This is a genomic window from Streptomyces sp. NPDC034084, from assembly GCF_055575535.1.
Window position 1 is genome coordinate 1003447 of the sequence record NZ_JBVISK010000002.1, and the last position, 107494, is coordinate 1110940.

Annotated in this window: 113 protein-coding genes (2 of these 113 running past the window's edge); 25 read left to right on the forward strand and 88 right to left on the reverse strand. The window is 72.3% G+C overall.

The window, feature by feature from the left end; genetic code table 11:
• From ACZ51I_RS10000 to ACZ51I_RS10025, 6 genes are all read right to left on the reverse strand, one after another.
• Nucleotides 1-776: the 5' portion of a GNAT family N-acetyltransferase gene (locus tag ACZ51I_RS10000; RefSeq protein WP_468873362.1), read on the reverse strand. The gene continues 223 nt to the left of window position 1, outside the view; the window shows 776 of its 999 coding nt (coding positions 1-776); it begins with the start codon at nucleotides 774-776; its stop codon lies beyond the left edge, outside the window.
• Between the two features lie 120 nt (nucleotides 777-896).
• Nucleotides 897-2162, reverse strand: a complete 1266-nt coding sequence (locus ACZ51I_RS10005; RefSeq protein ID WP_468873364.1) for an ABC transporter substrate-binding protein — start codon at nucleotides 2160-2162, stop codon at nucleotides 897-899.
• On the reverse strand, nucleotides 2159-3262 hold the full coding sequence (locus tag ACZ51I_RS10010; protein WP_468873366.1) for a branched-chain amino acid ABC transporter permease: 1104 nt from the start codon (nucleotides 3260-3262) through the stop codon (nucleotides 2159-2161). Before ACZ51I_RS10010 ends, ACZ51I_RS10005 begins: the two co-directional genes overlap by 4 nt.
• Nucleotides 3255-4145, reverse strand: coding sequence for a branched-chain amino acid ABC transporter permease (locus ACZ51I_RS10015; protein ID WP_468873368.1), 891 nt, complete (start codon nucleotides 4143-4145; stop codon nucleotides 3255-3257). Before ACZ51I_RS10015 ends, ACZ51I_RS10010 begins: the two co-directional genes overlap by 8 nt.
• Nucleotides 4142-5014 (reverse strand): ABC transporter ATP-binding protein, encoded by an 873-nt coding sequence (locus tag ACZ51I_RS10020; protein ID WP_468873371.1) that lies wholly within the window; start codon nucleotides 5012-5014, stop codon nucleotides 4142-4144. The genes ACZ51I_RS10015 and ACZ51I_RS10020 overlap by 4 nt, the downstream gene beginning before the upstream one ends.
• Nucleotides 5011-5829 carry an ABC transporter ATP-binding protein gene (locus ACZ51I_RS10025; protein ID WP_468873374.1) on the reverse strand — a complete coding sequence of 273 codons (819 nt, stop codon included), beginning with the start codon at nucleotides 5827-5829 and terminating at the stop codon, nucleotides 5011-5013. Before ACZ51I_RS10025 ends, ACZ51I_RS10020 begins: the two co-directional genes overlap by 4 nt.
• A gap of 205 nt (nucleotides 5830-6034) precedes the next feature.
• Here ACZ51I_RS10025 and ACZ51I_RS10030 point away from each other — a divergent pair, with 205 nt between their 5' ends.
• Complete coding sequence (locus ACZ51I_RS10030; RefSeq protein WP_468873376.1) at nucleotides 6035-7234, forward strand: PucR family transcriptional regulator; 1200 nt, start codon at nucleotides 6035-6037, stop codon at nucleotides 7232-7234.
• Between the two features lie 709 nt (nucleotides 7235-7943).
• On the opposite strand, the gene ACZ51I_RS10035 is transcribed toward ACZ51I_RS10030, so the two are convergent.
• A complete protein-coding gene (locus tag ACZ51I_RS10035; protein ID WP_468873378.1) occupies nucleotides 7944-9095 on the reverse strand; it encodes a glycerate kinase in 1152 nt (383 codons plus the stop codon).
• A gap of 193 nt (nucleotides 9096-9288) precedes the next feature.
• On the opposite strand from ACZ51I_RS10035, the gene ACZ51I_RS10040 reads away from it, so the two are divergent.
• Complete coding sequence (locus ACZ51I_RS10040) at nucleotides 9289-10356, forward strand: ADP-ribosylglycohydrolase family protein (RefSeq protein WP_468873380.1); 1068 nt, start codon at nucleotides 9289-9291, stop codon at nucleotides 10354-10356.
• 14 nt (nucleotides 10357-10370) lie between these two features.
• Here the strand turns inward: ACZ51I_RS10040 and ACZ51I_RS10045 are convergent, their stop codons facing one another.
• The 8 genes from ACZ51I_RS10045 to ACZ51I_RS10080 form a co-directional block, all read right to left on the reverse strand.
• Nucleotides 10371-10574: a DUF2191 domain-containing protein gene (locus ACZ51I_RS10045; RefSeq protein ID WP_468873382.1), complete on the reverse strand. Its 204-nt coding sequence runs from the start codon at nucleotides 10572-10574 to the stop codon at nucleotides 10371-10373.
• A gap of 21 nt (nucleotides 10575-10595) precedes the next feature.
• Entirely contained in the window at nucleotides 10596-11096 is a 501-nt protein-coding gene (locus ACZ51I_RS10050) for a methylated-DNA--[protein]-cysteine S-methyltransferase (RefSeq protein WP_468873385.1), read from the reverse strand.
• Nucleotides 11097-11119: 23 nt separating this feature from the next.
• Complete coding sequence (locus ACZ51I_RS10055) at nucleotides 11120-12598, reverse strand: AlkA N-terminal domain-containing protein (protein ID WP_468873387.1); 1479 nt, start codon at nucleotides 12596-12598, stop codon at nucleotides 11120-11122.
• Nucleotides 12599-12682: 84 nt separating this feature from the next.
• Entirely contained in the window at nucleotides 12683-13444 is a 762-nt protein-coding gene (locus tag ACZ51I_RS10060; protein ID WP_468873389.1) for a metallophosphoesterase, read from the reverse strand.
• A gap of 176 nt (nucleotides 13445-13620) precedes the next feature.
• Nucleotides 13621-14241: an L-threonylcarbamoyladenylate synthase gene (locus tag ACZ51I_RS10065; RefSeq protein WP_468873392.1), complete on the reverse strand. Its 621-nt coding sequence runs from the start codon at nucleotides 14239-14241 to the stop codon at nucleotides 13621-13623.
• A gap of 10 nt (nucleotides 14242-14251) precedes the next feature.
• The gene (locus tag ACZ51I_RS10070; RefSeq protein WP_468873837.1) at nucleotides 14252-15655 is read right to left on the reverse strand and encodes a phytoene desaturase family protein; all 1404 of its coding nucleotides are present in this window, start codon (nucleotides 15653-15655) and stop codon (nucleotides 14252-14254) included.
• 81 nt (nucleotides 15656-15736) lie between these two features.
• Nucleotides 15737-16573 carry an inositol monophosphatase family protein gene (locus tag ACZ51I_RS10075; protein ID WP_468873394.1) on the reverse strand — a complete coding sequence of 279 codons (837 nt, stop codon included), beginning with the start codon at nucleotides 16571-16573 and terminating at the stop codon, nucleotides 15737-15739.
• 462 nt (nucleotides 16574-17035) lie between these two features.
• A complete protein-coding gene (locus ACZ51I_RS10080) occupies nucleotides 17036-17161 on the reverse strand; it encodes a hypothetical protein (protein ID WP_468873397.1) in 126 nt (41 codons plus the stop codon).
• Nucleotides 17162-17383: 222 nt separating this feature from the next.
• Here ACZ51I_RS10080 and ACZ51I_RS10085 point away from each other — a divergent pair, with 222 nt between their 5' ends.
• Nucleotides 17384-18268 (forward strand): hypothetical protein, encoded by an 885-nt coding sequence (locus tag ACZ51I_RS10085; protein WP_468873399.1) that lies wholly within the window; start codon nucleotides 17384-17386, stop codon nucleotides 18266-18268.
• Between the two features lie 201 nt (nucleotides 18269-18469).
• Nucleotides 18470-19258, forward strand: coding sequence for a serine protease (locus ACZ51I_RS10090; RefSeq protein ID WP_468873401.1), 789 nt, complete (start codon nucleotides 18470-18472; stop codon nucleotides 19256-19258).
• On the opposite strand, the gene ACZ51I_RS10095 is transcribed toward ACZ51I_RS10090, so the two are convergent.
• From ACZ51I_RS10095 to rpmG, 5 genes are all read right to left on the reverse strand, one after another.
• Nucleotides 19215-20753, reverse strand: coding sequence for an NCS1 family nucleobase:cation symporter-1 (locus ACZ51I_RS10095; protein WP_468873404.1), 1539 nt, complete (start codon nucleotides 20751-20753; stop codon nucleotides 19215-19217). The genes ACZ51I_RS10090 and ACZ51I_RS10095 overlap by 44 nt on opposite strands.
• Nucleotides 20754-20938: 185 nt before the next feature.
• Nucleotides 20939-21175: a 30S ribosomal protein S18 gene (gene rpsR / locus ACZ51I_RS10100; protein WP_468873406.1), complete on the reverse strand. Its 237-nt coding sequence runs from the start codon at nucleotides 21173-21175 to the stop codon at nucleotides 20939-20941.
• A gap of 75 nt (nucleotides 21176-21250) precedes the next feature.
• The gene (locus ACZ51I_RS10105; RefSeq protein ID WP_468873409.1) at nucleotides 21251-22402 is read right to left on the reverse strand and encodes a CobW family GTP-binding protein; all 1152 of its coding nucleotides are present in this window, start codon (nucleotides 22400-22402) and stop codon (nucleotides 21251-21253) included.
• A complete protein-coding gene (locus ACZ51I_RS10110) occupies nucleotides 22402-22647 on the reverse strand; it encodes a type B 50S ribosomal protein L31 (RefSeq protein ID WP_468873412.1) in 246 nt (81 codons plus the stop codon). The genes ACZ51I_RS10105 and ACZ51I_RS10110 overlap by 1 nt, the downstream gene beginning before the upstream one ends.
• A 40-nt stretch (nucleotides 22648-22687) precedes the next feature.
• Nucleotides 22688-22852, reverse strand: coding sequence for a 50S ribosomal protein L33 (rpmG, locus tag ACZ51I_RS10115; protein ID WP_468873414.1), 165 nt, complete (start codon nucleotides 22850-22852; stop codon nucleotides 22688-22690).
• Between the two features lie 68 nt (nucleotides 22853-22920).
• On the opposite strand from rpmG, the gene rpmB reads away from it, so the two are divergent.
• Both rpmB and rpsN read left to right on the forward strand, forming a co-directional pair.
• On the forward strand, nucleotides 22921-23157 hold the full coding sequence (gene rpmB / locus ACZ51I_RS10120) for a 50S ribosomal protein L28 (RefSeq protein WP_468873416.1): 237 nt from the start codon (nucleotides 22921-22923) through the stop codon (nucleotides 23155-23157).
• On the forward strand, nucleotides 23157-23462 hold the full coding sequence (rpsN, locus tag ACZ51I_RS10125; RefSeq protein ID WP_468873418.1) for a 30S ribosomal protein S14: 306 nt from the start codon (nucleotides 23157-23159) through the stop codon (nucleotides 23460-23462). The genes rpmB and rpsN overlap by 1 nt, the downstream gene beginning before the upstream one ends.
• Before the next feature lie 502 nt (nucleotides 23463-23964).
• Here rpsN and ACZ51I_RS10130 read toward each other — a convergent pair.
• From ACZ51I_RS10130 to ACZ51I_RS10175, 10 genes are all read right to left on the reverse strand, one after another.
• Complete coding sequence (locus tag ACZ51I_RS10130) at nucleotides 23965-25131, reverse strand: aldose epimerase family protein (RefSeq protein ID WP_468873420.1); 1167 nt, start codon at nucleotides 25129-25131, stop codon at nucleotides 23965-23967.
• Between the two features lie 112 nt (nucleotides 25132-25243).
• Nucleotides 25244-26716, reverse strand: coding sequence for a non-reducing end alpha-L-arabinofuranosidase family hydrolase (locus tag ACZ51I_RS10135; RefSeq protein ID WP_468873422.1), 1473 nt, complete (start codon nucleotides 26714-26716; stop codon nucleotides 25244-25246).
• Entirely contained in the window at nucleotides 26716-27459 is a 744-nt protein-coding gene (locus ACZ51I_RS10140; RefSeq protein WP_468873839.1) for a cupin domain-containing protein, read from the reverse strand. Before ACZ51I_RS10140 ends, ACZ51I_RS10135 begins: the two co-directional genes overlap by 1 nt.
• A complete protein-coding gene (locus tag ACZ51I_RS10145; protein ID WP_468873425.1) occupies nucleotides 27456-28316 on the reverse strand; it encodes a DUF6807 domain-containing protein in 861 nt (286 codons plus the stop codon). Before ACZ51I_RS10145 ends, ACZ51I_RS10140 begins: the two co-directional genes overlap by 4 nt.
• Entirely contained in the window at nucleotides 28313-29359 is a 1047-nt protein-coding gene (locus tag ACZ51I_RS10150) for a Gfo/Idh/MocA family protein (RefSeq protein ID WP_468873427.1), read from the reverse strand. The genes ACZ51I_RS10145 and ACZ51I_RS10150 overlap by 4 nt, the downstream gene beginning before the upstream one ends.
• Nucleotides 29356-30390: an endo-1,4-beta-xylanase gene (locus ACZ51I_RS10155; protein ID WP_468873842.1), complete on the reverse strand. Its 1035-nt coding sequence runs from the start codon at nucleotides 30388-30390 to the stop codon at nucleotides 29356-29358. Before ACZ51I_RS10155 ends, ACZ51I_RS10150 begins: the two co-directional genes overlap by 4 nt.
• Before the next feature lie 32 nt (nucleotides 30391-30422).
• Nucleotides 30423-31799: a glycoside hydrolase family 30 protein gene (locus tag ACZ51I_RS10160; protein ID WP_468873429.1), complete on the reverse strand. Its 1377-nt coding sequence runs from the start codon at nucleotides 31797-31799 to the stop codon at nucleotides 30423-30425.
• Nucleotides 31800-31835: 36 nt separating this feature from the next.
• A complete protein-coding gene (locus ACZ51I_RS10165) occupies nucleotides 31836-32666 on the reverse strand; it encodes a carbohydrate ABC transporter permease (protein ID WP_468873430.1) in 831 nt (276 codons plus the stop codon).
• Nucleotides 32663-33640, reverse strand: a complete 978-nt coding sequence (locus ACZ51I_RS10170; RefSeq protein WP_468873432.1) for a carbohydrate ABC transporter permease — start codon at nucleotides 33638-33640, stop codon at nucleotides 32663-32665. The genes ACZ51I_RS10165 and ACZ51I_RS10170 overlap by 4 nt, the downstream gene beginning before the upstream one ends.
• Before the next feature lie 4 nt (nucleotides 33641-33644).
• On the reverse strand, nucleotides 33645-34937 hold the full coding sequence (locus ACZ51I_RS10175; protein ID WP_468873434.1) for an extracellular solute-binding protein: 1293 nt from the start codon (nucleotides 34935-34937) through the stop codon (nucleotides 33645-33647).
• A 232-nt stretch (nucleotides 34938-35169) separates the two neighbouring features.
• Between ACZ51I_RS10175 and ACZ51I_RS10180 the strand changes: the two genes are divergently transcribed.
• The 3 genes from ACZ51I_RS10180 to ACZ51I_RS10190 all read left to right on the forward strand — a co-directional run bounded on the left by ACZ51I_RS10180 (nucleotide 35170) and on the right by ACZ51I_RS10190 (nucleotide 39559).
• Nucleotides 35170-36183, forward strand: a complete 1014-nt coding sequence (locus tag ACZ51I_RS10180) for a LacI family DNA-binding transcriptional regulator (RefSeq protein ID WP_468873436.1) — start codon at nucleotides 35170-35172, stop codon at nucleotides 36181-36183.
• Nucleotides 36184-36275: 92 nt separating this feature from the next.
• Complete coding sequence (locus ACZ51I_RS10185; protein WP_468873438.1) at nucleotides 36276-37757, forward strand: glycoside hydrolase family 43 protein; 1482 nt, start codon at nucleotides 36276-36278, stop codon at nucleotides 37755-37757.
• Nucleotides 37758-38131: 374 nt separating this feature from the next.
• Nucleotides 38132-39559, forward strand: coding sequence for an endo-1,4-beta-xylanase (locus tag ACZ51I_RS10190; RefSeq protein WP_468873441.1), 1428 nt, complete (start codon nucleotides 38132-38134; stop codon nucleotides 39557-39559).
• An 83-nt stretch (nucleotides 39560-39642) separates the two neighbouring features.
• On the opposite strand, the gene ACZ51I_RS10195 is transcribed toward ACZ51I_RS10190, so the two are convergent.
• Together ACZ51I_RS10195 and ACZ51I_RS10200 are read right to left on the reverse strand one after the other, a co-directional pair.
• A complete protein-coding gene (locus ACZ51I_RS10195) occupies nucleotides 39643-40092 on the reverse strand; it encodes a universal stress protein (protein WP_468873443.1) in 450 nt (149 codons plus the stop codon).
• A 6-nt stretch (nucleotides 40093-40098) separates the two neighbouring features.
• On the reverse strand, nucleotides 40099-41400 hold the full coding sequence (locus ACZ51I_RS10200; RefSeq protein WP_468873445.1) for an SLC13 family permease: 1302 nt from the start codon (nucleotides 41398-41400) through the stop codon (nucleotides 40099-40101).
• A gap of 274 nt (nucleotides 41401-41674) precedes the next feature.
• Here ACZ51I_RS10200 and ACZ51I_RS10205 point away from each other — a divergent pair, with 274 nt between their 5' ends.
• On the forward strand, nucleotides 41675-43015 hold the full coding sequence (locus tag ACZ51I_RS10205) for a jacalin-like lectin (protein WP_468873448.1): 1341 nt from the start codon (nucleotides 41675-41677) through the stop codon (nucleotides 43013-43015).
• A 74-nt stretch (nucleotides 43016-43089) separates the two neighbouring features.
• On the opposite strand, the gene ACZ51I_RS10210 is transcribed toward ACZ51I_RS10205, so the two are convergent.
• From ACZ51I_RS10210 to ACZ51I_RS10240, 7 genes are all read right to left on the reverse strand, one after another.
• A complete protein-coding gene (locus tag ACZ51I_RS10210) occupies nucleotides 43090-44103 on the reverse strand; it encodes a TIGR03842 family LLM class F420-dependent oxidoreductase (protein WP_468873450.1) in 1014 nt (337 codons plus the stop codon).
• A gap of 10 nt (nucleotides 44104-44113) precedes the next feature.
• Nucleotides 44114-45505, reverse strand: coding sequence for a dihydropyrimidinase (hydA, locus tag ACZ51I_RS10215; RefSeq protein WP_468873452.1), 1392 nt, complete (start codon nucleotides 45503-45505; stop codon nucleotides 44114-44116).
• A gap of 67 nt (nucleotides 45506-45572) precedes the next feature.
• Nucleotides 45573-46853, reverse strand: coding sequence for an aspartate aminotransferase family protein (locus ACZ51I_RS10220; RefSeq protein WP_468873454.1), 1281 nt, complete (start codon nucleotides 46851-46853; stop codon nucleotides 45573-45575).
• On the reverse strand, nucleotides 46850-47692 hold the full coding sequence (locus ACZ51I_RS10225) for a nitrilase-related carbon-nitrogen hydrolase (protein WP_468873456.1): 843 nt from the start codon (nucleotides 47690-47692) through the stop codon (nucleotides 46850-46852). Before ACZ51I_RS10225 ends, ACZ51I_RS10220 begins: the two co-directional genes overlap by 4 nt.
• A 276-nt stretch (nucleotides 47693-47968) precedes the next feature.
• Entirely contained in the window at nucleotides 47969-49456 is a 1488-nt protein-coding gene (locus ACZ51I_RS10230) for a UL36 very large tegument protein (RefSeq protein ID WP_468873459.1), read from the reverse strand.
• A gap of 108 nt (nucleotides 49457-49564) precedes the next feature.
• Nucleotides 49565-49945, reverse strand: coding sequence for a PPOX class F420-dependent oxidoreductase (locus tag ACZ51I_RS10235; protein WP_468873461.1), 381 nt, complete (start codon nucleotides 49943-49945; stop codon nucleotides 49565-49567).
• A gap of 99 nt (nucleotides 49946-50044) precedes the next feature.
• On the reverse strand, nucleotides 50045-50440 hold the full coding sequence (locus tag ACZ51I_RS10240) for a winged helix-turn-helix transcriptional regulator (RefSeq protein WP_468873463.1): 396 nt from the start codon (nucleotides 50438-50440) through the stop codon (nucleotides 50045-50047).
• 61 nt (nucleotides 50441-50501) lie between these two features.
• Here ACZ51I_RS10240 and ACZ51I_RS10245 point away from each other — a divergent pair, with 61 nt between their 5' ends.
• Nucleotides 50502-51170 (forward strand): NAD(P)-dependent oxidoreductase, encoded by a 669-nt coding sequence (locus ACZ51I_RS10245; RefSeq protein ID WP_468873465.1) that lies wholly within the window; start codon nucleotides 50502-50504, stop codon nucleotides 51168-51170.
• Between the two features lie 9 nt (nucleotides 51171-51179).
• On the opposite strand, the gene ACZ51I_RS10250 is transcribed toward ACZ51I_RS10245, so the two are convergent.
• Nucleotides 51180-51431, reverse strand: coding sequence for a helix-turn-helix domain-containing protein (locus ACZ51I_RS10250; protein WP_468873467.1), 252 nt, complete (start codon nucleotides 51429-51431; stop codon nucleotides 51180-51182).
• A 33-nt stretch (nucleotides 51432-51464) separates the two neighbouring features.
• Between ACZ51I_RS10250 and map the strand changes: the two genes are divergently transcribed.
• Entirely contained in the window at nucleotides 51465-52232 is a 768-nt protein-coding gene (gene map / locus ACZ51I_RS10255) for a type I methionyl aminopeptidase (protein ID WP_468873469.1), read from the forward strand.
• A gap of 77 nt (nucleotides 52233-52309) precedes the next feature.
• Here map and ggt read toward each other — a convergent pair whose 3' ends face one another.
• The gene (gene ggt / locus ACZ51I_RS10260; RefSeq protein ID WP_468873471.1) at nucleotides 52310-54115 is read right to left on the reverse strand and encodes a gamma-glutamyltransferase; all 1806 of its coding nucleotides are present in this window, start codon (nucleotides 54113-54115) and stop codon (nucleotides 52310-52312) included.
• Between the two features lie 104 nt (nucleotides 54116-54219).
• On the opposite strand from ggt, the gene ACZ51I_RS10265 reads away from it, so the two are divergent.
• Nucleotides 54220-54954, forward strand: a complete 735-nt coding sequence (locus ACZ51I_RS10265; RefSeq protein WP_468873474.1) for a hypothetical protein — start codon at nucleotides 54220-54222, stop codon at nucleotides 54952-54954.
• Here ACZ51I_RS10265 and ACZ51I_RS10270 read toward each other — a convergent pair.
• The gene (locus ACZ51I_RS10270; protein ID WP_468873477.1) at nucleotides 54905-56149 is read right to left on the reverse strand and encodes a cytochrome P450; all 1245 of its coding nucleotides are present in this window, start codon (nucleotides 56147-56149) and stop codon (nucleotides 54905-54907) included. The genes ACZ51I_RS10265 and ACZ51I_RS10270 overlap by 50 nt on opposite strands.
• 145 nt (nucleotides 56150-56294) lie before the next feature.
• Between ACZ51I_RS10270 and ACZ51I_RS10275 the strand changes: the two genes are divergently transcribed.
• Nucleotides 56295-57845 carry an alpha/beta fold hydrolase gene (locus ACZ51I_RS10275; protein ID WP_468873479.1) on the forward strand — a complete coding sequence of 517 codons (1551 nt, stop codon included), beginning with the start codon at nucleotides 56295-56297 and terminating at the stop codon, nucleotides 57843-57845.
• Nucleotides 57846-57882: 37 nt separating this feature from the next.
• Here ACZ51I_RS10275 and ACZ51I_RS10280 read toward each other — a convergent pair whose 3' ends face one another.
• The 19 genes from ACZ51I_RS10280 to ACZ51I_RS10370 all read right to left on the reverse strand — a co-directional run bounded on the left by ACZ51I_RS10280 (nucleotide 57883) and on the right by ACZ51I_RS10370 (nucleotide 70294).
• Complete coding sequence (locus ACZ51I_RS10280; RefSeq protein WP_468873482.1) at nucleotides 57883-58740, reverse strand: amino acid ABC transporter permease; 858 nt, start codon at nucleotides 58738-58740, stop codon at nucleotides 57883-57885.
• Nucleotides 58737-59381, reverse strand: coding sequence for an amino acid ABC transporter permease (locus tag ACZ51I_RS10285; protein WP_468873483.1), 645 nt, complete (start codon nucleotides 59379-59381; stop codon nucleotides 58737-58739). The genes ACZ51I_RS10280 and ACZ51I_RS10285 overlap by 4 nt, the downstream gene beginning before the upstream one ends.
• Nucleotides 59382-59398: 17 nt before the next feature.
• The gene (locus tag ACZ51I_RS10290) at nucleotides 59399-60316 is read right to left on the reverse strand and encodes a glutamate ABC transporter substrate-binding protein (RefSeq protein ID WP_468873486.1); all 918 of its coding nucleotides are present in this window, start codon (nucleotides 60314-60316) and stop codon (nucleotides 59399-59401) included.
• A gap of 14 nt (nucleotides 60317-60330) precedes the next feature.
• Complete coding sequence (locus tag ACZ51I_RS10295; protein ID WP_468873488.1) at nucleotides 60331-61077, reverse strand: amino acid ABC transporter ATP-binding protein; 747 nt, start codon at nucleotides 61075-61077, stop codon at nucleotides 60331-60333.
• 150 nt (nucleotides 61078-61227) lie between these two features.
• Nucleotides 61228-61671 carry a DUF6278 family protein gene (locus ACZ51I_RS10300; RefSeq protein ID WP_468873490.1) on the reverse strand — a complete coding sequence of 148 codons (444 nt, stop codon included), beginning with the start codon at nucleotides 61669-61671 and terminating at the stop codon, nucleotides 61228-61230.
• Nucleotides 61672-61739: 68 nt separating this feature from the next.
• Nucleotides 61740-62519 (reverse strand): exodeoxyribonuclease III, encoded by a 780-nt coding sequence (locus ACZ51I_RS10305; RefSeq protein WP_468873493.1) that lies wholly within the window; start codon nucleotides 62517-62519, stop codon nucleotides 61740-61742.
• A 46-nt stretch (nucleotides 62520-62565) separates the two neighbouring features.
• Entirely contained in the window at nucleotides 62566-63198 is a 633-nt protein-coding gene (locus ACZ51I_RS10310) for an MBL fold metallo-hydrolase (protein WP_468873495.1), read from the reverse strand.
• A 9-nt stretch (nucleotides 63199-63207) separates the two neighbouring features.
• Nucleotides 63208-64467: a bifunctional 3-oxoadipate enol-lactonase/4-carboxymuconolactone decarboxylase PcaDC gene (gene pcaDC / locus ACZ51I_RS10315; protein ID WP_468873497.1), complete on the reverse strand. Its 1260-nt coding sequence runs from the start codon at nucleotides 64465-64467 to the stop codon at nucleotides 63208-63210.
• Nucleotides 64468-64661: 194 nt separating this feature from the next.
• Nucleotides 64662-65048: a hypothetical protein gene (locus tag ACZ51I_RS10320; protein ID WP_468873498.1), complete on the reverse strand. Its 387-nt coding sequence runs from the start codon at nucleotides 65046-65048 to the stop codon at nucleotides 64662-64664.
• 48 nt (nucleotides 65049-65096) lie between these two features.
• On the reverse strand, nucleotides 65097-65465 hold the full coding sequence (locus ACZ51I_RS10325; RefSeq protein WP_468873500.1) for a gas vesicle protein K: 369 nt from the start codon (nucleotides 65463-65465) through the stop codon (nucleotides 65097-65099).
• Nucleotides 65459-65677, reverse strand: a complete 219-nt coding sequence (locus ACZ51I_RS10330; protein WP_468873502.1) for a gas vesicle protein — start codon at nucleotides 65675-65677, stop codon at nucleotides 65459-65461. Before ACZ51I_RS10330 ends, ACZ51I_RS10325 begins: the two co-directional genes overlap by 7 nt.
• Nucleotides 65674-66504, reverse strand: coding sequence for a GvpL/GvpF family gas vesicle protein (locus ACZ51I_RS10335; RefSeq protein WP_468873504.1), 831 nt, complete (start codon nucleotides 66502-66504; stop codon nucleotides 65674-65676). Before ACZ51I_RS10335 ends, ACZ51I_RS10330 begins: the two co-directional genes overlap by 4 nt.
• Nucleotides 66501-66932 (reverse strand): gas vesicle protein, encoded by a 432-nt coding sequence (locus tag ACZ51I_RS10340; protein WP_468873506.1) that lies wholly within the window; start codon nucleotides 66930-66932, stop codon nucleotides 66501-66503. Before ACZ51I_RS10340 ends, ACZ51I_RS10335 begins: the two co-directional genes overlap by 4 nt.
• A 32-nt stretch (nucleotides 66933-66964) precedes the next feature.
• On the reverse strand, nucleotides 66965-68005 hold the full coding sequence (locus ACZ51I_RS10345) for an SRPBCC family protein (RefSeq protein ID WP_468873508.1): 1041 nt from the start codon (nucleotides 68003-68005) through the stop codon (nucleotides 66965-66967).
• Nucleotides 67998-68432 (reverse strand): hypothetical protein, encoded by a 435-nt coding sequence (locus ACZ51I_RS10350; protein WP_468873510.1) that lies wholly within the window; start codon nucleotides 68430-68432, stop codon nucleotides 67998-68000. The genes ACZ51I_RS10345 and ACZ51I_RS10350 overlap by 8 nt, the downstream gene beginning before the upstream one ends.
• Before the next feature lie 52 nt (nucleotides 68433-68484).
• Nucleotides 68485-68742: a gas vesicle protein GvpG gene (locus ACZ51I_RS10355; RefSeq protein ID WP_468873512.1), complete on the reverse strand. Its 258-nt coding sequence runs from the start codon at nucleotides 68740-68742 to the stop codon at nucleotides 68485-68487.
• A 21-nt stretch (nucleotides 68743-68763) separates the two neighbouring features.
• Nucleotides 68764-69477 carry a GvpL/GvpF family gas vesicle protein gene (locus ACZ51I_RS10360; RefSeq protein WP_468873515.1) on the reverse strand — a complete coding sequence of 238 codons (714 nt, stop codon included), beginning with the start codon at nucleotides 69475-69477 and terminating at the stop codon, nucleotides 68764-68766.
• Between the two features lie 3 nt (nucleotides 69478-69480).
• A complete protein-coding gene (locus tag ACZ51I_RS10365; RefSeq protein ID WP_468873517.1) occupies nucleotides 69481-69918 on the reverse strand; it encodes a gas vesicle structural protein GvpA in 438 nt (145 codons plus the stop codon).
• 70 nt (nucleotides 69919-69988) lie between these two features.
• Nucleotides 69989-70294 carry a gas vesicle protein GvpO gene (locus ACZ51I_RS10370; protein WP_468873519.1) on the reverse strand — a complete coding sequence of 102 codons (306 nt, stop codon included), beginning with the start codon at nucleotides 70292-70294 and terminating at the stop codon, nucleotides 69989-69991.
• A gap of 237 nt (nucleotides 70295-70531) precedes the next feature.
• Here ACZ51I_RS10370 and ACZ51I_RS10375 point away from each other — a divergent pair, with 237 nt between their 5' ends.
• Nucleotides 70532-70810 carry a GlsB/YeaQ/YmgE family stress response membrane protein gene (locus ACZ51I_RS10375; RefSeq protein ID WP_468873522.1) on the forward strand — a complete coding sequence of 93 codons (279 nt, stop codon included), beginning with the start codon at nucleotides 70532-70534 and terminating at the stop codon, nucleotides 70808-70810.
• A 35-nt stretch (nucleotides 70811-70845) separates the two neighbouring features.
• Here the strand turns inward: ACZ51I_RS10375 and ACZ51I_RS10380 are convergent, their stop codons facing one another.
• From ACZ51I_RS10380 to ACZ51I_RS10415, 8 genes are all read right to left on the reverse strand, one after another.
• The gene (locus ACZ51I_RS10380) at nucleotides 70846-71271 is read right to left on the reverse strand and encodes an FhaA domain-containing protein (protein ID WP_468873524.1); all 426 of its coding nucleotides are present in this window, start codon (nucleotides 71269-71271) and stop codon (nucleotides 70846-70848) included.
• Nucleotides 71268-71414: a hypothetical protein gene (locus ACZ51I_RS10385; protein ID WP_468873526.1), complete on the reverse strand. Its 147-nt coding sequence runs from the start codon at nucleotides 71412-71414 to the stop codon at nucleotides 71268-71270. Before ACZ51I_RS10385 ends, ACZ51I_RS10380 begins: the two co-directional genes overlap by 4 nt.
• Nucleotides 71415-71496: 82 nt before the next feature.
• Nucleotides 71497-72075 carry a hypothetical protein gene (locus tag ACZ51I_RS10390; protein ID WP_468873528.1) on the reverse strand — a complete coding sequence of 193 codons (579 nt, stop codon included), beginning with the start codon at nucleotides 72073-72075 and terminating at the stop codon, nucleotides 71497-71499.
• Entirely contained in the window at nucleotides 72072-73247 is a 1176-nt protein-coding gene (locus ACZ51I_RS10395; protein WP_468873531.1) for an ROK family glucokinase, read from the reverse strand. Before ACZ51I_RS10395 ends, ACZ51I_RS10390 begins: the two co-directional genes overlap by 4 nt.
• 37 nt (nucleotides 73248-73284) lie before the next feature.
• Nucleotides 73285-74079, reverse strand: coding sequence for an ATP-binding cassette domain-containing protein (locus ACZ51I_RS10400; protein WP_468873533.1), 795 nt, complete (start codon nucleotides 74077-74079; stop codon nucleotides 73285-73287).
• Nucleotides 74076-75131, reverse strand: a complete 1056-nt coding sequence (locus ACZ51I_RS10405) for an ABC transporter permease (RefSeq protein ID WP_468873535.1) — start codon at nucleotides 75129-75131, stop codon at nucleotides 74076-74078. The genes ACZ51I_RS10400 and ACZ51I_RS10405 overlap by 4 nt, the downstream gene beginning before the upstream one ends.
• Nucleotides 75128-76147: a sugar ABC transporter substrate-binding protein gene (locus ACZ51I_RS10410; protein ID WP_468873537.1), complete on the reverse strand. Its 1020-nt coding sequence runs from the start codon at nucleotides 76145-76147 to the stop codon at nucleotides 75128-75130. The genes ACZ51I_RS10405 and ACZ51I_RS10410 overlap by 4 nt, the downstream gene beginning before the upstream one ends.
• A gap of 88 nt (nucleotides 76148-76235) precedes the next feature.
• Nucleotides 76236-76955 (reverse strand): GntR family transcriptional regulator, encoded by a 720-nt coding sequence (locus ACZ51I_RS10415; RefSeq protein ID WP_468873844.1) that lies wholly within the window; start codon nucleotides 76953-76955, stop codon nucleotides 76236-76238.
• Nucleotides 76956-77109: 154 nt separating this feature from the next.
• Here ACZ51I_RS10415 and ACZ51I_RS10420 point away from each other — a divergent pair, with 154 nt between their 5' ends.
• Complete coding sequence (locus ACZ51I_RS10420; protein WP_468873539.1) at nucleotides 77110-78144, forward strand: Gfo/Idh/MocA family protein; 1035 nt, start codon at nucleotides 77110-77112, stop codon at nucleotides 78142-78144.
• Here ACZ51I_RS10420 and ACZ51I_RS10425 read toward each other — a convergent pair.
• From ACZ51I_RS10425 to ACZ51I_RS10435, 3 genes are all read right to left on the reverse strand, one after another.
• On the reverse strand, nucleotides 78107-79285 hold the full coding sequence (locus tag ACZ51I_RS10425; protein ID WP_468873541.1) for a cytochrome P450 family protein: 1179 nt from the start codon (nucleotides 79283-79285) through the stop codon (nucleotides 78107-78109). The genes ACZ51I_RS10420 and ACZ51I_RS10425 overlap by 38 nt on opposite strands.
• 85 nt (nucleotides 79286-79370) lie before the next feature.
• Nucleotides 79371-80039 carry a response regulator gene (locus ACZ51I_RS10430; protein ID WP_468873543.1) on the reverse strand — a complete coding sequence of 223 codons (669 nt, stop codon included), beginning with the start codon at nucleotides 80037-80039 and terminating at the stop codon, nucleotides 79371-79373.
• 43 nt (nucleotides 80040-80082) lie between these two features.
• Nucleotides 80083-81294, reverse strand: coding sequence for a sensor histidine kinase (locus ACZ51I_RS10435; RefSeq protein WP_468873545.1), 1212 nt, complete (start codon nucleotides 81292-81294; stop codon nucleotides 80083-80085).
• A gap of 146 nt (nucleotides 81295-81440) precedes the next feature.
• On the opposite strand from ACZ51I_RS10435, the gene ACZ51I_RS10440 reads away from it, so the two are divergent.
• Complete coding sequence (locus ACZ51I_RS10440) at nucleotides 81441-81662, forward strand: hypothetical protein (RefSeq protein ID WP_468873547.1); 222 nt, start codon at nucleotides 81441-81443, stop codon at nucleotides 81660-81662.
• A 30-nt stretch (nucleotides 81663-81692) separates the two neighbouring features.
• Here the strand turns inward: ACZ51I_RS10440 and ACZ51I_RS10445 are convergent, their stop codons facing one another.
• The 3 genes from ACZ51I_RS10445 to ACZ51I_RS10455 form a co-directional block, all read right to left on the reverse strand.
• Complete coding sequence (locus tag ACZ51I_RS10445; RefSeq protein WP_468873549.1) at nucleotides 81693-82052, reverse strand: hypothetical protein; 360 nt, start codon at nucleotides 82050-82052, stop codon at nucleotides 81693-81695.
• Nucleotides 82053-82063: 11 nt separating this feature from the next.
• Nucleotides 82064-82990 (reverse strand): DMT family transporter, encoded by a 927-nt coding sequence (locus ACZ51I_RS10450; protein WP_468873551.1) that lies wholly within the window; start codon nucleotides 82988-82990, stop codon nucleotides 82064-82066.
• Nucleotides 82991-83106: 116 nt separating this feature from the next.
• The gene (locus ACZ51I_RS10455) at nucleotides 83107-83715 is read right to left on the reverse strand and encodes a dihydrofolate reductase family protein (RefSeq protein ID WP_468873553.1); all 609 of its coding nucleotides are present in this window, start codon (nucleotides 83713-83715) and stop codon (nucleotides 83107-83109) included.
• 170 nt (nucleotides 83716-83885) lie between these two features.
• Here ACZ51I_RS10455 and ACZ51I_RS10460 point away from each other — a divergent pair, with 170 nt between their 5' ends.
• Nucleotides 83886-84626: an SDR family NAD(P)-dependent oxidoreductase gene (locus tag ACZ51I_RS10460; protein WP_468873556.1), complete on the forward strand. Its 741-nt coding sequence runs from the start codon at nucleotides 83886-83888 to the stop codon at nucleotides 84624-84626.
• A gap of 244 nt (nucleotides 84627-84870) precedes the next feature.
• On the opposite strand, the gene alc is transcribed toward ACZ51I_RS10460, so the two are convergent.
• Nucleotides 84871-85986: an allantoicase gene (gene alc / locus ACZ51I_RS10465; RefSeq protein ID WP_468873558.1), complete on the reverse strand. Its 1116-nt coding sequence runs from the start codon at nucleotides 85984-85986 to the stop codon at nucleotides 84871-84873.
• A gap of 1 nt (nucleotide 85987) precedes the next feature.
• Entirely contained in the window at nucleotides 85988-87322 is a 1335-nt protein-coding gene (gene allB, locus ACZ51I_RS10470) for an allantoinase AllB (RefSeq protein WP_468873561.1), read from the reverse strand.
• A gap of 328 nt (nucleotides 87323-87650) precedes the next feature.
• On the opposite strand from allB, the gene ACZ51I_RS10475 reads away from it, so the two are divergent.
• Nucleotides 87651-88457 carry an IclR family transcriptional regulator gene (locus ACZ51I_RS10475; protein WP_468873563.1) on the forward strand — a complete coding sequence of 269 codons (807 nt, stop codon included), beginning with the start codon at nucleotides 87651-87653 and terminating at the stop codon, nucleotides 88455-88457.
• A 20-nt stretch (nucleotides 88458-88477) separates the two neighbouring features.
• On the opposite strand, the gene ACZ51I_RS10480 is transcribed toward ACZ51I_RS10475, so the two are convergent.
• Nucleotides 88478-89158: an ABC transporter ATP-binding protein gene (locus ACZ51I_RS10480; RefSeq protein WP_468873565.1), complete on the reverse strand. Its 681-nt coding sequence runs from the start codon at nucleotides 89156-89158 to the stop codon at nucleotides 88478-88480.
• Nucleotides 89155-90231 carry an ABC transporter permease gene (locus ACZ51I_RS10485; RefSeq protein ID WP_468873568.1) on the reverse strand — a complete coding sequence of 359 codons (1077 nt, stop codon included), beginning with the start codon at nucleotides 90229-90231 and terminating at the stop codon, nucleotides 89155-89157. The genes ACZ51I_RS10480 and ACZ51I_RS10485 overlap by 4 nt, the downstream gene beginning before the upstream one ends.
• Before the next feature lie 112 nt (nucleotides 90232-90343).
• On the opposite strand from ACZ51I_RS10485, the gene ACZ51I_RS10490 reads away from it, so the two are divergent.
• Complete coding sequence (locus tag ACZ51I_RS10490) at nucleotides 90344-91558, forward strand: sensor histidine kinase (protein ID WP_468873571.1); 1215 nt, start codon at nucleotides 90344-90346, stop codon at nucleotides 91556-91558.
• The gene (locus tag ACZ51I_RS10495; protein WP_468873573.1) at nucleotides 91555-92181 is read left to right on the forward strand and encodes a response regulator; all 627 of its coding nucleotides are present in this window, start codon (nucleotides 91555-91557) and stop codon (nucleotides 92179-92181) included. Before ACZ51I_RS10490 ends, ACZ51I_RS10495 begins: the two co-directional genes overlap by 4 nt.
• 61 nt (nucleotides 92182-92242) lie before the next feature.
• On the opposite strand, the gene ACZ51I_RS10500 is transcribed toward ACZ51I_RS10495, so the two are convergent.
• Nucleotides 92243-92563: a DUF5955 family protein gene (locus tag ACZ51I_RS10500; RefSeq protein ID WP_468873576.1), complete on the reverse strand. Its 321-nt coding sequence runs from the start codon at nucleotides 92561-92563 to the stop codon at nucleotides 92243-92245.
• Nucleotides 92564-92687: 124 nt separating this feature from the next.
• On the opposite strand from ACZ51I_RS10500, the gene ACZ51I_RS10505 reads away from it, so the two are divergent.
• From ACZ51I_RS10505 to ACZ51I_RS10515, 3 genes are all read left to right on the forward strand, one after another.
• The gene (locus tag ACZ51I_RS10505; protein WP_468873578.1) at nucleotides 92688-93302 is read left to right on the forward strand and encodes a nucleotidyltransferase family protein; all 615 of its coding nucleotides are present in this window, start codon (nucleotides 92688-92690) and stop codon (nucleotides 93300-93302) included.
• A 226-nt stretch (nucleotides 93303-93528) separates the two neighbouring features.
• Complete coding sequence (gene aceB / locus ACZ51I_RS10510; protein WP_468873580.1) at nucleotides 93529-95160, forward strand: malate synthase A; 1632 nt, start codon at nucleotides 93529-93531, stop codon at nucleotides 95158-95160.
• A 237-nt stretch (nucleotides 95161-95397) separates the two neighbouring features.
• On the forward strand, nucleotides 95398-96543 hold the full coding sequence (locus ACZ51I_RS10515; RefSeq protein ID WP_468873582.1) for a GDSL-type esterase/lipase family protein: 1146 nt from the start codon (nucleotides 95398-95400) through the stop codon (nucleotides 96541-96543).
• A 9-nt stretch (nucleotides 96544-96552) separates the two neighbouring features.
• Here the strand turns inward: ACZ51I_RS10515 and ACZ51I_RS10520 are convergent, their stop codons facing one another.
• The 3 genes from ACZ51I_RS10520 to ACZ51I_RS10530 form a co-directional block, all read right to left on the reverse strand.
• Nucleotides 96553-98340 carry a hypothetical protein gene (locus ACZ51I_RS10520; protein ID WP_468873584.1) on the reverse strand — a complete coding sequence of 596 codons (1788 nt, stop codon included), beginning with the start codon at nucleotides 98338-98340 and terminating at the stop codon, nucleotides 96553-96555.
• Nucleotides 98341-98391: 51 nt separating this feature from the next.
• A complete protein-coding gene (locus ACZ51I_RS10525) occupies nucleotides 98392-99504 on the reverse strand; it encodes a beta family protein (RefSeq protein WP_468873586.1) in 1113 nt (370 codons plus the stop codon).
• A gap of 96 nt (nucleotides 99505-99600) precedes the next feature.
• Nucleotides 99601-100566, reverse strand: a complete 966-nt coding sequence (locus ACZ51I_RS10530; RefSeq protein WP_468873589.1) for a fibronectin type III domain-containing protein — start codon at nucleotides 100564-100566, stop codon at nucleotides 99601-99603.
• A gap of 131 nt (nucleotides 100567-100697) precedes the next feature.
• On the opposite strand from ACZ51I_RS10530, the gene ACZ51I_RS10535 reads away from it, so the two are divergent.
• Nucleotides 100698-101402 carry a hypothetical protein gene (locus tag ACZ51I_RS10535; protein ID WP_468873592.1) on the forward strand — a complete coding sequence of 235 codons (705 nt, stop codon included), beginning with the start codon at nucleotides 100698-100700 and terminating at the stop codon, nucleotides 101400-101402.
• A 46-nt stretch (nucleotides 101403-101448) separates the two neighbouring features.
• Here the strand turns inward: ACZ51I_RS10535 and ACZ51I_RS10540 are convergent, their stop codons facing one another.
• The 5 genes from ACZ51I_RS10540 to pucL all read right to left on the reverse strand — a co-directional run.
• Entirely contained in the window at nucleotides 101449-102105 is a 657-nt protein-coding gene (locus ACZ51I_RS10540; RefSeq protein ID WP_468873595.1) for an aspartate/glutamate racemase family protein, read from the reverse strand.
• A 59-nt stretch (nucleotides 102106-102164) separates the two neighbouring features.
• Nucleotides 102165-103613 (reverse strand): nucleobase:cation symporter-2 family protein, encoded by a 1449-nt coding sequence (locus tag ACZ51I_RS10545; protein WP_468873597.1) that lies wholly within the window; start codon nucleotides 103611-103613, stop codon nucleotides 102165-102167.
• Nucleotides 103614-103905: 292 nt separating this feature from the next.
• Nucleotides 103906-105294, reverse strand: a complete 1389-nt coding sequence (locus ACZ51I_RS10550; protein ID WP_468873599.1) for an 8-oxoguanine deaminase — start codon at nucleotides 105292-105294, stop codon at nucleotides 103906-103908.
• Nucleotides 105295-105342: 48 nt separating this feature from the next.
• Nucleotides 105343-106761: a nucleobase:cation symporter-2 family protein gene (locus ACZ51I_RS10555; protein ID WP_468873600.1), complete on the reverse strand. Its 1419-nt coding sequence runs from the start codon at nucleotides 106759-106761 to the stop codon at nucleotides 105343-105345.
• 69 nt (nucleotides 106762-106830) lie between these two features.
• Nucleotides 106831-107494: the 3' portion of a factor-independent urate hydroxylase gene (pucL, locus tag ACZ51I_RS10560; protein ID WP_468873602.1), read on the reverse strand. It continues 260 nt past the right edge of the window; 664 of the gene's 924 nt are visible here — the last part of the coding sequence; its start codon lies off the right edge, out of view; its stop codon occupies nucleotides 106831-106833.

Sequence of the window (107494 nt, forward strand, 5' to 3'; positions counted from 1 at the left end):
CTGTGGACGAGGAGCCGGGCGATCTCGCCGCGGTGCCGGCCGTTGGCCGCGCCCGTACGGACCAGGGTGACGACCCCCGTCAGGCGCCCGTCGGGGGCGTGGGCGGCCCAGACGTCCCGTACGCCCCGCGCGGCCTCCTCGGCGACGCCGGACCACCAGGCGGCGGCCCCGGCGGTGTCGAGGGGCGCCAGGAAGCCGACGGAGGCGCCACCCTCCACGGCGTCCACGAGAAGCGCGGCGAGCCCGGCCGGGGCGTGGGCCCGTACGGCGTCGGGTGACAGGCGCTCGATGACGTCGAGCCGCTTCTCCAGGCAGAGGAGGTCCGGCCGCTCGTCCCAGGAGGCGACCGTCCCGAAGCCGAGGCTCCGGTAGAGGGCGAGGGGCTCCTCCCGCCCGTCCCAGACGGTGAGGCGGACGGCGGGGACGCCAGCGGCCGCCGCCCGGCGCAGGGCCTCGGTCATGAGGGCCTTCCCGATCCCCTGCCTGCGGGCCTCCGGCGCGACCCAGAGCCGCTTGATCTCGGGCGCGCGACCCTCGCGGGGGGCCTTGAGGACCACGCAGCCGACCGGCCCGTCCGCTCCGGGCGGGGTGGCGAGCAGGACCGTGTCGGCGGCGAACGCGGCGGCCGGATCCTCGGCCTCGGCGCGGTATACGGCCGGGAGCTCGGCGGCACCGGCCACGGGCGTGCCCTTCCCGGCCTGGTTGACCAGGTGGTAGGCGGTCAGCAGGTCGGGAAGGCGCGGGTGGGAACGGTTCTCCTCGATCATCACGTGCATGGGCCGAGCTTCACACCGCGATGTTTCGCGCGTGTGACGGTCTTCCGGGCTCCCGCCCACGCGTGTGCCGGTCCCGACCGCCCGGCGTGGCGGACGGGCTTCGCGGATCGGGGCCGACCGCTACGGCGTGTAGGCCTTCGCCGCGTCCGAGACGAAGGGCTGCCGGACCGTGCGCATGCCGCCGGGGACGGACTTGTCCGGCTGGATGATGACGGACTCGCGGGACGAGGGGGCCGTCGGGTCGCCGAGGTCGTGGGTCATGCCGAAGCCGGCGTCGTGGGCGTTCATCGACAGGAGCGCCTTGTCGACGCCCTCGCGGGTGAGGTCCTTGTCGAGGCAGGCCTTCTTCAGGGCCTCGCCGAAGACGCTGGCCGCGGTCCAGCCGGCGACGATGCCGTTGTCGAGGCCGTCGCCCGGGTAGGCGGCCTGGTAGTCGGCGACGAGCTTCTTCGCGGTCGGGGTGTCGGCGCCGATGGGGAGGCTGGGCGAGGCGAACCAGTACATCTTCTCCAGGGCGGGCCCGGCCTGGGTGCCGAGGAGCTGCGGGGCGAAGGCCGAGTTGTTGCCGACGACCGGGACCTTGAGGCCGGTGGCGGCGGCGACGCCGACGAGGGAGGCGGCCTGACGGGGGCCCGCGCTGATGACGACCGCCTTCACCCCGGCCTGCTTGAGCGCCGCGACCTGCGCCGACATGTCGTTGTCGGTGGGCTTGATCTTCTGCTCGACGACGGTCAGGCCCGCCTTGCCCGCCGCGTACTTCGAGCCCTTCAGGGCGTTCTCGCCGTAGTCGCCCTCGAAGTAGACGTGGCCGAGCTTGTCGCCCGACTTGAGCCCCTTCTCCTTCAGGAGGAAGTCGACGGCGTTGATCGTCTCGACGTCGTACGTGGCGCCCAGGACGCGGATGTACGGGGAGCCGAGCAGCGAGGCCGACCAGGCCTGCGGCAGCACGAGGACCTTGTCCTGGCCGTCGACCCGGTGCTTGACGGCGGCGACGAACGGGGAGCCGATGAACTGGGGGTAGCCGACGACCTTCGGCTCCAGTTCCGTGTAGGCGGCGAGGGCCTTCTGCGGGTCGTAGCCGTGGTCGCGTACCGTGAGCTCCAGCTTCCGGCCGCAGATCCCGCCGGCGGCGTTGACCTGCTTCACGTACAGCTGCTGGGACTGGGTGACGCTCTTGCCGAGGGTGGCGTACACCCCGGTCATGTCGGTGAGCGCGCCGAGCGAGATGGTCTTGTCGGTGACGCCCTCGCCGGTCTTCACCCCGCCGGCGCCGGTCTGCTTGCCGTCGCCGCTCTTGGCCTTGGAGCTGCATCCGGCGGCGGTGAGGGCGACCAGTGCGGCGAGCGCGGCGGCCAGGCCACGCACGGCCTGTCGTCGGTGGTTCATCGTGCCTCCCCTGAGGGTTGGGTCGAAGTGGGGGTCGTGGGTGTCCGGGCGGCGAGTGCCGGCCTCGCGGACAGTGCGCGGACCAGGCCGCCGGGCAGGAACAGCACCACCGCGACGACGGCGGCGCCGTACAGGTAGCGGGCGGCCTCTCCGGGCGCGATCCCTCCCGTCCCGGGGGCGGAGACCAGGGGGAGCGAGTCGCTGTAGCGGGTGAGGAGCTGCGGCAGGAGGGAGACGAAGACGGCTCCGGCGACCGCTCCGGCGACCGAGCCGAGCCCGCCGATGACGATCATGGCCAGGTATTCGAGGGAGAGCGCCATCCCGAAGTACTCCGGCACGGTGCGCTGGAAGACCAGGGCGAGCAGGACGCCCGCGAGGCCCGCGTACATGGAGGACAGGACGAAGACGGCGGCGCGGTGGCGGGCCACGGGAATGCCCAGGACGCCGGCGGCGATCCGGTGGTCCCTGATGGCGTTCATCGCGCGGCCGGGGCGGCCCCGGAGCACTCCCCTGGCGAACAGCACCCCGCCGAGGAGCAGCGCGAGGCCGAGGTACCAGAGCTTCTCCACGGCCCCGAACGGAACCTGGGCGACGAGGAGTTCGCTGTCGTCGAAGGTGAGGCCGAAGAGGGTGAGGGGCGGGACGGCCCGCCCGTTGTAGCCGCCGGTGAGGTCGTGGGCGTTGAAGAGCACGTGCTGGCCGATGAAGATCAGCGCGAGGGTGGCGATGCCCAGGTACGCGCCGCGCAGCCGGCCCGCGATCGGGCTGAACACCCCGCCCGCCAGGCCCGAGAACGCGACCGCGAGGACGGCGGCGAGCCAGCCGGGCAGGCCGAGTCCGGCGAGACCGTCGGCGCCGTCGCCGGCGAAGGCGCAGTAGCCGTACGCGCCGACGGCGAGGAAGAAGGCGTGGCCCATGGAGAGCTGGCCGGTGGCGCCGGTCAGCAGGTTGATGCCGATGGCGCCGAGGGCCGCCGCCATCGCGAACAGGCCGGCCTGGAGCCAGAAGCGGTCCAGGTAGAAGGGGAGGGCGAGGAGGACGAGTCCGGCGCCTGCCCCGAGGTATGCCGTGGCGGGGACGGCCTTGAGCCGGTCAGACACGGGCGGGCTCCTTCGTGCCGAAGAGACCGGCGGGGCGGACGAGCAGCACCGCGACCATCACGAGGTACGGGGCGAGGTCGCCGATGCCCCGGCCGAGGAACGCCAGGTCGCCCTGGTAGCCGGTGGCGAGGGACTCGGTGACGCCGACGAGGAGGCCGCCGACGAGGGCGCCGGTGGTGGAGTCGAGGCCGCCGAGGATGGCGGCCGGGAAGGCCTTGAGCGCGGCGAGCGAGGTGGCCCGTTCCAGGCCGGGGGTCGGGAAGACGGTGAGGAACAGGGCGGCGACGGCGGCGAGCGCGCCCGCGACCGCCCAGGCGCCGAGCGAGACCCGGCCGAGCCGGATGCCCATGAGCGCGGCGGTCTCCTGGTTCTCGGCGGCGGCCCGCATGGCGACGCCCCAGGAGGTGTAGCGGAAGGCCAGCAGGAACGCGGTGATGAGGAGGGCCGCCGCGAGGAGGGCGGCGATCCGGGTCTCGGCGATCGTCACCGGCCCGACGGTGACGACGGCGTCCCCCCAGGGGTCGCCGAGGGCGAGGATGTCGGTGCCGATGCGGCGGGTCAGCTCCGTGGCGAGCAGGATGTCGACGCCGATCGTGACGATGGCGAGGACGCTGTGGTCGCCGCCCCGGTGGCGGCGCATCACGAGGAACTCGACGGCCGCGCCGACCAGGGCCGCGCCCGCGACGCCGGCGAGCAGGGCGGGCCAGAAGCCGATCGTGTCGTGGAGGACGGCGGTGACGTAGCCGCCGGCCAGGAGGAGGGAGGCGTGGGCGAAGTTGACGACCTCGGTCGCCCGGAAGATGACGACGAATCCGAGGGCGATGAGGGCGTAGATCGAGCCCAGGGAGACGCCGTTGATCAGGAACTCGGCGAAGGTGCTCACGCGGCGGACTCCTCTCCGAGGTAGGCGCGGACGACCGCGGGGTTGTTCTGGACGTCGGCGGGAGCGCCGTCGGCGATCCGGCGGCCGAATTCGAGGACGGTGACGGTGTCGGCGAGCCGCATGACGAGGCCCATGTCGTGCTCGACGAGGAGGACCGAGATGCCGAGGCTGTCGCGGACGCCCGCGATGACGGAGGCGGTACGGCGGCGCTCGTCGGCGGTCATGCCCGCGACGGGCTCGTCGAGCAGCAGGAGCTCCGGCTCCATGCAGAGCGCGCGGGCGAGTTCGGCGAGCTTCTGCTGCCCGTACGGGAGGGAGCCGGCGGGCCGCGCGAGCTGGTCCTCCAGACCGACGAAGGCGGCGATCTCCCGGACCCTGGCCCGGTGGCGGGTCTCCTCCCGGGCGGCGGAGGGGAGCCGGAGGCCGGCGGCGAGGAAGCCGGTGCGGGTGAGCCGGTGGCGGCCGAGCATCAGGCTGTCCTCGACGGTGGCACGGGGCGGCAGGGCTAGGTTCTGGAAGATCCGGCCGACGCCGAGGTCCGCGATCCGGTGCGGGGGCAGGGCGGTCAGTTCGTGCGGACCGAGGCGGACGGAGCCGGAGGTGGCCCGGTAGACACCGGAGAGCACGTTGAAGCAGGTGGACTTGCCGGCGCCGTTGGGGCCGATGAGGGCGTGGACGGTACCGGGCCGGACGGTGAAGCCGACCCCGTCGAGAGCGGTCAGGCCGGCGAACCGGACGGTCAGGTCACGGACGTCGAGAGCGGGCGGGGTGCGGGGCGCCGGGGTGCCGGTGGCCGGGCTTCCGGGTGTCGGGTCGCCGGTCGCCGGGGAGCCGGGCGTCGGGCTTTTGCCCCTCGGGTCGCCGGTCATCGCGTTTCCTCCCAGCGGGACAGGACGGGGTGGGCGGTGGCGGCGCGGGCCGCGTCGGCGGCGGCGTCCTCGTCGACCACGCCCAGGTAGCGGCGGCGCACCTCGTCGGAGGCGGCGAGTTCGGCGGCGGGCCCGGAGAGGGTGACCTCGCCGACCTCCAGGACGTACGCGAGGGAGGCGAGCCGCAGCGCGAGCGCCGCGTTCTGCTCGACCAGGAGCACCGCCGTGCCCTGGGCGTTGATCTCGCGGACGGCGTCAGCGATGCGGGCCGCCATGAGCGGGGCGAGACCGAGGGACGGCTCGTCGAGGAGGAGCAGTCCCGGCCCGGCCATGAGGGCGCGGCCGACGGCCAGCATCTGCTGTTCGCCGCCGGAGAGCAGCCCGGCCGGCTGGTGGGCGCGGTCGGCGAGGACCGGGAACAGCTCGTGCACCCGGCGCAGGGCCGCGGCCTTCGCCGTCCGGCCGCCACGGCTGCCGAGGGCGCCCGCGCGCAGGTTGTCCTCGACCGTCATCCGCGCGAAGACCTGCCGGCCCTCCGGCACCTGGGAGACCCCGGCGGCGACCACCCGGTCGGGCGGCAGCCCGTCGAGCGGCCGGCCGTCGCGGCTCACCGTGCCGGAGACCACGGCGCCGCCGTGGAACCGCAGGGTGCGCGAGACCGCCCGCAGCAAGGTGGACTTGCCGGCGCCGTTGGCGCCGAGGACGGTGACGACGGCGCCCGCGGGCACGGTCAGCGACACCCCTCGCAGCGCGTGCACCGGTCCGTATCCCGCCGTCAGGTCCGTCACCTGAAGGGCAGGTGCGGTACCTCCCATGGCTCCCCTTTCCCCGGCCGGCTCGCCCCTCTGGGTCTCCCGGCCGCTTCGGTGGCGCTCACCCCAGCACCGCGCCGGACAGCGCGTCCACGGCCCGCGGCCGAAACGCTGCCGGTGACCAGTGGGCGCGGCGGGAGGCTGTGCAATCGCACAACGCTGCGCGTCAGGGCTGTGCGGCGGGGCCGGAGCGGTGTTGGCTCCCGGCATGGGACGGCGCAGAAGACGGACCGGTGACGACTGGAAGGTGCTCGCTCAGGCGTGCACGGTGCTCCTGGAGCGGGTGCCGGAGCTGGTGGACGAGCACCTCAGGGAACTCCACGCCTACGAACCCGCCTATGGGCGGATCCTGCCGTACGACCAGCACTGGCAGGAGGCGCGGGAGGCGATGCGGATCGGGATCGAGATGATCTCGGCGCCCCGGAACTCGCCCCGCCGGGACCTTGAGCACGCGGACGAGATGGGCCGGCGGCGCGCCGCACAGGGCATGCCGCTCGAACTGGTCGTCCACGCCTACCGGCATGCCGGGCATCTCGTGTGGGACGCGCTGATCGAGGGCGCGGGGGCGGACGCGGCGCAGCTGGCGGCGCTCATGCAGTCGGCGACGATCGTGTGGTCGGCGGTGGACGCGCAGGCGGACACGGCGTCGGAGGCGTACCGGGCGGCGGAGCTGGAGCTGCGGCGGCGTACGGACGAGCAGCTCCAGGCGCTCCTGGACGCGCTGCTCCAGGGCCGGCGGTCGCCCGAGCTGGTGGCGCGCGCGGCGGCGGGCCTGGACCTGCCGGAGCAGGGGCGGTACGCGGTGGTGGTGCTGCGCTACGACCGGCGGGAGGAGCGGGAGCCGTTCCACCGGCAGGTGCAGGGCGAAGGCGTGCGGTTCCTTTGGCGGATGGGGGCCGACTGCGAGCTGGGGGTGGTGGCGCTGTCCGGGGACACCGGCCTCGACGCGCTGTCGGAGCTCCTCGACGGGCGGTGCCCGGGTCCCGGGGGGATCAGTCCGGTGGTGGTGGGTCTTGCCGAGCTGGGCCGGGCGCGGCGCCTCGCGGAACTGGCCCTGCGGACCTGTCCGCCCGGCAGCCGCGAGATCGTCCGCCTGGACCGGCGGCTCGCGGACGCGCTGGTGGTGGGCCAGCCGGAGATGGCGGGCCTGCTGGTCTCGGACGTCCTCGGCGGCCTGCTGGAGCTGGATCCGGCGGACCGGGCGGTGCTCCTGGAGACGCTGGACGCGTGGCTGGAGTGCGGGGGGTCGGCGGGGCGGGCGGCGGGGCGGCTGTACTGCCACCGGAACACGGTGTTCAACCGGCTGCGGCGGCTGGAGCAGCTGACGTCCCGGTCGCTGTCCCGGCCGCGGGACCTGACGGAGATGACCCTGGCCCTGTCGGCGTTCCGCCTCACCCCCCAGGGCTGACGCGGCCGCGGGCCGGTGCCCCGGGCAGTGCGTGCCCGCGCCCCGCCCGGGTGGGCCCGTCACCTAGCCCCGGCCCGTGTGGGGGCCGCGCCCCGGCCGTGTGGCCCGGCGCCCCGGCCCGATCGGCCCGCCGTCTCCCCGGCCCGTGTGGGCCCGCGCCCCGGCCCGTGCGGGGGCCGCGTCCCCCGCGCCCGTGCCGGGCGGTGCCCACTCGCCCGTGTGGGCAGGCGTCCCGCAGGGCGGGACGGGTGGGCACACGGGACGGCGCCCATACGGGCGCCTCCGCCTTCCGCGCGTGGACCCGCACCCGCAGCGGCGGCGCACAAAGGGGTGCGGGTCCAGGAGCGGGAGCCTAGGCCCGGCAAGGGGCGCCGTCCCGTTGTGCCCACCCGTTCCGCCCCAGCGGAACGACTGCCCACAACGGGGGTGGGAGCCGTCCGGCGGGTGGGCATCGCCCCAGCGCGACGGGCGCCTACAACGGCTGGGCGCAGGCCCACAACGGGGGTGGGCGCCGACCGGGCGGGTGGGCGCCGCCCCAGCGGCGCGGGCGCCCACGACCGGGTGGCGGGGGCGTCACCCCGGGCGAAGCAGCTGCCCGCGACGAGGGTGGGCGCCGTCCGGGCGGCTGGGGGCGCCCCAGCGGGCCTCCACGGTGCGGTGGGTACCGCTCGAGCGAGCCGACAACAGGCGACGGCGCCGCCCCGGCGGCCTACGGCAGGAAGTCGTTGGCGATGTTCGCCGCTACCGACTCGAGCAGCGGCCCCGCATTGGCGATGCACTTCTCCGTGTCCGGTTCCAGGTCCGTGAGCGGGTACGCGCGGCGGATCCCGGCCTGGCCCAGGGCCGCGGCCGGGAGGGCCAGGCGGCCGCAGACCGCGACGACCTCCTTGCCGGCGGCGCGGGCGGCGGCGGCGACGCCGGCCGGGGCCTTGCCGTGCAGGGTCTGCTCGTCGAGGGAGCCCTCGCCGGTGATGACGAGGGTGGCGCGCTCCAGGGCGGGCGCGAAGCCGAGGACCTCCAGCATCAGCTCGATCCCGGGCCGGAAGCTCGCGCCGAGGATGAGCGCGCCGTACCCGATGCCGCCCGCGCCGCCCGCGCCGGGCGCGACGGCGGCCTCGGCGGCCCTGGGCCCGATGGCCTTCTCCAGGACGGTGGCGAAGTGGGCGAGGGCCGCGTCGAGGGTGCGGACGTCGTCCGGGGTGGCGCCCTTCTGCGGTCCGTAGACGGCGGGCGCGCCCTTGGGCCCGGTGAGCGGGTTGTCGACGTCGCTCGCGAGGATCAGGTCGACCGAGGCGAAGCGGGGGTCGAGCCCGCTGAGGTCGGCCGTGGCGAGCTCGGCGAGCGGCGCGCCGCCGGGCCCGACGGGCTCGCCAGCCGCGTCGAGGAAGCGGGCGCCGAGCGCGGCGAGCATGCCGGCGCCGCCGTCGGTGGTGGCGCTGCCGCCGACACCGAAGACGAGGGTGGTCGCGCCGGCGTCGAGGGCGGCGCGGAGCAGCTCTCCGGAGCCGTACGTCGTCGCCGTGAGCGGGGCGAACACTCCGGGCGGGAGGAGCTGGAGGCCCGAGGCCTCCGCCATCTCGACGACCGCGGTGGTGCCGCGCAGCGCGAACGCCGCGGTGACCGGCTCGCCGAGCGGGCCCGTCACGCGGACCTCGCGCCGTTCGAAGCCGGCCGCGACGGCCGCGGCCACGGTGCCGTCGCCGCCGTCGGCGACGGGCAGTGTCTCGACCGTGAGCTCCGGGACGACCCGTCGCAGTCCTGCTGTGACCCGCTCCGCGACCTGTACGGCCGTGAGCGAGCCCTTGAACTTGTCGGCCGCCACGAGCACGTGAGCGACCTGAGTTGCTGCCCCGTCCGTCACCTTGCATCCCTTGCTTTCGAACGTGCAGTCGCGCCGATGCCGACCCTATCCGTACCGCCAGAGGGCATGCCACCCCCTGATGAGGCGATATTCCGCACTATGTCGGGGGGACATGAGTACGGAAGGGATCGCCCGAGGGCTGAGGCGAGCGGCCCGGCGCGCGCCCGGCCGCCGGATTCGGTAGACCGGAGATATGGCGTTCACGCGCGGGGAGCTCGGGGACCGGATCCTGGGCGGCTGGACGGGCCGGATCGCCGGGAACATGCTCGGCAAGCCGGTCGAGCGCGGTGACCACTGGACCCGGGAGCGCATCGACGCGTATCTGCGGCTGACCGGGGCGCTCCCGCTGACGGACTACCTCCCTCCCCCGCCGCCCGGCGCGGAGGGCTTCGAGCTGCGGCCGGAGTGGGAGCGGTGCGTGCGGGGCGGGATCGACGGCAGCTGCCGGGACGACGACGTGGACTGGTCGGTCCTGGGGCTGCACCTCCTGGAGACGCACGGCTTCGGCTTCACCACCGAGCAGGTCGGCGAGGAGTGGCTGCTGCGGCTTCCGTACCTGCAGACGTTCACGGCGGAGCGGGTCGCCTACCGGAACCTCGCCGACGGGCTGCGGCCGCCGCTGACGGCCACGTACGACAATCCGTACCAGGAGTGGATCGGGGCGATGATCCGGGCCGACGTGTACGGCTGGACGTGTCCGGGTGATCCGCGCCGCGCCGCCTCGCTCGCCCGCCGGGACGCGGTCCTCTCGCACACCGGGAACGGCGTGTACGGCGCGATGTGGGCGGCGGCGCTGATCGCGGCGGCCTTCACCGCGCCGGACGTGCGCTCCGCCCTGGAGACGAGCCTGGAGCGGATACCGGCGGGCAGCCGGCTCGCCCGGACCGTACGGGGCACGATCGCGCTGTACGAATCAGGGCTCGGCCGGCCGGAGGCGCTCGCCGAGCTCGCGGAGCGGACGGCGGGCCTCGGCTGGATCCACGTCGTCCCGAACGCGGCCGTCCTGACCGCCGGACTCCTTTACGGGGAAGGGGACTTCACCCGCACGATCGCGCTGACCGTCCGTGGTGGCCTGGACACGGACTCCAACGGGGCGACGGCGGGCTCGGTGGCCGGGGTCCGCTGCGGTGCGGCGGCGATCCCCCCGCAGTGGTCGGAGCCGCTGCGGGACCGGGTGCGCAGCGCCGTCTTCGGCTTCGACGGTGTCCGGATCAGCGAACTGGCGGAGCGGACGCTGCGGTTGGCCGAGCGGACGGCGTGAAAGGCAGGCGCTTGTCAGCCCTGCGGGGGCTCCGGCGGGACGATCTCGCCGGTGCGCCGGGGTTCCTCCCGGCTGACGGCGCGGGCCTCGGTGCGGTGGCCGCGGGCGATGTAGTCGCGGACCACCGCCTCGACGGCGTCCTGGGGGTTGCCGATGCCGGCCAGAACCATGACTTCCACGACGAGTTCGGCGTCGAGTCCGATGTTCACCTTGGCCATGGCGTGCACCCTACCCGCCGCTCAGAAGAGGGCGTCCGGTTCCGCCGTACCCGATTCGAAGGCGAGCAGTCGCTGCTTGCGGTCGAGTCCGCCGCCGTAGCCGGTGAGCCCGCCGCCCGCTCCGACGACCCGGTGGCAGGGGACGATGATGCTGACGGGGTTCTTGCCGTTGGCGAGGCCGACGGCCCGGGAGGCGCCGGGGCTGCCGAGTTCCTCGGCGAGTTCGCCGTACGTCCGGGTCTCCCCGTACGGGATGCGCTGGAGCTGTTCCCAGACCCGTAGCTGGAACGGGGTGCCGATCAGGTTCAACGGCAGTTCGAACGTGGTGAGTTCGCCCGCGAAGTAGGCGTCGAGCTGGCGGATCGCCTCGCCGAAGGGGCGGGGGTCGGGTTCGCCGAAGGTCTCCTCGGGCGGGCGGTGGCGCTGGCCGGTCATGTGGACGCGGCTGAGGACGCCGTCGACGGCGACGAGGGTCAGCGGCTCGTAGGGGCTGTCCACGACGGTGTGCTGGATGGCGGGCATGGGGCGGAGGTCCTTACGGTCCGTTACGCGGGCAGGTGGTTGATCGGGTGGTCGTCGGTCGCCCAGAGGTACTGGACGGCGTAGGCGCGCCACGGGCGCCAGTGCGCGGCGCGGACGGTGAGCGCGGCGGGGGTGCCGGGCAGCCCGAGGCCCTGGGCGGCGCGGCGGACGCCGAGGTCGCCGGGGAGGAAGGCGTCGGGGTCACCGAGGGCCCGCATGGCGATGACCTCGGTGGTCCAGGGGCCGAAGCCGGGCAGGGCCAGCAGCCGGGCGCGGGCCTCCTCGCGGTCGTCGGCGGGGCCGAGCGGGAGGGAGCCGTCGGCGAGGGCGCGGACGAGGGTGAGCAGGGTGGTGCGACGGCTGCGCGGCAGGGCGAGGCTCTCGGGGTCGAGGGCGGCGAGCGCCTCGGGGCGCGGGAAGAGGTGGGTGAGCCCGCCCTCGGGGTCGTCGACGCGGAGGCCGTGCGCGGTGACCAGGCGGGCGGCGTGGGTGCGGGCGGCGGCGGTGGAGACCTGCTGGCCGAGGACGGCGCGTACGGCGAACTCGGCGGGGTCCACGGTTCCGGGCACCCGGCGGCCGGGCGCCTTGTCGACGAGGGGGGCGAGCAGTGGGTCGGTGCGGAGGCGCTCGTCGACGGCGACGGGGTCGGCGTCGAGGTCGAGGAGCCGGCGGCAGCGGGTGATCGCGTGGGTGAGGTCGCGCGGGTCGGTGAGGGAGAGCCGGCAGGCGATGTGGCCGTCTCTCGGGGCGAGGGCGACGATGCCGTGTCCGTACGGGAGGCTGAGCGTCCGCCGGTAGGCGCCGTCTCGCCACTCCTCCACGCCGGGCACGGCGGTCGCGGCGAGGTGCCCGAAGAGGTTGGAGGGCTCCAGCGGGGTCCGGAACGGCAGCCGGAGACTGATGACGCCCGGGGTCGCGGTTCCGTCGACCGGTGACCGGTCGGCGGCGCGGGCGCGGAGTTCGCCGGGGGTGAGGGCGAAGACCTCGCGGACGGTGTCGTTGAAGGTGCGGATGGAGGCGAATCCGGCCGCGAAGGCGATCTCGCCGAAGGCCATCGCGGTGGTCTCGATGAGCAGGCGGGCGGTCTGGGCGCGCTGGGCGCGGGCCAGGGCGAGCGGTCCGGCGCCGAGTTCGGCGAGGAGCTGGCGTTCGATCTGGCGGGTGGACCAGCCGAGCCGGCGGGCGAGGCCGGGGACGCCCTCGCGGTCGACGACGCCGTCCTGGATGAGCCGGACGGCGCGGGCGACGGCGTCGGCCCGGACGTTCCACTGGGGCGAGCCGGGGCTGGTGTCGGGCCGGCACCGCTTGCAGGCCCGGAAGCCGGCGCGCTGGCAGGAGGCGGCGCTGGGGTGGAACTCCATGTTCTCGGGCTTGGGCGGGACGACCGGGCAGCTGGGCCGGCAGTAGATCCGGGTGGTGCGGACGGCGGTGAAGAACACGCCGTCGAAGCGGGCGTCCTTCGACTGGACCGCCCGGACGCAGCGCTCGGTGTCGGTGTGCATGGTTCAAGGATCGGGGACGGACGGCTCGCGGGCTGGCGAGAAAACGACATGGACGTCCGCCCCGTCCCGGTCACGGCCGGTCTCTCAGATCGTGACCGTCCGGAAGTGGGTGGTCAGCCGGCCGTCCTCGCCGAGGACGTGGAAGGCGAGGGCGGGCGGCAGGCCGAGGTGGACGTGCGGGGCGTCGGTCGGGTTCTCCCAGGGAAGGCGGAGGGCCGAGACCACACCGGGCGCGACGAGCAGCGGGCGGCCGGCGAAGGTCGTGGCGGCGGCGGTGTGGGCGTGGCCCGCGAGGAAGGCCGTCAGGTGGGGGTGGCGGCCGGCGAGCGCGGCGAGCCGCTCCTCTCCGAACTGCCGGATCTCGTCCACGTACGGCGTGTGCAGCGGCACCGGCGGGTGGTGGAAGGCGACCAGGACGGGCACGTCGTGCGGGGTGTCGGTGAGGACGCCGTCGAGCCACTCGATCGTCTCGTCCTCCAGGAGGCCCTGGTGCTCGCCGGGGACCGAGGAGTCGCAGAGGGCGATGACGAAGCCCTCGCCCCGGAGCACCTGGTTGACGGGGGCGTGGGGCCGCGTCGGGGTCTCGTCGGGGAGGAGGCCCTTGCGGAAGGCGGCGCGGTCGTCGTGGTTGCCGGGGCAGACGAGCAGCGGATGGCGGGAGGTCAGCAGCTCCCGCGCCACCGCGTACTCGTCCGGGGTCCCGTGGTCGGCGATGTCGCCGGTGACGAGGACGGCCGCCAGGTCGTACGGCAGCTCCTCCACATACCGCAGGACGGCGCGGGTCCGGTCCGCGCTGCGCTGCTCGGCGTCGATGTGGACGTCGCTGACATGGGCGATGACGATCATGCGGCCGGGCCTCCGGGGCTGCGTGTGAACGGGCGTTCACACGAACCGTACGGTGATCCCGGCCGGGCGGGGAAGGGCCGCTTCGGGGCCGGTGGCCCGGGTCGGGACCGGTGGCCCGGTTCGGGGCCGGTGGCCCGGTTTGGGACCGGGTGCCGGTGGGCGCCTTCCCGGATCGCCTACTCGAACCGGGTGGTGTCGCCCGCCCCGCGCCGGACGATCTCGGGCTCGCCGCTGGAGAAGTCCACGACCGTGGTCGGTTCGGTGCCGCACTCGCCGGAGTCGAGCACCGCGTCCACCTGGTGGTCGAGCCGCTCCTTGATCTCCCAGCCCTGCGTCAGCGGTTCGGCCTCGTCGGGCAGGAGCAGGGTGCTGGAGAGCAGCGGCTCACCGAGCTCGGCGAGGAGGGCCTGGGTGACGACGTGGTCGGGGATGCGGACGCCGACCGTCTTCTTCTTGGGGTGCAGCAGCTGGCGCGGCACCTCCTTCGTCGCCGGGAGGATGAAGGTGTAGGCGCCGGGCGTGGACGCCTTGACCGCGCGGAAGACGTCGTTGTCGATGTGCACGAGCTGGCCCAGCTGGGCGAAGTTCGCGCACATCAGCGTGAAGTGGTGCCGGTCGTCGAGGTCGCGGACGGCGCGGATGCGGGTGATGCCGTCGCGGCTGCCGATGCGGGTGCCCAGCGCGTAGCAGGAGTCGGTCGGGTACGCGACGAGCGCCCCGTTCCGGATGGAGTCGGCCACCGCGCCGATGGTGCGGGGCTGGGGGTTGTCGGGGTGGACGTCGAAGTACTTGGCCATGGGGACCAGTCTATTTTCGCAGGCTCCGCCATACCGCCTTCGCCGCGTTGTGCCCGGACATGCCGTGGACGCCGGGGCCGGGCGGGGTCGCGGAGGAGCAGAGGAAGACCGCCGGGTGCGGGGTCGCGTAGGGGCGGAGGGACAGCGTGGGGCGCAGCAGGAGCTGGAGGCCGCGGGCGGCGCCGCAGGCGATGTCGCCGCCGACGTAGTTGGCGTTGCGCTCGGCGAGTTCGGGCGGCCCGGCGGTGGCGCGGGCCAGGACGCGGTCGCGGAAGCCGGGGGCGAAGCGCTCGATCTGACGCTCGATCGCCTCGGTGAGGTCGCCGCGCCAGCCGTTGGGCACATGGCCGTACGCCCAGAACACGTGCTTGCCCTCGGGAGCGCGGGAGGGGTCGACGAGGCTCGGCTGGGCGGTGATGAGGAAGGGCACCTCGGGGGCGGTGCCGGACGATGCCTCGCGCAGGGCGGTGCCGATCTCGCCGACGGTGGGGCCGACCTGGACGGTGCCGGCCCGACGGGCCTCCTCGGCGGTCCAGGGCACGGGGCCGTCGAGCGCGTAGTCGATCTTGAAGACGCTGGCGCCGTACTTGTAGTGGTCGTAGTGCCCGCCGAAGCCGGCGATCCGGGCGAGGGCGGTGGGCGAGGTGTCGAAGACGTAGGCGCGGGCCGGCGGCAGGTCGTCGAGCCGCTTGACCTCGAAGTCGGTGTGGACGGCGCCGCCGAGGTCCTTGAGGTACGCGGCGAGGGCGTCGGAGATCGACTGCGAGCCGCCCCGGGGCATCGGCCAGCCGCCCGCGTGCGCGGCGAGCGCGAAGACCAGGCCGACGGCGCCGGTGGCGAAGCCGCCGAGCGGGGCGATGACGTGGCCGACGAGCCCGGCGAGGAGCGCGCGGGCCTTCTCGTCCTGGAACCTTCGCATCAGCCAGGTGGACGGCGGGAGCCCGGCGAGGCCGAAGCGGGCGAGGGTGACCGGATCGCGGGGCAGGGCGGTGAGCGGCAGCTGCATGAAGTCGCCGGCAAGGGTGTCCCACTTGCCGAGGAAGGGGGCGACGAGCCGGCGGTAGGTCCCGGCGTCGCGCGGCCCGAAGGAGGCGGCGGTCTCGGCGACGGAGCGGGCCAGGACGGCGGCGGTCCCGTCGTCCCAGGGGTGGGCCATGGGCAGTTCGGGGTGGAGCCACTCCAGGCCGTACCGGTCGAGCGGCATCGTCTTGAAGACGGGTGAGCCGGCGCCGAGCGGGTGCACGGCGGAGCAGGGGTCGTGGCGGAAGCCGGGGAGGGTCAGCTCCTCGGTCCTGGCACCGCCGCCGATGGTGGACTCGGCCTCGAAGACGGCCACGGAGAGGCCGCGCCGGGCCAGTTCGACGGCGGCCGTCAGTCCGTTGGGTCCCGCCCCCACGACGACGGCATCCAGCATCGACGTCTCGTTCGTCACCTTCGGACTCCTTCGTCAGCCGGTGGCCTGGGAACTCAGGATAGGCGGGTGGCCGGCCGCGCCTCACACGCCCCCGAGGAGCGTCCGGATCCGCTCGGCGGTCGCCGCGTCCCGGGCGGTCGTGAACGGCAGCGCGTTCCCCCCGGCTATGCGGAAGGGCTCCCCCGCGATCGTCGTGGTCGCCCCGCCCGCCTCGGCGACCAGGAGGAGCCCGGCGGCGTGGTCCCAGGCGTACTCCCAGCTGAAGGCGGTGCCGTCGAGCGCGCCGCGCGCCACGGCCAGGTACTCGAGACCGGCCGAGCCGCAGGGCCGGGGCCGGACGCCCTCGACGTCCAGGCCGAGCAGGGCCCGCTTCTGGTCCGGGGTGGTGTAGTCCGGGTGCGAGGTGGCGATGTCCAGGACCGCGCCGGGCGCCGGCGAACCGGACCGTATCGCCTGCCCGTTGAGCGTGGCGCCGCGCCCGCGCACGGCCACGGCGAACTGCTCCAGGGCGGGGGCGAAGGTCCAGGAGGCGAGGATCTCGCCGTGCCGGGCGAGGGCGACGAGGGAGCAGAAGGCGGGATCGCCGTGGACGAACGGGCGGGTGCCGTCGACGGGGTCGACGATCCAGACGGGGGCGTCGCCGCGCAGCGCCTCGTACAGGGTGGGGTCGGCGTGGACGGCTTCCTCGCCGACGACGACGGAGCCGGGCAGCAGGGCGGTGAGGGAGGCCGTGAGGTGGGCCTCGGCGGCCCGGTCGGCGACGGTGACCAGGTCGTGCGGCCCATTCTTCTCGACGATGTCGTCGGCCGTGAGCTGACGGAAGCGCGGCATGATCTCGGCGGCGGCCGCCGCGCGGACGGCCTCCTCGACCTCGGTCGTACGGCCGCTCAGGAGCTGCTCCAGGGAGTCTTCGATCATGTCTCCAGCTAAGCACGGGGCGCCGACAACCGGTACGCCGCACGTGTCACCGTCCGTTTCCCCGGGGAGCCCCCTTCGCCCGAGTTCACCCCACGAGGTCCCCGGCGGCAGACCGGTGGCCGTCGACCTCGACACGGAGGACGGGGTCCTGCGGAACGTCCGGTTCTTCCTGGAGCCGGACGAGGCGATCCCCGCGATCGACGGGGCCGGCGCGCCCTCCACGGCGCGCTGCTCGTCCAATGGTCGTGAGACTGGCGACCCCGCGCACGGCGAGGCGGCTTCCGGAGATCCAGGCGGCGGACGGCACGGGGTGATACCGCGTCGCCTGCCGTGAGCGAGAAGGAGAAGATCGACAGGAAGGGCTCCAGGCTCACGCACAAGCTGACGCCACTTCACACCCCGTGTACGGCGGTCTCCTTCGAGAAGGGATCGCGGGCAGGTGACGCGAAGGCCGCCCTCCACTCACTGGCCGTCCTCATCGGAGAAGCGAACGCCGATGACGACGGCGACCACCGAGTTCGCCCACGTCCACAGGTCCGCACCGGACCTCAACAAGGGCAGCACCACCATCGACGGCGTGGGCACCATCGTGACTACACCTGCGGGGGCGGCAGGCCGGTTCCGGCCGGGCAACCGGCTGGGTCGTCGACGGCTCACGCATCCTGGAATGCTCCACACCGATGAAGAACCTGGAGGAGGGGGCACCGGCACTGGCAGCGGCCCGCCTCTCCTGCAACCCCGACGCCCCGGCCGCCAAGACCTGATCGATCAGGTCGAACAGGTCCGCCAAGCACTGTGTACGGTGGCGGGATGCGTGTCGAGGGGCCCGTGAAGCCCGGTCTGCGAATGGAGTGCGCCGACGGGCGCCGTCTGGTCCTGGTCCAGGGCGCGGCCCCGGTGCTGTTCGCGCGGCAGCGGGCCACCCACCGCGGGGTGCACTACGCGCGCACCGGCCGGTACGTCTCCCCGCTGGCTCCCCTGCGGGCCGAACGGGCGCGTGCGTACGCGGAGTTCGCGGCGCCGGGCACGAAGGAGTGGACGGCGCGCTGGGCCGCGCACGCGGAGACGGAGCTGCGGGCGGCGTCCGACGGGCCGCTCCACGCGGGTGAGTGGCGGCTCGGACCGGACATGCACCGCTGGTTCGTGGACGCCAACTGGCCCAAGCTCCTCGCGCACGATCCCGACCGGGGCCATCTGACCTGGTTCGGGTACGGGGATCCGGCCGAGGACGCGCGCGACCTGCTGCCGCTGCGGGCGCTCTCGCCGGTGGAGGCGCCCCGGGTGCGGGCGTACCGCCGCCAGTACCGCGAAGGGGTGCTGCCGCCGGTCTTCGCCTGGTGGATCAGCGGACTCGACTCTCCCGTCGTCCTCGATGGTCACGACCGCCTCACGGCCGCACTCGCGGAGGGCGGCCGGCCCCGCGTGCTGGTCCTCTCGCGGGCCGCGGACGCCGCGTGGGTGGAGCTCTGCGCGTCCGGGCCGATCCGGGACTACCAGGAGCGGGTTGCCGCCCTGGACGGCTCGGACTCCGGGATGCGGGTCGCGGACGAGAGCCGCCGGCTCGCGGAGACACTGCGGCGGATCACCGACTCGCCCGATGTGACCCGGGCCTGGCCGTTCCCGGGTGGAGCCCCCGCCTGGGACGCGGCGGCCGCTGCGCACCTCCCCGGCTGGGCCCCCGACGCCGACCGCTGATCCCCGGCCCGGTCACCAGCCATGTCACCGTCTCGGTCACCAGTACGGCCCCGTCGTCAGGTGACCCCTTCGCGCCCGTGTCGTTGATGCCGACGCGGGCCGGGGCGACGGGCGTGCGGAAACGTCTCCGCACACCGCCGGCCCGCCCCGGGGACGCGGTGTCGACAGGGCGGAGATCAGGTGGGACGGGCGAGGAAGCTCATGGCGACGGTCGCGGGCGCGGTGCTGGCGGTGTGCCCCCTCGGCATCGCGCCGCCCGCGCACGCGGTCGTCGGCGGCCAGGAGGCGCGGCCCCATCAGTACCCGTTCATGGTGGGGCTCGTGGATCGGGCGGAGCGTCGGGTGATGTGCGGCGGGGCGCTGGTCGGCGAGCGGTACGTGCTCACCGCCGCGCACTGCCTGACCGGCTCGTACAGCAGCACCGCGCGCGTGGGGGTGCTCCTCGGCGACCATGATCTGACGCGCGAGGACGACAGTCCGCACGCGGTGCTCGCCGCCCCGGCCTCGTTCCTCCCCCACCCGGAGTACGACCCGGCCACCCAGCGCCACGACGTCGCGCTGGTCCGGCTGGCCGAGCCGGTCGCCTTCAACCGTGACGTACGCCCGGTCGCCCTGCCCTTCCCGTACGCCCACGGCACCTTCGACCACACGCGGGTCGAGGCCCCCGGCTGGGGCGCCACCTCCTTCGGGGGCCGTACCTCCGACGTCCTGCGGACCGTGGTCCTCGGCACCATGAGCAACCCGACGTGCGAGGCCCGGGGCATGTCCCAGGTCACCGCCGCCCAGCTCTGCACGTACGCGCCGGGGCGGGACACCTGTCAGTACGACTCCGGCGGCCCCCTGGTCCACACGATCGCGGGGAAGCCGTACGTGGTCGGTCTGGTGTCGTACGGGAAGGGGTGCGCGACCGACACCCCCGCCGTGAACACCCGCGTCTGGTCCTACCTCAGCTGGATCGGGAGGACGGCCGGGAAGCTGCCCGCCTCATGAGGGCGGTGTACAGGAGCAGCGCGGCGGCCAGGCCCACGGCCCAGCCGTAGTCGGCGAGGGGCTTGAGGAAGGGGATCAGCCCGTCCTGGGGGAACGGGCCCGCCCCCGGCGCCGAGTGGGAGCCGCCGACGGCGAGGACGCCGCCGACCGCGAAGGCGAGGACGGCAGCCGGGTTCCAGCCGCCCCGGTACCAGTAGGGGCCGTCGGCCCGGTAGAGACCCGCCAGGTCCAGGACGGTCCGGCGGACCAGCCAGTAGTCGGCGATGAGGATGCCCGCGACCGTGCCGAGGAGGCCGCCGACCAGGCCGAGCCAGGTGAAGATGTACAGCTCCGGGGTGGCGGTGAGCTTCCACGGCATGATGAGGACGCCGACGACGCCGGTGATCAGCGCGCCCGTACGGAAGTTCACCAGTCTTGGGGCGAGGTTGGCCAGGTCGTACGCCGGCGAGACGACGTTCGCCGCGATGTTCACCGAGAGGGTGGCGACGAGCACGGTCACCAGGGCGAAGAGCAGACCGAAGACGCTGTCGGTCCTGGCCGCGAGCGCCACCGGGTCCCATACGGGAGCCCCGTACACGGCCTGCGAGCCGGAGGTGACGAGCACCGAGAGCAGCGCGAACAGGGTCATGGTGGTGGGCAGGCCGAGGGTCTGCCCCAGGGCCTGGGAGCGCTGGCCGGCGCCGAAGCGGGTGAAGTCCGGGATGTTGAGGCTGAGCGTGGCCCAGAAGGCGATCATGCCCATGAGGGCGGGGAAGAAGACGGGCCAGAAGTCGGCGCCCCAGCCCAGCTTCGACGGCTGGTCGAGGAGGGGTCCGACGCCGCCCGCCTTGACGGTGATCCAGACGAGGAGGGCGAGCGCGCCGACGATCACGAAGGGCGCGGCCCAGTTCTCGAAGCGGCGCAGGGCGTCCATCCCCCGGTAGATGATGGCGAGTTCGAGCGCCCAGAAGAGGACGAAGCAGAGCCACAGCGTCCAGGGCTGGCCGCCGATCCGCGACGCCTCCGCCCAGCCGCCGCCGAAGACCTTGTCGAGCAGGACGAAGACGCCCTGGCCGCCGATCCAGGTCTGGATGCCGAACCAGGCGCAGGCGACAGCGGCCCGGACGAGTGCGGGCAGGTTCGCCCCGCGCAGCCCGAAGGAGGCACGGGCGAGGACCGGGAAGGGGATGCCGTACTTCGGTCCGGCGTGCCCGGTGAGCAGCATCGGGACGAGGACGACGACGTTGGCCAGGGCGATCGTGAGGACAGCCTGCTTCCAGTCCATGCCGAGGGCGACGAGTCCGGAGGCCAGCATCCAGGAGGGGATGTTGTGGGCCATGCCGACCCAGAGGGCGGCGAAGTTGTACGTGGTCCAGCGGCGCCCGGCCACGGGGACGGGCAGCAGGTCGTCGTTGACGAAGCGGGGATCGGCGGGGGCCGTGCCGGGCGCGAGCTCGACACGGCCGTCGCCGACGCCGGAGGGGCCGGGTCTTCCGGAGGACGCGGTTGCGGTCATGGACGGAACCCTTCGTTCGGGGGACGGAACGAGGCCGTGCGGGGCATGGGGTTCTTGACCGTGGGGAGTCTCGTCCTACGGGCCGGGGGCGTCAAGGGAGAGGGAGTCCACGACCACCCGTTCACTTGGATCAGCCCACGCGGAGCCCGGGTCTCCGCCGGCTCCCTCCTGGGGCCCGGACGTCGTCAGCGGCCGGAGTACGGCAGGAGGGCCATCTCGCGTGCGTTCTTCACGGCGGTGGCGAGGGCCCGCTGCTGCTGGGCGGTCACGCGGGTGACGCGTCGGCCGCGGATCTTTCCCCGGTCGGAGACGAACTTCCGCAGCAGGTCGGTGTCCTTGTAGTCGACGTACGTGATTCCGGCCGCGTCGAGCGGGTTGGGACGGGACTTGACGGGCTTGCGGGGGTCGGGACGTCGGGCCATGTCGGTGTGTCTCCTTGCAGGAAGGTTTCCGGCGGGCGGTCGTGCCAGGCCGTGAACGGGTCGTACGGGTGGGTGTCAGGCGGCGTCGAGGAGGGAGTCGAAGGCGGCGGGCAGGTGCTGCCAGGCCTCACGTCCCGACGCGTACTCGGCGTCCGTCAGGAGACAGGAGTCGAGGAGTCGTTCCAGCCCGTCCCGGTCGAGGCCGGGTGAGGTGAAGACGAGGTGCTGGCAGCAGTCGCCGTGCTCGGGGTGCCAGTCCAGTGCGGCCGCCGCCCGGCGTACGGGAGGGACCAGGTCCCAGGCCGCGTCCGGGAGGGACGCCAGCCAGGGGCCGACGCTCTCCACGCACAGCGCTCCGCCCGCCGCGTCCCACGCGAGCAGGGTGTCGGGACGGTCGGCGAGCCAGAACCGGCCGCGGCTGCGGGCCGCCGCGCAGCACAGGTCCTCAAGGGCCTGGTAGAGGCGTTCGGGGTGAAACGGGCGCCGGCGGTGCCAGACGAAGGTGGCGACTCCGGCCTCGTCCGCGTCCTGGGGCAGCAGGGCGCACGCGGGGTGCTGGGCGGCCGCGGCGGCCTCGACGTCGAAGCCGGCGAGGGCGACCCGGGCGAGGTCGCCGGAGCCGACGGGTACGCGCTGTGCGGTGGGGTGCAGTTGCGCGAGGAGGGCGCGGTCTTCGTCGTCGGCCTCGTCGCTGTCGACCACGGCGAGGACGGGTGCGTACTCCAGCTGGCGGGCCCAGGTGTCGCCGACGGTCCGCTGGTCGGTGGGGGCCGCCGCGAGGCCGGCCTCGGCCAGGTCGTCGCCGTTGGCGAGGCAGGGCAGGACGAGGGCCGGGTCCACGGCGGTGATCACGTTCGTCAGGGTCAGGCGGTGTCCGCCGTGTCCGGTGATCACCTCCGCCATGGCCTTCGGTTCGACCGAGTCCCACAGGTCGACGACGGCGAGACGGGTCAGCCCGCCGTCCGCCAGCCGCTCCAGTTCCGGGACGAGGTCCTCGCGCAGAGCGCAGCACGCGCAGTCGTTGACCAGAGGTGTCTCGCCGCGGGAGACGGTGCCGGCGGCGTCGCGGATCACCCGGATGACGCTGCCGTCCGCCGCCCCCGCCAGGCCGTGGTGCAGCGCCACGCTTCCGGGGACGGTCTTCAGGAGGTGGTCGACGACCTCGGTCCGGGCGTCGGCGTGCAGACCGGCGACGATGACGACGGGAAGCCGCTGCTCGTGACCCATCAGCGGGCTCCGTAGCGGCGCTGGAACTTCTCGACGCGGCCGGCGGTGTCGAGGACGCGTGCCGTGCCCGTGTAGAAGGGGTGACTGGCCGAGGAGATCTCCACGTCGACGACGGGGTAGGTGTTTCCGTCCTCCCAGTCGATCGTCTTGTCGCCGGTCATCGTGGAGCGGGTGAGGAACGCGGTGCCGGAGGCGGAGTCGCGGAAGACGACGGGCCGGTAGGCGGGGTGGATTCCGGGCTTCATGGCAGGGCCTTTCAAGGGCGGTGGGGCGGGGGTGCGGTGGTCAGCGCTCTTCGCGGAAGTCCACGTGGCGGCCGACGACGGGGTCGTACTTGCGGAGCACCATCCGGTCGGGGTCGTTGCGCCGGTTCTTGCGGGTGACATAGGTGAAGCCGGTGGCGGCCGTCGAGCGGAGCTTGATGACCGGACGGATCTCGTTGCGTGCCATGATGGCTAGTATATGGCAATGATTTCCATTTCCAATACGCTTCATCCGCGGGAAAGGCGACTGCGACCATGTCCGCACACTGCCAACTGACCGGCGCCAAGCCGGGCTTCGGCAACAACATCTCCCACTCCCACCGGCGCACCTCGCGCCGCTTCGACCCGAACATCCAGCACAAGCGCTACTGGCTGCCGAGTGAGGGCCGGCACGTCCGCCTCACCCTGAGCGCCCGGGCGATCAAGACCGTGGACACGATCGGCGTCGAGGCCGCCGTGGCCCGGATCCGCGCACGGGGAGGGAAGGTCTGATGGCCAAGAAGAGCAAGATCGCGCAGAACGAGAAGCGCAAGGAGATCGTCGAGCGGTACGCCGCCCGGCGGGCCGAGCTCAAGGAGACCCTCCGCCGCACCTCCTCCACCGCGGCCGAACGCGATGCCGCCCGGGCGGAGTTGCGCCGGCAACCTCGCGACGCGAGCGCCACCCGTGTGCGCAATCGCGACAGCGTGGACGGGCGCCCGCGAGGCTACCTGCGCAGGTTCGGACTGTCGCGGGTGCGCACGCGACAGCAGGCCCACTCCGGATTCCTGCCGGGAGTGACCAAATCGTCCTGGTAGAGGCCGATTTCCGGGCGCCGCCCCGATCGGGCGGCGCCCGAGCACGCAAACGACCACCCCTTCACGTCAGAACCCGACCGAGGAGCTCACGGTGGCCGTCCCGAAGCGGAAGAGGTCCCGCAGCAACACCCGCCACCGCCGCGCCCAGTCACGTAGCCACCGATCAGCGAGAGGGTGCCGGTCTTGTGTGCCCGGTCGAGCGGCGTGCGGGCCAGGATCGCCCGCGCGGCTTCCCTCCAGGCGATCCGGTGGGGTCCGGAGGGCGGTTGATCATCTCCCGCCAGCGGTCGAACCGCTCGTCGGCGGGAACATGCTCACTGCCGAACACCGCCCCGACCACCACGGCCCTCTCCGTTCTCCGCCCCCGAAAGGGCTCGTCCGGGGATGGAGGGGACATCACTCCCTCTCCATCCTCGGACGTCATGGGTGCGGCCGATGTCACGGGCCACATCGAGGCACCGCTTGCCCCGACGCGCCGGTCCGGGCTCTCGGCGCTCCCGTATCAGCGGGTGGAGAAGGAGTGGACCGTCGTCGAGCGGTACGTCCGTCCCGGGCGGAGCACCGTCGACGGGAAGGACGGCTGGTTGGGCGAGTCGGGGAAGTGCTGGGTCTCCAGGCAGAAGCCGTCACCCTGGCGGTAGACCTTCCCGGAGGAACCCGCCAGCGTGGCGTCGAGGAAGTTCCCGCTGTACAGCTGCACGCCCGGCTCCGTGGTAGCGATCTCCATCACGCGGCCGTGGACGGGCTCCGTGACGGTCACGACATGCTGCGGGGCGTCCGTGAGTCCCTTGTCGAGCACGAAGTTGTGGTCGTAGCCCCGGCCGGAGACGACCTGCGGGTGCGCGTCGCGGATGTCCCGGCCGATGGGCTTGCCGTGCCGGAAGTCGAAGGGGGTGTGCGCGACCTCGGCGAGTTCCCCGGTCGGGATGAGGGTGGCGTCCACGGGGGTGTAGCGGGAGGCGGCGATCCTGAGGGTGTGGTCGAGGACGCTGCCACTGCCTTCGCCCGCGAGGTTGAAGTACGTGTGGTTGGTGAGGTTCACGACGGTGGCCCTGTCCGTGACGGCCTCGTAGTCGATGCGGAAGTCGCCGCGCGGCGTGAGGACGTAGTCGACCCGGACGCGCAGGGTGCCGGGGTAGCCCATCTCGCCGTCCGCGCTGACGTACCGCAGGGTGAGGCCGGTGTCCCGCCCTCGCGCGTACGGCTCGACGTCCCACACCCGCTTGTCGAACCCCTTGTCCCCGCCGTGCAGGCTGTTCGGGTCGTCGTTGACGGGGAGTCGGTACGTTCTGCCGTCGAGCGTGAACGAGCCACCCGCTATGCGGTTGCCGTAGCGGCCGATGAGAGCACCGAAGTACGGGCTGCCCGACACGTAGTCCTCGAGGTTGTCGAAGCCCAGAGACACATTCGCGTACCGCCCATGCCGGTCGGGGATTTCGAGGGCCTGGACGATGCCGCCGTACGACAGCACGCGCAGCCGGGTGCCTCCCGCGGCCACCGTCCAACGGTGGACGCGTGTGCCGTCGGGCAGGGTTCCGAACAGCTCCTTCACCGGCCTTCCGCCGGGCCGTTCCGGGCCTCCCGAGGCGAACGCCGGGGCCGCCCCCAGAGCCGCTGCCGCCACTCCGGCGGCGCCCGCCGCCATCACGGTACGCCTGTTGATGATCATGTCGTGACTCCTTGACGTAGAGAGTTCGGTGCTTCGTCACACGTACGAGATCCGGCGCGACGGCCGTGACGCCGGTCCGGCTCCCGGGTGGAGCCGGACCGGTGCCACGTCGTCAGCGCCGCAGGGTCAGCAGACCCGGCCGGTAGGGCCAGACGCCGTAGTCACCGCCGGAGTTGGGGTCACGTCCCTGGTAGAGGAACCGCAGGTTGCAGGGATCGACGGTCATGGTCTGATCGGGGCTGGTGCGGATCAGTTCGCCGTGGCTGATGTCGTTGGTCCAGGTGGCGCCGCTGTTGGCCTTGCCGGCGAAGGGGTTGCTCTCGGTCGCGGCCTGGGGTGTCCACGAGCCGTTCAGGCTGGTGGCCGTGAACGAGCGGAAGTACCGGCCCTGCGAGCCGTCCGCCTCGACGATCATGAGGTAACGGTCCTGCCCCTGGAGCTTGTAGACCTGCGGGGCTTCGAACAGGTTGTTCGTCGTGTCACTCATGATCACTGTCGAGTTCGTGCCGAAACTGCCCGGGAAGTTCCCGATCGGCATACTGGCCCGGTAGATCTTGCCGTTGTCGCCCGCGAAGAACAGGTACATGTTCGTTCCGTCAGCGATGAGCGTCTGGTCGATGGGGCCCGTTCCGGAGCCGGCGATGCTTCCCGAGAAGAGCTCCTGCTCCGCCGACCAGCCGTTCGGGTTGGTGGGGTCGCTCGATGTCCGGTAGGAGAAGGCGGTCCGGCCCCACTGGTAGGCGAGCACCCAGATGTTCTTCGGCGCGAAGTAGAACAGTGTGGGCGCGACGGTGGAACTCGACATCGTGTTCTGGCCGGCCGAGGCCATCTCCGACCAGTTGGTGAACGGGGTGAAGTTCATCGAGCCCCAGCCCGCTCCCGTTCCCGCGGCACCGTGCGTCGTCGCGTAGACGAGCTGCTTGCCGTTGTAGGGCACGACGGTGAAGTCCTTGAGCGAGGCCCATCCGGCTTTGGGCTGCGCCAGCGCGCCCGTCGATGTCCAGCGGTACGCCGAGGGAAGGGCGCACGTGCCGGGGTTGCCGCCGGCGACCTTGACGAGCTGCCACTGCTGGTTGGCGCCGCCCCAGTCGTCGTACTGGACGATGTTCGCGCCGTCGGCGGTGGAGCCTCCCTGCACTTCCAGGGCCTTGTTGCTGTGGCGCGCGATGAGCCTCACGTAGCCGTCCGGGCTGTCGGCCGGCCGCCACTGCTGGTTGGTGCCGTTCAGGTCGGTCCACTGGACGATCGAGCCGCCGTTGGCCGTGGACCCGTTGTGGACGTCCAGCACCTTTCCGGAGTGGCGGGACTTGATGCGGTAGTAGCCGCCGCCGGAGTCGACGAACTGCCATTGCTGCTGGTTCTGGTCGTTCCTTGACCACTGGGTGATGCGGGCCCCGTCGTCGGTCGCCAGGTTGTAGACGTCCAGGGCCTTGCCGCTGTTGCGGTTGACCAGCACGTACCAGGCGTTGGTGTCGACGGTCGCCGCGGCGGCGGGCGGGGCACTGAGGAGAGTGGCCCCGAGCAGCAGGGACGACAGGACCGCGAGTACGAGACTCAGGACCAGGGGTGGATGGCGAAACCGCATCAGAAGAGCTCCTTCGGGAGACGGAGGTGAGATGGCCCCGACGAACCGCGGAGCGGCCGCGTCGGGAGGACGGGGACGGGATAGGGATGGAGGAGGCCGCACATGCCGAAGAGCGGGCGCTCCGGGCGCTCCAGTCGCGACACCTCGCCGTGATCGAGGTGGGAGAGGTCTCCGGTCCTCAGCGCTTCCAGTTGGCAGCCGGTCGCGAGGGCCGCCGCCAGCGGGCCGTCACGCCAGCGGGTCCACCAGGCGTCGAGCAGCTCGCTCTTCAGGTGGTGGGCGGCGGTGTGGAACTCCCGCAGCCCGCCTTCGCGCAAGGCCAGGAATCCCTCGATGGCCAGGTCGCGGCGGCGGCGTGCCGCCACGGCGTGGTCACCGGTCAGGGCGGCCGCCGCCTGGTAGGCGTGGGGATCGGCCAGTACGGGAGCGGGGAAGGTGAAGACGGCGTCGCCCGCCTCGGGAAGTCCGTTGTTCTGCATGAGCACCACGAGGCGCAGGCCGCCGGCGTTGACGAGGCGGTGGATCGTGCCGGGGGTGAACCGGACGACGTCGCCGGGGCGCAGCGGGGTGTCGGCGAAGCCGCTGGTGGTGAGGGTCTGGACGCTGCCGGCGCCGCCGATGACGACGTAGGCCTCGGAGCAGACGAGGTGCATGTGGGGTGTGCCGCCGCACAGCCCGTCGGCGGCCTCCCAGTCGTACACGGTCAATCCGGAGATCCCGATTCCGCCGGGGAGCGGGCTCACCACGGGTGCTCCGCGACATGGCGGGACAGGCGCGCGGGGGTCCATGCGCCGTCGGCCACGACGATCCGGTAGCGGCGCGCGAGGGTGTCGCCCGGTGGCAGCGGCAGTTCCTCGTCGAACGCGAGGGACGGGTTGACGGCGGGGATGGGCTCGCTGCGGACGAACCAGCGGCCGGGGGCGTCCGGATCGTCCAGGAACAGGAGCGTGGAGGAGCGGTCGACCTCGTCGTGCGTGCCGGTGAAGGCCAGCCAGTCGCCCTTCTTGCCCATCGCGGGGCCGATCACGTGGCCGCCGGTGAAGTCGCGCGGGCCGCGCCAGAACAGGCCGGAGTATCCGGCGAGTTCTCTGCCCTGTGTGCCGGGGCTGCCGAACATGAGAGCGGTGCCGCGGACGTTGGTCAGCGCGGTGCTGATCTCCAGGGTCCAGGAGTCGGCCTCGATGTCGCGTGCGGTCAGGGTGCGGTGCTCGTCGACCCAGTGCTCCCCCGCCATCGTGTGCCAGGCCAGGTGCTCGGTGATCACGGCGCGGTCGTGGCCCGTTTCGGCGGACAGGCTGAGGCTGCGCATCGTGCCGAGGTTCGGCAGGTCGACATAGCCCTGGCCGCGCAGGTAGGTGCCGCCGCCCCAGAAGTTCTGCCCCGACACCCACGAGGCGGTGATCTGGACGCCCTTGTGCCAGCGGTGGTCGTGCGGCCGGTAGCCGGTGACCACGTCGCCGGCGAGCGTGCGCAGCGGATGCAGGTAGGGCTTCGGCGCCTCGAAGGGGTCCATGACCGGCCGGTGCACGTAGCGGAAGAGGTCGACGTCGCGAGCCCGGACGATCAGCGAGTCCTCGTTCTCGAGGAGTTCGAACGTCATCGGAACACCTCCGGGCGACCCCCGTTGAGTGAGCCGTAGAACGGATCGGCCGCGTCGGTCTCTCCGCGCCGGACCGGCAGGCCGGTGATCGCGGCCTTGTACAGGGCGGTGACCAGTTCCATGGTGGATCTGCCGAGGTCGGGCCGGGTCCCCGCCTCGTAGCCGTCCAGGAAGGCCGCGAGCTGGGCGGTGTGCGAGCTGGGCAGGTCGTCGGGCGGCTCCCACCGCACGTGGGGGGACCTGGCGGTGAACGTCCAGTCGGCGTTGGAGTAGCCGTACAGATGCCGCAGCTCGACCGTGGCGTCGGTGAGGTCGAACCGCAGGTAGCTCTCCTCGCGTGGGGAGAGGACGCTGTTGACGACCGTCGCGATGGCTTCGTTCTCGAACCGGACCAGGGCCGCGGAGACGTCCTCGGTCTGGACGTCGCGGTCCAGGCGGCCGGCCATCGCGCGTACCTCGGCCCATGGCCCGAGCACGTCGAGCATCAGGTCCATCTGGTGGATGCCGTGGCCCAGCGTCGGGCCACCGCCCTCGCTCTGCCAACTGCCGCGCCAGGGAACGTCGTAGTAGGCGTCGTCGCGGTACCACGCCGTGACGCACTGCGCGACGAGCGGACGGCCCAGCGTCCCGGCCGCGATCCGCCCGCGCAGATACCGGGCCCCCGAGCCGTACCGATGCTGGAACACCGCGCCCGCGAACGCGGGCCCCTCGGCGGCACCGATCCGGTCGAGCTCGGCCAGCGACAGGGCCACCGGCTTCTCGCACCACACCCACGCCCCCGACTCCAGGCAGGCCACGGCCTGTTCGGCGTGCAGGTACGGCGGCGTGCACAGGTGAACGACGTCCGGACGCTGCTCGTCGAGCATCGTGCTCAGGTCGGTGTAGACCGCGGGAATGCCGTGTTCGGCCGCGAACGCCTCAGCGCGCGCGTCGTCCACGTCGACGGCCGCCACGATCACGGCCCGGTGCGCCTGTGCCCGCAGGGCGGGGACGTGGCAGACGCCGGCGATCCCGCCCGTTCCGACGATCGCCGTACGTATCATCCGCCCAGCACCTCCCTGATCGCGTGGTAGGCGGGCTTGGGCCGCAGGTTCTCGTCGTAGGGCAGCGCGGCACCCTCGCCGGGGAAGACGGAGGGGATCCACGAGTACTTGTCGGTGTAGTCCCAGATGGTGACGCCGACGCATTTCCTGACCGCCAGGCAGGCCTTGACGTAGTCGGCGTACCAGGTGGCCTGGGTGGCGAGCTTCTCGGGCGTCGCCGGGAGGTTCATCCGGATGTCGAGCTCGGTCACCGCCACCTCGACCCCGAGGTCGGCGAAGCGCCGCATGTTCTGCTCGACGTCGGCGGGGAAGCCGTACTGGAGGGCCAGATGGCCCTGGATGCCGAAGCCCTCCACCGGGACGCCGTCGGCCTTCAACCGCTTGATCAGGGTGTGGTACGCGTCGCTCTTGGGGCCGATCCCGTCGACGTTGTAGTCGTTGAGGTACAGCTTGGCGTGCCGGTCGGCCTCGTGGGCCCAGCGCAGGGCGTCGGCGATGTAGCCGGGGCCGAGCGTCTTGTAGAAGAGCGTCTCGCGGTAGGTGCCGTCCTCGTTGAAGGCCTCGTTGACGACGTCCCAGTGGATCACCTGGCCCTTGTAGTGCCGGACCACCGTCTGTATGTGGTTCTTGAGGACGGCGCGCAGCTCTTCGGCGGTCCAGCTGCGCTCGGTGAGCCAGCCGGGGAGCTGGTTGTGCCAGATGAGGGTGTGACCGCGGACCTTCTGGTGGTGGGCCTTGGCGAAGGCCACGACCTCGTCTCCGGCGGTGAAGTCGAAGACGCCGCGCTGGGGTTCGGTGGCGTACCACTTCATGGCGTTGCCGGGGGTGGTCTGCCCGAACTCGCTGCCGAGGAGCTTCAGATAGGCGGCGTCGGTGAATTCGGGGTTGTCCGTGGCGGAGCCGAAGTACTTGTGGTGCTTCTTGGCCAGTTCGGCGAGCGTCCGGGGACGGGGCTCGGCGGTCGCGGGCGCGGCGGCCAGGCCGGCCGCGAGGCAGACGGCGGCGGACAGGGCGATGAGATGCCGGGACATGGACATGGGTGACTCCTCGGATGCGGGGCGGTTCAGTCGAGGACGATCGTGGTCAGCGCACGCGGGGCGAGTGTCGCCGTGAGGGTCGTGCCGTGCGTGGAGACGACGTCGACCGGGGTGATCGAGCGGGTCTTGTCGGTGACGTACGCGTCGGGGTGCCGGTCGTGCCCGCCGCGAAGGGTGAAGGCGGCGGAGGTCTCGGTGGTCGCGGTGTTGAGGATCTCGATGACGCGGCTGCCGTCGGAGTTGCGGAAGGCCGTGATCCGCAGAGCCGGGTCGGCGTTCGTGACCGGTACGCGGACGGCGCCGGGGCGGATGAAGCGGCTGAAGGCGGCCAGCGCCCAGTACCGCTTGGACACCCGGTAGTCGTCGCCGGGGTTGGCGAGCTGGATGAGCCCCCGGGTCGCGCCGAGGGACGCCCCGGTCCAGTAGACGTAGGCGTTGGCGTTGCCGACGCTCAGGGTGTTCTGGATGTCGGCCGCGACGGTGAGGCCGTCGTAGCCGCTGCCGTCGTCCCAGTTCTCGTTCCATGTGGAGCCGTCCGGCGACCACTCCGACATCCACACGTGCTCGTCGGTCGGCTGCGGGACCGTGGTCGGACCGCTGTAGCGGTGGCCGGTGACGGTCCGTACGGCCTTGTCGGCGGCCGGGTCCGCCTCGATGGCCTCGGTGTAGGCGACCTGGCGGTCCCAGCCCGCGGCGTCGCAGCAGACCAGTTGTGTCTTCAGTCCGGAGGCGCGGACGGTCGGACCGAGCACCTTGAGGAAGTCGACGGCCTGCTCCGGGGTGAAGCGCATCGAGGCGTAGGTCGCCGTCCAGTCGGGTTCGTTGGTGAACCCCAGGTCGGTGATCCTGATGCCTTCCCGCTGGTAGAACCTGGCGTACTGGACGAGGTAGTTCGCGTAGGCCTGACGCCACTGGGGCAGGAGCTCGCCGCCGTTGTTCTCGCTGCCGTTGGTCTTCATGAAGGCCGGGGCGCTCCAGGCGTCGGCGAAGAACCGTTGGACGCCGTAGGCCTTGGCCTCCTTGGCGAGCCAGACCTGGCCGCCGTCCCAGCCGTCCCAGACGTATGCCGGGACGGCGTCCGGGCCGCCGGGGTCGGTGGGCAGGATCGTCGGCATGTGGTCGTAGACCCTGTCGGTCGACGATCCGATGCCCAGGCGGAGGATCGAGAGGCCCGCGCCCTTCTCCTTGCTGAGCAGCAGGTCGAGCACCTCGCGCCGCTTGGCAGGGCTGAGGCCGCGCGCGCCGTGCAGCAGGTCGGCCCGCTGGAAGGCCATCGAGAAGCCGAAGCCGTCGATGGGCTGGAGTTCGGCGCGGAAGTCGATGGCGGGGCGCGCGGGGTCTGCCGCGGCCTGGGATGTGAGCGTCAACAGCAGGACGGCTGTCAGTGCGGTCAGGCGTTTCACAACGTCTCCTCGGGGGTGGAGGTCACGCGGAGCGGGTCAGCCCTTGGTGGCGCCGGCGGTCAGGCCGCCGATCAACTGCCGCTCGGCGACGGCGTAGAAGGCGAGGGCGGGGACCATCGCGAGCACGATGTAGGCGAGGACGAGCGCGTAGTCGGTCGAGTACTGGCCCTGGAACTGCTGGACACCGACCGGGATCGTCTGCCATTTCGGGTCGTTGAACACCAGGAGTGGCAGGAAGAAGTTGTTCCAGCTCGTGACGATCGCCAGGACGGAGACCGTGCCGAGCGCCGGACGCGCCATCGGCAGCAGGATCTTCCAGAAGAAGCGGAACTTGCCGCAGCCGTCCACGATGGCCGCCTCCTCGACCTCCGCCGGGATGGTCCGGAAGAAGCCGCGCAGGATGATGATCGTCATGGGGAGCCCGAAGGCCGCCTGCGGGAGGATCACTCCGAGCGGGTTGTCGAGCAGGCCGAAGGTGCGCAGCATGAGGAACAGCGGCAGGACGGCCACCGCGAACGGGAACATCAAGCCGATCGTGAACAGGGTGTAGAACAACTCCCTGCCCCGGAAGGCGTAGCGGGCAAGGACGAAGGCCGCCATCGCGGACGCCGCCACCGTGCAGAAGGTCGTACCGATCGCGATTCCCGCGCTGTTGGCGATCTGCCGCCAGAACATGCCGTCGCCGAGAATGCCGGCGTAGTTGCCGATCTTCCACTGCCGGGGCAGCCCGAACGGGTTGGTCGTGAGCTCGCCGGTGCTCTTGAACCCGGAGATCACCGCGTAGATCAGCGGCACGACGACGAACGCGCCGATCAGCCAGATCACGGCGTGCAGCGACAGGCCGCGTGCCGTCCCTCGGGCGGTCATCGGCCGCCTCCCGTGGTGACGGCCCCGCTCAGGTCACGGCGGAGCACGTAACGCTGGTAGAAGAGGGAGAAGACCAGGCTGATCATGAACAGCACCACGCTGATCGCACTGGCGTAGCCGACCTGGTACCGCTTGAACCCGAACTGGAACATCGAGATCGCCATCGTCTCGGAGGAGTGGTTGGGGCCGCCCGAGGTCATGACCCAGACGAGGTCGAAGAGCTGGATGGACCCGATGACCGAAAGGAAGACGCTGATCCGGATCGTCGGGCCGAGCAGCGGCAGCGTCACGTGGCGGAAGCGCTGCCAGGCGCCGGCGCCGTCGATGGAGGCCGCCTCGAGGATCTCGGCCGGGATACCTTGCAGCCCGGCGAGGAAGAGCATCATGTGGAAGCCGAAGTACTTCCAGATCATGACCACGAAGAGGGTCGGCATGACCGTCGAGGGATCGGCGAGCCAGGTGCCCTGCAGCCCCTCCAGGCCGAGGGCGCCGGCTAGATGGTCGGCCATGCCGTCGCCGGGAAGGAAGATCATCGTGAAGAGGACCGCCGTGACCACCTCGGACAGGATGTACGGCGCGAAGAACAGCATCCGGTAGACGGCCCGGCCGCGCAGCCTCTGGTTGAGCAGGACCGCGGTGAACAGCGCGAACGGCAACTGCACGGTGATCGACAGGACGATCAGGTACAGCCCGCGCCCCAGGTCGCCGAGGAAGACCTGATCGCCGAAGAGCGTGGTGTAGTTCGCGAAGCCGACGAAGTCTTCCATGGGGCCGATCCCGCCCCATTTGAAGAAGCCGGTGTAGACGGCGACGACGATCGGGGCGAGGACGAAGACGAGGAAGAGGACCAGAGCCGGGACGAGGAACCAGGCGACCGACGCCCAGCTTCCCCACCCGCGCAGGAGCGACGGGGCCGGGATGGGCGGGCGCACCGGCACGGCGTCCTCCGTCCGCTCCTCACTCAGGGTGGACACGGAGCTAGGCACCCTTCGCAGCCTCGGTGATCGACGCGGTGACCTGCTCGGGCGTCTTCTTGCCCGCGATGAGGTCGGCGACGCTGTCGTTGACCTCCTGGCCGACCGCCGGCGGGTAGGCCTGGTCGAGGAAGAGCTGGAAGCCCGTCGCCTTGACCAGACTGTCGGCCACGACCTTCCGGTTGGCGTCGGTGAGCTGCCTCTCCGCCCCCTTGACCACCGGCAGGTAGCCGTTGGAGGCCAGCAACTTGGACTCGTTCTCCAGTACGAAGAACTTCAGGAAGTCCAGCGCCTCCTTCGGGGCGCCCTTGCGCAACGCGAAGCCGCCGCCACCGCCGAACACCTCGGTGACCCGGCCGACACCGCCGTCGACCGTCGGGAAGGGGAAGAAACCCAGGTCCGCTCCGAGGCCGGCGCCCGCGTCCTTCTGCACCGACGGTCCCCACTGCCCCATCAGCTCCATGGCGGCCTTGCCGTTGCCCATGGTCGCGGCCTGGCCGCCGGGGGTGGCGTAGCCGGCGCCGAGGAAGGAGGGCTGGAACGGCTGGAGGTCGACCAGCTCCTTGAGGTGGGCGCCTGCCTGGACGAAGCCGGCGCCGGTGAAGTCCTTGGTGGTCGCGGCCTGCTGGAGCGCGGGTAGGCCGGCGACGCGCATCGCGAGGTAGGCCCAGTAGTAGTGGCCCGGCCATTTCTCCTTGCCGGCGAGGGCGATCGGGGTGACCCCGGCCGCCTTGAGTCTCCGGACGTCTTCGAGGAGTTCGGCCCAGGTGGTGGGGGGCGAGGTGATCCCGGCCTTGGCGAAGAGCTTCTTGTTGTACCAGAAGCCGACCATGCCGATGTCGTACGGGACTCCGTAGGTCCGGCCGTCGAACTGGTAGGCCTGGAGCGAGACCGGGGTGAGGTCCGACGACCAGTCGAACGCCTCGGTGAGGTCCTCGACCAGCCCGGCGTCGACCTGCTGCCGCAGCACGCCGCCGCCCCAGGTTTGGAAGACGTCGGGGAGCCTGCCCGAAGAGGTGGTCGCGGTCAGTTTGGACTTGAACGCCTCGTTCTCCAGCGAGGTCGTATTGATGGCGATGTTCGGGTGACCGGACATGAACGCCGAGGAGATCTCCGGGAAGAGGGACTTGCCCGGCTCCGTCGTGGCGATGTTCCACCACGCGAACGTCACCTTGCCGCCGGACCCCGGCTTGCCGTCGGAATCGTCAACGCCGCAGGCCGCGGCCATGGAGACGGAGAGTGCGGTCAAGCCCGAGAGCGCCAGGAAGCTTCGTCGGCTCGGGGGGATGCTGGCCATGGGACCTCCGGTTGAGGGAATGCCGGTTCACGCCCGAAAACATTTCGAAATACTCTCGAATTCTGTGCTGCCACAAACTAGAAACCCGGGGCTCCTCGGTCAAGACCTCCCACCAACTTTCGTAGAAGAAGAGGCTGTTCGAAGCCTTGACAAGCGATCGAGCCGACCAGAAACTCTTCGAAAGTTTGCGATACCTGTCGTCATCCGAAGGCGGCCGCGCAGAGGAGAGAAGTTGAGCGAGCAGCGTCCGACCCTGGCCGTCATCGCCGCGGAGGCAGGGGTCTCCCAGGCCACCGTGTCCAAGGTCATCAACGGCCGCTCCGATGTCGCACCCTCGACACGTGAACGGATCGAGGGCCTGCTGCGATCTCACAACTACCTTCAGCCCGGCCGGCAGGGCAGGGCCCGCAGGTCGGGCCTCGTCGACCTGATCATCGGCGGGCTGGACAGCGCATGGGCGGTGGAGATACTGCGCGGCGTCGAGGCCGAGTGCGCCCAGCGGAGCGTCGGCACCGTCGTGTCGCTCGTCCCGCCGGGCGAGGCGACGCCGTCCAGTTGGGCCGCACTGCCGGTCCTGCACCACAGCGACGGCGTCATCCTGGTCACCGCCTCGGTCACCCAGGCCCAGCGCGCCCAGATCGAACGAGCCGGGGTGGCGCTGGTCGTCATCGACCCGATCGACCTGCCGGGCAACGGTGTGGCGAGCGTCGGAGCGACCAACTGGGCCGGCGGCCTCGCCGCCACCGACCACCTGCTTGAGCTGGGGCACCGCCGGATCGCCACGATCGGCGGACGCAAGGAGATGCTCTGCAGCCAGGCCCGCATCGACGGGTACCGGGCCGCCCTGGAGCGCGCGGGGATCGAGGTCGACCGCGACCTGATCCGGTTCGGCGACTTCCAGCACGAGGGCGGGTTCCGGTGCGCCCGGGAACTGCTCGCCCTCCCCGAGCCGCCGACGGCCATCTTCGCCGGCAGCGACCAGCAGGCGATGGGCGTCTACGAAGCCGCACGGCAGGGCGGACTGAGAATCCCGCAGGACCTCAGCGTGGTCGGCTTCGACGACCTGCCGATGTGCGAATGGCTGTCACCGCCGCTGACGACGGTGCGCCAGCCGCTGGAGGAGATGGGCCGGGTCGCCGCCCGCACGCTGTTCCAACTCCTGGAGGACCAGCCCCTGGTCAGCCCCCGCATGGAGCTCTCGACCGAACTCAAGGTCAGGCTCTCCACTGCCCCGCCTCGAGCCTAGGGAGACCCCTTGACCAAGTCCTGGCGTGGCCCCGCGGCCGCTCGGATCACCTTCTCCGCGCTGTCCGTACCGTTCGAGAGGGTCCCGGTTCCATGACCACGTCGTTCGGTGATCCCGTGCTGCCCGGGTTCCGGCCCGACCCGTCCGTCTGCCGAGTGGGAGCGGACTACTACCTGGTGACGTCCAGCTTCGAATGGTTCCCGGGACTTCCCGTGTTCCACAGTCGCGATCTCGTGCACTGGCGGCGCCTCGGCTCCGCGCTCGACCGGGCGTCTCAGCTCGACCTCGACGGTTGCGAGCCCTCACGGGGCCTGTTCGCGCCGACGATCCGGCACCACGACGGGGTCTTCCATCTCGTCTGCACGCTGATGGACGGCCCCGGCCATTTCGTCGTCACGGCGACCGACCCGGCGGGGCCGTGGTCGGATCCGCACTGGCTGGAGGGCGAGGGCTTCGACCCGTCGCTCTTCTTCGACGACGGTCCGGACGACGGCGACGGCGACGGCGACGGCCGAGCCTGGTTCACCGCCGCTCGCGTACTGGACGAGGCCGCCGGCCGCACCGAGATCTGGATGCGCGAATACCTCCCCCGCGAGCGACGGCTCACGGGACCCGAGTACGTCCTGTGGTCGGGAAGCCGTCCGGACGCCCGATGGCCGGAAGCCCCGCACCTCTACAAGATCGACGGCACCTATCTTCTGCTCACCGCCGAGGGCGGCACCGAGGTGGACCACAGCGTGGTGGCCGCCCGTGCCGACCACGTGACCGGCCCCTACAAGGGCGCCCCCCACAACCCGGTACTCGCACCCGCCGCGGGCAGGGTCACCTGCACCGGGCACGCCGACCTCGTCCAAACCCCGTACGGCGACTGGCGGGCCGTCCTCCTGGGCGTCCGCCCGGGCTCCGCCATCGGCCGCGAGACGTTCCTCAGCCGGATCACCTGGAATGACGGCTGGCCCGTCTTCTCCCCCGTCGCCCACACAGACCCTCGCCGCCCCCTCCACGACGACTTCGCCACCCTCTCCACCGACTGGAGCACCCTGCGGACCCCACCCGTGCGGTTCTGGACCACCGGAGACGGGCTACGGCTCCAGCTCCGCCCCGAACGCCTCGGCGAGCGCAGCGTCCCGTCCCTCCTGGCCCGCCCCCAGGAACACCCCGACTGCGACGTCTCCACCGAACTGCGCTTCACCCCCGCCACCCCGGACGAACAGGCAGGCCTCGCCGTAGTCCTCGACGACGACACCCACCTCCTCTTCCTGCGCACCACGGACGGACTCAGCCTGCGTCACGGGCCCGATGTCCTGGCTCGCGCACCCGTCCCCCCGGGCCCCGTTCGCCTGGGGGTCCGCATCCGCGGCTTCAGCCACACCTTCGCCCACGCGGCACGCGACGGTGCCTGGCAGAACCTGCCCACCGTCGAAGCCACCTTTCTCACGCCGCTGTTCACCAGCGTCCAGCTCGGCCTCTACGCCACCTCCAACGGCCGCCCCTCCACCAACCAGGCCCACTTCACGAGGTTCGACATCACGTACCGAGCCGACGGGAACCGCCTGGACACGGGTTGCACGTGAGGTCGTTCTCCGCTTCGACGGGGTGGCCGCTCGGGGGCGGTCGAATTCGGCCTCCCAGAGATGCGAGGTGAATAAAACCACCCTCGCCACCGCAAGACTTCCGGTGCCTCATCGTGCAGCTCGAAGCCCCTACCCGACTCCCCCCAAGAGAAAAGGGCTTCCGAAAGCATTTCGAAACTGTTGACATGTTTCTGTCGAGTTTCCACACTGAGTCCCGAGGCGGGTTCGCCCGTCTGTCACGGTGCCGAACGCCGGCCGCGGATCGCTTTTCCCTGGCGGTGACCGTCTTTCGTCAATGGACGCGGGCGCCGCTGACGCGCATTCATTCTGTCGCGCTCCCAGCATTCCCGCCATTTCTCCCTGGAGGCTCAGTCATGCAATTAAACGCCATTCCCGCCACCGTCCGCCGGAAAATGGGCGGCCTGGGTACGGCCCTGGTCGTCGGCGTCCTCGGTTCGGCCGCCGTGCTGGTGGCACCGCTGACCTCACAGGCCGCCGAGAGCACGCTCGGCAGTGCGGCGGCGCAGAGCGGCCGCTACTTCGGGACCGCCATCGCCTCGGGCCGACTCAACGACTCGGCGTACACCTCGATCGCGGGTCGCGAGTTCAACTCGGTGACGGCCGAGAACGAGATGAAGATCGACGCCACCGAACCCCAGCAGGGCCAGTTCAACTTCACCGCCGGAGACCGCGTCTACAACTGGGCGGTGCAGAACGGCAAGCAGGTGCGTGGCCACACCCTGGCCTGGCACTCCCAGCAGCCCGGGTGGATGCAGAGCCTCAGCGGCAGCCCGCTCCGCCAGGCGATGACCAACCACATCAACGGCGTGATGGCCCACTACAAGGGCAAGATCGCCCAGTGGGACGTGGTCAACGAGGCCTTCGCCGACGGCAGTTCAGGAGCCCGGCGCGACTCGAACCTGCAGCGCACCGGCAACGACTGGATCGAGGTCGCCTTCCGCACGGCGCGCGCCGCCGACCCGGCCGCCAAGCTCTGCTACAACGACTACAACGTCGAGAACTGGACCTGGGCCAAGACGCAGGCCATGTATGCCATGGTCCGGGACTTCAAGCAGCGCGGCGTCCCCATCGACTGCGTCGGCTTCCAGTCGCACTTCAACAGCGACAGCCCGTACAACAGCAACTTCCGCACCACCCTGCAGAACTTCGCCGCCCTCGGTGTCGATGTGGCCGTCACCGAACTCGACATCCAGGGCGCCTCGGCCACGACCTACGCCAACGTGACCAACGACTGTCTGGCCGTCCCGCGCTGCCTCGGCATCACCGTCTGGGGTGTGCGCGACTCCGACTCCTGGCGAGCGGACCACACGCCGCTGCTGTTCAACGGCGACGGCAGCAAGAAGCCCGCCTACACCTCCGTCCTCAACGCGCTCAACGCCGTCTCCCCGACCCCCGCCCCCGGTTCCGGACAGATCAAGGGCGTCGCTTCGGGCCGCTGTCTCGACGTGCCCGGCGCCAGTACCGCCGACGGCACCCAGCTCAACCTGTGGGACTGCAACAACCGCACCAACCAGCAGTGGACCTACACCGCCGGAGGTGAGCTCAGGGTCTACGGCGACAAGTGCCTGGACGCCGCCGGCACCGGCAACGGCGCCAAGGTCCAGATCTACAGCTGTTGGGGTGGCGACAACCAGAAATGGCGCCTCGACTCCGACGGAACCATCGTCGGCGTCCAGTCCGGCCTCTGCCTCGACGCCGCCGCCAACGGCACCGCCAACGGGACCCTGATCCAGCTCTACTCCTGCTGGAACGGCGGCAACCAGCGCTGGACCCGCACCTGACGCACCGCGGACCGCGGGAGCGGCAAGGCCGTGGAGGTACGGGGTTCCTCCACGGCCGACGCCGGCGATGTCGTCCAGTACACCTACCGGGGTGGCGGCCAGACGAGCAGCACCGGGCAGGGGGCGTGGTCGAGGACGAAGCGGGCGGCGGGGCCGAGGCTGTGGGGGCCGAGGTGGGTGTGGTCGCCGTCGCGGGCCAGGATCAGCAGGTCGCAGCCTTCGGCCGCGGCGAGCACCTCGCGTTCGACGCGCCCGGTGCGCTCGGTACGGGTGCAGGGGCGGCCCAGGCGCTCGGCGGCGGCCTGGAGCAGCTGCCGCGCGGAGGTGGCGGCGAGGTGTTCCAGTCGGGTGCCGGGGTCCGCTTCCGGGTGGCCGCGGCCGAGGAGTCCGGCGAAGGCGCCGTGTGCCGCGCCGGGAACGTCGGCCGGGGTGACGTGCAGGAGGACGGTGTCGGCCCCCGCCGGGGTGTGCGTACGGGCGGCGTCCACGCAGGCGGGCCAGGTGCCCTCGACGATCCAGACGACCACGGCCATAAGGGGTCAGCCTCCTCCGATGAGGGTCAGGGAGAGCCACAGTGCCAGGACGGCGGCGGCCAGGCTCGCGGGAACCGCGTACACGCCGAGCCGGGTGAACTCCTTCAGCTCCACCTCGCCGTCGTGGGCGTGGACGATGCGCCGCCACAGCAGCGTGGCCAGCGAGCCGGCGTAGGTGAGGTTGGGGCCGATGTTGACGCCGAGGAGGACGGCGAGGACGGCGCCGGGCCCCGACGGGGCGGTCAGCGGCAGCAGCACCAGGACCGCGGGCAGGTTGTTGATCACGTTGGCGAGGACGGCGGCCAGCCCGGCGAGGGCGAGCAGGTGGGGCAATCCGGTGCCGTGGGGGACGACGTGTCCCAGTGCGTCGTCGAGGCCGTTGTCCACCACGGCCAGGACGACGATCCCGAGGGCGAGGACGAAGGCGAGGAAGGGCACGGAGGCGGCACGGACCAGCGCCCGGGGGGTGGTGCGGCGCCGGAGCAGGGCCCGGACGGCGAGGGCCAGCGCGCCGGCCAGGGCGGCCCAGGCCGGGTCGACGCCGAGCGCCGAGGTCAGGACGAAGCCGGCGAGCGTACATGCCACCGTCACCAAGGCGAACAGCGGCAGCGGCGGCGGTTCCACGGCGGCCGGGGCCTGCGCCCCGGCGTCCAGGTCGGTGGCGAAGAACCGCCGGAAGACCAGGTACTCGACGCCGATCGCCGCCGCCCATGGCAGGGCCATCAGCGCGGCGAACCGGGTGAAGCTCAATCCACTGGCCGTGAACGCCAGCAGGTTGGTGAGGTTGGAGACGGGCAGCAGCAGGGACGCCGTGTTCGACAGGTGGGTGCAGGCGTACACGTGCGGCTTGGGACGCGCCCCGATGCGGGCCGCGGTGGCGAACACCACCGGCGTCAGCAGCACCACCGTGGCGTCCAGGCTGAGCACGGCCGTGATCACCGACGCGGCCAGGAACACCTGGGCGAGCAGACGGCGTGGCCGACCGGCCGCCGTCCGCGCCATCCACGCCCCGCACGCCTGGAACAGCCCCTCGTCGTCGCAGAGCTGAGCCAGCACCAGGACGGCCGCCAGGAACCCGACCACCGGCCCGAGCCGCTCCGCCTCGGCCAGCGCGTCGTCGAACGAGACGGCACCCGAGACGATCACCAGAGCCGCCGCCGGAACGGCCACCACCGCCTCCGGCCACCCGAAAGGGCGGATGACCGCGCAGGCCAGCACGAGGACGAGCAGGGCCGCGGACAGCGTCTCCGCGAGCTGGGGGTTCAGGGTCGGGTCCTTCCGTAGCGGCGGCCAGGCCGCCCACACCATCGCCCCGAACGCTACCCCTTCGAAGGATCACGCCCCAGAAATCGGCCAGGTGGCCGACTTCGCGCCACTGCGGTGGGGGGCCGTTGACGGTGTGGGCGGGCGTCACTAGCGTGCGCCGAGATCTGCGACTCATCGACCATTGTTCGATATTTCGTCACTCGGCTCCTCTCTCCCGGCCTTCGGTCTCGGCGGGCGCGCCCGCGCCTGACCCGCCCCCTGCCCGGGCCACGCACTCCGCACCACCGCCGACGGCCCCACACACCAGGAGACCCCCATGCGCCGACTCCTCGCCTGCCTCACGGCGGCGGCAGCCGCACTCGCCGGCCTCACCGTGACCGCCCCGGCGGCGACGGCCGCCGACTCGGGCACCTTCACCGTGCTCACCTACAACATCGCCGGTCTGCCCGAGAGCATCTCCAGCGCCCCGACGCCGCGCGAGTCCAGCACGACGGAGATCGGCCGGCGGATCGCGCCGTACGACCTCGTCCACGTCCAGGAGGACTTCAACTACCACGCCCGCCTGTACGCCGCCGACACCGCCCACCCCCACCGGACACCCACCAGTGGCGGGGCCGGCATCGGCAGCGGGCTCAACTCGCTGTCGAAGTCCCCCGACGACGTGGACGACTTCGAGCGGGCCCGCTGGCGGTCGTGCCAGTACGACTCCGGCGACTGTCTGACCCCCAAGGGCTTCACGTTCATGCGCGAGCGCCTCGCCGAGGGCGTGTACGTCGACTTCTACAACCTCCACACCAACGCCGGAACGAGCGCCGGGGACCTGCGGGCCCGCGCGGACAACCTCGACCAGCTCACCGACTTCATCACGACGCACTCGGCGGGCAACGCGGTCGTCGTCATGGGCGACACCAACACCCGCTACACCCGCACCGGCGACACCATCGCCGAGTTCGCCGCCGCCAACGGGCTCACCGACGCCTGGGTGGAACTGATCCGCGGCGGCACCCCGCCCGCCAAGGGCAGCGACCCCCTGCTCTGCGACCAGACCCGGCCGACCGTGCCCAACACCTGCGAGCTCGTGGACAAAGTCCTCTACCGCGGCAGCACCCTCGTCTCCCTGCGCGCCCTCTCCTACGACAACGAGCACGCGGCGTTCCTCAGCGGAGACGGACTCATGCTCTCCGACCACGACCCCGTCGCGGTCGGCTTCTCCTGGTCCCGCAACCCGGCCTTCCAGTCGACCGACCCGTTCGGCGGGCCGCACGGCGACCACTTCAACGACATCGACCGCGTCCCCGTGGGTGCCCGTGCCACCGCCGTCACCCTGAGCGCCGGCTCCCGGATCGACCGGCTCGCCCTCACCCTCGACAACGGCACCACGCTCACCCACGGAGGAACCGGCGGCACGGCGGCGTCCCTGACGCTCGGCAGCGGGGAGTACATCACCACCGCCCACCTGTGCCGGGGCCAGAATGACGGCCGCACCCGGATCTTCCACGCCCGGTTCACGACGAACCTCGGGCGTACCCTCGCCGGCGGCACGCCGACCTCCGACTGCGTCACCCGCACCGCTCCCCCCGGCCGGCAGATCACCGGCTTCCACGGCCGCGCGGGCGACGAGGTCGACAAGATCGGCTTCCTGCACACCCTGCGCTGACGTCGGCGTCCCGGCGGTCCGGACGCACGCCGGCCTCAAGCCCGACGACGCCGGCCCCGCGGCTCCCGCGCGGCTCAGCCCAGCGCGGGGATGATGTCGCTTCCGTAGGCGTCGATGGTGCCCTCGCGGTTGTCGTGCATGTCGTAGACCGCGAACTGGTCGACGCCCAGGTCCTTGAGGTGGCGGAGCTTGGCGATGTGGGTTTCGGCGGGCCCGAGGAGGCAGAAGCGGTCGACGATCTCGTCGGGAACGAAGGCCGTGTCGGGGTTCCCGGCGCGCCCGTGGTGGCTGTAGTCGTAGCCGTGCCGGTCCTTGATGTACGCGGTGAGCTCGTCCGGAACCATGTCCGAGTGCTCGCCGTACTTGGCGACGAGGTCGGCGACGTGGTTGCCGACCATGCCACCGAACCAGCGGCACTGGTCGCGGGCGTGGGCCAGCGCCGCAGGTGAGTCGTCGGCGGTGACGTACGCGGGGGCGGCGACGCAGATGGTGAGGGCGTCGGGGTCACGGCCGGCGTCGACGGCGGCCTGCCGGACGGCCTTGACCATCCATTCGGTGAGGAACGGGTCGGCGAGCTGGAGGATGAAGCCGTCCGCCTTCTGGCCCGCGAGGGCGAGGGCCTTCGGCCCGTACGCCGCCATCCACACCGGCAGCTTGCCGTTCTTGATCCACGGGATGCGGACCGCGTTGCCGTCCACCTCCGCCTCCCTGCCCTCCGCCAGGTCACGGATGACGTCGATGGCCTCGCCCAGGCGGGCCAGGGTGTTCGGTTTCCGGCCGGCGACACGCATGGCGGAGTCGCCGCGGCCGATGCCGCAGACGGTCCGGTTGCCGAACATGTCGTTGAGCGTCGCGAAGGTGGAGGCCGTCACCTCCCACGTCCTCGTCCCCGGGTTCGTCACCATCGTGCCGACGTGGAGCTTGGTGGTGTGTTCGAGGATCTGGCTGTAGATGACGAAGGGTTCCTGCCAGAGCACGGCGGAGTCGAAGGTCCAGCCGTAGCGGAAGCCGTTGCGCTCCGCCCGGCGCATCAGGCCGACGACCTGCGAGGCGGGCGGGTCGGTCTGCAGGACGAGTCCGAAGTCCAACGTGGTTCTCCTAGTTCAGGTACTGGCAGGTGGACCGCGGTACGAAGGTGCCGTGACCGGCGTGGCCGACGTACTTCCGCTGGTCGAGGACGATCTCGCCGCGCGAGAGCACGGTCTCGACCTGGCCGGTGACGGTCTTCCCCTCGTACGCCGAGTAGTCGACGTTCATGTGGTGGGTCTCGGCCGACAGGGTCTGGGTCGCGTGCGGGTCGTAGATGACGATGTCCGCGTCGGCACCGGGGGCGATCGTGCCCTTCTGCGGGTAGATGCCGAACATCCGGGCCGGACTCGCGCAGGCGATCTCGATCCACCTGCGCCGGGAGATGTGTCCGTCGACGACGGCCTGGTGGAGCAGGTCCATGCGGTTCTCGACGCCGGGAAGACCGTTGGGGATTTTGGAGAAGTCGCCCCGGCCCAGCTCCTTCTGGCCGACGAAGCAGAAGGGGCAGTGGTCGGTGGAGACCACCTGGAGGTCGTTCGTCCGCAGACCCCGCCACAGCGCGGCCTGGTGCTCCTTCGGCCGCAGCGGGGTGGAGCAGACGTATTTGGCGCCCTCGAAGTCCGGCTCCGCGAGGTTGTCGGTGGAGAGGAACAGATACTGCGGGCAGGTCTCGCCGAAGACGGGAAGTCCCTTGTCGCGGGCGGCGGCGAGTTCGGCGACGGCCTCTTCCGCCGACACGTGCACGACGTACAGCGGAGACCCCGCGACCCGGGCGAGCTGGATCGCGCGGTGGGTGGCCTCCGCCTCCAGGAGGGCCTTGCGGACCTCGCCGTGGTAGCGGGGATCGGTCTCTCCCCGGGCGAGGGCCTGCTCCACGAGGACGTCGATCGCGATGCCGTTCTCGGCGTGCATCATGATCAGGCCGCCCGTGTCCCCGGCCACCTGCATGGCGCGCAGGATCTGCCCGTCGTCCGAATAGAAGACGCCCGGATACGCCATGAACAGCTTGAACGAGGTCACGCCGTGCTCGATGAGCTTCGGCATCTCCTTGAGCGTCGACTCGTTCACGTCCGACATGATCATGTGGAACGCGTAGTCGATCGCGCACTTCCCGTCCGCCTTCTCGTGCCAGGCGTGCAGGCCGGCCTGCAGGGGCTCGCCCTTCGACTGCACGGCGAAGTCGACGATCGTGGTCGTCCCGCCCCACGCCGCCGCCCGCGTGCCCGTCTCGAAGGTGTCCGACGCGGACGTGCCGCCGAACGGCAGCTCCATGTGCGTGTGCGCGTCGACCCCGCCCGGGATGACGTACTTCTGCGAAGCGTCGATCACCCGGTCCGCCGTCCACTGCTGGCTGCCCGGCGCCGCCAGGGCGACCACCCGGCCGTGGTCGATCAGCACATCCGCGTGCGTTTCGTCGGCGGCGGTGATCACGAGACCGCCGGTGATCAGAGTCCGGGTCATTTCCCAGTATTCCCTTCTGCAGGGATCGGAGGGCTGCAGGAACTGGAGGGCTGCGAGTACGGGAGGGTTACAGGGACCGCAGGGCCTCTTCGAGGATCGCGGCGCCTTCCTCGGCCTCGGCGACGGTGAGCGAGAGCGGCGGGGCGATGCGCAGGGTGCTGGTGTTGTGGCCGCCGCCCTTGCCGATGAGCAGGCCGTTCTCGCGGGCGGCCTCCAGGACTGCGGTGGCCGCGTCCGGGTTCGCCCGGTCGGTGCCCGGTTCGGTGAGCTCGATGCCGATCATCAGACCGCGGCCGCGGACCTCCCGTACCGCCTCCACCCCGGCGGCCGCCGCCCGGACGCGTTCGATGAGGAGGCCGCCGACACGACGGGCGTTGCCCTGGAGGTCGTGCTCCAGGAGGTAGGAGAGGTTGGCCAGGCCGGCGGCCATGGTGATCGGTGAACCGCCGAAGGTGGAGATGGAGTTGGCGTCGAGGCAGTTCATGATCTCGGCGCGGGCCACGACGCCGCCGACGGACATGCCGTTGCCGATGCCCTTGGCGAAGGTGAGGATGTCGGGCGGTCCGGCCTGGCCGTGGGCCTGCCAGCCCCAGAAGTGGTCGCCGGTGCGGCCCCAGCCGGTCTGCACCTCGTCGGAGATCCAGAGGATGCCGTGCCGGTCGAGGACGCGGCGGAAGGCGGCGTACAGGCCGTCGGGCGGGGAGGTGAAGCCGCCGACGCCCTGGACGGGCTCGGCGATGAGGGCGGCGACGTCGCGGGTGTGGCCGAGGAGGTCCTCGAGGTCGGCGACGCATGCCTCGGTGAACCGCTCGTCGGTGTACTCGGCGTAGGGGCCGCGGGTGCGGACGCCGCCGTGCACGTACAGGGTCTGGAGCGGGGAGAGGCCGGTGGGCGACCAGGCGCGGTTGCCGGTGATGCCGACGGTGGAGAAGGAGCGGCCGTGGTAGCTGTTGCGCATCGCCAGGATCTGGTTCGAGCGGCGGTACGCGGTGGCGAGGAGGAGGGCCGTGTCGTTGGCCTCGGTGCCGGAGGTGGTGAAGAAGACGCGGGCGTCGGGGATGCCGGAGAGGCCGGCGACCCGCTCGGCGAGCTCCACCATGGGGCGGTTGAGGTAGAGCGTCGAGGAGTGGATGATCCGCCCGGCCTGCTCGGCGACGGCCTTGGTGACCTCGGGGAGGGCATGGGCGGTCATGGTGGTGAGGATGCCGCCGAAGAAGTCGAGGTACCTGCGCCCGTCGGCGTCCCAGACGTGGCGGCCCTCGCCGTGGGTGATCTCGATGGGGTCGCGGTAGTAGAGGGCGATCCAGTCGGGGATGACGGCCTTGTGCCGGGCGTACAGGCTGCTCACGGCTGCACCAGCCCGTCGTACGCGTCGGGGCGGCGGTCCCGGTAGAAGGCCCACTGCTGCCGGACCTGCTCGATGAGCCCGAAGTCCAGGTCTCGGACGAGGAGTTCCTCGGTCTTGTCGGAGGCGACGTCGCCGACGAACTGGCCGCGCGGGTCGACGAAGTAGCTGGTGCCGTAGAAGTCGTTGTCGCCGTACTCCTCGATGCCGACGCGGTTGATGGCGGCGACGAAGTACTCGTTGGCGACGGCGGCGGCGGGCTGCTCCAGCTGCCAGAGGTGGGAGGACAGGCCGCGGTGGGTGGCCGAGGGGTTGTAGACCAACTGTGCGCCGTTGAGACCGAGTTGGCGCCACCCCTCGGGGAAGTGGCGGTCGTAGCAGATGTAGACGCCGACCCGTCCGACGGCGGTGTCGAAGACCGGCCAGCCGATGTTTCCCGGGCGGAAGTAGTACTTCTCCCAGAAGCCCTTGACCTGGGGGATGTGGTGCTTGCGGTACTTGCCGAGGTAGCTGCCGTCGGCGTCGATGACGGCCGCGGTGTTGTAGTAGAAGCCGTCGCTCTCGACCTCGAAGACCGGGACGACGATCACCATGCCGGTCTCGCGGGCGAGGTCCCGCATCCGCCGGACGGTGGGGCCGTCGGGGACGGGCTCGGCCCAGCGGTAGTGCTCGGGCTCCTGGACCTGGCAGAAGTAGGGGGCGTTGAACACCTCCTGGAAGCCGATCACCTTGGCACCCTGCCGGGCGGCCTCGCGGGCGTGCTCCTCATGTTTGGCGATCATGGATTCGGTGTCGCCCGTCCAGGTCGCCTGGACGAGCGCGGCGCGTACGACGTCGGTCATGAGCTGCTCCTTCGGCACGGCGTCAGAGAGCCTCTACGCACGTAGACGCGGTGCGTAGGAGGAGAACGTAAGCCCCGTCACACCGCGGAGCAAGACCGCCGCCGCGAAGCGGCCGGGTCGATCATGTTTCATACCCGAGTGGTCCACGTCGGACACGTACTGACACATACGGACCCGTACGGATGAGGCCCTCACCGTCACCGTCGCGCCGGAGGGACGCTCGCCCATCCGCCACCGCAGCCCCGGAGGCCGCGCGGCCCGCGGGGTCTCCGTCCGTCATACCGCCGTCAGGCCCGCCACCCGCAGGGCGTGGAGCAGTCCGCGCTCCCGGGACGGGGAGACCGCGCGGGCCGCGACGAGGAGTTGGGGCACCAGCCCGTGGGGGTCCGCGCTCGCGAGCCGGGCGGCGTCCTCGGGGGCGCGGACCCGGACGAACGCCGTGAGCAGGGCGTGCGCCTCGCGGTGGCGCTCTTCCGCGTGCAGCGCCGCGCACGCCTCGGCGAGCTCCTCGACCGGGCGGGCGACGCCCTGCCGGAGCAACTGCTCGCAGTCGGCTGCCCGGCCCGCGTCGGCGAGCACGCCCGCGACGGCCGCGAGCCGGCCGGGCGGCAGCGTGGCCGCCTCCCAGAGCAGGGTGGACCAGTCGGCGCCGAGCCCGGCCCGGTGCAACTCGGCCGCGAGAGCGGGCAGCCGCGCGGGCTGCCCGTCGAGCGCCTCGCAGAGGAGGGCGTGGGCCTCGCCGCTGCGGCCCTGGGCGCGAAGACGCCGGAGGGCGTAGACGGCGTTGGCCGCGGCGCGGTCGGCCTCGGCGGGGTCGGGGGCGGGATTCGTGACGAGGCCCTCGACGGCGACGGCGGGCGTGGCACCCCCGAAGCGGGCCCCCCGGGGAGCCGCTCCCCCGGCCGGAAGCGCGGGCAGTGGGGCCGGTTCCTCGACCGCCGCTTCGGCGCCCTCCTCCAGCCAGGCGTACCGGGCGCCCCGGGGGCGCCGCCTGGCGGGCTTCACGGCACCGGCCGCCAGGTCGGCGGAGTCGGCGCGGGCGCCGTGCCCGGGGCCCGCCGCGCGGGCCGACACGTCCACCACCGGGCCGCTGGTACGAGCGGGGCCGGCACCGTCCGGGCCCGAGCCCCCGGCAGGCGGGGCCCACGCCGGACCCGCGGCACGGCCGGGCCCGCCCCGCGCCGGACCACCCATGTCAGCCCGCCCGACTCCCCCCGGACCGCCGACCCCCGCCGGCGCCCCCGGGACCCCTGGTCTCCCGCCCGGCGCGCGACGCCCCAGCTCGGCCAGCCTCCTCGTCAGTTCGCCGACCCGGGCCGTCGCCCTGGCGTGGTCGTCCCGGGTCCAGGCGAGGTCGTGTTCCAGGCGGGCGGCCTCCGCCGGGGACGGGGTCCTGTGCAGCCGGGCGGTGAGTTCGCGGCTCCGGGTCTCGGCGTGGCGGCGTTCGTCCTCCATGAGGTCCCGGCGGCGCGCGAGCGCCTCCGCTCCCCCGGGCCGGCCGTCGTGGGCGCCCGCGGCCGCTTCGTACAGGGCCCTGCCCTGGGCGGCGAAAGGCCCGTGGGCGGGTTCGCCCGCGTCCTGGAGGAGGGACTCGACGACGTCCCAGGGCAGGATCTCGGCCCCGTCGAGACAGGCCCGCAGGCCCTCCGGGTCGCGTGCGACGAAGACTTCGTACCAGCCGCCGTCCCGCCGCGCGCGGCCCACCAGCTCGACCAGCCAGCGCGTGAACGCCGCAACTTCCACCGGCAGTTGATCCACCGTCATAGGTCCTACACACCTGCCCCGCAGTCGACTGGAACCTTCCGGTCCGCGGGTATTGGACCGCAGTCGTGTTACGGGACGACTACGGACCGTTTTCATCCGGGTGCGAAGTCAGAACGTGACGACGATCCCGGTGTGAGGCCGCTTGCCGAGTCGGACGATCATGGCCGGCACGTCGGTCAGCCAGTACTGCCAGGTGTACTTGCGCGAGAGCAGGCGCCGGATCCGCCGCAGCTCCTCCCCCTCCACGAGCCGGCCCGTCCCGGCGAACCGTTCGGCGCCGTCGGCGATGTTGCCGCGCAGGTCGCAGACGGCGACCTCGACCCGGGGGTCGTTGCGCAGGCGCTTGACCTTCCAGGAGTCGGCGCGGGTCCACACGTACAGCTCGGCGCCCTCCACCGCGTACCAGACGGGTGTCGCGACGCCCGTGCCGTTCTTCCGGAAGGTGGTCAGGCTGACGTAGCGGCCGCGCCGCAGCTCTTCGGGCATCATGTCCGGCAGCCTAAAGCGCGCGGCCGGGGCTTCACGGGCCGGCGGCCTGGTGTGACCGTCCGAGGGTGTTGTCAGCCGACGCCGAGCGTCGCGACACGGTCAGCCGGCGGCGTGCTCGTACGCGCTGCGGGCCTCGCTGATCTCGGGGGCGTGGGTACGCGCCCAGTCGCATGCCGTGTCGAGCGGGGCGAGGAGGGACCGGCCGAGGGCGGTGAGGGCGTACTCGACGCGGGGCGGGTTCTCGTCGTGGACGGTACGGGTGAGGAAGCCGTCGCGCTCCATGGCGCGGAGGGTCTCGGTGAGGACCTTGGGGGTGATCCAGTGCAGGGGGACGCGGAGTTCGGAGAAGCGGCGGGGCGTCCCGTCCTCCAGGCAGCGCAGCACCATCGCCGTCCACTTGCCGCCGACGCGGATGGGCTGTGCGGGGCCCCCGCCGCAGTCGGGATCGTGGAAGAGGGAGGGGCTCAGCGGCTCCGCGAAGGACTTCTCGATCATGAGTCCGACGCTAGCCCAGTACCGTTGAAGTAACCAGGGGTGCCCGTTCTACGGTCCCGTCATGAACAACGACAGCAGCGACAACGGCAAGCACATTCTGGTCTTCGGCGCCGGCGGGCGGGTCGGCCGGGCGACTGTGGCGGAGGCGGTGGCCCGGGGCCACCGCGTGACCGCCGTGGTCCGCGACCCGGACGCGTACCGCGACCTGGAGGGCGCGGGCGTCACGCTCGTACGGGGCGACGCGACGGACGCGGCCTCGGTGGCGGCGCTCGCGGCGGGCCACGACGCGGCGGTGAACGCGGCGGTCCGTCTCGACGTGCCCTCGGCCGACTTCTTCACGGCCGCGGCCAAGGCACTGGTCGCCGGTCTCACCGAGGCGGGGGTCGGGCGGCTCCTCACCCTGGGCATCGTCACGACCCTGGAGACCGCTCCCGGCGTGCGGGTGATGGACGCGCCCGACTTCCCGGCGGATTGGCGGGCCTTCGCCCAGGGGCATGTGGCCGAGTTCGAGCTGCTCTCGGCGGAGGCCGGGGACGGGCTCGACTGGCTGATGGTGATCCCGCCGATGGACCTGAACGCGGAGGCGGAGGCGACGGGCGGCTACCGGACGGCGGTCGGCACGGTGCTCGACGGTCCGGGCCGCATCGCCCACGCCGATCTGGCGCTCGCGCTCCTGGACGAGATCGAGCGCCCGCGCCACAGCCGGGTGCAGCTGGCGGTCTCCGTCTGAGAGGTCGGCTCAGGCGGGGGCGGGAGTGCAGTGCACCACCAGTGCGTCCATGGAGAGACCGAGGACCCCGGCCAGGGCCGCGACGGTGAAGAAGGCCGGGGTCGGGGCCCGGCCGGTCTCGATCTTGCGGAGGGTCTCGGCGGAGAGACCGGCGGCCGCGGCGATCTCGACCATGGACCGCTCGCCGCGCGCCTCGCGCAGGAGCAGGCCCAGGCGCTCGCCGCGCTCGCGCTCTTCGGGGGTCAGGGGTGTGCGCACCATGCCCCCATTCTAATACCGGTATAGTAATTGGTCATGGTGGAGATCAAGACGAACGAATCCCTGGCGGCCATGCGCGAGGCGGGCCGGGTGGTGGCCCGTGCCCTGGCGGCCGTACGAGAGAAGGCGGCGCCCGGTGTCACGCTCACCGAGCTCGACCGGGCCGCGCGCGCGGTGCTCACCGAGGCGGGCGCCGGGTCGCCCTTCCTCGGCTACCGCCCGGAGTGGGCCCCGGTGCCGTTCCCCGCGGTCGTGTGCGTCTCCGTGAACGACGCGATCGTGCACGGCATCCCGGACGGGACCCGGCTGGCTCCGGGCGACCTCGTCTCGGTGGACTGCGGGGCGACGCTGGGCGGCTGGGCGGGGGACGCGGCCGTCAGCTTCACCGTCGGCCCGGCCCGGCCGGAGGACACCCGGCTGATCGCCGCGGCGGAGGAGGCCCTGGAGGCCGGCATCGCCGCGGCCGTCGTCGGCAACCGCATCGGCGACATCGCCCACGCGATCGGCCGGGTCTGCCGGTCAGCGGGGTACGGCATCCCCGACGGCTTCGGCGGCCACGGCATCGGCCGCGCCATGCACGAGGACCCGGGCGTGCCCAACGAGGGACGCCCGGGCCGGGGCATGAGGCTGCGTCACGGAATGGTGCTCGCGATCGAGCCGATGCTCATCGGCGGCGGCACGGACGAGCACTACACGGCGCCGGACGGCTGGACGATCCGCACGGTCGACGGCTCGCGCGCGTCCCACGCCGAGCACACGGTGGCGATCACGGACGACGGCCCGCGCGTCCTGACGGCGCTGTAGCCGGACCCGGGACCTCCGTCAGGCGCCGGGCGCCCGTCAGGACGCCGACCCCGGGACCTCCGTCGGTACGGCCGTCGTCAGGACGCCGGCCGCACCACCATCGCCGAGCCCCCGCCCCTGCGGACCGTCTCCGCGGCGGCCACCCAGCGGCCGTCGGGGAGGCGCTGCACGCCGGTCGCCGCGCCGATCTCCGGGTTCTGCCGGAAGCCGTGCCCGATACCCTCCAGCTGAGTCCTCAACGGACTGTTCCACAGGGCAGGTTCGAGCTCGGTGGTGGCCTGGTTCCGCTGGCTGGCACGCGGCGCGGCGATCGCGTCGACGAGCGGAAGACCCCGGTCGACGACACCCGTCAGGGTCTGCAGGACCGTGGTGATGATGGTCGCGCCGCCCGGCGAGCCGAGCGCGAGGACGGGCCGGTGGTGCCGGTCGAGGACGATCGTCGGGGAGATCGAGGAGCGCGGCCGCTTGCCGGGGCCGGGCAGGTTGGGGTCGTGGACCGCCGGGTTGGCCGGGGCGAAGGAGAAGTCGGTCAGTTCGTTGTTGAGCAGGAAGCCCCGGCCGGGCACGGTGATGCCGCTGCCGCCGGTGGACTCGATGGTGAGGGTGTAGGCGACGACGTTGCCCCACTTGTCGGCCACCGTCAGATGGGTGGTGTTCTCGCCCTCGTACGTGGTCGGGGCGGCCGTCCCCCCGCTGGCGCAGGGCGCCGGACGGGCGGGGTCACCCGGGGCGAGCGGACTGGTGAGGGCGGCGTCGTCGCGGATCAGGCAGGCCCGGGAGTCGGCGAACCGCTGGGAGAGCAGGCCGCGCGTCGGCACGGACTCGAAGGCCGGGTCGCCGACCCAGCGGCCCCGGTCGGCGAAGGCGATGCGGCTGGCCTCGATGTACCGGTGCAGGTAGCGGGCCGGGGAGGCCGCCGCGAGGTCGGTGCGCTCCAGGATGTTGAGCGCCTCGCCGACGCTCGTGCCGCCCGAGGAGGACGGGGCCATGCCGTAGACGTCGAGCCCGCGGTACGAGACCTTCGTGGGCCTGCGGGACTCGGTGCGGTACGCGGCGAGGTCGGCTTCCGTCAGGTCCCCGGGACGGACGGTGCGGGTGGCGCCCGCGCGGAGCGGGGGCGTACGGACGGTGTTGACGATGTCCCGGGCGAGCGGCCCCCGGTAGAGGGCGCCGACGCCTTCGCGGCCGAGCTTCTCGTACGTACGGGCCAGGTCGGGGTTCTTGAAGACGCTGCCGACCACGGGCAGCTGCCCGCCGGGCAGGAAGAGCGCCGAGGTGGCCGGGAAGTCGCGGAACCGGGCCTCGTTGGCGGCGGTCTGGGCGCGGAACGTGGGGTCGACGGTGAAGCCGTCGCGGGCGAGCCGCTCGGCGGGTTCGAGCAGGGTGCCGAGCCGCTTGGTGCCCCAGGCGTCGAGGGCGGTCTTCCAGGTGGCGGGGGTGCCGGGGGTGCCGACGCCGAGGCCGCTGGTCTGGCCCTCCTCGAAGGGGATGGGCGTGCCGTTCTCCACGAAGAGGCCGGCGTCGGCGGTGCGGGGCGCGGTCTCGCGCCCGTCGACGGTCCGCACGGTCCGGCTCTTCGCGTCGTAGTACACGAAGTATCCGCCGCCCCCGATGCCCGCCGAGTACGGCTCGGTGACTCCGAGGGCGGCCGCGACGGCGACAGCGGCGTCGACCGCGTTGCCGCCCTCGCGGAGGACCTCGATGCCGGCGGCCGAGGCGTCGGCGTCGACGCTGGCGACGGCGCCGCCGTACCCGACGGCGACGGGTTCCTTGACCGGTGGGTCCACGACGGGCGGGGCCTTCGGCGGCGCGGCGGCGCCGATCGAGAGGACCGTCGCCGTGACGGCGAGCAGAGAGACCCTGCCAGTGGTGGAGCGCCGCATTCGTACCTCCAGTCAACGACCGTCCGCGCAGCGTAACTTCCCGCGGCCCTTTCCGTCAGGAGCGCCTCGAACAGAGGGCCGTTTCGCCGCTAGCATGCGCGCCCATGAACGAAGACCTGCGCAACGTGGTGCTCGGGGTCCTGGCCACCGGCGTCAGCGGCTCCCTCGGGTGGCTGACCCGCACCTACTTCTGGCGGCGGCGTCTGCGCCGCAAGCAGGCCTTCTTCGGGCTGCCCTCCGGCTCGGAGTGTCTGCTCGTGGTGAACCGTCTGGCCGGCAGCGACCGCGGGGTGCACGCCACCGACGTGTCGGCGCTGCTCGAGCTGGCGGCGCTGGTCAAGGACTGCGGGGCGCGGCCCCGGATCGTGCAGCACGACACCGCCCGCCAGGGCCTCGGGGAGATAGCCGAATTCTGCATCGGCGGCCCTTACTCCAACCGGCGTATGGCTGCCCATCTGCGGAGCCTGCTGCCGGGGCTCACGATGAACGTCGAGCAGGAGCCGCCCGAGGACCGGGGGATGATCACCGTGGCGGGCGAGACCCACCGCCCGGTGTGGGGGGTCGACGAGTACGTGGTCCTCGCGCGCCTCACCCGTGGCGAGGGCCGCCGGCCGGTGTTCCTGCTCTGCGGCCAGGCCGCGGTCACCAATCAGGCCGCGGCGCGGTATCTGGCCCGCCACCACAAGGCGCTGACCGCCGGGTACGGGCCGTACGGCTCCTTCGTACTGCTGCTGAGGGTGGTCGACTCGCAGGCGTACGGGCCCGATGTGGTGGAGCTGGTGGCGGACGTCACGAGCGCGGCGCGGACGGCGCCGTCGGCCGCACCGGCAGCGACTTGATCCCGTTGATGAAGTTGGAGACGAGGCGCCGGGGCGGTCCGGCGGGTTCCAGACCGCCGCAGACCGCGCGCACCTCCTCGTAGAACACGCGGAGCTGGAGCCGGGCGAAGTGGGCGCCGAGGCAGACGTGCGGCCCGTCGCCGAAGGAGACGTGCGGGTTGGGGGTCCGGCCGAGGTCGAGGCGGTGCGGCTCGGCGAAGACGCGCTCGTCGTGGTTGGCGGAGGCGTGGAACACGACGACCTTGTCGCCTTCGCGGATCTTCTGCCCGGCCAGCTCGGTGTCTCGGGCGGCGGTGCGGCGGAAGGAGAGCACGGGTGGGTGCACGCGCAGGAGTTCCTCCACCGCCGTGCCCATGGAGACCTCACCGGCCCACAGCCTTCTCTGTTCCAGCGGGTGTCCGGCGAGGGCGAGGACGCCGCCGGGGGCCGCGCTGCGGACGGTGTCGTTCCCGGCGACGGTGAGCAGGAAGAAGAACATCTCCAGCTCGGCGTCGGCGAGTTCGGAGGCGGCGAGGACGCTCATGACGTCGTCCGCAGGATATGTGCGCTTGTACGCGGCGAGCTCCTGCGCGTAACCGAACATCTCGGCGAGCATGGCCGGCGAGCGGGGGTTGACCGGCCGCCCCTCGGCGTCGAGGACCGGCGGCTCGTCGGGGTCCTGGTAGGCGATGACCCGCTCGGTCCAGGCGTGCAGAAGCCCCCGGTCGCTCGCGGGCACCCCGAGCAGGTCGGTGAGGTTGAGCAGCGCGTAGTCGTCGGTGACGGAGCGGACGAGGTCCACCTCGCCGCCGTCCGCGAAGGCCGCGCCGAGCAGCGCGCGGGCCCGGTCGCGCGCTGTCACGGTGAAGCGCTCGATCCGCCCCGGGGTGAAGGCCCGGCTGACGAGCCGCCGCAACCGCCCGTGGTCCGGCGGGTCCTGATTGAGCATCATGCGCCGGATGAAGGGCAGGTCGGCCGGGTCGGGGTCGCGGATCTGGGTGGCGCCGAGGTGCGAGGAGTACGTCTCCGAGTCCTTGAGCACCCGGACGACGTCGGCGTGCCGGGTGACGGCCCAGAACCCGGTCCCGGCGGCCCAGCCGAGAACCTCCGGCTCCTCCTGCCGGGCGATGGGCGCCAGGTCGCGCAGGATGCGGAAGCGGTCGTGCGGGATGCCGGCGGCGTAGATGCGCGGGTCGAAGACGTCGGGGAGTTCCACGGATCAAGACTGGGGGTGCCCGCGCACCCGCGCAATCGTTACCCGCACGTAACTTACCGACCGGTTACCACGGGTAAGTCGCGCCGGTTACCGTCGGGTCACTTTCACTGCCCCCCAACAGTGCCCCCCAGTGAGGAGTGCCCCCGTGCGCACATCCCTTGCCCTTGCCGTCTCGGCCGCTCTCGTGGCCGGGTCGGTCCTCGGGCTCGCGCCCGCCGCCCAGGCCGCCGAGACCGCCGGATCCCTCCGCTTCGTCGACATCGCCGGGGACGGCGGCACCGTCCTCAAGGCGAACGTCGTCACCCCCGCCGGAGACGACGCCGCCCGCCACCCCCTGATCGTGCTGCCCACCAGCTGGGCCATGCCCCAGGTCGAGTACCTCGCCCAGGCGCGGAAGCTCGCCGACTCCGGTTACGTCGTGGTGAGTTACAACTCGCGCGGTTTCTGGCAGTCGGGCGGGGAGATCGAGACCGCGGGCCCCAGGGACATCGCCGACGCCTCCAAGGTGATCGACTGGGCCCTCGCGAACACCCCGGCCGACCCGGCCCACGTGGGCATGGCGGGAGTCTCGTACGGCGCGGGCATCAGCCTGCTCGCGGCCGCGCACGACCCGCGGATCAAGGCCGTCGCGGCGCTCAGTGGCTGGGCCGACCTGATCGATTCCATCTACAGCGGCCGCACCCAGCACCTCCAGGCCGCCGCCCTGCTCGGCGGCGCCGGATACCTCACGGGCCGCCCCGGGCCCGAACTCCAGCAGATCCTCGGTGACTTCCTCTCCTCCAACCTGGCCAAGGAGGAGGACATGATCGCCTGGGGCCGCGAGCGCTCCGCCGTCGAGCAGCTGGACCGGATCAACGCCAACGGCACCGCGATCATGCTCGGCAACGCCTGGGGCGACACCGTCTTCCCGCCCAACCAGTACGCGGGCTTCTACGAGAAGCTCACCGGACCCAAGCGGCTCGAGTTCCGTCCGGGCGACCACGCCACCGCCGAGGCCACCGGCCTCCTCGGTCTGCCCAACGACACCTGGACCAGCGCCCACCGCTGGTTCGACCACTACCTCAAGGGCGCCGACAACGGAGTCGACCGCGAACAGCCCGTCCAGCTCAAGCCCCGGTCCGACGCCGGGTACGAGGGCTACGCCGACTGGAAGTCCCTCGACGCCGACCGGCGGAAGTTCGACCTGGGCGGTACGCAGCGGATCCGGGCCAACGTCGACTCCGGCGCCAACGGCGGCGTCGTCATGCTCTCCAACCTCCTGGACCAGTTCTTCCAGGCCCCGCCCGTCGCCTCGATCCCCCTTCTCCCCCGCGCCTTCGCCGGCGTCTGGCAGTCGGAGCGGTACGACACCCCGCAGCGGGTGCGCGGGACGGTGAAGGTGCACACCACGGTCAGCTCCACCGAGGAGAGCGGCACCCTCGTCGCGTACCTCTACGACGTGGGCCCGCTCGGGCTGGGCAAGCTGGTGAGCAACGCCCCGTACACCTTCCACGACCGGACCCCGGGGCAGCCGTTCGGCGTCGACCTGGAGCTCTTCTCGACGGCCTACGACGTCCCGGCCGGGCACCGGCTCGCGCTGGTCGTCGACACCGTCGACCCGCTCTACATCGAGCACAACCCGACCGGCGCGCAGCTGACCTTCTCCTCCCCCTCGGCCGACCCGTCGTACGTGTCGGTTCCGCTGCGGGCGGAGTGATCACCGGCTGCTGCCGGGCGGGTGCGGCTCTTGCCCGCTACTGCTGTCCCGGCAGCAGCGTCTGCGGTTCGGCCGCTGCGACGTCCACGGCCTTCGTCTTCGGGCTGCGGCGCTCCCTGCGGGCCACCCAGGTGGCGAACCAGGAGAGCAGCATGCACATCCCGATGTAGATCGGTGAGATGACGAGCACGACGGGGATGAACGGCAGGTCGTAGTCGAGGTTGGACGCGATCAGCTTGCCGGCGTGCAGGAACTCCTCGTAGGTGATGAGGAAGCCCAGCGAGGTGTCCTTGAGGGCGACCACGAGCTGGCTGATGATGGCCGGCAGCATCGCGCGGACGGCCTGCGGCACCAGGACGTACGTCATGACCTGCGTCTTGCGCATGCCGAGCGCGTACGCGGCCTCGCCCTGGCCGCGTGCGACGGAGTGGATGCCGGTGCGGAAGACCTCGGCGAGCACGGAGCCGTTGTAGAGGGTGAGTCCGGCGACGAGCGCGGGCAGCGGCTGCACCTTGAGGGCCACGAAGATGAAGAAGATCATCACGAGGACGGGCATGGCGCGGAAGAACTCGACGAGCAGCGTCGAGATCCACCGCAGCACCCGGTGCTCGGAGAGGCGCCCGGTGGCGAGGACCGCGCCGAGGGCGAGCGAGAGCACCGAGGCGTAGGCGAAGGCCTTGAGCGTGTTGCCGAGCCCCCTGAGCAGCAGCTCCTGGATGCCCTCGTACGCGAAGGGCGTCCACTTGGTGGAGGTGAACTGGTCGGTGTCGAAGAGCAGGGAGAGGATCCAGCCGGCCAGCGCGAGGATCACCAGGGTGGACGCGAGTCCGTAGAGGAGGTGACGACGCCGCGCGCTCGGCCCGGGGATGTCGTAGAGGGCGGTGGACTCGGTCATCGGGCGACTCCCCAGCGCTTCTCCAGGATGTTGAAGAGGGCGCTGATGGTGAGGGTGATGATCAGGTATCCGACGGCGATCCAGACGAACGTCCAGACGATGTTGTAGCCGAGTTCGCTCAGCGTCTTGTAGGTGCCGAGGAGTTCGGTGACGCTGAACGCCCCCGCGATCGCCGAGTTCTTGGCGAGGGCGATGAGGGTGGAGCCGATGGGCGGGATGACCGTGCGGAAGGCCTGCGGCAGCACGATCGTGGAGAGGGTCTGGGAGAAGGTCATGCCCAGGCTGCGGGCGGCCTCCCCTTGGCCGCGCGGCACGGTGTTGATGCCGGAGCGCAGCACCTCGCAGATGAAGGCGGAGGTGTAGCAGCCGAGGGCGAGGACCGCGAACAGCTTGAAGGGCAGCACGAGTCCGAAGCGGGGCAGGCCCAACATGACCGCGAAGAAGAGCAGGGTCAGCGGGGTGTTGCGCAGGACGGTGACCCAGACCGTGCCGAAGACCCGGAAGGAGCCCACGGGCGCGACCCGGAAGGAGGCCATGACGAAGCCCAGGACGAGGGCGAGGGCCGAGGCGTAGACGGTGATTTCCACGGTGCCGAGGAACCCCTCGGCATAGAGCGAGAAGTTGTCTGTGAGTACGTCCATGTCAGCAGGGCGAGTCCTCAGTTGGCCGGGTAGCGGTCGATGGCGGGGGGCTGCGGGGCGGGGACCCCGGAGAGGCCGAGGGTGGCGTCGTACGCCTTCCGCCAGTCGCCGTTCTTCTCGTGGGCGGCGAGGGCGTCGTCGAGGGCGAAGCGCAGCGCGTCGTCGCCTCGCGGGACACCGATGCCGTACGGCTCCTCGGAGAACGGCTTGCCGACGACCTTGAGTTCGTCGGGGACCTTGGCGGCGTAGCCCATGAGGATCGTGTCGTCGGTGGTCACCGCGTCGACCTGGTAGGTCAGCAGGTTGTCCACGCAGGCGGAGTAGGTGTCGTAGGCGACGAGTTCGGCCTTCGGGTAGTCCTTCTCGATCCGCTGGTACGGGGTGGAGCCGGCGGCCGAGCACACCCGCTTGCCGGCCAGGTCCCCGGGCCCGTCGATGTCGCGCTCGTCGGTGCGGACCAGGAGGGACTGGCCGGCGCGGTAGTAGGGGCCGGCGAACCCGACGAGCTTCTTGCGGTTGTCGTTGATGGTGTACGTGCCGACGTAGTAGTCGATCTGGCCGTTCTGGAGTGCCGTCTCGCGGTTGGCCGAGGCGATCGTACGGAAGTCGACGCGGGCCGGGTCGAAGCCGAGGGAGGCGGCCATCATCTTGGCGATCTCGATGTCGAAGCCGGAGTAGCGGCCGGTGGCCGGGTCCTTCTCGCCCATGTAGGGCTGGTCCTCCTTGGCGCCGACGACGAGCCGGCCGCGCTTCTTCGCCCGGTTCCAGGTGGCCGAATCGGGCAGGGTGAAGCCGGACTGGACCTGATAGACGGGGAGTTGGTCGGGCTGCGGCCCCTTGACGGGCGGGCTGCCCTCCTTGCCGCAGCCGCCGAGCGCCGACGCCACGGCGAGCAGCAGGGCGAGCGCGGCCAGGGTCCGGTGCGTACGCTGCATGGTTCCCACCCAGGTCAGTGCTTGAGGATCTTGGAGAGGAAGTCCTTGGCGCGCTCGCTGCGCGGGGCGGTGAAGAACTCCTCCGGCGTGCGGTCCTCGACGATCTTCCCGTCGGCCATGAAGACGACCCGGTTGGCGGCGGAGCGGGCGAAGCCCATCTCGTGGGTGACGACCACCATCGTCATTCCCTCGCGGGCCAGTTGCTGCATGACCTCCAGGACCTCGTTGATCATCTCGGGGTCGAGCGCGGAGGTCGGCTCGTCGAAGAGGAGGGCCTTGGGGTCCATGGCGAGGGCGCGGGCGATGGCGACGCGCTGCTGCTGGCCGCCGGAGAGCTGGGCGGGGTACTTGTCGGCGTGCGCGACGAGTCCGACCCGTTCGAGGAGTTCGCGGGAGCGCCGCTCGGCCTCCTCCTTCTTGCGCTTGCGGACCTTGATCTGCGCGAGGGAGACGTTCGCGAGGACGGTCTTGTGCGCGAAGAGGTTGAAGGACTGGAAGACCATGCCGACCTCGGCGCGCAGCCGGGCCAGCGCCTTGCCCTCCTCGGGAAGGGGCCGGCCGTCGATGACGATCTCGCCCGACTCGACGCGCTCCAGCCGGTTCATCGCGCGGCAGAGAGTGGACTTCCCCGATCCGGAGGGGCCGATGACCACGACCACCTCGCCGCGCCCGACGGTGAGGTCGATGGACTGGAGGACGTGCAGCGCACCGTAGTGCTTGTTGACGCCACGCAGTTCGATCAGCGGATCGACGACGGCCATACGCTGCCCTGCCCCATCTCTCAGCGGTGTCGCGGTCAGCGCAAACTATCCACCAGGAAAAGGGACTTCACGCCCGACACGCATGAAACGGGAATAAGCCGTATTTACTGCGGAAGGGTGGTGCGGGCGGGGTGCCGGGCAGGCGGAGGCTCAGTGCTCGGAGGCCTCCGCGTACACCTGGGAGAGCTGCGGCACGCCCGTCATCGCCCAGTCGAGACCGGCCTCGACGACCTGGATCTCCCGGCCGGAGGCGAGCCGCACCACGGGGCTGCCGCCGGGCCACACCTGCCATCGGGCGCCCGGCACGTTCCGGACGATCACGGTGCCGAGGTAGAGCCCCGCGTCGTTCCCGAACCAGGGGAGCTCTTCCGGATCGTTTCGCCAGCGGGGCGCGAGCTGGTCGAGCTCCTGGAGGGAGTGCGGAGTGTCGTCCAGGGCCACCCCGGCCTCCGCGACGCGGGAGCGCAGCAGCTCGCACTCGGAGAGGAGCTCCGCCACTCCCTCCGGGTCGCGGTCGAAGACCGCGGCCAGGGGGGAGTCCACGGGTTCCGGCTCATGCCGCTTGCGCCAGCTGTCCAGAAAGGGAATGTTCATCCGAACAGCGTCGCACCGTCGCCTCCCGGTCGACCACCCGGCGCGCGGTGATCATCGCGACCCGGCCCTCAGAGGTCGAGGTCGACGACCACCGGCGCGTGGTCCGAGGCGCCCTTGCCCTTGCGCTCCTCGCGGTCCACATAGCTGTCGGTGACCGCCTCGGCGAAGGTCTTGTTCCCGTAGACCAGGTCGATGCGCATGCCCTTGTTCTTCGGGAAGCAGAGCTGGCGGTAGTCCCAGTAGGTGAAGGGGCGGTCGTACTTGAGGGGGCGCGGGACCACGTCGGTGAGGCCGGTCTCGCGGAGCCCGGCGAGCGCGGCCCGTTCCGGCTCCGTCACGTGCGTAGCGCCCTCGAAGACGGCGATGTCCCAGACGTCCTCGTCGGTCGGGGCGATGTTGTAGTCGCCGAGGACCGCGAAGGGGCGCTCCCCCGCCGCGTCCTCCGCGACGGCCGCCTTGAGCGCCTCCAGCCAGCGCAGCTTGTACGCGTAGTGCTCGTGGGCCACCTCGCGGCCGTTCGGCACGTACACCGACCAGACGCGGACCGGGCCGCAGGTCGCGGAGATCGCCCGGGGCTCCTCCAGCGCCTTGTACTCCGGGCCGCCGGTCAGGCCGGTGACCACGTCCTCGAGGCCGACCCGGGAGACCAGGGCCACGCCGTTCCACCGGCCGGTGGCGTTGACCACCGACTCGTAGCCCAGGGCGCGCAGCTCCTCGGCGGGGAACTGCTCGGCGGTGCACTTGGTCTCCTGGATGCACAGCACGTCGGTGCCGCTGCTCTCCAGCCAGGCCAGGAGCCGGGGCAGCCGGGCGGTGATCGAATTGACGTTCCAGGTGGCGATGCGCATGTCCGCAAGCCTACTGGCGGGGTGTGACAGCCGGGCCCCGCACCGCTCAGAGCTCGGCGGAGGCACCCGGGGCGAGGCGGGCGTGGGCGGTGCCGCCGAGCGCGCCGATCTGGCGGTCGTAGATGGGCCGGGCGAGGTCCGTGAGCAGCGCGTCGTGGATGTCGTACGCCCGGCGGGGCTTGACCTCGCGGACGTAGTCGATGACCTCGGAGATCTTGTTCCAGGGGGCCATGACGGGCAGCAGCAGGGTGTCGACGGGCTGGTCGGGCACGGTGAGCGCGTCGCCGGGGTGGAAGACGGCGGCGTCGACGAGGTAGCCCACGTTCGTGACGCGCGGGATGTCCGGGTGGATCACCGCGTGCAGCTCGCCGTGGACCTGGACGTCGAAACCGGCCGCCGTGAAGGTGTCACCGTTCCCCACGGTGTGCACCCGCCCCGGGAAGGCCGCCGAGAGCCGGTCGGCGACGCTGCGCAGCGTCCAGATCTCGGCGGCCGCGTTCGCGTCCAGTGCGGCGCGCAGCCGGCCCTCGTCGAAGTGGTCGGGGTGCTCGTGGGTGACGAGCAGCGCGTCGGCTCCGAGGACGGCGTCCTCCTCGGTGAACATGCCGGGATCGAGGACGAGCGTGCGGCCGTCCTTCTCCAGCCGCACGCAGGCGTGGGACTTCTTCGTCAGCTTCACGCGACCAGGCTACGCCGGGGGTGTCGTCTCCTCCGCGATGACGCGGGTGACCACCCGCAGCGCCGTCTCGGCGGCCGGAAGGCCGCAGTACACGCCCGCGTGGAGCACGATCTCGCGGAGCTCGTCGGGCGACAGGCCGTTGCGGAGGGCGGCGCGGGTGTGGTCGGCGAGGGCCTCCCGGTGGCCCCCGGCGACGAGGGCGGTGACGGTGACGACGCTGCGGGTGCGCCGGTCGAGCCCCTCGCGGCTCCAGACCTCGCCCCAGGCGTAACGGGTGACGAGCTCCTGGAAGGAGCCGTCGGGGTCGGCGGCGAGGGCCTGGTCGACATGGGCGTCGCCGAGGACCTCGCGGCGCAGCGCGATCCCCTTCTCGTACGGGTCGGGCCGGCCGCCCCCGGTGGGCTCGGCGGCCGGGGCGGCCGGAGCGGGCTCGGTCGCGGGGACGGGCGGCGTGCGCGGCGGCGGCACGGTCAGGGTGCCGCTGGGTTCCTGGGCCGTACCGGCGAAGTGCTCGGTGAGCAGGTCGGTGACGGCGGCGGGCTGCTCGACGGGGGCGAGGTGGGAGGCGCCGGGGACGACGGCGAGCCGGGCGTCGGCGATGCCGGCGACCAGGGTGCGGGCCTCGGCGGGCCCGGTGACCTGGTCCTCGGAGCCGACGAGCACGAGCGCGGGGATGCCGATGCTGCCGAGGGCCTCGCGGACGTCGAAGACGGCGAGGGCCTCGCAGGCGGCGATGTAGCAGACGGGGTCGGTCGTCCGGACCATCTGGACGGCCCAGTCGACGATGGCGGGCTGCGCGCCCGCGAAGAGCGGGGTGAACCACTGCTCGGGGGCGGTGCGGGCCATCGGCTCCAGACCGTTGGCGCGGACGATGACGCCGCGCTGACGGAACTCGTCGGCGGTGCCGAACCGGGGCGAGGTCGCGACCAGCGCGAGCGAGGCGACCCGGTGGGGCGCGCGGAGGGCGAGGTCGAGGCCGACCGCGCCGCCGAGGGAACAGCCGGCGTACCCGAAGCGCTGGACGCCGAGCGCGTCGAGCGTGGCGAGGAGCCGGTCGCCGAGCTCGGCGACCGAGGTGAAGGGCTCCGCGGGCGCGCCCCCGTGCCCCGGCAGGTCGAAGCGGACGACCCGCCAGTCGCGGGAGAGCTCCGGTATCTGCCGGTCCCACATGTGGAATGTGGTGCCAAGGGAGGGCCCGAGGACCAGGACCGGGGCGTCTTCTCGACCGTCGACGCGGTATTGCAGGGTGTTCGGTGGTGTCTCGCTCACCCGCTCGACCCTCTCATCTCATTCTGTCGCGCACATCGCCGGGTCGAACTTAGCCGCCTCTTCCCCTCCGCCGCACAGCAGGTCCGGAAGTGCCGCCCACGGCGGGCGCGGGTGATCCGCCCGGCCGGACCGGGCGGATCACCGTGCCCACGGGCTGCGCGGGCGCTGCCGCCCGCGTCTTCCCGCTCAGCCGCTCAGATCCGGCCGCGCGCGAGACGGGTCAGCGGGCCCGTCAGGGGACCGGTCACCGGCTTGGCCGTGGAGCGGCCTATGGCGAACGCGGCGCCGGCGACACCGGCGACACCGGCCGCCGCGCCGGCGGCCACCGTCTTGCGGTGCTTGACGACCGTCCAGGCCGTGGCCGCCATCGTGGCCGCCTTGGCGGCGTTGTCCGTCACCAGCCGCCGGCCACTCTGCAGGGAGTCGGCCGCCGCCCGGCCGGCACGCCCGGTGGCCTCGCCGGCCGAGGAGGCGGTGGCGCGCTTCGCGGCCGTCCGTCCGGCGGTGGCGGCCTTGGCGCCCGCCGTCTTCTTGGCACTCGGGGTGCCGGACTTCTTGGTGTTGTCGTTTTCAGCAGTCATGACGTTCCTCCTTGCCGCTTCGGGTGAAATCACACAGGCCCAGGGGGATCAGCCGCCGTCCCGGGGAAGCAGCGATCCCAGGGGGCCCAGGTCCAGATTGAGGTCGTCCATCGTCAGGCCGTACCGGTCGCAGAGTTCGCCCATACGGTCGTGCAGGATCATCAACGTCATCCCGATACGCTCCTCTTGATCCTCCGTCAGATCGCCTTGGTCGACGCGGTGCACGGCGGTGCGCTCCATCAGCTGCCGGAGCAGTTCGACGATGGTCAGGACGAGTTTGATCAGGTCCCGTTCCACCGTGTCCGGGTCCGTCGCCAGGCGCTGCGCCACCGCGGAGCCCTCGCTCTCGCCCGGCAGCGCCGGCCGCAGGCCGAAGGCCTCGGCTGGGGTGGGTGTCTCGCTCGCTCGGCTCACCACGGCGCCGGCTCCTCTCCCGTGATGGACCGGATCACCGCACGCAGGTTGATGTGGACCAGGTCGACGTCCGCGATGGAGAGGACAAGGTCGCCGGTGAGCACCGCTCCCCCGTTGAGGAGCCGGTCCAGGAGGTCGATCAGGGCGACGGGCGGTCCGGCGAGGGGCTCGGGCGTCGCGAGGGCGCCGCCTGCGGTCCGCGTGCCGCCCGTCATCGGGCCACACCTTCCTCCGTGGCGAAGGAGTACGGGGCCCACGGGCCGGTCACCTCGACGTGCACGCCCGGGGTGGCGTCGGCCAGCGAACCGAGCGCGGCCGTGAACCGGGCGACGGCACGCGTGGGCACGAGATACGCCTCGTTCGCGACGTTCTCACCCCGCGCCGCCGCCAGCTCGCCCTGCTGCGGCCGGTGGACGACCCGCGCGTGGGAGAGTCCCTCCGCCGCGCGGACCGCCTCTGCGGCGGTGACCGCCGCTGCCCGGTAGAGGTCCTGGGTGCTGCGGCGCTGGGCCCGGCGCTGCTGGAGGTACGCACGTCCCGGGCTCGCCGCGACGGCCTCCGCCTCCTCCGCCTTCGGCGGTGGCACCGCGCCGGCGTCGACGTAGACCTTCACGCCGAGTTCCACATGACCGTCGAGGCGAGCCAGCAGGTCCAGGAAACGGTCGCGCTCCGCGGTGAGCGTCTCGGCGACCCGGGTGTCGTCCAGGTACACGGTCGCCAGCCGCATGGGCAGGACGGTCGCCTCCGCGAACGCGGCGTCGACCACCGCGTGGTGGGAACGGGCGATCAGCTCCAGCCGGGCCATGTCCTCCAGCTGCGTGCGCAGGCCCTGCTCCCCGAACGCGCCGGACGGCACGGAGGACACCACCGCCGCGAGGCCGGCGGCGTCGACCAGCCGAAGGGGCCTTCCGTCGACGCCGGTCAGGCGGGCGGCGACGTCCCGCAGGGCGGGCTCGTCGGCGCGGCCGACGGCGTAGACGTACGACATCTCCTGACCGGAGCCGGGCGGCTCGTCCGCCCGGGGCCGGGGGTCGTTGCTCACCGCGTCTCCTCCTCTTCCTGCCGGGAAGCGTGCTCCGCGCCGGACGAGGGGCCGGGCAACCCGGCCGCTGCCCGCAGCTGGGCCAGCTCGGCCCGCAGCCGCTCGTTCTCCTCGGCCAGGGAGTCGCCCGCGGCCGGAGCGGACTCCACGGACGGGGTGGGCCGGGCCCGGGAGGAGAGCGACGGGTCGTGCTCCCACCAGTCGATGCCCATCTCCTTCGCCTTGTCGACGGACGCGACCAGGAGGCGGAGCTTGATCGTCAGCAGTTCGATGTCGAGCAGGTTGATCCGGATGTCGCCCGCGATGACGATGCCCTTGTCGAGCACCCTCTCGAGGATGTCCGCCAGGTTCGCGGACGAGCCCTGCGCCCCTTGGGCGGGAGCGGCTCGCGGCGGGCCCGGCAAGCGGCCGGCCAGTGAATCGGACACGGTGTCACCTCCTGTCCTGTGCGGCTTGTCGGTCAGCGAGCGGAGGCGGCGGTCCGGCGCCGGGAGCGCCGGGCGGGCCTGGGCTCCTCTTCCGGCTCGTCTTCCGGCTCGTCGTCGGGGAGGTCTTCTTCCTCCTCGGCGTCGGTCTCGGACTCGTCGACGTACTCGTCCTCGGGCTCTTCGTCGTCGAGCTCCTCATCGTCGAGCTCTTCGTCCTCGCCCGCCTCGTACTCGTCTACGGGGACGTCCTCGTCCTCATCGGCGGCGTCCTCGAAGCCGTCCTCGTCGGCGGCCTCCGGCTCGGCCGCCTCCTCCTCGTCGATCGCCTCGTCGTGGCCGACCACCACCTCGCCGTCGCGGATCTCGCCACGCCAGCCCTCGGGGGCCTCGCCGCGCAGCATGAGGAACGCGCGGTAACGCTTGAGGTCGAGCCGCGCACGGCGGCCCTGGGCACGCCAGAGACTGCCGGTCTTCTCGATGAGTCCCTTCGGGACGTACTCGAGGACCAGCAGCACCCGCGTGAGGTCGTCGGTGAGCCGGTGGAAGGTCACCACGCCCTTCACGGTGCCCTTCGCGCCCTCGGTGGTCCACGCGATGCGCTCGTCCGGCACCTGCTCCGTGACGTTCGCGGTCCAGCTGCGCGTGGACGCGGCGACCTTCACCGTCCCGTTGCTCGTCGTGTCGTCCGTCTGCTCGACACTCACGACGCCCTTGGCGAAGGTGCTGAACTCCTGGAAGCGTGTCCACTGGTCGTATGCCTCGCGCACGGGCACGCCGACGTCGATGTCCTCGACGATCGTCATGCTCCTGGCCTTGCCGCCTCCCGGGGAACGGCCGCCGCCGAACAGGCCCTTGACCTTGTCGGGGAGCGCATGGCCGCCCTTGGCAGCGTCGCCCGCGCCCTTCCCGGGGTCCGCCAGCCTGGCGACTCCCTCGCCCAGTTTGGCTCCGAGTCGCGTCACCGCGTGTTCGGTCCGGGCGCGCACATAGGAGTGGAGCTCTTCCTTGAGCCGGTCGGTGGCGGGGTGGTCGGCCAGCTCGTTCCTGAGTCTGCCGAGTGCCGAGTCAGTCATCGTCGCCACCGCCCCGCTTGCGGCCGGCCGACGACGCGGTCTTCTTGGCCGCTGTTCTTCTGCGCGTCGTACCGGCCGACTTGCGGGTGCCGGCGGCGGGCTTCTTCCGACCGGTGGCCTCGTCCTCGGCGGGCGCGCCGATGGCCCGCGTGCGCTCGTTCAGGGAGTCGGCGAAGCCTTCCACCCGCTGGGTCAGGGCCGCCGCCGCCGCGGCCTTCGTGGCCTCCACCAGCTCCTTGCGCACCTGGTCGTTCAGGCTGCCGGCCAGCGGCGAGGCGGCCAGGGCCTGACCGAGCCGGCGGGGGTCGAGGTCGAGTCTTCTCCCGGCGAGGAACAGACCGAATCCCAGAGCGAGTTTGGCCTTCCTGGTCCTCCCCAGCAGGTATCCCCCCACCAGGGCCGCGCCTATCCGGGCGTTCTTCGTCATCTTCCGTGCACCTCGTCCTCCCCCGGTCGGTCTGTCTGTCGTCGGCGTGGGCTCAGCTGCCGTTCCCCGAGCCCTGCCAGTACTCCTCGGCCTCTTCGAGCCGGTCCAGGAGCTCGTCCTCGCGGCGGTCGAACTCGTCGGCGTCGATGCGGCCGCTCGTCAGCTCCTGTTCGAGCGCCGCCAGCTGCCCGCGCACCCGCCCGGGGTCGTAGTACTCCCGCTCGGCGGCGGAGATCACCTGGTCGAGGACCCAGGCGGTGCCGCGGACCGGCGCCAGCGGGAGGGTCAGAATGCCGGCTATGAGGCCCATGCCCCTCTCCTCCCGGCCCCGTCAGACGAAGCTGTACGGCGGCAGTGGTCCCGTGAGGGTGAAGCGGTACGCGTCCCCGCGCCGGTCGGCCTCGGCCTGGACGGCCTGGACGAACGCGTCCGTCTGCTCGGACGGGATCAGGAACGAGGCGTTGAGGAAGTGGTCGCCACCGACATCGGCGACGGTGGAGCGGGTGGCCGACCCGCTCAGCAGGGTCACGATCTCGCCGGCCTCCCGCTCGCCCCGGGCGGCGACCTCGCGCGAGACCAGCTCGCCCAGGGCGACCCGGTCCTCGTGGGTGCCGGAGCCGCCGCGGGTGCGCTCGTTGAGTTCCCGGGCCTGCGCGGAGTCGGTGAGGACCTCGCGGAGCATGTCGTCCCCGTCCCTGCCTGCCTTGAGGTTGTACTCGACGTGACCGTCGAGCTCCGCGAGCCGCTGCTGGTACGTGGGCTCCTCCCGGCCCAGGACCTCGGCGACGCGCTCGTCGTCGGGGCCGAGCAGGCCGAACCGCATCGGCAGGGTCGCCCCGTCGGCCATGAGCGCTTCCAGGACGCTCTGATGGGCCATCACGTCGCGCCGCTTGGCCCGCAGGCCGGGAGGCGCGTCGCTCACGACGGCCGTCAGGGTGTCGGTGCGGACGGTGCGCAGCTCCGACGGCGGGTCGCCGACTCCTCGCAGACCGTCCAGGCGCAGGGGGTGCGTGGCGCCGGTGATGGCGTAGACGTACGTGGACAAGGGTTACTCCTCTCGCTTCTGGGCCGTCTGACGGCTGGACGTCGACTTGCGGGCCGTGCGCTTGCGGGGCTCTTCCTCGGGCTCGTCGCGCTTGCCCTGCAGGGTGTCCGTGATGGCCTCCACGGCGCCGCTCAGCGCTCCTTTGGACTTGCCCTTGGCTCCGCTCTCGGTCATCTCGCCGACGATGTCGGTGAGCTGGGTGGGCGCCTTGCGCCCGGACTCCAGGTCGAGCCGGTTGCACGCCTCCGCGAACCGCAGATACGTGTCGACGCTGGCGACGACCACCCGGACGTCGACCTTGAGTATTTCGATTCCGACGAGGGAGACGCGGACGAACGCGTCGATCACGAGCCCTCGGTCAAGAATGAGTTCGAGTACGTCGTAGAGATTGCCCGAACCACTGCCGCCGGTCGAGGCATTGCTCTGCTGGACGAGTGTCATGATGATCTCCTCCCGGTGATGCGCACGGGGCCGGCGATTTCCGCACCGGCCCGCCGGTCACGCGCTGGTTTCAGCGGCGGTCGATCTGCCCCCTCGCGTATCGACGGACGCGTTCGTAGGCGATGAGGTCTCCCCCGGCGTCGAGTTCGACGTGGTAGGTCGCCATCACGCTCATGGTGTCGGGGACCTTTTCGAGTTCGACCACTTCCACGTCCGCCGACCATCCCTCGTCGGTGCGCCGCACCGCCGAGACGGATCCCGGCTCGCAACGGAGCAGTTCCGCGAGCCGGCCGGAGGCGTGGCGCATGGCGGTGGCGACGTCGCATCGCCCGCCGGTGGTGGCCTCGGCCGTTCCGCCCTTCTTTTCCTCGGTCATGTTTCTGATCTCGCCTCCATGCCCCTGGGGATCGGCGCGGAGAAGATCTCCGGCCGTCGAGTGTGGCTGCCGTTCGCGTGCCCCTGCGATCCGAACGTATGCGTGAGGGCGACCGATTCATCGACCGGATGCCGGCATCTCCCGTGACTTTCACTCCCGCGTTTTCGCCTCCGAATTACTCGCCCCGGTGCGGGTAGGCGGGGCGGAACGTGTCGAGAGTCCGGCGAAAGGCCAGTGGTGACGATTTCGGGAATCCTCAGCGCCGTGATCATCGGCGTAGTGGTCGGCCTGCTGGGCCGCCTCGTCCTGCCCGGCAGACAACACATCGGCGTGCTGTGGACGCTTGTGGTGGGGATCGCCGCGGCGCTGCTCGGATCGCTGGTCGCCGCCCTCTTCGGGCTGGCGGGTACACGGGGTGTCGACTGGACGGAGTGCCTGGTCCAGGTCGCTCTCGCCGCACTCGGCGTGGCGGGCCTGGACCGCGTCCTGGGCCACGTCCACCCGCCCAGGCACTGACACCCGCCCTGAACAGGCCCCCGGACGGGGCTTGTTCAGTCGCCCTCGGGAAAGGCGTCCGCCCGTACGTGGGGCATCGGGCTGCTGGACACCCGGTACGGCTCACCGGACGGGCAGGTGGAGGAGGTGACGCGTACGGTCAGCGGGCCGGCCCACTCGTAGCCCTTCCGCTCCCCGTAACGGGCCAGATCGTCCGTCAGGGCCTCCCCCACGTCACCCCGTCCGCGGCGGATGAGCTCCTCGTGCACCCGCGGGTCCAGTTCCACCTCGTAGGCGTTGGGTACGACCACCCTGGTCTCGCTGCACACCACGGCGTGGTCGTCGCACTCGTGGTGCAGTGCCTCGAGCAGTTCGACGTGTTCACGGTGGCGGACCTTGGAGAGCAGGCTGTCCTGCCAGCGTTCCAGGGCCCGTTCCCACCGGGAGAGCCCTTTTCCGCCCCCGTGCCTGCCGCCGGTCACCGTCGCCCACGCAGCCGCCCGAACAGCCTGCGCGCCTGGTCGCGCGTGCGCGGGTCGGCGGCGGCGCGGCGGGCCGACGCGATCGTCCGCTGTCCCTGCGGACTGCGGGTGAACTGCTTGATGCGGGCGATCAGTCCGGACATGTCTCCTCCTTGGGCCGTGTACGGTCCGCCTACCCGGGGACGGCGGGAGGATGTCCGCGACTTCGGGCTGCTTGAGAGGAGGTCAGGGGCTGGTGGTGGAGACCGCGTACACCCGGGGGAAGGCGGGCTCGGTGAGGTCCACGGTGATGTCGGTGCGCGGCCGGGGGTCTTCGCGGGTCACGCTGGTGCCCGCCCACGTCATGCCGTCGACGAAGCCCCAGCCGGCGATCTCGGCGTCGCGCTCGCCGACGGTGATCCGGCCCGGGGTCAGCGCCGAACGGGCGGTCCCGGACTCGGCGAGGAAGGCGTCGAGGCCGCCGGCTGTCGTCGTGAACTGGACGTACAGCCGGCTGGTCTTCCAGTTGCTGGTCTCGTAGTAGGCGACGTCCCAGGCCCCGGACGGGATCGGGACCTCGAAGACCCGGCGCTTCATCAGCGAGGGCCAGTTGGCCTGGAGCCCCGCCGCCGAGGACTCGCGCTCCTTGTCGCGGCCGCTGTCACGGCTCTGGCCCGCCGAGATGACGAGGTAGCCGGCCGGGATGCCGACGAGGAGCACGATGATGACGGCCGTCAGCCAGCGGCGGCGGATCATGTGCCGGCGGTCCTCGGGCAGCTTGTCGTGCGGGGTGCGGGACGGGGTGGACTGGTGGGGCACGGTCATGAAGGGGGGTCCTCGGGGGTACGGGGGGCCCGGGCCGTCGTGCCGTTGCGCAGGGCCTGGGCGTAGCGCTCGTACCGTTCGTACCGCTCGACGCGGCGCCGGTTGGCGCGGCGGAAGCGGCGGGCGACGAGCCGGGCGAGGTCGGCGGCGCCGACCATGCCGGCCTCGGGGCCGAGCTGGGCGCGGGTGATGCGGGCCTCGGGCCGGTAGCCGCGGCCGGTGAGGTGGCGGCGGAAGGCGTCCCGGGCGGGGCCGATGAGCAGGTCGTCGGCGGCGGAGACGCCTCCGCCGATGACGAAGCAGGAGGGGTCGAGGGCGGCGGCGAGGTTGGCGATGCCGACGCCGAGCCACTGGCCGATGTCCTGGAACAGCTCGACGCACATGGCGTCGCCCTCGCGGGCGAGTTCGGTGATGAGGGGGCCGGTGATGTCGGGGATGTTCCCCTTGACCCGCTCGATGATCTGGTGCGCGACCGGGGAGTCGGCGGCGGCCAGCTCGCGGGCCTCGCGGACCAGCGCGTTGCCTGAGCTGTACTGCTCCCAGCAGCCGCGGTTGCCGCAGGGGCAGCGGTGGCCGCCGGGGACGACCTGCATGTGGCCGAACTCGCCGGCGACGCCGTACTTGCCCCGCTTGACCTGCCCGTCCTCCAGGATGGCGCCGCCGATGCCGGTACCGAGGGTGATCATGACGAGGTGGTCCTCGCCGCGTCCGGCGCCGAAGCGCCACTCGGCCCAGGCGGCGGTGTTGGCGTCGTTGTCGACCATGACGGGGACGGCGAGGCGGCCCTGGAGGGCGTCGCGGAGGGGCTCGTTGCGCCAGGCGAGGTGCGGGGCGAAGAGGACCCGGGCCCGGTCGGCGTCGACCCAGCCGGCCGCGCCGATGCCGACGGCGTGGACGTCGTGCCGGTCGGAGAGGTCGAGGACCAGTTCGACGATGGTGTCCTCGACGACCTTGGGGCTCTTGGACTTGTCCGGCGTCTCCGTGCGGAGCTGCTCCAGGATGTTGCCGTCGGCGTCGACGACGCCGGCCATCACCTTCGTACCGCCGATGTCGATGCCGACGGTCGGCACCCGGGGCGCCGTCAGGTGGGAGCGCCGCTCCCGGGACCCGACGGTCCGCAGCACGGTCCCGCGGGCGGCTCCCCGGTGGGCGAGGTCACGGTAGGTACTCATCGGCTCCGATTCTGCCAGGTGGGGGGTGAGGGGGCCGTTACGCGCCGGCCGGCCGCTCCAGCTCGTGGCGCAGGTCCTCCAGCTCGCTGCCGCCCGCCATCTGCCGGGTCAACTCGTCGAGGGTGACGGAGTCCTTGGTGTGGCTCGCGGCCATGAGGCCCCGCTTGAGGAGGACGAACCGGTCGCCGACGAGGTAGGCGTGGTGCGGGTTGTGCGTGATGAGGACCACGCCGAGACCCTGGTCACGGGCGGCGGCGACGTACTTCAGGACGACCCCGGACTGCTTGACGCCGAGCGCGGCGGTCGGCTCGTCGAGGACGAGGACCTTGGCGCCGAAGTGGACGGCGCGGGCGATGGCCACGCACTGGCGCTCACCGCCGGAGAGGGTGCCGATCGGCTGGTCGACGTCCCGGAGGTCGATGCCCATGCGGAGCAGCGCCTCGCGGGTGGTGGACCGCATCAGGCCCACGTCGAGCCGCTTGAAGGGTCCTGAGCCCCTGGTGGGCTCCGAGCCGAGGAAGAAGTTCCGCCAGACCGGCATCAGGGGGACCACGGCGAGGTCCTGGTAGACGGTGGCGATGCCCCGGTCGAGGGCGTCGCGCGGGTTGGCGAGGGTGACCTCCTCGCCCTCGATGCGGAAGGTGCCGGCGTCGTGCCGGTGGAGACCCGCGACGATCTTGATGAGGGTGGACTTGCCGGCGCCGTTGTCTCCGAGGACGCAGGAGATCTCGCCCGCGCGGACCTCCAGGGAGACCCCTTCGAGGGCGCGGATGTTGCCGTAGTACTTGCTGACGTCCGTCAGCTCCACGAGCGGAGTCGGCTCCGTGGTCACTTGGTCGCCTCCACACGCTTGCGGATCCAGGCGTTCAGCAGGGTCGCCAGGAGGAGCATCGCTCCCAGGAAGAACTTGAACCAGTCGGGGTTCCACTCGGCGTACACGATGCCCTTGCTGGTCATGCCGAAGATGAGGGCGCCGACCGCCGAGCCGATGGCCGAGCCGTATCCGCCGGTGATCAGGCAGCCGCCGATGACGGCCGCGATGATGTAGATCAGCTCGTTGCCGACGCCCTCGCCCGACTGGACGACGTCGAAGGAGAGCAGCAGGTGCTGGCCGGAGATCCAGGCGCAGAAGGCCACGCCCATGTAGAGGCCGATCTTCGTGCGGTAGACGGGGACGCCGACCGCGCGGGCCGCGTCGGCACCGCCGCCGACGGCGAAGATCCAGTTGCCGAAGCGGGTGCGAAGCAGGATCCAGGTGGCGAGCGCGACGAGACCCAGCCACCACAGGATGGTGACCTTGAACTCGACGCCGCCGATCGTCGCCTCCGAGGCGAAGAGCTTCCGCGCGGAGGGGAAGCCCTCCATGTCGGCGATGGTCTTGGTGGAGACGGTGCCGCTGATCAGCTTGGTGAGGCCCAGGTTCAGGCCGGTCAGCATGAGGAAGGTGCCGAGCGTGATGATGAAGCTGGGCAGCTTGGTGCGGGTCAGCATGACGCCGTTGAAGACACCGATCGCCAGGGTGACCAGCAGGGAGACGCCGACGCCGACCCAGACGTTCGCCGTCAGCTGGTAGCTGAACATCGAGGAGATCAGCGCGGAGCTGGTGACCAGGACACCGGCGGAGAGGTCGAACTCGCCGCCGATCATCAGCAGGGCGACCGGGACGGCCATGATGCCGATGGTGGAGGCCGCGTAGAGGACGGTGCCGAGGCTGGACGGGTTCAGGAAGCTGTCGGCGACCACCGCGAAGAAGACGAAGACGGCGATCGCGCCGACGACCGAACCGAGTTCGGGGCGGCCGAGCAGCTTCTTCAGCGGGGTGGTGCGGAGCAGTCGTTCGTCGACGTGGTCGACACCGTCCGACGGCGGGGCGGTGGAGCTCATCGGGTGCCCCGATCCGCGTACTGCTTCAGCGCGGCGGCCTGGTCCTTGGTGATGATCTGGGGGCCGGTCAGAACCGGCTTGCCGCCGCCGAGGACGTCGGCGTTGTAGCGGTACAGCCAGAGCAGGTCGACGGCCTCGTAGCCCTGGAGGTAGGGCTGCTGGTCGACGGCGAAGCCGAGGGTGCCGGCCTCCAGGGAGGTGGCGACCTTGGCGTTGAGGTCGAAGGTCTCGACCTCGGCCTTGCTGCCGGCTCCCTTCACGGCCTGGACGGCGGTGTCGGCGAAGGGGGCGCCGAGGGTGACGACGGCGTCGACGCCCTTGTCGGACTGGAGCTTGGCCTCGATGGACGCCTTGACGTCGGGCATGTTGGTGCCGTCGACGTACAGGTTCACCAGCTCGCCGCCGAAGGTCTTCTTCACACCGGCGCAGCGCTGCTCGTGGCCGACGTTGCCCTGCTCGTGCAGGACGCAGAGGGCCTTCTTCTTCCCGCGCTTGTCGAGCTCCTCGCCGACGGCCTCGCCGGCGACGGTCTCGTCCTGTCCGATGTGGGTGAGCGCCCCGTAGGCCCGGGACTGCTCGGCGCCCGAGTTCACGGTGATGACCGGGATGCCGGCCTTGACGGCCTTCTCGACGGCGGCCTTCATCGCGTCGGGCTTGGCGAGGGTGACGATCAGTCCGTCGACGCCCTTGGCGACGTAGGAGTCGATCAGCTGCGCCTGCTGCTGGCCCTCGTCGTTGTGGGCGTAGAGGAAATTGATGTTGTCCTTGGCGGCGGCCTGCTTGGCGCCCTTCTGGACGATGTCCCAGAAGGTGTCGCCGTCACCCGAGTGGGTCACCATGGCGAAGGTCCACCGGGGGGTGTCGACGGCTGCTCTGCCCTGGGCCTCGGCGGCCTTGCGGGCGTCCTCCGCCCGCTTTCCGCCGGTGCTGCTGCACCCGGCGAGCGCCGCGGTGAGTGCCAGGGCGAGGACCGCGCCGACTGCGGCGCGTACCCCTCCTGTCCGAAGCCTGGTCACGAGGCCGTGCCCTCCTTTGTGTCCTTCTGCGTGCATTGCAGTATCGGTCATGCGGGTCATGGCGCTGGTCAGGGCCCCCCTGGAGTGGCTACGGACGGACCATCAGCTGGAACTCGAAGGAGTAGCGGGCGGCCCGGTAGAGGTGGGAGCCGTACTCGACGGCGCGGCCGGTGTCGTCGAAGGTGACGCGCTCCATGGTGAGCAGCGGGGCGCCCTCCGGCTCGTCGAGGAGCGCGGCCTCGTCGGCGGTCGCGGCACGGGCGCCGACGGCCTGGCGGGCGCTGTGCAGGCTGAGCGCGGCGGAGCGGAGCATGCGGTAGAGGCCGGTGGTCTCCAGGAGGCCGGTGTCCGGGGCGAGGATCCCCGCGGGCAGGTGGTTGCACAGGTACGCCATGGGCTCGCCGTGCGCGGTGCGGAGCCGCTCCAGGTAGTGGACCTCGGTCCCCTCGGGTACGCCCAGGGCGGACGCGACCGGTCCCGCGGCGGGTTCGAGGCGGTTGACCAGGACGCGGGTGGCGGGGCGCTGCCCGGCGGCGGCGAGGTCGTCGTAGAGGCTGCTCAGTTCCATGGGCCGCCGGACCCTGCGGGGCAGGACCTGGGTGCCGACGCCCCGGCGGCGGACCAGGAGGCCCTTGTCGACGAGGGTCTGGATGGCCTGGCGGACGGTGGGCCGGGAGAGGCCCAGACGGGTGGCGAGGTCGATCTCGTTGCCGAGGAGGGTGCCCGGGGACAGCGTCCCGTTCTCCACGGCGCTCTCCAGCTGCTGGGCGAGCTGGAAGTAGAGCGGGACCGGACTGCTGCGGTCCACGGAGAGCGGGGGCAGGGGGGAGCCGGACTGCTTGGACACGCAGGGAGCGTAGCCCGCGGGTGCGGAGGACCGGAAGCAGATGACGGGAAGGCATGACGTCCGGTTGTCCTGACAAATCCTTGACACCCGGGACCGCCCGGCTCACGGTGGGGCCATGCGCATCGGACTCATCGGTACGGGACGGATCGGGAGCTTCCACGCGGCGGTGCTGGCCCGGCACCCCCAGGTCGAGTCGCTGGTCGTGGCGGACGTGGACGCGGTCCGGGCGGCGGGGGTCGCGGGGGCGCTCGGCGTGGAGGCGGCGCCCGACGTGGACGCGCTGCTGGGGCACGCCCTGGACGCGGTGGTGATCGCCTCGGCGACGGCGGCGCACGCGGAGCTGATCGCCCGCGTGGCCGGGGCGGGCCTGCCGGCCTTCTGCGAGAAGCCGATCGCCCTGGACGTGCCGGGGACGCTGGCCGCGCTCGACGCGGTGGCGGAGGCGGGCACGGCGCTCCAGCTGGGGTTCATGCGGCGCTTCGACGCGGGGTACCGGGCGGCGCGCGAGGCGGTGCGGTCGGGGCGGCTCGGCAGGCTGCACACCGTGCGGGCGGTCACCTCCGACCCGGAGCCGCCGCCCGCCGCGTATCTGCCGCTCTCCGGCGGTCTCTTCCGCGACTGTCTCGTGCACGACTTCGACATCGTCCGCTGGGTGACCGGGCGGGAGGTCGTCGAGGTGTACGCGACGGGCTCGGACGCCGGCCCGGCGATGTTCCGGGAGGCGGGCGACGTGGACACGGCCGCGGCCCTGCTGACCCTGGACGACGGCACGCTGGTGACGGCGACGGCGACCCGGTGCAACGGCGCCGGGTACGACGTCCGCATGGAGCTGGCGGGCGAGCGGGACCAGCTCGTGGTGGGCCTGGACGACCGCACCCCGCTCGCGTCGCTGGAGCCGCAGGGCCCGTCCGCCCCGGGCAAGCCCTGGCCCGGCTTCCTGGAGCGGTTCGCCCCCGCGTACGAGGCGGAGCTGGACGCCTTCGTACGGCTGGTGCGCGGCGGGGCGCCCAATCCCTGCGACGGCCGGGAGGCCCTCGCGGCGCTCCGGATCGCCGAGGCGTGCGAACGCTCGCGGCGGGAGCGGGTGCCGGTGCGGCTGGAGGCCTCTCAGGTCACCATCGGACCGGCAGGTGGCGGACGCCGCGCATGAGGAGGCCGGGGAGCCACTCCCAGGGCGCGCCCTCGGGGTCGAGTTCGAGCCGGGGGAAGCGCTCCAGGAGCGTCCGGAGGGCGATCCTGCCCTCCAGGCGGGCGAGCGGGGCGCCCAGGCAGTAGTGGATGCCGTGGCCGAAGGCGAGGTGGCCCTTGGTGTCGCGGCGGATGTCGAAGCGGTCGGGCTCGGGGAAGCGGGCGGGGTCCCGGTCGAGCGCGCCGATCCCCACGAGGACGCTCTCGCCGGCCGGGATGACGGTGTCGCCGATGGTGACGGGCTCCCGGGTGAAGCGGAAGGTGCCGGTCTCCACCGGCCCGTCGTACCGCAGGGACTCCTCGATCGTCCCGTCAAGGAGACCCGGGTCGGCGCGGAGGGCGGCGAGCTGCTCGGGGTGGGTGAGCAGGTTGCGTACCGTGTTGGAGATCAGGTTGACGGTGGTCTCGTGGCCGGCGATGAGCAGCAGGTAGGCCATGGCGCGGAGTTCGGGTCCGGAGAGCCGGTCGCCGTCCTCCGCGCGGGCGGCGATCAGGCCGGAGAGCAGGTCGTCGGCGGGTCCCGCCGACCGCTTGTCCTCGATGAGGCCGTCGAGGTAGCCGCCGAAGCCCTCCAGGGCGTCGAGGATGCCCCGCTCGCCGGTCGGGGTGACGAGCTCGTTCGACCAGCCACGGAAGGTCTCGCGGTCCTCGGCGGGAACACCGAGGAGCTCGCAGATGACGGTGATCGGCAGCGGGAAAGCGTAGGCGTCGACGAGGTCGGCGCGGCCGGCCGGCTCCATCGCGTCGGCGAGTTCGTGGGTGAGCCGCTCGATGCGGGGCCGCAGGCTCTCGACCCGGCGGCCGGTGAACTCCGCCGTGACCAGGCGGCGCAGCCGGGTGTGGTCGGGGGCGTCCGCGGCGAGGAGGTGGACGCCGATGATGTCCTCCTCCGGCGGCCGGACGCCGATGACGGACGGGGACTTGGCGAGCCGGGGATCGGCGAGCGCCGCGCGCCCTTCCTCGTGGCCGACGACCAGCCAGAACTGGAAGCCGTCCGGCATCCTTAGCTCGTGGACGGGTCCTGCTGCACGGAGTTCGGCGTAGTAGGGGTACGGGTTCGCGGTGAAGTCCGCGCCGTACTCCCCCAGTTCGATGACGGACATCGAAGCAGACTATCCGACTGGTCGCTCTCGTCCGCTGGTCGCCCTCGTCCACCGGTCGCTCCCGTCCGCTGGTCGCTGCCGTCCGCTAGGACCCGTCCGCGTCGATGAGGCCGGCGTCGTGCACCAGGAGCGCGATCTGGACGCGGTTGTTGAGGCCGAGCTTGGCGAGGATCCGGGAGACGTGGGCCTTGACCGTGGGGAGGCTCATGTACAGCTCGGCGGCGATCTCGGCGTTGGACCGGCCGTGTCCGACGGCGACGGCCACCTCCCGCTCGCGGTCGGCGAGTTCGGCGAGGCGGGTGGTGGCCGTGGTGCGCCGCGGCTGTTCGGCGCGCTCCGCGACGTGGGTCATGAGCTGGCGGGTGACGGCCGGCGACAGGACGGGGTCTCCCGCGGCGACCTGGCGGACGGCGGCGACGATCTCGGCGGGCGGAGTGTCCTTGAGGACGAAACCGGCGGCGCCGGCCCGCAGGGCGCGCAGCACCTGCTCGTCGGCGTGGAAGGTGGTGAGGACGACGACCTCGGGGGCGCCGGGCTGGGCGCGGAGGCGTTCGGTGGCGGTGAGGCCGTCCACGTGGGGCATGCGGATGTCCATGAGGACGACGTCCGGGGCGTGGCGGGCGACGAGTTCGGGCACCTCCCGGCCGTCTGCGCCCTCGCCGACGATCTGGAGGTCTTCGGCGCCGCCGAGCATGAGGGTGAGGCCCGCGCGGACCAGGGGGTCGTCGTCGACGACGAGTAGCCGGATGGTCATGGGGGCCACGGTAGCCGCGCGTCCGGTGGGATCGGCCGGAAGGTCATGCCGGCCACGGCAGCCAGGCGTGCAGGGCGAACCCGCCGTCGGGGTCCGGACCGTGTTCCAGCCGTCCGCCGGCGAGGGCGGCGCGTTCGGTGAGGCCGATGAGGCCCTGGCCGGAGCCGGGGACGTGCGGGACCGGACCGGCGGGGGCCGGGTTGCGGATGTCGACGGTGAGTCCTTCACCGGGCCGGCCCCGGACGGTGACGGTGACGGTGGTGCCGGGAGCGTGCTTGCGGGCGTTGGTGAGGCCTTCCTGCGCGATGCGGTAGACGGTGCGTCCGGTGGCGGCGGGCACGGCGGCCGGGTCGTCGACGGTGGTGTCGAGGACGACCTCCGTACCGGCCTCGCGGGACTCGTCGACCAGCGCGCCGAGGGTGGCGAGGGTGGGCTGGGGCCGGTCGCCGTCGCCGTTCTCGCCGGGGGCGCGCAGCACGCCGATGATCTCGCGGAGGTCCTGGAGGGCTTCGTGGGCGCTGTCGCGGATGACTCCGGCGGCGCGGGCGATCTGCTCGGCCGGGGCGTCCGGCCGGAACTCCAGGGCTCCGGCGTGGACGCTGAGGAGGGTGAGCCGGTGGGCGAGCACGTCGTGCATCTCGCGGGCGATCGCCTCGCGGGCGAGCCGCTGGGCCTGGGCGGCGCGCAGCTCGGCCTCGGCCTCGGCGCGGCGGGCCCGTTCCCTGAGGGCGTCGACGAGCTGGCGGCGGGAGCGCACGAGCATGCCCCAGGCGGTGACGAGCAGGACGAGGATGAAGCCGAGGGCGACGGAGAGCCCGGCGTTGGTGGTGGGGTCGGGGCGGATGAAGACCTGGACGGTGGAGGTGGCGACGGCGAGCGCGCCGATCCAGGCGACCTCGCGGAACGGGCGGCGTACGGCGACGCTGAACAGGCTCGCGAGGAGCGCGCCGGCGGCGACCGGGGCCACGACGTTCGCCAGGGCGAGGGCGACGGCGAGTCCCACGGGCCACCGCCGGCGCAGCCAGAGGGCACAGCAGGCGGCGGCGCCGGCGAGCTGGTCGGCGAGGGTGACGGTCTCACTGGTGTACTGCGCGCTGGCGTCCGCGGCGAGAAGACCGACGAACGCGGCGAGGAGGAAGAGCGAGGTGTCCACGACCCAGTCGCGGGCGGTACGGCGGGGCCGGGCCGCCCCGCTCCCGCCCGGTTCGACCAGGTGGGAGGGGAGCAGCCAGCGCTGCCGGTCCGTACGAGTCATGTCGGCCAATGTACGCAGGCCGGGGGCCGTCCAGGGGTCGTGCGGGCCGTCGGGCTACCGGAGTCGCGGAGGTCGATACTTTGGTATCGGTCGCCGTAGACGAGCGGTGGACGCGGCGGGCCGGGCCGCCCCGCCATGATCGGATCATGAAGAAGTTTCTTGAGAGCCTCGGGGGCCTGCTGTTCGTGGCCGGCACGGCCGGAGTGATCCGTGAGCTGACCGACGGCTGGTTCAGGTTCCTGGGTCTGACCCGCTTCCTCACGGAGAACGTGTGGTTCCTGGAGGGCCGGGAGCTGTACGCGAACATCGTCATCGCGGTCCTCGGGCTGGTCCTGGCGATCGGGGCGAGCCGAATAGCGAAGGACTGAGCGGGGGGCTTCCGGCGGTTCCGGATCCGGTCAGGCGCTCGCGCGCTCGAGGCGGGTGACCTCGGCGAGGTGTTCGGCCATGCGGTGGGAGACGGAGCCGCTGGTGTAGAGGACGCTTCCGATGACGGCCACGGGCACGGACGCGCCGAGAACGGCGAGGAGTTCGGGCCAGTCGCGCTCGTTGACGCAGCCGCTGTCGCTGTTGTGGAGGTTCTCGCTGGTGAACCGGGAGGTGCACTCGCGGCTGGACACGCCGGTCTCATAGGGCGTGAAGAGGAGCACGGCGAGCCAGATCCACAGGAGCACGGCCACGGAGAGGAGTCCGAGCCCCCATGCCTGGGTGCGACGGGCCCGGGCGCGGAACTCTATGTCGTACTGCAGTGAACGCATGGGGGAAGAACCTACCGGGCGTCCTGGTCCGCGGCGCGGCGGCCCCGGCTCGTCCCCGCGAGGACCAGCACGGCACCCGCGAGACCGACGGCGCCGAGGCGGTCGCCGGCGACGGCGATGCCCGCGGCGGCGGCCCAGAGCGGCTCGGTGCCGAGGAGGAGGCTGACCCGGGAGGGCGAGGTGCGGCGGACGGCCCACATCTGCACGAAGAAGGCGAAGAGCGTGCAGAGGAGGGAGAGGAAGAGGAGCCCGGCCCACTCGCGCGGGCCGAAGTCGAGGGCCACGGCCCAGGGGGAGGCGCCGGTGCCGGGGAGGGTGGCGATGAGGGTGAACACGGCTACGGCGGAGCCGAGTTGCACGGTGGTGAGGGAGAGCGAGTCGGCCGACCGGACCGCCTTGATCCGGGACATGGCCAGGACGTGGACGGTACGGGCGAGGGCGGCGAGCAGCATGAGCAGATCACCGGCGGAGGGGGCGGTGAACCCGCCGCTCTGAGTCAGCAGGACGACGCCGGTGACGGAGAGCGCGGCGGCGGCCAGGAAGGCACGGGGCGGGGAGACCCGGGTGACGGCGGCCTCGGCGAGCGGGGTGAAGATCATGGTGAGACTGATGATCAGGCCCGCGTTGGTGGCGGAGGTGTGGACGACGCCGTACGTCTCCAGGAGGAAGATCCCGCTGAGGATGAGCCCGAGGGTCGCGGCGCCGCGCCACTGGGCCGCGCTCAGGGCGCGGAGCCTGCCCCACCCCGCGGCGACGAGGACGGGCAGCACCACGGCGAACCGCAGCACGAGGACCGCGATGACGGTGTGGCCGGTGGTGATGCCCTTGGCCGCGAGATAGCTGGCGCCCCAGACGACGGCGACGAGCAGGACGGGCAGGTCGGTGAGCCAGGCGCGGCGCGGGGCGCCGAGGGGCACAGGTGCGGCAATCGAGGACATCGCGGGCCGGTTCTCCAACTGACTGGGCGGGGTGGAGACTTCGACGGCTCGCACTCGGAGCGATCACCGTACCCGCGCGGGCCCGTGGTGGCTACACCTTTCCCGGGGGCGGGAGATCAGTAGGTGCCGTAGGTGGGGCGGCCGGCCAGCTCGTACGTGTGGAGGGCGACGCCCGTGCCGGTGGTGCGCGCGTCGGTGAGGCGGAAGGCGGTGGGACGGACCCCGTCGGTGAACAGCCGGCGGCCGGTGCCCAGGACCACGGGGAAGACGTGCAGATGGAGGGTGTCGATCAGGTCGTGGTCGAGGAGGGTCCGGGCGAGGCTCGCGCTGCCGTGCATCTGGATCTCGCCGTCGGTGCGTTCCTTGAGGGCGGCGACCTCCTCCACGACGTCACCGCGGAGCAGCGTGGTGTTCTCCCAGTCCGCCGAGGCGAGGGTGGTGGTGGCGACGTACTTGGGGAGGGCGTTGAGCTTGGAGGCGACGGGGTCGGCGGGGTCGGTCTGCTTCGGCCAGTAGCCCGCGAAGATGTCGTACGTGCGGCGGCCGAGGAGGAAGGCGGTCGGCCGGGCGAAGATCTCGGTGATGCGCTGCCCGAAGTCCTCGTCGCCGAACGGCACGGACCAGCCGCCGTGCTCGAAGCCGCCGCTGCGGTCCTCTTCGGGGCCTCCGGGGGCCTGGATGACGCCGTCGAGGGTGAGGAACTGGGTGAGGCTGAGGGTGGCCATGGTGGGTGCCCTTTCTGTTCTCCGGACCATCGTGTCTCACCCCTTCCGACTCCACCGCCCGGCGGAAGTCATCGGTGACCGGGTCGGAGTCCGATTCCCGCCAGCGTCCTGGCACCCCGCCGCCTTTCATTGAACCCGCAAGCAATGGCTACTTCTCACGGAGGTTTCGGATGTCCACGATGAACGGCACGGCGGTTCTGGTGACGGGTGGCAGCCGGGGGATCGGCGCGGCGACGGCGGTACGGCTGGCCCAGGAGGGTGCGGACGTGGCCTTCACCTACGTGCAGGACGAGGCGCGGGCCAAGGAGGTCGCCGCCCGGATCGAGGCGGTCGGCCGCAAGGCGCTGCCCCTGCGGGCCGACGCCGCCGACGCCGGGGACGCGGCGGGCGCGGTGGAGTGGGCGGCGGACGCCCTCGGTCGCCTCGACGTCCTGGTGAACAACGTCGGCGCGGGCGTCCTCGGCCCGCTGGAGTCGCTGTCCCTCGCGGATGTGGAGCGGGTGCTCGCGGTGAACGTCCGGGCGACCTTCCTCGCCTCGCAGGCGGCCGCCGCGCGGTTCTCCGAGGGGGGCCGGATCGTCACGATCGGCACCTGCATGACCCAGCGGGTGCCGGGCCCCGGAGGGACCCTCTACGCGATGAGCAAGGCGGCGCTGATCGGCCTGACGAAGGCGCTCGCCCGCGAGCTGGGCGGCCGCGGCATCACGGCGAACATCGTCCACCCCGGCCCCGTCGACACCGACATGAACCCGGCGGACGGGCCGTACGCGGAGGGGCAGGCGGCCATGACGGCGCTCGGCCGTTTCGGCACCCCGGACGAGGTGGCGGCGATGGTCGCCTTCCTCGCGGGGCCCGGTGGGCGGTACGTGACGGGCGCCGAGTTCTCGGTGGACGGCGGGCACGCCGCGTAAGGCCCGTACGGCGGGGCCGGGCGAGTGATCCGAAGGGCGCCGCCGGGGAACGGCCCCGAGCGCGTGGAGCCTCCCGAGGAACGAGGGAGGCGAGCACCGGTCGGGGCGTGAGCCCGGCTCAGGGCGCCCGGAGGGGAACGAGTCGAAAGGGTGAGGCGCGAGGGCGCACCGGTGCTGTCGGGTCGGTGCGCCCTCGCGGGCCGGGCGGGGTGTCGTACCCGCCCAGTCGTGAGAGGAGTCCCGGCTAGCCGCCGAGCTCCTGGTGGCGGGCGGTCAGCCGCGCCGTGCCGGCCTCCGTGAGGGAGCCGAAGAGACGGAGGCGGGAGATGCCGCCGTCCGGGTAGATGTCGATCCGGACGCGGGAGCCGACCGCCGGGGTGTCGAGTACGAACCGGTGGTTGGTGTCGGGCTGAAGGCGGGTCCGGGGCAGGATCTCGGTCCACTCCTCCGAGCCCTCGGCCGCGACCGAGAGGGCGGCCCAGCCCGCGCTGTTGCCCTTGAGGTACGCGGTGTCGATCTCGACGGCGCGGATCTCGGACTCGGCGACCAGGGCGTAGCGGATCCAGTCGTTGCCCTTGTCGCGGCGGCGGCGGGTCTCCCAGCCGTCGTCCATCTTGCGGGAGCGGCCCGGCTGGATGGTGTTGGTGGCCGGGGAGTAGAAGCGGTCCGAGGCGTCCTCGACCTGGCCGCCGTTCTCCAGGGCCGCGAGGTCGAAGGTGCCGAGGACGCCCAGCCACGCCGGGTCCGGGGCGACCTCGCCGTAGACGCGGAGACGGGCGATGCCGCCGTCCGGGTGCTGGTTGACACGCAGGTGCGTGAAGCGCTGCTCGACGTCGACGGCGAAGCCGTTGGCCGCGTGGCCGCCGACGGCGGTGCGCGGGACGAGCGTCGTCCACTTCACGTCGTCGGCGAGGAGTTCCTCGGGCGAGGGCGAGCCGGCCACGGAGGTGGCCTCGACGGAGACGGCCTGCGGGTAGTTGCCGCGGAAGTGGGCGGTGTCGACGACGATCCCGCGGACGACGCCGGGCGCACCGAGGCGTACGAGGGCCCAGTCGTGGTCGTCCTCGGTGGGGTGCGGCTGCTGGGCCGAGACACCGCGGCGGCGGCGGGTCTCCCAGCCGTCCATGATCTTGCCCTTGTGGCCGAAGTGCTCGGGGTCGAACTCGGCGGCCTCGGGCTTGAGCAGGTTCTCGCGCTCGGCGAAGAACTCGTCGTTGGCCGCGATGACGCCCGCGCCCAGGCGGCGGTCCGCGAGGTCCGCGTACTGGGTGAAGGGGAAGTCGGCCGTCCGGTAGTCGGCGTACGGGTCGCCGCCGCCGTAGGGGCTGGCGTCACCGGTGAAGCTGGGTATGGACGACACGTCAGTTGTTCCTTTCGAGGAGGCGGCCGGAGGGCTCGGCGAGGGTGCCGCGGTCGACGATGCGCTCTCCGCGCAGCCAGGTGGAGGTGACGACGCCGCTGAGGGTCTTGCCGGCGTAGGCGGTGATCCGGTTGCGGTGCTGGAGCTCGGCCGGGTCGACGGTGAAGGTGGCGTCCGGCGCGAGGACGGCGAAGTCGGCGTCTCGGCCGGCCTCGATCGCACCCTTGCGGGTCAGTCCGGCGAGCCGGGCCGGTCCCTCGGACATCCAGCGCACCACGTCCTCCAGGCTGTGGCCGCGGCGGCGGGCCTCGGTCCAGATCGCCGGCAGTCCGAGCTGCAGGGAGGAGATCCCGCCCCAGGCGGAGGCGAAGTCGGGGGTCTTCAGGTCGGCCGTGGACGGCGAGTGGTCGGAGACGATGCAGTCGATCGTGCCGTCGGCGAGCCCTTGCCACAGGGCGTCCTGGTTCGACGCCTCACGGATCGGCGGGCAGCACTTGAACTCGGTCGCGCCGTCCGGGATCTCCTCCGCCGTCAGCGTGAGGAAGTGCGGGCAGGACTCGACGGTGATCTTCACGCCCTCGGCCCGGGCGGCGGCGATGAGCGGCAGCGCGTCGGAGGACGACAGGTGCAGGACGTGGACGCGGGCGTCGAGCCGGCGGGCCTGGTTGATCAGGTTCTCGATGGCGGTGTTCTCCGCGTCCCGGGGCCGGGAGGCGAGGAAGTCGGCGTACGCGCCGCCCGAGCGCTGGGGGGCGGCGGCGAGGTGGTGCGGGTCCTCGGCGTGGACGATCATCAGGCCGCCGAAGCCGGAGATCTCGGCGAGCGAGTTCGCCAGCTGCTCCTGGTCGAGCTCGGGGAACTCCTCCACGCCGGAGGGCGAGAGGAAGCACTTGAAGCCGAAGACTCCGGCGTCGTGCAGGGGGCGCAGGTCCTTGACGTTGTCGGGCAGCGCGCCGCCCCAGAAGCCGACGTCGATGTGGGCCTTGGCGCGCGCGACCTCCTGCTTGACCCGGAGGTTCTCCACCGTGGTGGTGGGCGGGAGGGAGTTGAGCGGCATGTCGAGCAGCGTGGTGATGCCGCCGGCGGCGGCCGCGCGGGTGGCGGTCCAGAAGCCCTCCCACTCGGTGCGGCCGGGGTCGTTCACATGCACGTGGGTGTCGACGAGGCCGGGCAGGACGACGTCGTCGCCGACGTCCTCGAGCCGGGCGCCGGCGGGTACCTCGGCCTCGTACGGCAGCACGGCCGCGATCGTCCCTCCGGAGACGGCGATCGACGCCGGGCGCGTCCCCTCGGGGGTGATGACGCGTGTCGAGCGCAGGACCAGGTTGACGTCCACCCGTACCCCTTCTTCAAGCACTTCAACGGGAATTTCAACGAACTGTTGAAAAGGAGTGTTCACTTCCGGACGAGGGGTCGTCAAGGGCACACTTCCAGCATCGGCCGTCGGCGAACCCGACTTGGACCTTTCCACAAAGTGGAAAGCGAATTCCGTACAGTAGAACGTAGCTCCGCACATGCGGGCCAGACCTGGACCGCCCCGGGCCGTCACCGACACCGGACAAACACCCCCTGACCGGCACTGACGCCGGAACCGGGCCCGTGTGCCCCGGCCGACGGCCCGGTAGGCTGCTGCCTTGCCCGCCTGCCCCGAAAGGACCGTTGACGTGCCGACGTCCAGCGCCAGCACCACCGACGCCGCCAAACCCGCCGCGAGCGGGGGCGTCCAGTCCCTTGAGCGCGCCTTCGACCTCCTGGAGCGGATGGCCGACGCCGGGGGCGAGGTCGGGCTGAGCGAGCTCTCCGCCAGCAGCGGACTCCCGCTCCCCACCATCCACCGCCTGATGCGCACCCTCGTCGCCTGCGGCTACGTGCGTCAGCAGCCCAACCGCCGGTACGCGCTCGGCCCCCGCCTCATCCGGCTCGGCGAGTCGGCCGCCCGTCTCCTCGGCACCTGGGCCCGCCCCTACCTGGCGCGGCTCGTGGAGGAGACCGGCGAGACCGCGAACATGGCGCTGCTCGACGGCGACGAGATCGTGTACGTCGCGCAGGTGCCGTCCAAGCACTCGATGCGCATGTTCACCGAGGTCGGCCGGCGGGTCCTGCCGCACTCGACCGGCGTCGGCAAGGCGCTCCTCGCGCACACGCCCGCCGAGGAGGTACGGGCCCTGCTCGCCCGCACCGGCATGCCCGCCGCGACCGAGAAGACCATCACCACGCCGGACGGCTTCCTCGACGCGCTCGTGGCGGTCCGCGAGACGGGGTACGCGGTCGACGACAACGAGCAGGAGATAGGGGTCCGCTGCCTCGCGGTCTCCGTACCGGACTCCCCCACCGCGGCGGCCATCTCCATCTCGGGCCCGGCGGGCCGCGTCACGGAGGCCGCCACGGAGAAGATCGTCCCGATCCTCCAGGAAGTGGCCCGCGAACTGTCGGCGGCCCTGGCGAACACGGCGGGCAACGGCCAGGCCTGAGGCCGTCGGCGACGGCTCCGTCAGACCCCGACCGGCTCCGTCAGGCGCCCGTCCTGGACGGTCACCGTGCGGTCCGTGCGGGCCAGGTGGGCGCGGTCGTGGGTGACCAGGACCGTCGCCGTCCCCCGCTCGGCCGTCAGCCTGGCCAGAAGGTCCATGACCGCCGCCCCCCGCTCGTGGTCCAGGGCGCTCGTCGGCTCGTCGACCAGGAGCACGGACGGCTCGTTCATCAGCGCCCGCGCGATGTTGACCCGCTGGCGCTGACCGCCCGACAGCTGGTGCGGCCGCCGGTGCGCCTGGTCCGCGAGGCCGACCGCGTCAAGGAGGTCCAGGGCCCGGCCCCGTACCCCCTTCGGCGACCGCCCGGACAGATGGGCCATCACCTGGAGCTGCTCCACCGCGCTCAGCGAGGGCAGCAGGTTGGGCTGCTGGAAGACGATCCCGATGTGCTCACGGCGCAGCTCCGCCTTGGCGGCGGCGGTGAGCGCCCCGGTGTCCGTACCGGCGACGACGACCCGCCCCTCGTCCGGGGTCACCAGGGTGGCGGCGACGGCGAGGAGGCTGGACTTGCCGGAGCCGGAGGGGCCGACGACGGCCGTGAGCGTACCGGCGGGGACGGTGAGGGAGACGGCGTCGAGGGCGGTGAGCCGGCCGTCGCCGTCCGGGTAGGTGAGGGTGACGGCGTCGAGGACGAGGCTCATCGGGCGCTCCCGAGGGCGGTGAGGGGGTCGACGGCGGTGATCCGCCGGATGGACAGGGCGGCGCCGAGGACGCCCAGGATGATGATCACGGCGGCCGGCCCGAGGACGGTGAGCGGTTCCAGGAGGAAGGGCACGTTCCCGCCGCTGACGAGGGCGCCGATGCCGACCGCGAGGGCGGTTCCGAGCAGGGTGCCGGCGGTGAGCATGAGGACGGCCTGCCCGAGGGCGTCCTTGAGGAGGTACGGGGTGGAGGCGCCGAGCGCCTTGAGGACGGCGACGTCACCGCTCCGCTGGATGGTCCAGACGGTGAAGAACGCTCCTATGACGAGCGCGGAGATCGCGAAGAGGAAGCCGCGCATGAGCTGGAGCGAGCCGTTCTCGGCCTGGTAGGACCCGATGGCGGTGAGCGCCTCGTCGACCGTCCGCGCCTCGGTGCCGGCGGCCTCGTCCCCCGCCGCCCAGTCGGCGCCGTCACCGGTCAGCGCGATGACGGTGGCCTGCCGGCGCGCGGTGGCGCCGCTGTGGCCGAGCTTCTGCCAGTCGCCGAGGGAGGTCCACACGACGGGCGTGTGGCTGTACGAGGCGTCGCCGGCGACCGCGGCGACGGTCACCTCCAGCGGGCCGAGGCGGACACGGTCGCCCTTGCGGACGGCGAGTTCCTCCGCCGCCGACCCGGAGAGGACCGCCTTCCCCGCGCCGACGGCGCCCGGGGCGAGTCCCGAGTCCGGTTCCGTACCGAAGGCGGAGACGGCGGCGGTACGGTCCCCGGCTGCGGCGTTGAGGGTGCGGATGCCGAGCGGCCCGGCCCCCGTCACCCCGGGCCGCTCCGCCCAGCCGCGCCACTGCTCCTCCGTCACCGTCGAATTGGTGAAGGAGACCGACTGCCCGGACGGCGGCGCCGCGAAGGCCAGCCGGTCGGCGGGCAGACCGGTGATCGCGGAGACGTTCTCTCGCGCGAGTCCGGCGGTCAGCCCGGACAGCAACCCCACGAGCAGGGTGATCAGCACGATCACGGTGCCCATGAGGGTGAAACGCCCCTTGGCGAATCTCAGGTCTCTCCATGCCACGAACATGCTGACCAGAGTGGTCCGCGCGGTGCCCCGCGGGCATCGCGCCACGGATGGCTCCGCAATCAAACTTTCGGTTGAGTCCGGATTGTCGCCCGATGTCTACGCTGGGGGGATCATGGATCCCCGCTCCTCCCTCCACCCCGCCCCGCCCCTCTTCCCCCCCACCTCCCGGCGTTCCCTCACCCCCGCCCTGCGCGCCCTGCGCCTCTGCCTTCACCTCCTGATGGCGGGCCTGCTCGTGCTCGCGGGGGTACGGGCGGACTCGGCCGCCGGGACGGTGATGGCGGCGGTCACGGGCGGGGTCTACGCGGCCGGCTCCTACCTGCCGTCGGTGCGGAGTTCGCCGCGCGCCGCCGCCGTATGGCTCGCGGTCCTCGGAGCGTCCTGGCTCGCGCTGCTCTGGCTCACCCCGGAGGCGCTCTGGCTGGCCTTCCCCCTGTACTTCCTCCAGCTCCACCTGCTGCCCACGCGCTGGTCGCTGCCGGCCGTGGCACTGACGGCGGGCGCGGCGATCCTCTCGTACGTCGGGCACGGCGCCGCGCTCAACCCGGGGGTCTTCATCGGGCCGCTGCTCGGTGCGGCGGTCGCGGTGGCGACGGTCCTCGGCTACCAGGCCCTGTACCGGGAGAGCGAGCGCCGACGGCGGCTCATCGAGGAGCTGATCGAGACGCGGGCGGAGCTGGCGGCGGCGGAGCGGCACGCGGGGACGCTCGCCGAGCGGGAGCGGCTCGCGCGCGAGATCCACGACACGCTCGCACAGGGCCTGTCCTCGATCCAGCTGCTGCTGCGGGCGGCCGAGCGGGTGCTCCCGCCGGACTCCCCCGCCGCGGGCCACATCGGCAGGGCCCGGGAGGCGGCGCAGGACAACCTGGCGGAGGCGCGGCGCTTCGTCCGCGCGCTCTCGCCCCCGGACCTGGAGCACGGCTCCCTCGCGGCCGCCCTGGAGCGGCTGTGCGAACCGGCTCCCGGGGCCGGGCCGCGGGTGCGGTTCTCCGTGAGCGGTACGCCGACCGAACTGCCGACCCCGTACGAGGTGGCGCTGCTGCGGATCGCGCAGTCGGCGCTCGCCAACACGGTGCGGCACGCCTCGGCCTCGCGGGCGGAGATCACCTTGTCGTTCATGGACGCGTCGGTGACCCTGGACGTGGTCGACGACGGCCGGGGCTTCGACCCCGCTTCCGTGCGCCCGTCCTCGGACGGCGGTTTCGGGCTTCCGGCGATGCGCTCGCGGGCGGAGTCGCTGGGCGGCACGTTCACGGTCGAGTCGGCGCCCGGTCAGGGCACCGCCGTCGCCGTCTCCCTCCCCCTCCCCGCTGGAGCCTCCGCATGACCATCCGACTGCTCCTCGCCGACGACCATCCGGTGGTACGGGCTGGGCTGCGCGCGGTCCTCGACACCGAGCCGGACTTCGCCGTGGTCGCGGAGGCCGCGACGGCCGAGCGCGCGGTGGAGCTGGCCGCCGCCGGGGACGTGGACGTGGTCCTGATGGATCTGCAGTTCGGTCCGGGGATGCACGGCTCGGAGGCGACGGCGGCGATCACGGCGGCGGCGGGCGGACCGAAGGTGCTGGTCCTGACGACGTACGACACGGACGTGGACATCCTGGCGGCGGTGGAGGCGGGCGCCTCGGGCTACCTCCTGAAGGACGCGCCACCGGAGGAGCTGGCGGCGGCGGTACGGACGGCGGCGGCCGGGCAGTCGGCCCTCGCCCCCGCGGTGGCGCACCGGCTGATGGACCGGATGCGGACCCCGGCGGAGGCCCTGACCAAGCGCGAGCTGGAGGTCCTCCAGCTGGTGGGCGAGGGCCTGTCGAACCAGCAGATCAGCAAGGCGCTGTTCCTGAGCCAGGCGACGGTGAAGTCCCATCTGGTGCACATCTTCGCGAAGCTGGGCGTGGACTCGCGCACGGCGGCGGTGGCGTCGGCGACGGCCCGCCGGCTGATCAGGCGGTAGGCCGTGCCTCGCCGATCAGGCCGGATCGGGCGGTGGGGGTCGTCCTGCCGATCAGGCCGGATCAGGCGGTGGGGGGCTGCGGCGGCCCGAAGAGCTCGACGGCCCGCCGCACACCGGCGAGCCCCTCGGCGAGGGCGCTGACGGAGCCCACGGAGCCCGCGACGAGCAGCAGCGAACGGCGCAGCCGCCACACCTCGGGGTCGCCGCTGAGCGCCATCGCGTCAAGGGCGGCGAGCTCGTCCTCGGCGACTCCGCGGTCGGCGAACTCGACCCGGTGCGCGGCCAGTTCGCGGCGGAGCCGGGACACGGCGGACCGCAGTTCGGCCACCCTGGGGTCCACGCCCTCGCCGGTCACTCGCCTCTGCCCCACGCTTCGCAACATGGCTCTCCCCCTCGCACGACCCTGTGCGCGGGTCAGTTAACTCCTTCGCCACCCCGGCGCGCCACCCTTGGTGGTCGGAATTCAGGCGACCGTGTCATTCCGCCTCATGAGGTATGCAGTCCTCATGACAGCTGCAGAAGATCGAACCCCGCTCGTCGCCGGCCTCCTGCTCGCCGCCGGGGGCGGTCGCCGGCTCGGGGGGCGGCCCAAGGCGCTGCTCCCGCACCGGGGCCGGCCGCTGGTCGAGCACGCGGTCGGGGTGCTGCGCGCGGCCGGGTGCGAGGTGGTGCACGTGGTGCTCGGAGCGTCGGCCGGGGTCGTACGGGAACGGGCGGAGCTGCCCGGGTGCGTACTGGTGGACAACCCCGAGTGGACGGAGGGCATGGGCTCCTCGCTGCGGGCCGGGCTCGCGTCGCTGACCGCCGATCCGCGCGGGGTGGACGCGGCGCTCGTCCTGCTGGTCGACCAGCCGGGGATCGGGGCGGAGGCGGTGGCCCGGGTCCGGGCGGCGTACCGCTCGCGGGACTCGCTGGTGGCCGCCTCGTACGACGGGGAGCGGGGCCATCCGGTGCTGTTCGGCGCCGGGCACTGGGCGGGCGTCGGGGACTCGGCGGTGGGCGACCGGGGCGCGCGGGACTATCTGGCGGCGCACCGGGATGCGATCACTCCGGTGGACTGTTCGGATGTGGCCGAGCCCTACGACATCGACACGGAGGCGGATCTCTCACACCTGGAGTGAACGGGGTGGCACCGAGCGCCATGTTCTGTCGATCCGGAGAATCTCGACATCAACAAACCATTGAACTTCCACCATGAGGAAACTAGTATCCACTGTTCAGAAGCGCCTGCTCGTACAGAAGGCGCTTGCGGCCGTATCTCGGCGCCTGCGGCACTCCGTGCCGTTCCGTGACGCCCGGCGGCCGCCTGGCACCGCCCGTGAAGTCCGCTGAAGGAAGTGACAGTTCATGTCCGCACCAGCGCCGTCCCCCCTGGCCGTCGTCGATGCCGAGCCCCTGCCGCGTCAGGAGGAGGTGCTCACCGAGGCCGCCCTGGCCTTCGTCGCCGAACTGCACCGGCGGTTCACCCCGCGCCGGGACGAGCTCCTCGCCCGCCGGGCGGAGCGCCGCGCCGAGATCGCCCGTACCTCCACCCTGGACTTCCTGCCGGAGACCGCCGCGATCCGCGCCGACGACTCCTGGAAGGTCGCGCCGGCCCCGGCGGCCCTGAACGACCGCCGCGTCGAGATCACGGGCCCGACCGACCGCAAGATGACGATCAACGCGCTGAACTCCGGCGCGAAGGTCTGGCTCGCCGACTTCGAGGACGCCTCGGCGCCGACCTGGGAGAACGTCGTCCTCGGTCAGGTCAACCTGATCGACGCGTACACCCGGAAGATCGACTTCACCGACCCGAAGTCGGGCAAGACCTACGCGCTCAAGCCGGCCGGTGAGCTCGCCACCGTCGTGATGCGGCCGCGCGGCTGGCACCTGGAGGAGCGTCACCTCACCTTCGACGGACGCCCGGTTCCCGGCGCGCTCGTCGACTTCGGCCTGTACTTCTTCCACAACGCGCGGCGTCTGATCGACCTCGGCAAGGGCCCGTACTTCTACCTCCCGAAGACGGAGTCGCACCTGGAGGCCCGCCTCTGGAACGACATCTTCGTCTTCGCGCAGGACTACGTCGGCATCCCGCAGGGCACCGTCCGCGCCACGGTCCTCATCGAGACCATCACGGCCGCGTACGAGATGGAGGAGATCCTCTACGAGCTCCGCGACCACGCCGCCGGCCTGAACGCGGGCCGCTGGGACTACCTCTTCTCCATCGTCAAGAACTTCCGTGACGGCGGAGCCAAGTTCGTCCTGCCGGACCGCAACGCGGTCACGATGACCGCCCCGTTCATGCGCGCGTACACCGAACTCCTCGTGCGCACCTGCCACAAGCGCGGCGCGCACGCGATCGGCGGCATGGCGGCGTTCATCCCGTCCCGCAAGGACGCCGAGGTCAACAAGGTCGCCTTCGAGAAGGTCAAGGCCGACAAGGACCGCGAGGCCGGCGACGGCTTCGACGGCTCCTGGGTCGCTCACCCCGACCTGGTCCCGATCGCCATGGCCTCCTTCGACGCGGTCCTCGGCGAGAAGCCGAACCAGAAGGACCGTCTCCGCGAGGACGTCTCCGTCGCGCCCGGCGACCTCATCGCCATCGACTCGCTCGACGCGAAGCCGACGTACGAGGGCCTGCGCAACGCCGTACAGGTCGGCATCCGCTACATCGAGGCGTGGCTGCGCGGCCTCGGCGCCGTCGCCATCTTCAACCTGATGGAGGACGCGGCCACGGCCGAGATCTCCCGCTCCCAGATCTGGCAGTGGATCAACGCGGGTGTCGAGTTCGAGCACGACGGAAAGACCGTGACGGCCACCCCGGACCTGGCCCGCAAGGTCGCCGCCGAGGAACTGGCCGCCATCCGCGCCGAGATCGGCGACGAGGCCTTCGCGGCCGGCAAGTGGCAGCAGGCACACGACCTCCTCCTGCACGTCTCCCTCGACGCGGACTACGCGGACTTCCTGACCCTCCCGGCGTACGAACAGCTGGTCGGCTGACGCACGCACGTCGGCCGACCGCACAGCGGCCGCACGCCTCCTGAACAGGGCTCCGCCCCCGGTGACGCACATCGCCGGGGGCGGAGCCCTCTTCCGTTCCCGGTCGCCGCACAGGCGACGTGACGGAACCGAGATGTGCAGCTACCTAGCGGTAACAAGTCAGGGCGTGCGAGATTCCGCCATGCCACCGGCCGGCGGCTGTCCCCCACGTCACTGCGTACCGCAGGGAGCACAGCCATGCCTTCGACCCCCCACCGTGCGCTGCGCGCACTCCTGGCACTGTGTACCGCCGCCGGGCTCGCCTCAGTCGCCGCCCCGGCAGCCCACGCCTCCCCCGGCGCGGGCCCCACGGCCGTCGTCGCCATGGGCGACAGCTACATCTCCGGCGAGGCCGGCCGCTGGCAGGGCAACAGCCTCACGAACTCCGGCAGCCGCAACGGCACCGACCGGGCCTGGACGGGCAGTGCCTACGACCCGTCGCGGGTGTACGGCGCCACCGCGGGCGGCTGTCACCGCTCGGACGTCTCCGAGGTGAGGAGCGCCGGTCCGATCGCGAGCGCCCTGATCAACCTCGCCTGCTCCGGCGCGAAGACGGAGAACGTCGTCCGCGCCTCCCAGGGCGGCCAGTCCTACAAGGGCGAGGCGCCCCAGGCCGACCAGCTCGCGGCCGTCGCCGCCTCGCACGACGTCGAGCTGATCGCCCTGTCCATCGGCGGCAACGACCTCGGCTTCGCCGACATCATCAGCACCTGCGCGACCGACTACATCGTCTGGTACTCGTACTGCCACGACGACCAGCAGGCCGAGGTGGACGCGAAGATCGACGGCGTGATGGCCGACGTCGGCCGGTCCGTCGACGAGATCCGGGCGGTCATGTCCTCCGCCGGGTACGCCGCCTCCGACTACCGGATCGTCCTCCAGTCCTACCCCTCCCCCATCCCGCGGGCCGCCGAGAACCGGTACGCGGAGAGCGGCTGGGCCCGTACCAACACCGGTGGCTGCCCCTTCTGGAACGCCGACTCCGACTGGGCCCGTGACTCCCTGGTCCCCCAGCTCGCCAACCGTCTCAAGGGCGTCGCGACGGCGAAGGGCGTGCAGTTCCTGGATCTGCGGGACATGCTTCAGGGCCGTGAGGTCTGCGCCAGGGCGAGCAAGCAGGTGACGGCGACCGTGCCTCCGTCGGCGGCGACGAGCGAGTGGGCGCGCTGGATCGACAGCCAGAGCACGCAGGGCCTCGTCCAGGAGTCGATGCACCCCAACGCCTACGGCCAGCAGGCCCTCGGCCGCTGCCTCGCCCTGATCGACGCCGTTTCGACGGGGAACCGCAGCTGCCGGAACACGGCGGGGTCGGGGGCCTCGGGGATGTACCTCGCGGCCGGATAGGGACCACCGTCAGGGGAGCGTGATGCCGAGCGGGCGGAGGACCCGCTCGGTCTCGTGGCGGTCCGCCGCGGCCATGGCGCGGACCAGGGCGGCGGAACCTCCGGGCCAGGCGGCCGCCGCCGTGTCGAAGGCGGCGCGGCGGGCCTCCAGGGGGCCCTTCTTGGCGGGCAGCGCGTCCAGGACGCGCAGGGCGCGTGCCGAGGCCCGCACCTGGATCGCGTCCGCCGGCTCCCCCCTGGCGCGCAGGGCTTCCAGGACGTACGCGCCGGTGACCGGGTCACGGAGGGCGCCGCGCAGGGCCTCGGGCGGTGCGCCGGCCGTGTCGAGGGCGGCGAAGAGGCCGCGGGTGGTGGCCGCCTCCGCGGTGCCGGCGTGGACGGTGCCGAGGGCGGCGAGCAGCTGGGACCAGGCGTCGGCGGTGTCCGCGCGCGCGTGGAGCCAGTCGGCGAGTACGCGCGCGGCGACGGACGCCGGCCAGCCTCCGGCGGCGGCGACCACGTCCGTCGCGGTCCAGGCCGCGGCCTCGGCGGCGTCGGGCGCGGCGACCCCGCGCACTCCGAGCAGATAGCGCACGACGCCCGCGCCGCGCGGGGTGAGCCCGAAGGCGTCGCCGCGCCGGAAGACCAGACCGGTGGCGGCGAGGCGGTCGAGGACGGCGGCGAGGTCGCGGGCCGGTCCTTCGAGCCGGGCCCGGTCCGCCTCCGTCAGCCCGGCCGTGCCCAGCAGCCGTACGAGCTCGGGCAGGGGCGGGACGGTGTACGCGTCGGGCGCCGCGTCCGGCACGGGTACGGGCAGGTCCTCCAGGTCCGGGTCGACGGTCCAGTCCTCGTACTCGGCGGCCTTGCGGGCGACGGAGTCGGCGGAGCAGCCGCGCTGGTAGACCGCGTACAGCAGGTGCGGCGCCTCGCCCCCGTACGGCTCGAACTCCTCCTCCGCGAGCTCCTCCACGGCGGCGATGAGGCTGTCGGCGTCCTCCTCGACGGGCCCGGCCTCGATCGCGGGCGGCGGGGGTACGGGGGCGGCGGGGTCTCCGTAGTAGTCGAGGTGCTCGTCGAGCAGGGCGTCGGCGAGGACGAGGTGCGGGAAGGCCTCAGGTCCGGGCGCGAACCGCGCGTACGGCCCGGCGAGCTGTTCGGCGAGGCCGGCGGCGGTCCACCGGTCCTGGAGCGCGGCGGCGATCTTCCCGATGCCGGTCGCGACGGCGTGGTCGGTGAGCAGCGGCCCGGCGGGCGGGGGTGCCTCGGCGTCCCGCACGTACGCGCGCGTGAGCGCCTCGGCGAGCAGGACGTCGGCGAGGGCCGTGCGCCCCATCAGATGGGCGCGGCGCACCCCGTCGGGGAGCGGCGCGCCGTCGAGGGCAGCGAGCCGGCGGCGTACGTCCTCGGGGTCGGTGAGGTCGGCGCCGCAGGTCCGCAGGAGTGAGGCGTACCAGCGGTGCCAGGTGAGGTTGCCGGGGTCGTTCATGGCGCGTTCGAAGTCGGGCGCGGACTCGGCGACGACCGCGGCGATCCGCTCGCGCCGCCCTCCGTCGAACCGGTCGGCGAGGGCGCCGAGGACGGCGGGGTAGGCGGTGAGCTCGCCGGGCGGGGCGTACACGAAGGTCGGCAGGTCCTCCACCAGAAGCTGCCGCACGAGCCCGGGCGTCGGCTCGGGCACCCCCGTGGCCCGGTCCGCCCCGCGCAGGGCGAGCAGTCCGAGCACCGCTTCGGCGGCCCGCACGAAGGCGGGGTCACGGCGCTCGGGCACTCCGTCGAGGAAGCTGACGAGCCCGGTGTTGGTGAGAACGGTCCCGGCCACGCTTCCCAGGGTAATTCCGGGGAGCCGGTTCCGGCGGGCAAGGGCGCGGCGTCAGGAGTGTCGCCGCAGTTCACGGGCGACGTGGGTCAGATGCTGGCTGTGGCCGGCCCGGATCCAGAGGTCGGGGTGCCCGGTGTCGCGCGGGCCTCTGCCGTCCGCGCAGGCCACCAGCCAGCGGTCCCCCTGGCTGTACTCCGCTCCCCTGAAGTCGGGGGTGGCGACGAGCTCGCGGGCGAGCGCGCGCACCCTGAGGTGGTGGCCGGGTTCGGCGGGCACCTCCCCGATGAGGAAGGTGCGTTCGGAGGTGTAGCGCAGGGCTCCGCGGAACGGATCGTCCCCCGTGTCGGAGACCCGGTCGGCGCTCGCCGGATCGTGTGCCCCGTAGTCGCCGTGGACGGGGTGCGGGCCGGATTCGCCGCCCGAGGGGCGAAGCAGGTCGAGGAGTCGGTCGGCCCGGTACGTCTCGGCCAGGGGTGCCCCGTACGCCTCGGGGTGGGTACGGGGGAAGGCGCCGGCCAGGAGCACGACGGTGCGCCAGGGGTGGAGAGTGCCAAGGAGGTTCAGGGCGCGGAGCGCGTCGTGGTCGGCGTCCTGGTCCTCGTGCACCGCGCCGAGGTCGATGATGAGGTCCAGCGCGCACCGGGCGAACGCGATCCGTCGCAGGAGACGGCAGAGCGCCTCCTCCGTCCGTTTCCCCGCGTATTTCGTCTGCCGGTCGCCGGTGGGCTCCGTCGTCCGGCCGCCCACGTGCGGGCGTACGCGGATGCCGAGGCCGACGCCACCGGCACGGGCCGCTTCCGCGCAGGCCACCTGCTGCGTCGCCCCGCGCTCGATGCCGGTGACCGGCCTCAGCGGAGGCCGCACGGCGCCGGGGCCGGGGAAGCCCGGCTCGCGCTCGACGTGGCACAAGTCGACCCAGGCGGGCCGCCCGCGCTGGACCCGTGCGAGAAGAGAGAGGGTGTCGTACGTGTGGCGGGCGAGTGCGGCGGGGTCCGGGTCGAGGGGGTGGGACGACGGGCGGGCCGGGGTCCGTTCGCGGCCGACGCGGGGCGGGACGGTCCAGAGCGGCGCCACGACGGCCCGGACGTCCGGCGCCAGCGTGGCGTACGCGGCGAGCGCGCTCGGCCGGGCGGGCAGCGCCGGTACGTAGATCGGCTCGGTCATGGGCGCCCCCCAGCGGCCTGTCGCATCCCCTGGTCGCAGGGTGAGGGGCGGCTGTTCACGGCGAAAGGGTGCGATTCTGGCCAGGGCCAGGGGAGTTCAGCGCACCACCACGGTTCTCGGGGCCGAGAAGTCGCCCCAGGTGCCGTCCGGGAGTCGGGCGCGGAGGGTGACCGTGTAGCGGGTGCCCGGGGGGTCCTGGACCGGGAAGGTGTAGGTGGCGCGGCCGGGGGGAGGGGTGGTGCCCCAGATGATGGTGGTGGCGAAGCGGCCGTTGAGGTGGAGTTCGTGGTGGGTGACGGGGGCGCCCGTCCTCGGTGGGGTCCAGGTGAGGGTGATCTCGCCCTTGGCGGCCGTCGCGGTGAGGGCGCTCGGGGCGGTGTGAGGCGGGGCGCCCGGGGAGGGGGCGGTGGTGAGGTCGGCCGGGGCGCTGTCGGGGGAGGAGTTCTCGGCGGCGTCGCGGGCGCGGACGGTGAACGCGTAGGCGGTGCCGGGGCGCAGGCCGGTGAGGTGGGCGGTGGTGGCGGTACCGGGGACGGTGTGGACGCGGGTGTCGGCCTGGTAGACGTCGTACGCGGTGACGCGGGTGTCGTCGTGGGCCGGGGCCCAGCGGAGGGTGGCGGCACGGCTGCCGTCGGCGGTCACGCGGAGGGCCGTCGGGGCGGTGGGGGGCGTGCGGTCCTCGGCGGCGGCGGGGAGGGTGGTGACGGTGGCGCTGGGAGCTGAGACGTTGCCGGCGGCGTCGCGGGCGCGGACGGTGAAGCGGTGGCGGGTCGCCGGGGAGAGGCCGACGACGTCGGTCATCAGGGTCGTGGCAGGGAGGTCCTTGACCTTGTGGCCCTCGCGGTAGACGGCGTATCCGGCGACGGCGCGGTCGTCCGTGGCCGGACTCCACATGACGTGCACGGTGCTCGCGCTGCCCGCGGTGGCGGTGACTCCGGTGGGGGCGGTGGGCGCCCGGGTGTCCCTCGGCGCGGGGGCGGCCGCGCTTGAGCAGGCGGCGACGGTGAGTGTCGCGGCGAGCGCGAGCGTGGGCAACAGGCTTCTGGCGAGCGGGCGTTGCACGGGCCGGCCTCCGTCCATCGGAAAGGTCCAGACCTATATCGCACAGCGGGTGCGCAGTCGGCAAGGGGGCGTTGTCAGAGGGGTGCGCTTCACTGGAATCGTCACGCTCCGTAGTCGACTCAGGGGGAATCATGACGGACCGTACGACCTATGTGACGTTCGCCGGGGTGCGTCGGCGCGGCTGGAACGACGCGATGGTGCGGGAGCTGCTCGGCATGCCCGACGTGCAGGGGCGCGATCCGCGCCGCTGGTCGCTCGCGCCCGTGCGGCTCTATCTCCTCGCCCGGGTCGAGGCGGTGGAGCGCACGCCCGAGTTCGCCGAGACGGCCGCGCTCTGCCAGGCCCGCGCCTCGGCCGCCCGGGTCCACGCCGAGCGGCGGCGGGCCGCCGTCCTCGCCACGATCCGCGCGGAGACGATCGAGGTACCGCTGCTGCCCCGGCCGGAGTTGGAGCGACGGGCCGTGCGGCACCGGCATCTGCTGGGGGCGCGAAGTCCCGGGCCGCGGCGGGAGGGACCACCGGCCGGAGCGGCGGCGCCGGTGCCCGGGCGTGGATCCGCACCCGCGCCTCCTCCCCCGTCCGGGTCCGCACCCGTGCCCCCGTCCGGGTCCGCACCCGCACCCGTGCCCGCGCCTTCCGGGGCGCTCGTGCGGTGGCAGGTGAGCTATCTGCGGCACGCCCTGTCGCGGTACGAGTCGCTGCTCGACGGTCTGTACGGCGACAGCGGGCGCGGCGAGGCGGAGCGGCTGCTGAGGCGGCGGTTGTACGAGGCGATCGCCGCCGCCTACCCCTCGCTGGCCGGGGAGTGCCGTCGACGGATGGCGGTGGAGCGGTGAGCGGGGTGTGTCCGCCCGGGGCCCGTCCCGTTCGGCCGTCAGGCCATCAGGGCGTCAGCAGGCGGGTGATCGTGCGGCAGGCCGCCGGGATCGGGGCGACGACGGGGACCGCGCAGCGGGACCGGAGTTCCTCCGCCGCCTCGCCGAGCGGGCCGCCGCCGATGACGACGGCGCGGGCTCCGTCGCGTTCGGCGCAGGCGCGGACCGCGCGCTCCAGGCGGTCGAGGAGGAGCACCGGGTCGGCGGAGAGGCGCTCGGGGGCGCCGGCGGTGAGGCGGAGGCCGGTGTACCGGTCGCCGAGGCCGAGAGCGAGCACACGCGCGTGGATGGCTTCGGCGAGGAGCGGGGTGGTGGTGGCGATGCCGAAGGGCGTTCCGTCGGCGGCCGCTTCCAGAAGCGCCGCCTCGCCGAGGCCGACCACGGGGACCCCCGTCGCCCCGGCCGCCGCGCGCAGTGGCGTGAGGCCCGGGTCGCCGAAGGCGGCGACGAGGAGGGCGGCGCAGTCGCCCCCGGCCGAGGCACGGAGGCCGGCGGCCAGGACCTCAGGGGCGGCGGCCCGCAGGGCCTCCGGGTCGGTGAGCATGCGCGGGCCCCGGGCGACGGTCACGCCCCGGACGGGGAAGGCGGGCCCGAGGGCGCGCCGGGCGATGGCGGTCATCATCGCGGTCGTGGTGGTGGAGGTGTTGGGGTTGACGAGCACCACGGCCCCGGGCCCCGCGGCGTGCGCGGGGACCGGGGCGGGCGGGGGGAGGAGGAGCGGGTTCAGTGGGCGTGCGCCGCCTTCGCGGTGTGGCTGCCGGAGATCTCCTCGCCGGGCTCCATGGGCGCGGTGACCTCGTCGGCGTCGCGGCCCCTGCCCAGGTGGTTGAAGACCACGTTGAGCAGGACGGCGGCCACGCAGCCGGTCGAGATACCGGAGTCCAGGATGATCTGCGCGGTCTCCGGGAAGGCGTGGTAGAAGTCCGGCTTGGTGATCGGGATGATGCCGACGGCCAGTGAGACGGCGACGATCAGGACGTTGTTGTCCTTCTCCAGGCCGGCCTTGACCAGGGTCTGGATGCCGCTGGCGGCGACCGAGCCGAAGAGGACGACGCCCGCGCCGCCGAGGACCGGCCGGGGCACGACCGAGATGAGCGAGGCGGCGACCGGCGAGAGGCCCATGAGGACCAGGAAGCCTCCGCCGCAGGCGACGACGAAGCGGCTGCGGATCCTGGTCATGGCGACCAGACCGATGTTCTGCGCGAAGGCACTGCACATGAAGCCGTTGAAGAGCGGGCTGAGCGCGGAGCCGAGGGTGTCGGCGCGCAGTCCGGCCGCGATGGTCTTCTCGTCGGCGGGCCGCTCGACGATCTCGCCGAGCGCCAGCATGTCGGCGGTCGACTCGGTCATGGAGACCAGCATGACCACGCACATGGAGATGATCGCGGCGAGGGCGAACTGCGGGGCGCCGAAGTGGAAGGGGGACGGGAAGCCGACGACGTCCGCCTCGGTCACCGGGGAGAAGTCGGTGACGCCGAAGGGTATGGCGATGAGCGTGCCCAGGACGAGGCCGACCAGGACCGCGACCTGCTTGAGGAAGCCGCGGGTGAAGCGGCGGAGCAGCAGGACCACGACGAGTGTGATGCCGGCGAGCGAGAGGTACGTGGTCGAACCGTAGTCCGGGGCCTTGGGGTTGGGCCCCTGGGCCCAGCCGAACGCGACCGGGAGGAGGGAGACACCTATGAGGGTGATCACGGAGCCGGTGACGACCGGCGGGAAGAACCGCACGAGCCGCGAGAAGAAGGGGGCGGCGGCGAAGCCGAGGAGTCCGGCGACGATGATCGCGCCGAAGATCACGGGCAGCGCGTCGGCCTTGTTCTCGGTGGTGTCGACGATCGCCAGCATCGGCGCGACGCCCGCGAAGGTGACGCCGTTGACGAACGGCAGCCGGGCGCCGATCTTCCAGACGCCGAGCGTCTGCAGGAAGGTGGCGAGGCCGGCGGTGAAGAGGCTCGCTCCGGTGAGGAAGGTGAGCTCGGTGCCGGAGAGGCCGACGGCCGCTCCGACGATCAGGGGTGGGGCGACGACGCCCGCGTACATGGCGGCGACGTGCTGGAGGCCGCTGGTGAGCATCTTGAGTGGGGGCAGCGTCTCGTCGACCGGATGCTTCTCGCGGTCTTCGGGGGCGGAGCCTGCGTCTGGTGCATTGCGAACCTGGGGCTTGGCGGCCACGGCGGTTCCTCCGGTCGGTTACACGTCGGCGGCGACGCGGGGTTCAGGGAGGTGGTGCGATGCGGAGCGAGGTGCAGGAGGTGCGGCTCGGTGCGGGTGGTGCGGTGCGGCCGCGGAGGGGGGCGGCGCGCGGACGGGCTGTCCGCCAGGGGCGCGGACAGGCGTCACCGTTCCGGGTGGTGCCGTACGACTTCTGCGTACGGCACCACCCGGTCCGGCTGCCACGGACCCCGCTCGGGTCCGCGGCGACCGACCGAGGGCCGTCCCCCTCGGTCGGACTCCATGGGGAGGGTCAGCTCTGGGCCGTGATGCGGGCCAGGCGCTGCGCCTCCGCGCGCGCGTCGCGCGCGATCTGCTCCTCGTCGGCGAACAGGAGTCGGTTGTTCTCCACGATCTGCTTGCCGTTGACGAAGGAGGCGGTGACCGGTGCCGCCGCGCCGAAGACGATGGCGGTGACCGGGTCGGCGATGGAGGAGTGGCCGAGGCCGTCGATCTTCCAGAGGACGAAGTCGGCGAGCTTGCCGGCCTCCAGCGAGCCGATGTTGTCGGCGCGGCCGAGGACCTGGGCGCCGCCGTAGGTGCCGAGGCGCAGGGCCTGCCGGGCGTTGAGCGCGGCCTCACGGTGGGCGCCGAGGCGGTTGATGAGGAGCGCGTTGCGCAGCTCGGTGTGGAGCTCGCCGGACTCGTTGGAGGCGGTGCCGTCGACGCCGAGACCGACGGGGACGCCCGCCTTGAGCATGTCCGGTACGCGGGCGATTCCGGCGGCGAGGCGCGCGTTCGAGGAGGGGCAGTGGGCCACACCCGTCTTGGTGCGGGCGAACGCCTCGATGTCGGAGTCGTTCATGTGGACGCAGTGCGCCATCCACACGTCCTCGCCGAGGAAGCCGGTGGACTCGAAGTAGTCCGTCGGGCCCATGCCGAAGAGCTCGTGGCAGAACTTCTCCTCCTCGACGGTCTCCGAGCCGTGGGTGTGCATGCGCACGCCGAGGCGGCGGCCGAGGGCGGCGCCCTCGCGGAGCAGCTCGGTGGAGATGGAGAAGGGCGAGCAGGGGGCGACGGCGACCTGGGTCATCGCGTCGAAGGAGGCGTCGTGGTACTTGCGCACCGTCTCCTCGGTCGCGGCGAGCGCGCCCTCGGTGGTCTCGACGGCGAAGTCCGGCGGCAGGCCGCCGTCCTTCTCGCTGCGGTCCATGGAGCCGCGGGCCAGGGTGAAGCGGACGCCCATGTCGGAGGCCGCGCCGATGATGGCGCCGGAGAGGTCGCCGGAGCCCTGCGGGTAGACGTAGTGGTGGTCCATGGCGGTGGTGACACCGCCACGGGCCATCATCGCCAGGGAGCCCTGCGCGCCGACGCGGACCATCGACTCGTCGATCCGGGACCACGTCGGGTAGAGCGCGACCAGCCAGTTGAAGAGGTTGTGGTCGGTGGCCAGGCCCCGGGTGATCCACTGGTAGAAGTGGTGGTGGGTGTTGACCAGACCGGGCGTCACCAGGTGGCCGGTGGCGTCGATGCGGCGGACCACGTTCTCCAGGCCCTCGGGGGCCTTGCCGGCGCCGATGGACTCGATCTTGTTGTCGGCGACGACGAGGTGGCCGGAGGCGTACTCGGTGTCGTCGGCGTCGACGGTCGCGATCGCGGCGTTCTCGATGACGATGCGCTGGGCTGCCGAAGGTGCTGCCATGGCGGTGCTTCCTTCATTCCTCGGGGATGGTTCGGGCACGGCAGGACCCTAGGAGGATTTGAGTGCCGGCGCCGTGTGACGGCTCCGGGTGCCGAGATGGTGGAAGAACAGGTTGAGCAGGACGGCGACGAGCGCGCCCGCGCTGATGCCGGAGCCGAGCACCGTCTGCGCCCAGGCGGGGAAGCCGGCGTAGAAGGTGGGCGCGGCGAGCGGGATGATGCCCGCGCCGAGCGCGACGGCCACCAGGATGATGTTGGAGCTGTCGTCGAGCCCGGCCTCGGAGAGCGTACGGATGCCGCTCACCGCGATCGAGCCGAAGAGGACGATGCCGGCGCCGCCGAGGACGGGCATCGGGACCATGGAGACGACCGCGCCGAGGACGGGGAAGGCGCCGAGGACGAGGAGGGCGCCGCCGGCGACTGCGACCACGTACCGGGAGCGGACCCGGGTCAGCGAGACGACGCCGACGTTCTGCGCGAACGCGGAGGTCGGGAAGCCGCCGAAGACGGGGCCGAGCAGGGTGGCGAGGCCGTCGGTGCGCAGGCCCCGGGTGATGGTCCTCCCGTCGCTGCGGCGCTCGCAGATCTCGCCGAGGGCGAGCATGCCGGCGCTGGACTCGGTCATGAGGACCAGCATCACGATGCACAGGGAGAGGATCGCGGCGGGCTGGAACTCGGGGGCGCCGAAGGCGAAGGGGGCGGGCAGGGCGGCGACGGGTGCCTCGCGCAGGGCGCTGAAGTCGGCCATTCCGAAGGGGATCGCGGCGAGGGTGCCGATGAGGAGGCCGAGCAGCAGGGCGATCTGCTTGACGAAGCCCTTGCCGAAGCGCTGGAAGAGCAGGATGACGACGAGAGTGAAGCCGGCGAGCGCCAGGTACCTCATGGCGCCGAAGTCGGCGGCCGTCCTGTCTCCGCCCTGGGCCCAGCCGACGGGCACGGGCATCAGGGTGACGCCGATGAGGGTGATCACGACGCCGGTGACGAGCGGCGGGAAGAAGCGCAGGAGCTTGCCGAAGAAGGGGCCGACGGCGAGGCAGAAGACTCCGGCGACCATGACCGCGCCGTAGATGGCGGGGAGCTGGTGCCCGGGGGCGCTGGTCTCGGCGATGGCGAGCATCGGGGCGATGCCGGCGGACGAGGCGGCGTTGACGAACGGGAGCCGGTTGCCGGCGAAGCGTCCGAGGCCGAGGGTCTGCAGGATGGTCGCGCAGCCGGCGATGAGGAGGCTGGCCGCGATGAGCCGGGTCATCCCGGCGGCGTCCAGCCCGACGGCCTGGCCGATGATGAGCGGAGGGGTGACGACGCCGGCGTACATGGCGGCGATGTGCTGGAGTGCCGCGGGGACGAGCCGCGAGGCGGGGAGCTTCTCGTCCACCGGGTGACAGTCGGCCGAGACCGGTCCGGAGGTGGACGGAGGGGTGGAACACGGGCCTTCGGCGGTTGCCGGCCCCTGTGCGGGCTGTGCCATGAGATTCCCTCCGGTCTGGTGCGGGCCCCGCCCGACTGCGGGCGGGCGGGGCCGTCACTCAGATGCCGCTTAGAGGTTGGTCATGTCGACCGGGATCTGCGCCGTGGCTCCGTCGCGGAGGACGGTGGCCTCGATGAGGCCGTACATCCGGTCGGCGGCGTAGTAGACCTCGTTGTCGTTCTTCAGGCCGAAGGGCTCGAGGTCGACCAGGAAGTGGTGCTTGTTCGGGAGCGAGAAGCGGACCTCGTCGATCTCCGAGCGGTGGTTGATGATGCGCGTGGCCATCTGGTACAGCGTCTGCTGGAGGGAGTACGAGTACGTCTCCGAGAACGCCTCGAGCATGTGCTTCCGGGTCTGCTCGTAGGACCGCTCCCAGTTGGGCATGCGCTGGTCGTCGTCGGTCCAGTTGAACCGCCAGCGACCGGACACCTGGGTGGCCAGGATGCGGTCGTACGCCTCCTGGAGCGTCGTGTACTGGTCCTTGATGTAGCCCCAGAACTCCGAGTTGGTGGAGTTCATGACGACGAGGTCCTTGAGGCCGGAGATGACCTCCCACTTCTCGCCGTCGTAGGTGATCTGGGTGACGCGGGTCTCCTGGCCCTTGCGGGCGAAGGAGTGGTTGACCTCGTCGGCGCCGATGAACTTGGAGTTGGCGTCGGAGGAGGCGATGCGCTCCCAGGCGTACTCCTCGATCCGGATCCGCGCCCGGTGGATCGGCTCCTGGCTCGTCACG

What these genes read in the sequence shown, in the direction of transcription:
- ACZ51I_RS10005 (WP_468873364.1), bottom strand. Translation starts at nt 2,162, where the DNA reads ATGAACCACCGACGACAGGCCGTGCGTGGCCTGGCCGCCGCGCTCGCC.
- ACZ51I_RS10020 (WP_468873371.1), bottom strand. Translation starts at nt 5,014, where the DNA reads ATGACCGGCGACCCGAGGGGCAAAAGCCCGACGCCCGGCTCCCCGGCG.
- ACZ51I_RS10025 (WP_468873374.1), bottom strand. Translation starts at nt 5,829, where the DNA reads ATGGGAGGTACCGCACCTGCCCTTCAGGTGACGGACCTGACGGCGGGA.
- ACZ51I_RS10030 (WP_468873376.1), top strand. Translation starts at nt 6,035, where the DNA reads ATGGGACGGCGCAGAAGACGGACCGGTGACGACTGGAAGGTGCTCGCT.
- ACZ51I_RS10040 (WP_468873380.1), top strand. Translation starts at nt 9,289, where the DNA reads ATGGCGTTCACGCGCGGGGAGCTCGGGGACCGGATCCTGGGCGGCTGG.
- ACZ51I_RS10045 (WP_468873382.1), bottom strand. Translation starts at nt 10,574, where the DNA reads ATGGCCAAGGTGAACATCGGACTCGACGCCGAACTCGTCGTGGAAGTC.
- ACZ51I_RS10050 (WP_468873385.1), bottom strand. Translation starts at nt 11,096, where the DNA reads ATGCCCGCCATCCAGCACACCGTCGTGGACAGCCCCTACGAGCCGCTG.
- ACZ51I_RS10055 (WP_468873387.1), bottom strand. Translation starts at nt 12,598, where the DNA reads ATGCACACCGACACCGAGCGCTGCGTCCGGGCGGTCCAGTCGAAGGAC.
- ACZ51I_RS10060 (WP_468873389.1), bottom strand. Translation starts at nt 13,444, where the DNA reads ATGATCGTCATCGCCCATGTCAGCGACGTCCACATCGACGCCGAGCAG.
- ACZ51I_RS10065 (WP_468873392.1), bottom strand. Translation starts at nt 14,241, where the DNA reads ATGGCCAAGTACTTCGACGTCCACCCCGACAACCCCCAGCCCCGCACC.
- ACZ51I_RS10070 (WP_468873837.1), bottom strand. Translation starts at nt 15,655, where the DNA reads ATGCTGGATGCCGTCGTCGTGGGGGCGGGACCCAACGGACTGACGGCC.
- ACZ51I_RS10075 (WP_468873394.1), bottom strand. Translation starts at nt 16,573, where the DNA reads ATGATCGAAGACTCCCTGGAGCAGCTCCTGAGCGGCCGTACGACCGAG.
- ACZ51I_RS10080 (WP_468873397.1), bottom strand. Translation starts at nt 17,161, where the DNA reads ATGGTGCCCACGCCGTCGATGGTGGTGCTGCCCTTGTTGAGGTCCGGT.
- ACZ51I_RS10085 (WP_468873399.1), top strand. Translation starts at nt 17,384, where the DNA reads ATGCGTGTCGAGGGGCCCGTGAAGCCCGGTCTGCGAATGGAGTGCGCC.
- ACZ51I_RS10090 (WP_468873401.1), top strand. Translation starts at nt 18,470, where the DNA reads ATGGCGACGGTCGCGGGCGCGGTGCTGGCGGTGTGCCCCCTCGGCATC.
- ACZ51I_RS10095 (WP_468873404.1), bottom strand. Translation starts at nt 20,753, where the DNA reads ATGACCGCAACCGCGTCCTCCGGAAGACCCGGCCCCTCCGGCGTCGGC.
- rpsR (WP_468873406.1), bottom strand. Translation starts at nt 21,175, where the DNA reads ATGGCCCGACGTCCCGACCCCCGCAAGCCCGTCAAGTCCCGTCCCAAC.
- ACZ51I_RS10105 (WP_468873409.1), bottom strand. Translation starts at nt 22,402, where the DNA reads ATGGGTCACGAGCAGCGGCTTCCCGTCGTCATCGTCGCCGGTCTGCAC.
- ACZ51I_RS10110 (WP_468873412.1), bottom strand. Translation starts at nt 22,647, where the DNA reads ATGAAGCCCGGAATCCACCCCGCCTACCGGCCCGTCGTCTTCCGCGAC.
- rpmG (WP_468873414.1), bottom strand. Translation starts at nt 22,852, where the DNA reads ATGGCACGCAACGAGATCCGTCCGGTCATCAAGCTCCGCTCGACGGCC.
- rpmB (WP_468873416.1), top strand. Translation starts at nt 22,921, where the DNA reads ATGTCCGCACACTGCCAACTGACCGGCGCCAAGCCGGGCTTCGGCAAC.
- rpsN (WP_468873418.1), top strand. Translation starts at nt 23,157, where the DNA reads ATGGCCAAGAAGAGCAAGATCGCGCAGAACGAGAAGCGCAAGGAGATC.
- ACZ51I_RS10130 (WP_468873420.1), bottom strand. Translation starts at nt 25,131, where the DNA reads ATGATCATCAACAGGCGTACCGTGATGGCGGCGGGCGCCGCCGGAGTG.
- ACZ51I_RS10135 (WP_468873422.1), bottom strand. Translation starts at nt 26,716, where the DNA reads ATGCGGTTTCGCCATCCACCCCTGGTCCTGAGTCTCGTACTCGCGGTC.
- ACZ51I_RS10145 (WP_468873425.1), bottom strand. Translation starts at nt 28,316, where the DNA reads ATGACGTTCGAACTCCTCGAGAACGAGGACTCGCTGATCGTCCGGGCT.
- ACZ51I_RS10150 (WP_468873427.1), bottom strand. Translation starts at nt 29,359, where the DNA reads ATGATACGTACGGCGATCGTCGGAACGGGCGGGATCGCCGGCGTCTGC.
- ACZ51I_RS10155 (WP_468873842.1), bottom strand. Translation starts at nt 30,390, where the DNA reads ATGTCCCGGCATCTCATCGCCCTGTCCGCCGCCGTCTGCCTCGCGGCC.
- ACZ51I_RS10165 (WP_468873430.1), bottom strand. Translation starts at nt 32,666, where the DNA reads ATGACCGCCCGAGGGACGGCACGCGGCCTGTCGCTGCACGCCGTGATC.
- ACZ51I_RS10175 (WP_468873434.1), bottom strand. Translation starts at nt 34,937, where the DNA reads ATGGCCAGCATCCCCCCGAGCCGACGAAGCTTCCTGGCGCTCTCGGGC.
- ACZ51I_RS10185 (WP_468873438.1), top strand. Translation starts at nt 36,276, where the DNA reads ATGACCACGTCGTTCGGTGATCCCGTGCTGCCCGGGTTCCGGCCCGAC.
- ACZ51I_RS10190 (WP_468873441.1), top strand. Translation starts at nt 38,132, where the DNA reads ATGCAATTAAACGCCATTCCCGCCACCGTCCGCCGGAAAATGGGCGGC.
- ACZ51I_RS10195 (WP_468873443.1), bottom strand. Translation starts at nt 40,092, where the DNA reads ATGGCCGTGGTCGTCTGGATCGTCGAGGGCACCTGGCCCGCCTGCGTG.
- ACZ51I_RS10200 (WP_468873445.1), bottom strand. Translation starts at nt 41,400, where the DNA reads ATGGTGTGGGCGGCCTGGCCGCCGCTACGGAAGGACCCGACCCTGAAC.
- ACZ51I_RS10205 (WP_468873448.1), top strand. Translation starts at nt 41,675, where the DNA reads ATGCGCCGACTCCTCGCCTGCCTCACGGCGGCGGCAGCCGCACTCGCC.
- hydA (WP_468873452.1), bottom strand. Translation starts at nt 45,505, where the DNA reads ATGACCCGGACTCTGATCACCGGCGGTCTCGTGATCACCGCCGCCGAC.
- ACZ51I_RS10225 (WP_468873456.1), bottom strand. Translation starts at nt 47,692, where the DNA reads ATGACCGACGTCGTACGCGCCGCGCTCGTCCAGGCGACCTGGACGGGC.
- ACZ51I_RS10230 (WP_468873459.1), bottom strand. Translation starts at nt 49,456, where the DNA reads ATGACGGTGGATCAACTGCCGGTGGAAGTTGCGGCGTTCACGCGCTGG.
- ACZ51I_RS10235 (WP_468873461.1), bottom strand. Translation starts at nt 49,945, where the DNA reads ATGATGCCCGAAGAGCTGCGGCGCGGCCGCTACGTCAGCCTGACCACC.
- ACZ51I_RS10240 (WP_468873463.1), bottom strand. Translation starts at nt 50,440, where the DNA reads ATGATCGAGAAGTCCTTCGCGGAGCCGCTGAGCCCCTCCCTCTTCCAC.
- ACZ51I_RS10245 (WP_468873465.1), top strand. Translation starts at nt 50,502, where the DNA reads ATGAACAACGACAGCAGCGACAACGGCAAGCACATTCTGGTCTTCGGC.
- ACZ51I_RS10250 (WP_468873467.1), bottom strand. Translation starts at nt 51,431, where the DNA reads ATGGTGCGCACACCCCTGACCCCCGAAGAGCGCGAGCGCGGCGAGCGC.
- map (WP_468873469.1), top strand. Translation starts at nt 51,465, where the DNA reads ATGGTGGAGATCAAGACGAACGAATCCCTGGCGGCCATGCGCGAGGCG.
- ggt (WP_468873471.1), bottom strand. Translation starts at nt 54,115, where the DNA reads ATGCGGCGCTCCACCACTGGCAGGGTCTCTCTGCTCGCCGTCACGGCG.
- ACZ51I_RS10265 (WP_468873474.1), top strand. Translation starts at nt 54,220, where the DNA reads ATGAACGAAGACCTGCGCAACGTGGTGCTCGGGGTCCTGGCCACCGGC.
- ACZ51I_RS10280 (WP_468873482.1), bottom strand. Translation starts at nt 58,740, where the DNA reads ATGACCGAGTCCACCGCCCTCTACGACATCCCCGGGCCGAGCGCGCGG.
- ACZ51I_RS10285 (WP_468873483.1), bottom strand. Translation starts at nt 59,381, where the DNA reads ATGGACGTACTCACAGACAACTTCTCGCTCTATGCCGAGGGGTTCCTC.
- ACZ51I_RS10290 (WP_468873486.1), bottom strand. Translation starts at nt 60,316, where the DNA reads ATGCAGCGTACGCACCGGACCCTGGCCGCGCTCGCCCTGCTGCTCGCC.
- ACZ51I_RS10295 (WP_468873488.1), bottom strand. Translation starts at nt 61,077, where the DNA reads ATGGCCGTCGTCGATCCGCTGATCGAACTGCGTGGCGTCAACAAGCAC.
- ACZ51I_RS10300 (WP_468873490.1), bottom strand. Translation starts at nt 61,671, where the DNA reads ATGAACATTCCCTTTCTGGACAGCTGGCGCAAGCGGCATGAGCCGGAA.
- ACZ51I_RS10305 (WP_468873493.1), bottom strand. Translation starts at nt 62,519, where the DNA reads ATGCGCATCGCCACCTGGAACGTCAATTCGATCACCGCCCGGCTGCCC.
- ACZ51I_RS10320 (WP_468873498.1), bottom strand. Translation starts at nt 65,048, where the DNA reads ATGACTGCTGAAAACGACAACACCAAGAAGTCCGGCACCCCGAGTGCC.
- ACZ51I_RS10330 (WP_468873502.1), bottom strand. Translation starts at nt 65,677, where the DNA reads ATGACGGGCGGCACGCGGACCGCAGGCGGCGCCCTCGCGACGCCCGAG.
- ACZ51I_RS10345 (WP_468873508.1), bottom strand. Translation starts at nt 68,005, where the DNA reads ATGACTGACTCGGCACTCGGCAGACTCAGGAACGAGCTGGCCGACCAC.
- ACZ51I_RS10350 (WP_468873510.1), bottom strand. Translation starts at nt 68,432, where the DNA reads ATGACGAAGAACGCCCGGATAGGCGCGGCCCTGGTGGGGGGATACCTG.
- ACZ51I_RS10355 (WP_468873512.1), bottom strand. Translation starts at nt 68,742, where the DNA reads ATGGGCCTCATAGCCGGCATTCTGACCCTCCCGCTGGCGCCGGTCCGC.
- ACZ51I_RS10365 (WP_468873517.1), bottom strand. Translation starts at nt 69,918, where the DNA reads ATGACACTCGTCCAGCAGAGCAATGCCTCGACCGGCGGCAGTGGTTCG.
- ACZ51I_RS10370 (WP_468873519.1), bottom strand. Translation starts at nt 70,294, where the DNA reads ATGACCGAGGAAAAGAAGGGCGGAACGGCCGAGGCCACCACCGGCGGG.
- ACZ51I_RS10385 (WP_468873526.1), bottom strand. Translation starts at nt 71,414, where the DNA reads ATGTCCGGACTGATCGCCCGCATCAAGCAGTTCACCCGCAGTCCGCAG.
- ACZ51I_RS10390 (WP_468873528.1), bottom strand. Translation starts at nt 72,075, where the DNA reads ATGACCGTGCCCCACCAGTCCACCCCGTCCCGCACCCCGCACGACAAG.
- ACZ51I_RS10395 (WP_468873531.1), bottom strand. Translation starts at nt 73,247, where the DNA reads ATGAGTACCTACCGTGACCTCGCCCACCGGGGAGCCGCCCGCGGGACC.
- ACZ51I_RS10405 (WP_468873535.1), bottom strand. Translation starts at nt 75,131, where the DNA reads ATGAGCTCCACCGCCCCGCCGTCGGACGGTGTCGACCACGTCGACGAA.
- ACZ51I_RS10420 (WP_468873539.1), top strand. Translation starts at nt 77,110, where the DNA reads ATGCGCATCGGACTCATCGGTACGGGACGGATCGGGAGCTTCCACGCG.
- ACZ51I_RS10425 (WP_468873541.1), bottom strand. Translation starts at nt 79,285, where the DNA reads ATGTCCGTCATCGAACTGGGGGAGTACGGCGCGGACTTCACCGCGAAC.
- ACZ51I_RS10430 (WP_468873543.1), bottom strand. Translation starts at nt 80,039, where the DNA reads ATGACCATCCGGCTACTCGTCGTCGACGACGACCCCCTGGTCCGCGCG.
- ACZ51I_RS10435 (WP_468873545.1), bottom strand. Translation starts at nt 81,294, where the DNA reads ATGACTCGTACGGACCGGCAGCGCTGGCTGCTCCCCTCCCACCTGGTC.
- ACZ51I_RS10440 (WP_468873547.1), top strand. Translation starts at nt 81,441, where the DNA reads ATGAAGAAGTTTCTTGAGAGCCTCGGGGGCCTGCTGTTCGTGGCCGGC.
- ACZ51I_RS10445 (WP_468873549.1), bottom strand. Translation starts at nt 82,052, where the DNA reads ATGCGTTCACTGCAGTACGACATAGAGTTCCGCGCCCGGGCCCGTCGC.
- ACZ51I_RS10450 (WP_468873551.1), bottom strand. Translation starts at nt 82,990, where the DNA reads ATGTCCTCGATTGCCGCACCTGTGCCCCTCGGCGCCCCGCGCCGCGCC.
- ACZ51I_RS10455 (WP_468873553.1), bottom strand. Translation starts at nt 83,715, where the DNA reads ATGGCCACCCTCAGCCTCACCCAGTTCCTCACCCTCGACGGCGTCATC.
- ACZ51I_RS10460 (WP_468873556.1), top strand. Translation starts at nt 83,886, where the DNA reads ATGTCCACGATGAACGGCACGGCGGTTCTGGTGACGGGTGGCAGCCGG.
- ACZ51I_RS10480 (WP_468873565.1), bottom strand. Translation starts at nt 89,158, where the DNA reads ATGAGCCTCGTCCTCGACGCCGTCACCCTCACCTACCCGGACGGCGAC.
- ACZ51I_RS10485 (WP_468873568.1), bottom strand. Translation starts at nt 90,231, where the DNA reads ATGTTCGTGGCATGGAGAGACCTGAGATTCGCCAAGGGGCGTTTCACC.
- ACZ51I_RS10490 (WP_468873571.1), top strand. Translation starts at nt 90,344, where the DNA reads ATGGATCCCCGCTCCTCCCTCCACCCCGCCCCGCCCCTCTTCCCCCCC.
- ACZ51I_RS10495 (WP_468873573.1), top strand. Translation starts at nt 91,555, where the DNA reads ATGACCATCCGACTGCTCCTCGCCGACGACCATCCGGTGGTACGGGCT.
- ACZ51I_RS10500 (WP_468873576.1), bottom strand. Translation starts at nt 92,563, where the DNA reads ATGTTGCGAAGCGTGGGGCAGAGGCGAGTGACCGGCGAGGGCGTGGAC.
- ACZ51I_RS10505 (WP_468873578.1), top strand. Translation starts at nt 92,688, where the DNA reads ATGACAGCTGCAGAAGATCGAACCCCGCTCGTCGCCGGCCTCCTGCTC.
- aceB (WP_468873580.1), top strand. Translation starts at nt 93,529, where the DNA reads ATGTCCGCACCAGCGCCGTCCCCCCTGGCCGTCGTCGATGCCGAGCCC.
- ACZ51I_RS10515 (WP_468873582.1), top strand. Translation starts at nt 95,398, where the DNA reads ATGCCTTCGACCCCCCACCGTGCGCTGCGCGCACTCCTGGCACTGTGT.
- ACZ51I_RS10525 (WP_468873586.1), bottom strand. Translation starts at nt 99,504, where the DNA reads ATGACCGAGCCGATCTACGTACCGGCGCTGCCCGCCCGGCCGAGCGCG.
- ACZ51I_RS10535 (WP_468873592.1), top strand. Translation starts at nt 100,698, where the DNA reads ATGACGGACCGTACGACCTATGTGACGTTCGCCGGGGTGCGTCGGCGC.
- ACZ51I_RS10550 (WP_468873599.1), bottom strand. Translation starts at nt 105,294, where the DNA reads ATGGCAGCACCTTCGGCAGCCCAGCGCATCGTCATCGAGAACGCCGCG.
- ACZ51I_RS10555 (WP_468873600.1), bottom strand. Translation starts at nt 106,761, where the DNA reads ATGGCACAGCCCGCACAGGGGCCGGCAACCGCCGAAGGCCCGTGTTCC.